The sequence below is a fragment of the Methylobacterium platani genome (assembly GCF_001653715.1).
Lineage (GTDB): Bacteria > Pseudomonadota > Alphaproteobacteria > Rhizobiales > Beijerinckiaceae > Methylobacterium > Methylobacterium platani.
Window position 1 is genome coordinate 113,144 of record NZ_LWHQ01000017.1, and the last position, 113,601, is coordinate 226,744.

Consider the following 113,601-nt stretch of genomic DNA (forward strand, 5'->3'; position numbering starts at 1 on the left):
ACCGCAGGGCGACGGAGCTCGTGGCGTGGACCGTGTCGCGAAGTGCTCTGGAGACCGAAAAACAATTTCAGTCCAGGTCAGGCGGGCTCCGAAACTGCGCGGCTCGGACCCGACGCGCCGAAGGCCGATGCGCGGCCGGATTTCGGCCCGCGTCCCTCACCCGCCGGCATCGGCAGGGGGGGAGCCCCGCCCGCGGCGTCCTCGTCCGGCCGAACGGCAACGGGCCGGACGCCATCGCGCCCGGCCCGCCGGTCCCTCGTCGTATCGGGCGGACCGGGACCGAAGCCCCGGGCCGGCTCAGGCCATCGCCTCGCTGCGCAGCCGCTCGTAGTCGGTCTTCGGCAGCGGCACCGCGCGGGGCTGGCCGAGATCCTTCATCGGGATGCGGTAGGTCTCCCGGGCGCTGAAGGCCGCGACCGCCGACACCGCCGTGACCGCTAGGGTGATGGCGCCGATGGTGAGCGGGATGTTGGTCGAGCCGGGGGGCGCCACGGTGGCGAACAGGGCCGGCAGCATCGCCGTGATGGCGGTGCCGACGTTCTGCGAGATCGCCATCGCGGAGACGCGGGTGCGGGTCGGGAACAGCTCCGGGTAGAAGCTCGGGAAGACCGCATTGTAGCCCTGGTAGACGACGCCCCACATCAGCAGCGACATCACGATCGCCAGCGGCACGTTGGCGACGCTGATCGCGTAGAGGTAGCCGAAGGACAGGAGTCCGGAGCCGAGCGCCCCGACGATGATCGGCGGGCGGCGGCCGATCTTGTCCGACAGGTTGCCGACATACGGGATCACCACGACCGCCAGGATGTTCCCGAGCACCGGGATCCACAGGTAGACGTCCTTGTGGAAGCCGATGCCGTAGGCCGCCTGGACCGCGTAGGCCGCGCCGAAGATGGTGGTGACCACCGGGATCACGTTCATCAGCGCCATGCACACCACCCGCAGCATGTCGGCCCAGGAGGTGGCGAAGGCCTCGACGACCGGCGCGCGGGCGACCGCGCCCTGGCTCTCCTCGGCGGCGAAGGCCGGGGTCTCCTCGACCTCGCGGCGGATGATGTAGCCGGCGATGATGACGAGGAAGCTCAGCAGGAACGGGATGCGCCAGCCCCAGGCGTTGAACGCCTCGGTCGGCATGTAGTGGGCGAGCGGCAGGAACACCGCGGCGGCCAGGATCTGGCCGGCCTGGACGCCCTGCAGGGTGAAGCTGGCGAAGAAGCCGCGGCGGCCGAACGGCGCGTGCTCCATGGTCATCGAGCTCGCCCCCGAGATCTCGCCGGCGACGGCGAAGCCCTGGATCAGCCGCAGGATGACGAGCAGGATCGGGGCGAGGATGCCGACCTGGCTGTAGGTCGGCAGGAGCCCGACCGCGATGGTCGAGAAGCCCATCAGGAACATGCACACGATGAGCACGTGCTTGCGCCCGTGGGTGTCGCCCCAGTGGCCGAGCACGAAGGCGCCGATCGGCCGGCTGACATAGCCGACGCCGTAGGTGGCGAGCGACGCCACGATCGCCACGGTCGGGTTGTTCGACGGGAAGAACAGCTGCGGGAAGACCAGCGAGGCCGCCGTCGCGTAGATGAAGAAGTCGTAGTATTCCAGCGCCGAGCCGATCCAGCCGCTGGCGGCGGCCTTCTTCGATTGCTGGCGGTCGTGGACCTGTCCTGCCGGTGCTGCGCTCATCGGGTGTTCCTCCAGGGTTCGATCGGATCGATGCCGCCTTCGGGAGCCGGGCGGCCTTGGATCGGGTCGGGTGTCAGCTTGGTTTGTCTTCGAGGGTACGCTGGCGAATGGCGTAAAGTAAATTTCAATCGAAAACCGTGGCGCGCAATTCCATATCCGGCGCGGAAACGCAAGGGTACGGCCGAGCTTGCGCCGTGCTCCCGCCGCCGGATGTCAGGCGGCGAGGGGCGCCACGGCGCGGTCGAAGGCCCGCTCCATCGCGGCGGCCGGCGCCTCGCGGCCGGTGAACAGCGCGAAGGCGTCGAGGGCCTGGTGGATGGCGAGCTCGCGCCCGGTCATCGTGCGGGCGCCGATCCGCTTCGCCGCGGTCAGGAGCGGCGTCCAGAGCGGGGAATAGACGGCATCGGCCACCCACATCCCGGGGCGCAGCAGCGACAGGGGGACGGGGGAGCCGCGATCCGGCAGCATGCCGACCGGGGTGCCGTTGACGAGGCCCGTCGCGCCCGCGACCGCCTCCTCGATGTCCCGGCACACCCGCACCGCGGCGTGGCCCCGGAGGGCGGCCGCCACCGCCTCGGCCTTGGCCGGGTCGGCATCGACCATCCGGATCTCGAGCCCGGGGAAGCGGGCGAGCGCCACCGCGACCGCCTTGCCGACGCCGCCGGCGCCGATCAGCGCCACCGGGCCCTCCGGCGTCGGCCCGAAGGCCTGCACGAGGGCGCGGGCAAAGCCCGTCGTGTCGGTGTTGTGGCCGGTGAGCCGTCCGTCCCGGACCACGATCGTGTTGACGGCGCCGATCGCGCGCGCGCCCGGCGACAGGGCGTCGAGGAAGGGCAGGACCCGTTCCTTGTAGGGGAAGGTGACGTTGACGCCCGAGAAGCCGATCGGGGCGAGGGCGGACAAGAGGCCGCGCAGCTGCGTGTCGTCGGCGTTCGCCACGTCGATGAGCTGGTAATGAGCCCGCAGGCCGACCGCTTCGGCGGCGGCCTCGTGCATCGCCGGCGAGGCGGAATGGGCGATCGGCGATCCGATCAGCCCGAGCAGGATCGGTCTAGCCTGTGCGTGAGCCATGGTGCGGCGGCCCCTCGTTCTCGTGCCCGCCCGTGGCGAGCGCTCCCTGAACCGCACATTACCGCCTTCCTGCCCTTATCCTGAGTACCAAGTTGAGCGTCGTTCGTAACATCGTGTTACGGTCTCGGATGGTCGTGGCGCTGCCCGATCGGCTGGCTGGGCGACAGCCCCCGGACCGCCCCTTCGGACGAAGAGCGCGCGACCGCGGCGGGCGCTGACGCCCGCTTTCCGGCTCCCATGTCACAAAAGCCCGCGCGAAGCCGTGCGATGTCACGCCCGGGTCTCGCGCCGGGCGGCACCCATCGAGTTCCGCGGAAGCCCGACCCTCATGCTCCTCACCAGGATCGCCACCTTCCTCATCGGTCGGGCGGAACGGCGCGTCGGTGTCGGTTTCGACTACGTGCGCAGGATCGCGCAGATCGATCTCGGCCTGCTCGGGCGGTACAACAAGATCTTCGGATTCCTCGACCCCAACACCAAGGTGCCGGCTCCGGCGTATCACGTCGCCCGGCTCCGCGGTGCCGTCGCGGCGGATTGCGGCACGTGCGTCGAGGCGGAGATCAACCTTGCCTTGCGTGCAGGGGTCGACGTCGCCTTCGTCGACCGGATCGTGTCCGGGGATTATCGGGATCTTCCCGTCGGGATCGCCGCCGTCGCGACCCTGGCGGACGCGGTCGCCGGGCGTCGCGACGATGCGCCGGAGGCGCGCGAGCGCGTCAGGCAGGCCTACGGTGAGGCCGGCCTGATCGAGATCGCATTCGCCATGAACGGCGCCGCCTTGTTGCCGGGGATCAAGCGCGCGATGGGATTCGTCACCGCCTGCGATCTCGACATCCTGCGCAAGCAGGTGCGGCGCCCGGGCGACCCCACCCCGCGCCCCTCCTGATCCACCGGTCCGGGTGGTCGGGCCCGGCCGCGTGTCATACGAAATCTGACGCATTGCTTCGCAATGCGGATTTCGTATCACGGCTCGGGTCGCACCTGCCCGGGCCGCGCCATCTCCTCGCGCAGGAAGGTCACGAAGCTTCCCGCGAACATGCTGAGCGCGGTGCCGGCCTTCCGGGCGATCCAGGTCTCGAAGACCGGCGCCTCCTCGATCGGCAGCACCCGGATGCCCGGGAAGGCGTCGTACGCGATGGTGAACTGGTCGATCACCGCGATGCCGAGGCCCGCCCGCACCAGCGAGCACACCGTCGAGCCGAACCGTGCCCGGATCGTGATGCCGTAGGACAGGCCGCGCTTGCGGAAGATGTCCGACATGATCCGCCCGTAGGGGTCGTTCGGGTCGATGCCGATCAGGGGATGGCGCACGATCTCGGCGGCCGCGATCGAGGACCGCGCGGCGAGCGGATGGTCGAGCGGCACGATGCAGAACAGGCCGCCGCGGGCCAGCGGCTCGAAGGTCAGGGCCGGGTGGTCGAGGCGGTAGCTCATCGCCACCACCTCGCCCTTGCCGAGCAGCAGGTAGTCGATCGCCTCCTCGAGCTTGAGGATGTTGATGTCGATGACGAGGTGCGGATAGGCCGCCCGCACCCGCTCGATGGCGCGCGGCACCATCACGTGCGAGATCGACGGCACCGAGCCGATCAGCAGGTCCTGGCCCGCCCCGCCCTGCGTCCGTTCCAGCACGAAGCGCAGGTCCTCGACCTTGTCGAAGACCGCGTTGATCTGCGCGAAGACGTGGCGCGCCTGCTCCGACGGCACCAGCCGCCCGCCCCGCCGGTCGAACAGGCGGAAGCCGAGCGAGGTCTCGGTGTACTTCATCAGCCGGCTGATGCCCGGCGCCGAGACGTTGAGGAGCCGCGCCGCGCCGGCGATCGTCCCCGTCACCATCACGGCGCGGGCGACCTCGATCTGGCGCAGGGTCAGCATGGGCGGTCTCCGGAGCGGCGGCGTCGGACGAGATGTGCGGTCAAGTCCGGCCGCGAGGCAAATGCCGCCCGGCCCCCCTCCTCGCCGAGCAAGCCTCGCCGAGCGGCGGGGCGGTGCTACACGAGGGTCCCTCCGGCCCGCCTCTCCGAGGATCCGACCCCGATGCGCGTCCTCTTCGTCCACCAGAACTTCCCGGGCCAGTACCGCCACGTCGCCCCGGCGCTCGCCGCGCGGCCCGGGACCGAGGTGGTGGCGCTCGGCATCAACCCGGCGCCCGCCCTGCCGGGCGTGCGTCACCTGCGCTACGCGGTGCCCGGCCGCTCCACCGCCGGCATCCATCCGCTGGCGGCGAGCTTCGAGACCGCGACCCTGCGGGGCGAGGCGGCGGCGCGGGCCGGCCTGGCGCTCAAGGCCGAGGGCTTCGCGCCGGACGTCATCTGCGGCCATTCGGGCTGGGGCGAGACCCTGTTCCTCAAGGACGTCTGGCCGGGCGCCCGGCTCCTGACCTTCGCGGAGTTCTTCTACGCCGCGACCGGCGCCGATTCCGGCTTCGATCCGGAATTCCCGCCCGCCGAGGGCGATGCCTGGCGCACCCGCGCCCGCAATGCCGGGCAGCTCGTCGCCTTCGAGGCCTCCGACCGGCTGGTCAGCCCCACCGCCTGGCAGGCGAGCCGCATCCCCGCCGCCTTCCGCGACCGCCTCAGCATCATCCACGACGGCATCGACACCGACCTCCTGCGGCCGGATCCGGGGGCGCGCATCACGCTCGGCCGCGACCGCCTGTCCCTCGGGGCCGGGGACGAGGTCGTCACCTTCGTCAACCGCAACCTCGAGCCCTATCGCGGCTACCACAGCTTCATGCGGGCCCTGCCGGAGATCCTGCGCCGGCGGCCGAGGGCCCGGGCGGTGATCGTCGGCGGCAGCGACACCAGCTACGGCGCGCGGCCTCCGGCGGGCCGCGCATCTCATCATCGGACCTGGCGCGACATCTTCCTCGACGAGGTGAAGGCGGACCTCGACCTGTCGCGGGTGCACTTCGTCGGCAAGATTCCCTACCGCGACTACGTCGACCTGCTGCGGATCTCGGCGGTCCACGTCTACCTGACCTACCCGTTCGTCCTGTCCTGGTCGATGCTGGAGGCGATGGCGCTGGGCGCCTGCGTCGTCGGCTCGGCGACGCCGCCGGTCGAGGAGGTGATCCGGGATCGCCGGAACGGAATCCTGGTCGATTTCTTCTCGGCGGCCGCGATCGCCGAGGCGGTGGTCGCGGCGCTGGCCGATCCCGGCACCGTCGCCCCGTTGCGGGCGGCGGCGCGGCAGACCGCCCTCGCCTACGACCTCCGGCGGGTCTGCCTGCCGGCGCATCTGCGCCTGATCGATGAGGTCGCCGCAGGGCGCGGCGCCTGATCCGGCCGCGCCGCCGCCCGGGGATTTCCGAGCGCGCGACAAGCGAGAGGACGAATGTCTCGCCCGCTCAGCAAATGTTAGCTCCCGCCGCGCTACGCTTCCGGGACGAAGAGGGGAGGGGCTCCACGATGCCGCCGAGCATGCACGCCGTCGCGGAGGCGCCGGCCGCGGGAATCCCGCTCTCCGAGCTGCTCGGTGCGCTGAGCCACGCCCTCGACCTCACGGAGGGGCAGCCGCCCGGCCATTGCGTCCGCGCCACCTGGATCGGCATGCATGTCGGCCGCGAGATGGGGCTGGCGCCCGACCGGCTCTGGGAGCTCTACTACACGGTGATGCTGAAGGATCTCGGCTGTTCCAGCAACGCCGCTCGGATCTGCGAGCTGTACCTGTCCGACGACATCGGCTTCAAGCGCGACTTCAAGACGGTGAGCGACAGCCTGCCCCAGGTGCTCGGCTTCGTCTTCTCGCATACCGGGCTCAAGGCGGGCCTCGCCGAGCGCTTCCGGGCGGTCCTCAACATCCTGCAGAACGGCGGCGAGATCGTCGACGACCTGATCCAGACCCGCTGCCAGCGCGGGGCCGCGATCGCCGCGCGGCTGCGCTTTCCCCCGAGCGTCTGCGCGGCGATCCACGCCCTCGACGAGCACTGGAACGGCAAGGGCCGGCCCGACCGCCGCGCCGGGGCCGACATCCCGCTCTACGCCCGCATCGCGCTGCTGGCCCAGGTCGTCGACGTGTTCCACACCAGCGCCGGCCCGGCGGCGGCGCTCGCCGAGGCGCGGGCCCGGGCCGGATCCTGGTTCGACCCCGATGCGGTCGCGGCCCTCGACCGGGCGGCGCAAGGCCCCGGCTTCTGGGAGATCCTGGCCTCCGAGGCGGTGACCGACGCGGTCGCGGGGCTGGAGCCGGCGCGGGCCGGCCTCGTCGTCGACGAGGACTACCTCGACGACATCGCCCGGGCCTTCGCCCAGGTGATCGACGCCAAGAGCCCGTTCACCTCCGGCCATTCCGAGCGGGTCGCGGTCTATGCCGACATGATCGCGGCGGAACTCGGCTACGCGCCCGAGCGCCGGCGCTGGCTGCGCCGGGCGGCGCTCCTGCACGACGTCGGCAAGCTCGGGGTCTCGAACGCGATCCTCGACAAGCCGGCCAAGCTCGACGAGGCCGAGTGGCAGGCGATGCGCAACCACGCCTTCCTGTCGGAGACGATCCTCGCCCGCGTCGCCGCCTTCCACGCCATCGCGCGGATCGGCGGGGCGCATCACGAGCGCCTCGACGGCAAGGGCTACCCCCGCGGCCTGGCGGGCGAGGCCATCGCGCCGGAGACCCGGATCGTCTCGGTCGCCGACGTGTTCGATGCGCTGACCGCCCATCGCCCCTACCGCGCCGCGATGCCGGTCCCGAAGGCGCTCGCCATCATGCGCGAGGAGGTCGGCACCGCCTTCGACCCGGCCTGCTTCGCGGCCCTGGAGCGGGTGGTCGCCGGCCTCGACGGCGACCTGTCCCGGGCGGCCTGACGGCCGCCCTCCGATCATCCGAGCCGGCCTGACGGCCGCCCACTTCTCCCCGAGCGCGGCCTGACGGCCGCCCCGCCCATCACTCGATCGAGGCGGTGGCCTCGACCACTTCGCGCGCCCGGACCGGCGTCACCGTCACCGCGTCGCCGGTGCGGGTAATCGTGACCGCGCGGGGCGCGGCGCCGGCCTCGCGCGGGGTCGAGACCGTGACGCTCTGGCCGGGAGCCAGCACCGCCTCGAACCGCGAGGCGGGGGCGGCGGCCCGGGGGGCCAGGGTCACGACCACCCGGTAGCCGGCGGGCTCGGGCGCGTAGTAGGCCACCCCGGCGAGCGGGCCGAGATCGAGGCTTGCCGCCCCGGCCCGCGGGATCTCGCCGGCCCCGGCGGCGGTGGAAGCGGTCGCCAGCAGGATCGTACTCAGGAACATCGTGCGAAAGGTCGTCATCGTCGTCGTCCCGTCCGTGGCGGGGCCTGCTGGCCCCGCATCCATGGACACACTGTGCGCTGCAGTGCAGCATGGATCAAACAGATCGTATCGATAATGACTATTGATCATATCGATCTATCCCGGATCGACCTCAACCTGCTGGTCGCCCTCGACGCGCTCCTCGCCGAGCGCAGCGTGACCCGGGCGGCCTCCCGCATCGGCATCGGCCAATCGGCGATGAGCTCGGCGCTCGCGCGCCTGCGGCTCCTGTTCGGGGACGAGCTCCTGACCCGCGCCCCCGAGGGGATGCGGCCGACGCCGCGGGCGCTGGCGCTCGCCGAGCCGGTGCGGGCGCTGCTGCGGCAGGTCCAGGTGCTGGTGCGCCGCGACGAGGCCTTCGATCCGCGCACGGTGGTGCGGACCTTCACGATCAGCCTGCCCGACAGCACCGAGGTGCTGCTGGGACCGCGCCTCCTGGCCTATCTGCGCCGCGAGGCGCCGGGGGTCAGCCTGCTCCTGCGCAGCATCGACCGGGCCCACATCCTGCAGGAGATCGACGCCGACCGGGTCGACCTCGCCATCGACCTATCGTTCCACGGCCAGATGCACCACACGCAGCGCCTGCTCTACCGCGACAGCTACGTCTGCCTGTTCAACGCCGAGCTGGTCGGGCTCGCCCCGCCGATCTCGCTCGACGACTACCTCCGCTTCCCCCACGTGCTGACGAGCCTGCGCGAGACCGCCCACGGGGTCGTCGACGACGCGCTGGCCCGGCTCGGCCTCCGCCGCACCCTCGCGGTCACCTCGCCGCGCTTCCTGGCGGTGCCGTTCCTGGTGCGCAGCGCGCCGGTCCTCACCACCATGCATGCCCGCCTGGCGCACCTCTTCGCCGCGACCCTCGGGCTGACGGTGAGCCCCGCCCCCGTCGCCCTCGAGGACGTGGCGGTGGCGATGCTGTGGCACGCCTCCTACGACGACGACCCGGCCCATCGCTGGCTGCGCGACCTGCTGCGGCACCTGGCGGACGAGGCGCCGGCCTTTTCCTGAGCGCCGGGCCTGCCGGCGCCGCGACAAAGCCGCTATGCTCGTCCGCTCCATCACCTCACCGAACCGACCCTGGACCCTCATCCCGTGCGCCTGACCCAGATCACCCACCACGACCTCGACGGCTACGGCGCCGCGACCCTCGTCGCGGCCTATGCCGAGCCGGCGCGCATCGTGCACGTGCCGCGCTACGGCGATGTCGGTCCCGTGGTCGACGACGAGCTGAAGCGCTTGGGGAAAACCAAGGCGGCCGAGATGGTGCTCGTCACCGATCTCGGCATCGAGGAGCCGACGATCGCGTTCCTGCGCCGGTTCGCCGCCATGAACCGCAAGCGCGACCCGGAGGCGCCGCACCGGCTGGTCGTCCTCGACCACCACACCTCCTCGATCGACCAGATGCGCCGCCAGGGGCTGGAGCCGAGGACGGACGCCGACAACCCGCGCCTGTCGCGGTTCGACCTCGGCGACCCGTCGGTCACCGTGCTGGTCGACGAGGGGTCGAGCGCGACCCGGATGGTCGAGACCCACCGCGCCCTGTTCGCCACCCGCGAGCCCGATCCCGCCCGGGTCGAGGATCTGGCGCTGTTCGCGGCCTGCGTCGACGCCCTCGACCTGTGGCGCAAGGAGGATCCCCGCTTCCCCGGCGGCTTCGCCCTCGACGAGATCTTCTGGGACAATGTCGGCACCCTGGTGCCGGTCGGGCATCCGGCGCACGACCCCTTCGTCGCCCGCCTGCTGCTGGACGCGACCGCGCGCCTGCGGTCGGGCGCCACCCCGGCCGAGCTGGAGCGCGCCGTCCCGGCGATCCGCGGCGCCATCGTCGACGACCTGATGCGCGAGGCGCCCGACGACGACCCGGCCCTGACGACGCGCCAGCGCATGGCCCGGGCGCTCGCCCGCTCCGACGCGCTGTTCCACGCGCTGCCGGACGGCACGCTCCTGTCCTTCGCCCTCGACGCCGGCACCTACCAGCGGGTCTCCGACCTGGTGATGGCGAGCGGGCGCGCCAGGCGCCTCGTCAACGTGCAGCGCACCGGCACCCTGTCGTTCCGCTCGATCGACGGCACCGCCCTCGACGGCGCCCGCCTGTTCCGCGGCGGCGGCCACCAGGACGCCGCCGGCGGCAAGCTGCCGAGCGGCACCGCCTTCTCGCTCGCCGACGCCGTCGCCCAGGTCGAGCCGGTGCTGAACCCGCCGAAGGGCGCGGCGGTCGACAGCCCGTTCGCGGCCTTGAAGAACTGGAAGGGGTGAGGGGCGGGGAGGGGCTCCGGTTCGGCTGCCGGACCGGAACCCTCCCGCCCGACCTCCGCTGCGCCGGGGCCGGCTACGACCGCGGCGGGTCCAGCATCACCCAGAGCCGCGCGATCCGCCCGTCGACGATCTCGGCGGCATCCGTCCCGGTCACCGTGACCGGGCCGCCCTCCGGACCGGCCGTCCAGCGCAGGAGGCCGAGGCCGTGATGGCCGACCGCACGGTCCTGCGGGACGAACCGGAAGGTCGGCCCGAACTGATCGAGAAGCCGGCCCGCGACGTCCGCGACGGCCTGCCGCCCCCTGACGATGCCGGTCGGCTCGAACATCACCGGTTCGGCAGCGAAGAGTTCATCGAGGGCAGCCGCCCGCGCACCGGCATCGCGCTCGTTGAAGACGCGGGCGAGATTCGCGCGCAGCAGGCGGTCGTAATCGGGCTCGCCGTCCGCCGGGGCCGTCGTGGTGTCCGGCGTCGTGGCGTCCTGCATGGGGCCGCTCCTTCCGCGCGCGGAGATCACGCCGTCACGAAGGCGAGGATGTCGGCGTTCAGCACGTCGGCGTTCACCGTCAGCATGCCGTGGCTGAAGCCCGGATAGGTCTTGAGCGTGCCGCGGCGCAGGAGCTGCGCCGACATCCGGCCGCTGGCGTCGATCGGGACGATCTGGTCGTCCTCGCCGTGCAGCACCAGGGCCGGCACCGAGATGCTCCGCAGGTCCTCGGTCTGGTCGGTCTCCGAGAAGGCCCTGATGCCGTCGTGATGCGCCTTGGCGCCGCCCATCATGCCTTGGCGCCACCAGTTGCGGATCACGCCCTCGACAGGCTGCACACCCGGCCGGTTGAAGCCGTAGAACGGCCCGCTCGGGACATCGAGGAAGAACTGCGCCCGGTTGGCGGCGAGCGCCGCACGGAAGCCGTCGAAGACCGCGAGCGGCAGGCCGCCGGGATTGGCGTCGGTCTTGAGCATCAGGGGCGGGACGGCGCTGACCAGCACCGCCTTGGCGACCCGCCCCTGCGGCTCGCCGTGGCGCGCGACGTAGCGGGCGACCTCGCCGCCGCCGGTCGAATGCCCGACATGGATCACGTTCGTCAGGCCGAGCCGGTGCACGACGGCCGCGGCATCGGCGGCGTAGTGGTCCATGTCGTGGCCGTCCGAGACCTGCGACGAGCGGCCGTGGCCGCGTCGGTCGTGGGCCACGACCCGGTAGCCGGCCGCCGCGAAGAACAGCATCTGGGCGTCCCAGTCGTCGGACGAGAGCGGCCAGCCGTGATGGAACATGATCGCCGGGGCGTCCCGCGGGCCCCAGTCCTTGTAGAAGATCTGCACGCCGTCGCCGGTGGTGACGAAGCTCATCGGGGGGCTCTCCTGCCGCAGGGCGCCGGCCACGGGGCCGGCGGGCAAGATCTAACACACCGGAGTCGCCGGTGAGGAGCGCGGGGCGTGCCTGGGCTGGGCGCGTCAGTCCTTCTCGTCCGTCGCGTCCTCGTCCGTCGCGTCGTCCGCCGGGCCGTCCGCGCGATCCTCCGGTGATGCGTCCTGCGCACGGCCGTCCTCGCCCTCGGGCGTGCGCCGGAGCGGGGCCTGCGAGAAGGCGGGCTTCGCCGGCCGGTTCTTGCGGGCGTTCGCCGGGGCCGCGGTGTGGGTCGGCATCTCGGCGAGGCGGGCGATGCGCGCCTTGAATTCCTCGGTCGAGGGGCTCCGGGCTGAGCCGGTGATGAACATCTTGGCCATGGCTGGTCCTCCGACGGTGCGGATCACGGATCGGTCCGAGCGCGCGATATCCGCCGCCGGATCGACCTGGCGATGATGCGGGGAGGATGTGTCAGAGCCGGCGCCCGTTACGGTGGGCTACAAGATCCAAAAAAGCCAGCCACAGATCGACCGTTATACGATCGACGATTTTCGTGCCGCTGGCAAGGCGGCTTCTTCTTCGCTTTTGATAGGGTGCGCGGGGGTGTCGTCGACGCCCGGATGCGCGGCCGTGCGCTCCCTCCCGCACCGGGAGACCGGCGCGGCGGGAGCGCGGCGGATCGGCGGCGCGTCAGCGGCGGCGCGGATCGGCGGGGCGGAAGGCGCGCTCCACGGCCTGGGTCGCGCTGGCATAGGCCCGCTCCTCGCTGTCGTGCGGCCGGTCGGACCGCTCCAGCAGCTTGCCGTGCTTGCGGATCGCCCAGCCGAATTTTCCTTTCGGGCTGTTCAGCGGGGCCACCTCGATGGAGAAGGGATAGAATTCGTTGTCGCTCATCCGCGGATTTATGGCACGGAACACCGGGCGAGGACAGACCTCCCGGCCCCGCCAAGCCCGGCCCCGCCATACCCGGGTCGGCGGCTCGACGGGGCGGGCCGGCCCGTGCGATAGCCGGGGCGTAGCCGGCCTCCCGCGGAATGTCAGGGCCGTCGCTCCGGTCCTGCCGCGCCCCGATGACCGCTCCCGGTGCCGGCGGCGCGCCCGGGGACCGTGCCGGAACAAGACCTCGCCGACGGAGTCCGATCCTTGATCCCCTGGGTTCACCTCGATACCAGCGCCATCCCCGGCGAGACCGCCTCCCTGCGCCTGATGCGGCGCGGCGACGAGTTCGCGATCGTGGTCGACTCGATCGAGCTGATGAACAGCCGCCGCAGCGGCTCGGAGCGGGCCCTCGCCTCCCTGGCCTGCGCGCGGCTGCGCGACCGGCCGGCGCCGCGGGTGCTGATCGGCGGGCTCGGCATGGGCTTCACCCTGCGGGCCGCCCTCGCCGAGTTCGGGCCGCGGGCCGAGATCGTCGTCGCCGAGCTGATCCCCGCCGTCGTCGCCTGGGCCCGGGGCCCGCTCGCGCACCTGTTCGCCGGCAGCCTCGACGATCCGCGCGTGGCCCTGCACGAGACCGACGTCCACCACCTCATCGCGAAGGCCCCGGGCGCCTACGACGCCATCCTGCTCGACGTCGACAACGGCCCCGAGGGCCTGGTGCAGCAGACCAACGACCGCCTCTACGACGTCGCGGGCCTCGGCCGCGCCCACCGGGCGCTGCGGCCGGGCGGGCTGCTCGGCGTGTGGTCGGAGAGCCCCGACCGCAAGTTCAAGTCCCGCCTGCAGCGCGGCGGCTTCGCGGTCGAGGAGAACAAGGTGCGCTCGGCCGGCAGCGGCGGGCGGCACGTGGTGTGGATCGGCGAGAAGACGGCCGCGGCGCCCGGGCCCCGCGCCTAGGGCAGCGTCCGATCGCGGCGCAGCCGGACGCGGCTCCCGGACGCGGCTTCTCGGGGGCGGCGGCGCGAGCGCGGATCCAACGACGGATTGATTTGCACCGGCGTGGCCGGCATGCGAGCAATCGTGCAGGTGAGGCGGCGCGCCGCACCAGCTTCGAGCCCGACATGACCGTGCGCGGCCCCAACCTGTCCCTGGAAGGCTCGAGCTTCGGCCCGCGGACGATCCCGGCCTGGCGCGAGGCCGTCGCGCCGTTCTGGGACGTCGAGATCCGCAAGGAGGACACCCCCGATTTCCGCGGCCGCTCGGAGGTCTACCACCTCGGCAACGCGATCATCGGCCTCACCGCGGCCTCCGGCTTGCGCAACGAGCGCTCGCGCGGCCTGATCGCCCGCATGGGCGTCGACCACGTCGCCGCGCAGATCCGGACCGAGGGCCGTGCGACGATCGCGATTACCGGCCGCGAGGCGCCGGTGGCCCCCGGCGACGTCTCGCTGCTCGACCTCGCGCAGCCCCTGTCGATGCGATCGACCGGCTACCGCGCCGTGACGGTCATCATCCCGCGTGCCCTGTTCCCCGACCGGGGCGCCCGCCTCGGCGAGGCCCACGGGACGGTCCTGTGCGCGGCGACCCCGTTCGGCACCCTGGTCGGCGACCACCTGCGGTCGCTCGCCGCGAACGTCCCGCATTTCAGCCCCGCGGAGGCGCGGGCCGCCGCGCAGGCGACCGCGATCCTCCTGGCCGCGGCGGCCCGCATGACGACCGGGAGCGACGCGGTCGAGCGGCCGCTGCAGCGCGCGCCGGTCTTCCTGGCGATCCGCAGCTACATCGACGCGGAGATCGGATCGGCGGATCTCGGCGTCGAGCATCTCTGCCGCCGCTTCGGCGTCTCGCGCAGCGGGCTGTACCGCCTGTTCGCGCCCCTGGGCGGCGTGCTCGAATACGTCCGCCGCCGCCGCCTCGCCCGGGCCTACCGGGACCTGGCGGAGGGCGACGGGCGGGCGGCGCGGGTCTCCGAGATCGCCTTCCGCTACGGCTACGGCAGCCCGGCGAGCTTCACGACGGCGTTTCGCGCCGAGTTCGGCCTGAGCCCGGTCGACGTGAAGGCCGGGGCCCGGGTCGAGGGCGTCGCCGCCTCCCGGCCCGCCCCGGCCGACCCCGCGACCGGCGACTGGGACGGGTTCTACGAGTGGGTCCTGACGCTCGACGCTTGAGACCCTGGCCTGGGAGCGCGGCCCGGGTGCTTGCCCCAGACAACTTGGGACGTGCGCTGAAGCGATTGGGACGCACGAGCCTCGCCGCGCCCCCGCCCATGCACGAGATGTCACCATCCTGTCGGATGGGAGACTCTCACGGTGCGGCGAGCGGGCGGGCGTGACGGCGGAGGGCGGCGCGCCCTCGCCTGGGTCGGGATCGGGAGCGGGCCGCTCGTCCGGCGCTGGATCGGCGTACGGCGGCGCCGTGCCGCCCGGACGCGCCCGGACGAGCGCGCCGGTGCCGAGATCGTCACCCTGACCTGGGCGCAGACCTTCGGGCGGGACGCGGAGCGCGCCCGGGCCGATCGCGCCCGGGGTGCGGGAGCCGACGGGCCGGGGTGGCGGATCGTCGATCCCGGCGAGGGGCGGCCGGGATCGTGAGGACGCCGCGATCGTGAGGACGCCGGGATCGTGAGGACTTGGCGCCGGGAGCCGACCGGACCCCACCCCTACCGCGCCGTCCCGACCTCCAGCGTCCCGAAGGCGGTCCGCCCGTAGCGCTCGGGCCGGTACATGTCCTCGATCGTCGCCGCCGGGTGGACGTAGCGGCCGGGCGTGACCGCCCGCACCGTGTAGGCGACGGTGAAGAAGGCGGATTGGTGCGGGTCGCGGTCGTAGGCCGCCACGAAGCGGTCGTCGCGGAACTCGGTATGGACCGGCTTCACGTCCGACCGGGTCCAGGCGAGGCCGGACGCCGCGTCGGCGTCGAGGAGCTTCGGGTTGTCGATCTCGAGCCCGGCGGGCAGGCGGTCGACGAGGAGCAGGCGCCCGGCGCCGGCCTTGGCCTCGGTCACCGTCAGCACCACCACCAGGCGGTCGTTCTGGCGTAACGCCGCGAGGTCGGCCGGGCTGCCGTCGAGGCGGTGGTAGCTGCGCTCGATCGCGTAGCCCTTCGCCTCGGCCGGCTCCGGCACCGCCGGGTTGCCGGCGATGCCGAGGGCGAGCGGCACCGGCGCGGTGCCGCGATTGGCCACCGTCACCGGCCGCGCCTCCAGGGCGGCGCCGGGGACCGTGCGGGCGAGCGCGCCCGCGACCGGCGCGCCGTCGACCGTGAGCGCCGGCCCTTCCTTGCTCGTTTCCGTGGCGAGCTCCGCCGCCGCCAGCACCAGCCAGGCCTGTTCCTGGGTGCTGGTCGGGCGGGTGCCGCGCTCCTCCGCCACCACCGCGCCCAGGGGGCCGAGCGCGTCGCGGGCGATCCCGGTCTCGGCGGCAAGCGCGATCAGCCCGGCGCCGTCGCGCAGGCGCGAGCCGTAATCGGCCCGGTAGCCGCCGCCGTCGCGCTCGGCGCGCAACGCGGCGAGCGCGGCCTCGAAGGCGGTGCGGGCCCGGCCCCGGTCGCCGAGCAGCGCCAGCGCCGCGGCGATCTGGCCGCGGGCGAGCGGCGTGGCGAAGGCGGCGAGCCGCGTGTCGGCGAGGTAGCGCAGGTCCCCCATCACCGGCCGGCCGTTGCGGGCGAGCACGTAGGCCGCGTAGGCGAGGTCGAGCCCGCCCTCGGTGACCTCGGCGGCGTTGGCGACCGTGTTGCGCAGCCGGTCGAGGGCCAGCGCCAGGGCCGTCGGCGGCACGGCAAAGCCGCGCTCGCGCGCCCGGGTCAGGAAGTCGGTGGCGTAGGCCGTGAGCCACAGGTCCTCGGCGTTGCCCGCCGACCACAGCCCGAAGGCGCCGCTCGAATCCTGGCGCGACAGCACCCGGTCGATGGCGCCGCGCACCCGCTCGTCGGCACTGCCGTCGAGGCCGAGCTGCGACAGGGCGGCGAGGCGGTTGACCGAGAGCAGCGGCAGCGCCCGGCTCACCACCTGCTCGGTGCAGCCGTAGGGGTAGCGGTCGAGCGCCCGGAGCAGGGCCGGCACGTCGATGCCGGCGAACGGCGAGGCCGCCAGGGTGACGGCGCCGGTGCCGGGGATCACCTCGGCGAGGAGGTCGCCCGACAGGGTGAGGCTGGCGCCGGGGGCGAGGGTGCGCACCTCGCGGCGCAGGAGCGTCCCGGTGCCGGGCTGGATGCGCAGGGAGAAGCTCTGGCCGGCGGGCTCGGCCAAGCCAGGTCCGGCCAAGCCAGGTCCGGCCAAGCCAGGTCCGGCCAAGCCAGGTCCGGTCAGCCGCAGGTCGATCCGGGCGAGGCCGGGCCCGGCGGCGGTGAGCGGGATCTCGAGGCTGGCGCGCCCGCCGGGTGCGAGGTGCAGCGTGCGGGCGAGCGCCCCCGCCGGCACCACCACCGGTCCCGAGAGGTCGACATCGACCGCGTAGTCGCCGGCCGGCCCCTCGACGTTGTCGAGGGCGACGTGCAGGCGCGAGCGGTCGCCGACGGCGAGGAAGCGCGGCAGGGTGCCGCTCGCCACCACGGGGTCGCGGATCGTGACGTCGGCGGAGGCGGCGCCGACCCGCGCCGCGCTCCAGGCCGTCACCATCACCCGGGCGGTGCCGTTGAAGGCCGGCAGGGGGAAGCTCACCTCGGCCCGGCCGTCCGGCCCGACCGTGACCACGCCCGAGTATCGTGCCAGCGGCTCCTGCGCCGGGGGCGAGCCCTCCAGCTCCGCCCCGCCGGCATCGCCCCCGGAGCGGATCGCGCCGACCGTGCCCTGCATCCCGTCGATCAGGTAGCCGTAGAGGTCGCGGATCTCGGTCGAGAGCGCCTTCTGGCCGAAGAAGAACCCGAACGGATCGGGCGCGGCGTAGCGGGTGAGGCTGAGGATGCCGGCATCGACCGCCGCCACCGTCACCCTGGCCGCCTCGCCGGGTTTCAGCCCGGTCAGGCGGATCGGCAGGCGCAGCTCGCCCCGGGGCCGGACCTTGGCCGGCGCCTCGAGCGTCACGCCCAGCGCGCGGGCCTCCCGGTCGATCCCGAACCAGGCGAGGCCCATCGCCCGGCCGGGCAGCCGCCGGGCCGCCTGGTCGAGGGGCCGGTAGGCGGTGGCGACGAGGTAGGCGCCCGCGCCCCAGTCCGGCTTCACCGGGATCTCGACGGTGGCGCCGTTCGCCGGCAGGTCGAGGGTGCGGATCTCGTGCACCCGGTCGCTCACCACCGCGACGGTGGCGGTGCCGGCGAAACGCGGGCGCAGGCGGGCCCGCATGGTCTCGCCGCCCGCATAGGCGTCGCGGTCGAGGGTGAGATCGAGGAGGTCGGGCGCGTCGGCGCTCTCTCCCCCGCTCCAGCCGACGTCGAAGGACAGGCTCGCCGCCGCGAAGCCGGGGCCGCGCACCTCCAGGCGGTAACGGCCGAGGTCGACCGGCACCGCCAGCCGGGCCGGCGCACCGGGCTCGAGGACGAGGCGGCCGTCCGCGACCTTGACGGTGGTCTTGACCGGCTCGAAGGCCCAGCGCCCGTCGGCCCGGTACCACTGGGTGCGCCGCTCGACTCGCAGCAGGGTCCAGGTCGCCTCGCCGGGAAGCCGCGTGCCGTCGGGCCGCGCCGCCGCCACCTCGAAACTCGCGCTCGCGCCCTCGCGCAGGTCGCCGGAGGTCTTGCGGATCCCCAGGACCGGGCCGGCGGGCAGGATCGGCAGGGTCAGGCTGCGCTGCACCGCCCGGCCACCGGGCTCGCCGACCTGCAGCGAGATCCTGGCCTCGAACGGGCGCGGCCCGCTCGCCTCCGGCACCGGCGCCCGCACGGTGGCGCGCCCCTGCGCGTCGGTGGCGGCGGGCGCCTCGATCTCCGCCGTCGCCGGGGCGACCGCCTCGTCGTCGAGGCCGGTCGAGAAGTCCGAGAAGCCGCGGATGCCGGAGCGGGCGGCCGGCTGCACCGTCACCGCGCCGCCGACGCCGAGCCCCGCGCCCGGGGCGCCGTAGAGGTAGCGCGCCGCGACCGTCACCGTCGCGGGCTCGCCCGGGCGCAGGGCGGGCTCGGCCGGATCCAGGCTGACCTCGATCCGCTCGGGCACGTAATCCTCGACCAGGAAGCGCGCCTCGCCGACCGGGGGCGCCTTCGGGTCGGTATAGGCGGCGACCCGCCAGGTACCGGCTTGCGCGCCGGGGAGCAGCGGCAGCGAGAGGGCCCGCCCGCCCAGGCCCGCATCGGGCACCTGCACCCGGCGGTCCTCGACCCCGTCCGGGCGCCGCGCCACCAGGGTGAGGGGGAGGTTCTGGATCGCCGCGCCCTTCGCGTCGCGCAGGAGCGCGGTCAGCTGGACCGTCTCGCCGGAGCGGTAGACCCCGCGCTCGGGAAACAGGTAGGCCTCCGCCGCGCCCGGGGCCGGCCGGCCCTTCACGCCGCGATCGGCGAGGTCGAAAGCGCCGAGCGTGAGGTCGAGGAAGCCGTAATCGTCGCCGAGGCGCGCCACCACCAGGCTCGGCGCCGCGCCGCCCTCGCCGCGGGCGAGGCCGGGATCGAAGGCGGCGTGCCCCTGCGCGTCGGTGGCGCGGGTCGCCAGCACCTCGTTGCTGCGGGCGATCAGGCGGATCTCCGCGTCCCGGACGACCGCCGCCGAGGCGAGGGAGCGGGCGAGCACGTGGATCCCGTCCGGTCCCTTGAAGGCGGTGAGCCCGAGATCCGAGACCACGAACCACTGCGTCGCCTCGCTCTGGTCGCCGCCCTCCTCGGCCTCGGCGAGGGACGCGCTGCCGCTCGGCCGCGCCGTCATCACGTAGAGCCCCGGCTCGACCTTGCCGACGGCCTGGAGCACCGGGAAGGCCGTCACCGCCTCGCGGTTGACCTCCGCGGGCGCGGTGTCGAGGGCGCCCTTCCAGACCTGGACGCCGCGCTCGCGGGCGATGGCGCGCAGGCCGGCCCCCGAGAGCTGGGACAGGAACGCCTCGCCACGCAGGGCCGGCAGCAGGCCGCGATCGCCGATGCGCACCACCTCGACGTCGAGCGTCGGGGCGTTGACCGAGACCAGCGGCACGCCGGCCTGGCCGGTGCGGGGCAGCACGTAGTTGCGGCCGGTGAAGCGCACCTGCGGGCCGCGGTCGCGGACGTAGATGTCGTAATCGGCCGCCTTGCGGAGGGTTTCGCCGATGCCGGAGGGCAGGCCCCGGCGCAGGACCACGCCGTAGCGCTCGCCGTGGCGCAGGCCGTCGACGCAGACCTGCTGGCCCTGCGCCGTCACGGCGGCGTCGCTCGCGCCCGACACCGCGACGAAAGGAGCGACATCGGTCTTCGGGTCGATCGCCTCGGAGAAGGTGAAGCAGGCCCGCGGGGCGGCGGCATCGGAATCGACCTTGTAGTCGAGGATCCGGAAGCCGTGCGCCTCGCGCAGGGCCTCGTAGGTCTTCGCCGTCTCCCTGGTCGTCTCCTGATTGGTCGTCTCCTGGTCGCCCGCCAGGGCGAGGCTCGCCGCGTAGGCGTCGAGCGCCGGGCGCCAGCTTTCCTGCCTGGCCAGCACCGCGCCGAGGAGCGCCAGCGCCCGCGCCTCGTCGGCGGGGAGCAGCGCCCGCCGGTAGGCCAGGTAGGCGCCGGCCCGGGCCTCGGCCTTCAGCGTCTGCCTGGTCTCGTAGTCGTCGCTCTCGGCATCGTCGGCGGCCTGCGCCAGGACGGACCAGTTGCGCCCCTCCGCCGGCTCGGCCGCGGCGGCGCGGCGCGCGGCGGCGAGCGCCCCGTCGCGGTCGCCCCTGGCGCGCAGGGCCTCGGCCTCCCGCCGCCACTGGGCGGCGGGCTTCGACGGATCCGGCCTGGCGCCGGCCTCGTCCTTCAGCCGGGCTTCCAGCCGCACCGCCTCGCTGGCGAGCGCCGGGCGGACGAAGGTCTTGGGGCGCGATGCCGGCGCGGCGGTGCGGCGGGGAACCGGGTCGGCGGATTGCTGGGCCGCGGCCGGCAGGCCGGCGAGGAGGGTCAGGATGCCGGCGAGACCCACGGCGGCGCGCCCGACCCGTGTGATGAGCGACATGTCCGGCCTCGCGGCGAGTTCCTGCCCGCCCGGAGCCTAGAGCATCTTCCGAGGAAGTGGGAGCCGGCTCGTCGTCGACGATTCGGCAAACCAAAGGCTTGGAGAGCATTGCGACCGCAGCGCGATCGTGACGTGCTCCGAGGGCGCGATCCGAGCGGGCCGCAATCCGACGGCGCAAGCGGCCCGGTCGATTTCGATCGCGCCGGGAGGCCCGCGAGGCCCCGGCAGGGAGCCCTGGAACTCCGGCCTCGCCTCTGACAAGGTCCGGGGGCTCCGGCGGCCGCCGGCCCGGCCGGCTCCCCCGGTCGTCGGGACCGGAGCCTTCCCGGAGAGCCCGATGCCGCGTCCCGCCCCGCTGCCCGTCGCCGGCCTTCCGGCGCTCCTCGCAGGCGTCTCGGTGCTCCTCGCCGGTCTCGCGCCGGCGGCCTTCGCCCAGGGAACCGCTCCGGCCGCCCCCGGCGCGACGGTCCCCCGGTCCGCAGGGCCGGCCGCGCCCGATCCGGCCTTCGAGGCGGCGCGGGCCGCCTTCGAGGCCCGGCCCGAGGCGGAGCGCCGGGCGGTGCAGGACGCCCTGGTCTGGGTCGGCGGCTACACCAGCGTCGTCACCGGCGCCTTCGGCCGGCGCACCTACGAGGCGATCGGCGCCTGGCAGGCCAAGGGAGCAAGCAAGGGGGGAGGCGGGGCGGCGACCGGCATCCTCGACGAGCCCGCCCGCGCCGCCCTGCTGGCCGCCGGGGAGGCGGCGCGGCGCGCGGCCCGGTTCACGGTCGCGGCCGATCCCGCCACCGGCCTCGTCATCGGGATCCCCGAGCGGCTGCTGGCGAAACGCACCCGCCTGCCCGACGGCAGCCGCTGGCAGAGCCCGGACGGGCGCGTCACCCTCGACACCCGGGCCTTCGCCCCCGGCGGCCCCGACCTCGACGCCCTGTTCGCGCAGAGCGCCGCGGCGGGCCCGGAGCGCCGGGTGACCTACAGCCTGCGGCGCCCCGACTTCACGGTCGTCACCGGCGAGACCCCGGGCGGCAAGTTCTACATCCGCGATGCCGCCGGTCCCGCGGGCCTGCGCGGCTTCAGCCTGTCCTACGACAAGGCCATGGCCCGGGAGGTGGACCGGCTGGCGATCGCCATCGCCAACAGCTTCGTGCCCTTCCCGGGCGATCGCCCGGCCCCGGCCCCGGCGCCGCGCCCGGCCGCGGCATCGCCGGAATCGGGTCCGGCCGCCGCGACCGGGCTCGCCGTCGGCCCCCGCCGGATCGTCGCGGTGCTGCCCGGCGCCTGCCCGGGCCCGCAGGCCGGCGGCGCGCCGGCCCGGATCCTGCGGCGCGACGCGGCCAGCGGCCTCGCGCTCCTCGAGGCCGCAGCAATCGGCCCGCCGCCCGTCCTCGCACCGGCGCCCGCGCCGCCGGGCACGGCGGTCGTGGTGCTCGCGGCGGGTGCGGACGGGCCGAGCGTCGCGACCGGCGACCTCGCCGCGGGCGGCGTGCTCGCCCCGCTCCAGCCCGGCGCCGCCGGGGCCCCGGTCCTCGACCGCACCGGGCGCCTCCTCGGCCTCGTCGCCCGCCTGCCGGCGACGCCCCGCCTCGTCGCAGGCGTGCTGCCGCCGCTCACCCACCCGCTCGTCGGGCTCGACGCGCTCAGGAGCCTCCTCGGCGCGGACGCTCCGCCGGCCCCTGCCGGCGACGGCCCGCCGCTCAGTGCCGGGGCGATCGCCGGGCGCTACGCCGGGGCGGTGGTGGGGGTGCGGTGCGGGGAGTGACCCGCCCCGACGATGCCAGGGCTGTCCGGGGAGCGGCCGGCATCCGGCGCCCGTCACCCGCGGCGCCTGTCCCGCACCGCCTCCTTGGTGCGGGCGAGGGCCGCTTCGGCCGATTTCATGTCGCGCTGCGCGACCAGGACGAAGATCGCGTCGAGGATGTTGAGCTGGGCGATCCGCGCCGCGGCGTTCTCGCCGAGCAGGGGAGAGCCGCGGGCGGTCGAGCACAGGACGACGTCGGCCGTCCCGGCCAGCGGGGAATGCGGGTAGTTGGTGATCGCGATGGTGCGGGCGCCGCGGCGCCGGGCGATCTGCAGCGCCTCGAGGGTCACCAGGGTGGCGCCCGAATGCGAGAAGCCGATCGCCACGTCCCGCGTGCCGAGCAGCGAGGCCGACATCGCCATCATGTGGGCGTCGTCGTAGACCGAGGCGTGGATGCCGATGCGCAGGAACTTGTGGGCGACGTCGCGGGCGATCTGCGCCGAGCCGCCGACGCCGTAGAAGTCCCGCTGCCGGGCCTGCGCGATGAAATCGGCCGCGCGCTCGAAGGCGGAGACGTCGGCGATCGCCAACGTCTCCTCGAGCGCCTGGATCGAGGCCCGGAACACCTTGCTGACGATCTCGGCGCCCGAATCGTCGGGGGAGAGGTCGTCGTGCATCTCCGAGACCGAGACGCGGACGTAGTCGGCGACGTTCTGCCGGAAATCGCGGTAGCCCGAGAAGCCGAGCTTCTTGGCGATCTTGACGACCATGGCCTCCGAAACGCCCGCCGTCTCGGCGACCTCCTTCAGGGCCGTCTCGGTGCTGAAATCGCGCCGCCCGAAGACGCTGTCGACGACCTTGGCCTCGAGCGGCGTCAGGTTCGGCCGCATCATGCGGATCCGCGGTCCGACCGACTTCGGATCCATCACGTCGCTCATCGGGTCCGCCTCCTGCAGAACACGCCACTCTAGTCCGTCGGAGCGCGCGCCGGCCAGCGGTGGCCGGATGGCGCCGGCACTCCCGTCAGACCACGCCCTTGCGCAGGATGAAGCAGCCGTACGGGCCGGGATCGGCGGTGCGGACCACCGCGAAGGCCTGCCGGGCGGCCTCGTAGAAGGCGAACCGCTCCAGCGCCGCGAACGGGACCGGCCGGCCCTCGGCCCGGTCGACGACCGCCTGCATCCGCGCGTGGACCGGCATCAGCCGGTCGGGATCGCCCACGACCGTCATGCGCGTCACGGGGGACGGCACGAAGGTGTCGAGCGGCATCACCGAGAGGATCGCCTCCGCGGCCCGGCCGAGGTCGCAGCCCGCCATGTCGATGACGCGCCCGTGGACGGTGTGGCGGGCGATGCTGGCGGCCGGGTGGTTGACGTCGCAGATCAGCAGGTCGTCGCCGTGTCCCATCGCCATCAGCATGCCGAGCATCTCGGCCGACAAGGCGCGGTCCAGTCCCTTCAGCATGGCACTCCTCTCAGGGTCGGGCTTCGGGCGGGGTCAGGCGCGCGGCGGCGCGGGGCGAAGGACCGGCGCGCGCAGGCCCGCGAGGAGCGGGCGCAGCTGGTCGCGCACCGCCGCGATCATGCCGACCGAGAGCAGGATCCCGCCCCAGACCGCGAGCGTCAGGAACTGGCTGAAGTCGAGGAGGACGCAGGCCGTCGAGATCAGCTGCAGCACGACCAGGGCCAGGACCAGGCCGCCGACCCGGCCGAAGCCGCCGGACGGGCTGATGCCGCCCAGCACGCAGGCGAGGATCGTGACGAGGAGATAGCTCTCGCCGTAGGCCGCGTTGGCGGAGTTGAAGCGCGCCATCATGACGAACCCGGCCGTGGCGGCGACGAGCGAGGCGAGGACGTAGACGCGCAGGAGCGCCGCCCGGGTGTCGATGCCGGAGAAGCGCACCGCCTGCTGGTTCGAGCCCATCAGGGTCAGGACGACGCCGAAGGGCGTGCGGGTGAGGAGCACGCCGAGGGCCGTCGCCACGAGCCCGAGCAGCAGGAGCGGCATCGGGACGCCGAGGACCGCGCCGCTGCCGAGGAACAGGATGGCGGGCGGGAACTCGGATATGACGCTGCCGTGGGTGAGCCCGATCGCCAGGCCCTTGACCAGCGTCATGGTCCCGAGCGTCGCCAGGATCGGCGAGACGCGCAGGTAGCCGATCAGGGTGCCGTTGAGGAGGCCGACGAGCGCCGCCGTCGCGAGGCCGGCGAGCAGCGCGCCGGCCTCGACCGCCAGGAGGACGAGGCCGTCCGCCCCGGCGGGGGCCGATTTCAGCACCGCCGCCGCGGCGAGCGCCGCGAGGTTCGCGGTCGCGATGATCGACAGGTCGAGGCCGCCGGAGAGGAGCGCCACCATCATGGCGAGGGAGAGCAGCCCGAGCTCCGGCAGCTGGTAGGCCATCGAGCGCAGGCCCGCCGGGGCGAACAGCCGGTCGCCGATCAGCGGCGCGGCGGCGAGGCAGAGGAGGGCCAGGAGGGCGAGGAGCCGCAGGTTGGTGCGGCCGACATGCCGCAGCAGGAAGGCCGGCATCAGGCGAGCCCCGGGGAATCGTGCCAGCGGCGGCGGGCGCGGGCCGCCATGCCGGCGACGGCGGCGACGATGACGAGGCCGGTGAAGAAGTCCGACCAGTAGGACGACACCCCGAGCAGCGCGAGGCCGTTCTTCATGATGACGACGAGGGCGAGGCCCAGGATCGCGCCGAGGACGGAGCCGTGGCCGCCCTCGAGGCTCGCCCCGCCGAGCACGGCGGCGGCCACGACCTCGAGCTCGCGCCCGACCAGCGCGGTGGGCGACACCGACTGGGTGTACTGGGCCTGCACCAGGGAGGCGAGGCCGGCGACGAGGCCCATGTAGCCGTAGACGAGCAGGTTGAGGCGGGCCGTGCCGAAGCCGACGCGCCGGGCCGCCTCCGGGTTGCCGCCGAGCGCGAAGACCTGCCGGCCGAAACGGGTCCGGTTGAGCAGGAACCAGGCGGCCAGGAAGGCGAGCACCAGCGCCCAGATCTGCAGGCTCACCGCGTAGACGTTGCCCTTGGCGTCGCTCGTGACGAAGAGGTCGACCGGGTCGCCGAACCAGGCCGGCAGGGTGAAGATGTCCTGCCCCCGGGTGACGGTGAGCAGGATGCCGTAGATCACGCTCTGCGTGGCGATGGTGACGATGATGCTGGCGATGCCGAGCGTGCTCACCAGGACGCCGTTGACGAGGCCGAGCCCGAGCCCGATGCCCCCTGCGATGGCGACGATCTCGCCCCAGCCCGCCCCGGTGGCGTTCGCCACGGTGAGCGCCGCGTACTGCGCCACGGACGCGACCGCCGCGAACGAGATGTCGATGCCGCCGGCGATCAGGACGACCAGCAGCCCCGAGACCAGGATGCCGTTGAACGCGGTCGCGTTCATCATCTCGAGGATGTTCTGGACGCCGAGGAAGTTCGGCCTGAGGGCGGTCAGCACCACCACCATGCCGAGGATGACGAGCCCGAGCCAGAGCTCCTGCGGCGCGCGCCCGCCGCGCGATCCCTTAACCATGCACCATCCTCCTCAGGTCGGGCTCGGCGACGTGATGCGCCATGACCTCGCCGGTCAGCCGGCCGTCCCGCATCACCAGGATCCGGTCGCAATGGTAGAGGACCTCCGGGATCTCGTCGGAGATCATGATGACGGCGAGCCCCTGCGCCGCGAGGTCCTTCACGAGCGCGTAGATGCCGTCCTTGCCGTGCAGGTCGACGCCGACCGTCGGGCTGTCGAGGATCAGGACGCGGGGCCTGGTGGCGAGCCACTTGGCGATCACCACCCGCTGCTGGTTGCCGCCCGACAGGGTCCTGACCGGATCGTCCGGGGTGCCGATCTTGATCGCGAGACGACGGATCCAGTCGCGGATCAGGCCGGCCTCGCGGCGGCGGCGCAGCAGGCCGAGGCGGTCCTTGAGCGTGTCGAGCACCGTGACCGTGACGTTGGCGCCGATCGGCTGGTCGAGGACGAGCGACAGCGACAGCCGGTCCTCCGGCACGTAGGCGATGCCGCGCGCGATGGCGTCGCGGTTGGAGCGGAACGTCACCGCTTCGCCGTCGATCCGGATGGTGCCGGAATCGGGCGCGTTCATCCCGAACAGCGACAGCGCCAGCTCGGTGCGGCCGGAGCCGAGCAGGCCGGTGAGGCCGAGGATCTCGCCGGGATAGAGCGTGAGATCGACGTCGCTGTACTCGCCGGCCTTGCACAGGCCCTCGACGCCGAGCACGGGCCGGTCGCGGGGCAGCGCCCGGTCCTTCGTCTCGTAGGTGAAGGACCGGCCGGACATCAGGACGGCGAGGCGCTGCTCGGTCATGTCCTTCGCGTCGTAGGTGCCGAGCTTCACGCCGTCGCGGATGACCGTGACCCGCTCGGCGATCTCCAGCACCTCGTCGAAGCGGTGGCTGACGAAGAGCACGCTGATGTCGCGGCGCTTCAGCTCGAGGGTCAGCGCCAGCAGCGCGTCGACCTCGTGGCGCGTCAGCGACGCGGTCGGCTCGTCCATGATGACGAGCCTGGCGTCCGCCGCGATCGCCCGGCAGATCGCCACGAGCTGGCGGTTGGCGATCGACAGGTGGGACACCCGCTCGTCGAGGTCGAGCGCGACGCCGATGCGCCGCATCGCCGCCTCGGCGGCGGCGCGCATCGCCTTGCGCTTCACCAGCCCGGCCAGGCCGCGATGCTGCGCGATGGCGATGTTCTCGGCGACCGTGAGGTTCGGGAACAGCGACAGGTCCTGGTAGATCACCTGGATGCCGAGCGCGCTGCTCTCCACCGGGGTGAGCCGCGCGTGCTCGCGCCCCTCGACCACGAGGCGGCCGCCGGGATCGGGGGGCTGCACGCCCGCGATGATCTTGATCATCGTCGACTTGCCCGAGCCGTTGCCGCCGACGAGGCAGTGGATCTCGCCGCGCGCGAGGTCGAAGTCGAGGTCGGACAGGGCCTGGACCCCGCCGAAGCGCTTCGACACGCCCCGCATCTCCAGGAACATTATGGTCGCGTCCCTACTCGCAGGGCTGGTCGGAGGTGAAGAAGAGGCACTGGCAATCTCCTCTCCCCGCGGGCGGGGAGAGGAAAAAATCCGCGTCTTACTTTCCCACACAGATCCCACTGCAATCATGCGCAGTTCATGCTGGGAAGCAGCTCAGAGCCCCATCTTCACCAGGTCGCCGACGGTCGTCTTGTTGATCGTCAGCACGCGGTCGACCTGGATCACGCGCTGCGCCTCGTCGACCGTCGCGGTGCCGAGGGTCGGGATCTCCATGCCGGTCCTGATCGGCGTGCCGTCGAGGACCATGCGGGCGATGGCGACCATGCCGTAGCCGGCATCCTTGGGGTTCCACAGGAAGCCCTCGCGGATCGCGCCGCTCATGATCAGGGCCTGGGCCTGGGCCGGGATCATCGTGCCGACGACGGCGATCTTCTTCTCCAGGCGGCGCTGCCGGACGACGTTGCCGGCGCCGATCGGCCCGTTGGAGCCCATCGACATGATGCCGCGCACGTCCGGGTAGGTCTGCAGCACCTGCTGGGTCACGCGGGTGGAATCGTCGATCAGGTCGGCGCCGGGGAAGCGGTCGGCCGCCATCTTCATCTTGGGATAATGCGCCTTCTGGTAGGCGATGGCGGCGTCGGCCCATGCGTTGTGGCCCGGGGTCGTCAGGGTGCCGACGTAGACGACGTAGTCGCCCTCCTCGCCCATCTCGCGGGCGAGCGCCTTCATCTGCATCTCGCCGTAGTTCTTGGCGCTGATGAGCTCGAGGTCCCAGGTCTTGCCGTCCTGGTTCTCGCCCTCCTGGGTGATGACGACGATGCCGGCGTCCCGCGCGCGCTTCACGGCCTGGGCCGTCACCTTCACGTCGAGGGGGACGAGACCGATGACGTCGACCTTCTTGGCGATCAGGTCGTCGATGAGCTTGACCTGCTGGGCCGGGTCGACCTGGGCCGGCCCGACCATCGTGGTGGCGATGTCGAACTGCTTGCCGGCGGCCTCGAGGCCCTGGTTGAGGATGTTGAACCAGGGAACGCCCGCCGCCTTCACGACCGTGGCCATGGTCTTGGGTGCAGCCGCGAAGGCCCTGGTGGCGCGAAGCGGCCCTGCGACGGCCAGGCCGCCGAGCATCGTGAGAGCGGTGCGTCGATCCATGGTGCGTTCCCCAACCCGTCGCGATCGGCCGTAACGGGCTCATATTATTTACTGCAACACAGGTATGCGTGAAGCGTAGGGCGTGTCAAGACCTCGTCCCGCCGCCTCGCCGGGCACGCCCTCGCTGCGCCGCAGCATGGCGGCGGACCGGCGACAGGTCGGCGGGGGGGCGGAACGCCGCTTCGGCGTGCCGGAAGGTTACTTTACAAATTCACGAACATGCGTGATGTTTTGGCGAGACACAGGAGACCCGCCGGTGACATCCGCCCCCGTGCGCTTCGCGACGCGCCTGAATTCGTTCGCCTCGCAGCCCGACGCCTTCTGGCCCCAGGGGCACGGCAAGCCGACCCCGCTGGAGATGGCGGCCCGCGCCGCGACCGCGCGCGGCCTCACCGATGTCGACCTGAACTTCCCCGATCACCTCGGGCCCGATGCCCGGGCGACCGGCAACGCGATCCGCGACCTCGGCCTGACCGTGAACGGCCTGGCGATGCGGTACTACTCGAACCCGGCCTTCAAGATCGGCGCCTTCACCAACCCCGATCCGGCGGTGCGGCGCGAGGCGATCGACCTCACGAAGCGCGGCATCGACGCGGCCCGCGAGGCGGGCTGCGCCCTGATGACCCTGTGGCTCGGCCAGGACGGCTTCGACTACGCCTTCCAGGCCGATTACGCGAGGCTCTGGGCCGACGAGATCGACGGCATCCGCGAGGTCGCGCTGCACGATCCCGACTGCCTGATCAGCATCGAGTACAAGCCGAACGAGCCGCGTTCCCACAGCCTGCTGCCCGACTGCGCCACGACCCTGCTGGCCCTGCGCGAGATCGACCTGCCGAACCTCGGCGTCACGCTCGACTTCGCGCACGTGCTCTACGCCGACGAGCAGCCGGCCTTCGCGGCGGCCCTGATCGGCCGGTACAGCCGCATCCTCGGCCTGCACCTCAACGACGGCTACGCCAAGCGCGACGACGGGCTGATGGTCGGCGCGGTCCACCCGGTCCAGACGATCGAGCTCCTGCGCCAGGTCCGCCGGGACGGCTTCCACGGGCCGATCTACTTCGACACCTTCCCCGACCTGACCGGGCTCGACCCGGTGGCGGAGTGCGAGGCCAACATCGCCACCGTGACGGCGATGCTCGGCATCGTCGACACGCTCGAGTGCGACAACGGCCTGAGCGCGGCGATCGACCGCCAGGACGCCGTCGCGAGCCAGACCGTGGTCCGCCGGGCGATGCTCGGACGCTGATTTGTTTCCAAGGACCGGACCGTCTTTCAAGAACAGACTGGCCGCCCCCGGCGGCCGCCAAGGGGGAAACGCCATGCGATCGATCATGCTGTCCGGGTTCATGCTGCTCGCCGCGAGCGTCGCGCAGGCGCAGGACCTGAAGCCGCTCAACCCGGACACCGAGACGGACCGGATCGACTGGAGCCAGCTCGCCGCCAAGCTCGGCCCGATGCCCAAGCCGGCCGCCGGCACCCGCGTCGGGGCGGTGTCGAAGACCCTCACCAACGAGTACTGGCGCCTCCTCGGCGAGGGCTACCAGTCGCTGGGCAAGAAGCTCGGCGTGAAGGTCGCCTACCAGGCGGCCCAGAACGAGGGCGACCAGGTCGGCCAGCTGTCGATCGCCGAGACGATGATCGCGCAAGGGGTCGACGTGCTCCTGGTCTCGCCGCAGACCAACGCCAACCTCGAGCCGATCCTCGGCGAGGCGGGCAAGGCCGGCATCCCGGTCGTCAACGTCAACGACGCGGTGATCCCGCAGGCCGCCCACTACGTCGGCAACGTGCAGCGCGACAACGGCGTGCGCGTCGCCCGCTGGTTCATCGCCAACCGCCCGGACGGCGGCAAGCTCGCGGTCATCGAGGGCCAGGCCGGGGTCTTCGCGGCGACCCAGCGCACCGCCGGCTTCAAGTCCACCATCGCGGCGGAGGGCGGCCGGTTCAAGGTCGTGGCGAGCGTGCCGGGCAACTGGGACCGCCAGCTCTCCTACGACGCCGCCACCACTCTCCTGCAGCAGCACCCGGACCTCGTCGGCGTCTACTGCAACAACGACACGATGGCGCTCGGCGTCGTCGAGGCGGTGAAGAACGCGGGCCTTCTCGGCAAGGTCGCGGTGTTCGGCACCGACGGCATCACCGACGCCCACGCCTCGATCCGCGCCGGCGAGCTGACCGGCACCGTCGACAGCTTCCCGGTGCTGACCGGCGAGGTCGCCCTGGAGGCGGCCCTGCGCGTGCTCGCCAAGGAGCCGGTCCCGCGGGTCGTCGCCACGCCGCAGGCCCTGATCACCCGGGACACCATCGAGCGCTACAAGGGCAAGGGCGCCGACCTGCGGGCGGTGCTCGAGGAGGATGCCCGGTCGGGCAAGTGATCGTCGGGCAAGTGATCGATGTCCCGGGGGCGTCGTGCCGCCCCTCGGGGCGCGATGGTTGCGCAAGCGCAGGCCCGAAGGCCGGCTCCCCGCGTGACCTGCCCCCTGTCCCGGACGACCGAAGCGAGAGCGGCGGGAGATCCGGGACCCGGCACGAAAAATCGCGAAGCGTCCGTCTGCCGGCAACGGTGCAAGAGACGGAGCCGCTTCGCGGCACGTCTTCTGCCGGATCCCGGATCTCCTTACCGCGTCGTTGCCGTCGTCCGGGAAAGGGGCGTGGCTGGCGAGGAAGGGCATGCCTGCCGGCCCGCAACCTGACGACGGCCGCGCATGCCCGGCGCGGCACGCCGCAGACTTTGCTGGAGAGTCCGGGACGATCCGGCCCCGTTCGGCCCCTCCCCCCAACCCGCGGTCCCGCCATGTCGCTCGCCATGCTCCCCGCCGAGGCCCCCGCCGCGCCGCCGCGCCTGCTCGTCCAGGGTCTCACCAGGCGCTTCCCGGGCGTGACCGCGCTCGGCGAGATGTCGCTGCGGGTCCGGCCGGGCGAGGTCCACGCGCTGCTCGGCGAGAACGGGGCCGGCAAGTCGACGCTGATGCGGATCCTGTCGGGCGTGCTCAAGCCCGACGAGGGCACGATCGCGGTCGACGGGGAGGTGCTGTCCTTCCGCTCGCCGCTGGCCGCCCGCCGCGCCGGCATCGCGATGATCCACCAGGAGCTGCAGCAGGTCCCCGAGCTGACGGTCGCGCAGAACATGTTCCTGGGCCGCTCCTTGCGCCGGGGCGGGCTCCTCGTCGACCGCGCCCGGCAGGAGGCGCTCGCGGCGGAGGCCCTGGCGCCGCTCGATCCCGCGATCCGGCCGGACGCGCCGGTCCGCAGCCTGCGGGTGGCGCAGCGCCAGATCGTCGAGATCGCCCGCGCGCTCCTCGACGACGCGCGGATCATCGCCATGGACGAGCCGACCTCGAGCCTGACGCCGAGCGAGTTCGAGCGCCTGGCCGCGGTCATCGCCGGGCTGGCCGCCAGGGGCGTCGCGATCGTCTACGTCTCGCACAAGATGGACGAGGTGTTCCGGATCTGCGGCCGCGCGACGATCATGCGCGACGGGCGGTTCGTCGCGGAGGTCGACCTCGCCGGCACCACCGAGAGCGCCGTGGTCGCCATGATGGTCGGCCGCGCCCTCGCAGTCGCGCCCCACCGCTCGTCGGTCCGGTCCGAGACGGTCCTGTCGGTGCGCGGCCTGACCGCCGGGACGCGGGTGGTCGATGCGAGCTTCGACTTGCGGCGCGGCGAGGTCCTGGGCATCGCCGGGCTGATCGGAGCCGGCCGCACCGAGCTCCTGCGGCTCGTCGCCGGCGCCGATCCGCGGACGGCCGGCACGATCACGGTCAACGGCCGGCCGCTCGCCCGGCCCGGCCCCCGCGCGGCGATCGCGGCCGGCATCGGGCTCGTGCCCGAGGAGCGCAAGCGCGACGGCATCGTGCCCCAGCGCTCGATGGTCGCCAACGTGGCCCTGCCCTCGATGCCCCGGTTCGCGCCCCGCTTCCTCGTCCGCCGGCGCCGCCTGCGCGCCGAGGCCGCGCGCCTGCTCGCCGAGGTGAACTTGCGGCCGATGCAGATCGACCGGCCGATCCGCCTGTTCAGCGGCGGCAACCAGCAGAAGGGCATCATCGCCCGCTGGATCGCCGCCGGCACCCAGATCCTGCTCTTCGACGAGCCGACCCGCGGCATCGACATCGGCGCCAAGGCGGAGATCTACGGGCTGATCGAGCGGCTGGCGGCGGAGGGGCGGTCGGTGATCGTCGTCTCCTCGGAACTGCCCGAGCTGCTGCGCCTCTCCGACCGGGTGCTCGTCATGCGCCAGGGCCGGATCGCGGCCGAGCTTCAGCGGAGCGAGCTGAGCGAGCAGGCCATCGTCGCCCACGCGGTTCCCCGGTCGCCCCGCACCGCCTGATCCTTTCCGCCCCTCAGACCTTCCTCGCGCCTTCGAGGCTCCGCCATGCTCACCCTGACCGCCCCCGCGCCCGGCCCGAGGCCGCGCCTGCACGTCCCGTGGCGCGATTTCGGCACGCTTCTCGGCCTCGCGCTCCTGATGCTGGTGTTCTGGCTCGCGGCGCCGGGCTTCCTGACCGAGCGCAACCTCCTCAACATCCTGCAGCAATCGAGCATCAACGCTTGCGTGGCGCTCGGCATGACGCTGGTGATCGTCTCGGGCGGCATCGACCTCTCGGTCGGCCCGGTCGCGGCGCTCTCGGCCGTCCTGTCGGCCTCGCTGATGGTCGGCGGCGTGCCGCCGGCCCTCGCGGTCCTGGCCGGGCTGGCGCTCGGCGCGGCCTGCGGCCTCGTCAACGGCGCGCTGATCTGCTTCGGCGGCCTCCAGCCCTTCATCGTCACGCTCGGGACGCTCAGCACCTATCGGGCGCTGGCGCTGATCGCGACCGACGGCAACCCGGTCTTCGGCGTGCCGCCCGCCTTCCGGGCGGTCGTGAACGGCACCGTCGCCGGCCTCCCGACGGCGGTGATCGTGGTGCTCGTCGTGGCGCTCCTCGCCGGGCTGATCCTGCGCCGGACGCCGTTCGGCGAGTACCTGCTGGCGGTCGGCGGCAACGAGGAGGCCGCCCACATCGCCGGCGTGCCGATCGCCCGCACCAAGATCGGCGCCTACATGCTGTCGGGCCTGCTCGCGGCGCTCGCCGCGACGATCCTCGTCGGCCGCCTCGGCGCCGCCGAGCCGATCCTCGGCAACCTGTGGGAGCTCGACGCCATCGCGGCCGCGGCCATCGGCGGGGCCTCGCTGATGGGCGGCAAGGGCAGCATCCTCGGCACCCTGCTCGGCGCGGTGATCCTCGGCACGATGCGCAACGGCCTGACGCTGATGAACGTGCAGGCCTTCTACCAGCTCCTCGCCACCGGCCTGATCATCCTGCTCGCCATGCTGGTCGACCGCTTCGCCCGGGGGCGCGCATGACCGCGCGCGACGCCGCCCCGGAGGGGGCGGATCCCGGACCGCAGCCCGCGATCGTCGTGGTGGGAAGCCTGCACTACGACATCACGGTCGATGCGCCGGACCGGCCCCGCAAGGGCGAGACGGTGACCGGGCGGCGCTGGGCCCCGCGCTTCGGCGGCAAGGGCGGCAACCAGGCCGCGGCGGCGCAGGCGCAGGGCGTCGCGACCGCCATGGTCGGCGCGGTCGGCGACGACGATTTCGGCCGGGGGCTGCTGGCGGGGCTCGACCGGGCGGGCGTGGACCGCTGCGCCGTCGCGGTCCTGCCCGGGACGGGCTCCGGCATGAGCGTCGCGATCTTCGACGACGACGGCGATTACGGCGCGGTGATCGTGTCGGGCGCGAACCTCGCGATCGCCGCGGAGCAGATCCCGGATGCGCGGCTCGCGGGCGCCCGCGTGCTGATCCTGCAGAACGAGATCCCGGAGGCTGTCAACGCCGCGGTGGCGCGCCGCGCCCGGCGCCTCGGCCTCACCACGATCCTCAATGCCGCGCCGGCCCGGCCCTTCGCCACCGACCTCGCGGACCACGTCGACGTGCTCGTCGTCAACGCGATCGAGGCCGAGATGCTCGGCGCGCGCCCGGTGGCGTCGCTTCCAGACGCCGCGGCGGCCGCCCGCCACCTCGCGGCCCGCGGCGGCCTCGTCGTGGTGACGGCCGGCGGCGCCGGCGTCGCCCTGGCGGGCGGGCGCGTCGCGCCGGTCGCGCTGCCCGGCCTCGCCGTCGAGGTCGTCAGCACGCACGGCGCGGGCGACATGTTCGTCGGCACCTTCGCGGCCCGCCTGGCCCGGGGCGCGCCCTTGGAGGAGGCGCTGCGCGCCGCCAACGAGGCCGCCGCGCGCCTGGTCTCGATGCCGGACCGGGACCGCACGGCGCTGTGACGCGCAGGACCGCCGGCCCGGGCGCTCGCGAGGCCCGGGCCGGAGCCTCAGCCCCCCGGCGTCCAGTCGATCGCGGGCTTCTGCGACAGGATGCGCTCGAAATAGTCCGCCACCGCCTGCGCCCCGCTCGCATGCATCATCGCGACCGGATGAGCGAGGTAGGCCCGGGCCAGGTCGAGCGGGATCTCACCGGCCTGGAGCGCGCCGAGCACCGCGTCGATGAAGGCGTCGTTCGCCTCGTTGAAGTCGGAGGAGAGCTTCTTGCGGTCGTTGAGGGCCTTGATCGGCATCGTGCGGGGTCGTCCTCTCGAAGGTCTGCCCGATTGCGGGGCCGGCCCGACCGGCGGTGCGGCAGCTGGCGTCCGGCCGCGCCACCCGCGACGGAGGGCGCACCACGTACAAGGCATCGCCTCGCCGATCCGGCGAGCGATGATCCGATCATGATGTCGTCAAGGAGAATGGCGCACCCGACACGATTCGAACGTGTGACCTTTGCCTTCGGAGGGCAACGCTCTATCCAGCTGAGCTACGGGTGCTGACCGCGAAGCCTCTGTAGCCCGGCCCGGCCCGGAGCGCAACAGGGAACGGCGCGCCGAATCCGCTTGCTGTGGTCCTGGCGCGGCCGCAGGCGTCGGGCGTCACGCCGCCCGGAAGCAGCGCGCCGCGAGGCCGCGCAAGGCCACCCGGAGGTTGGCGGTGCGGGCGATCGGATCGGCCGCCTGCGTGAACAGCCGCAGGATCAGGGCCTGGCGCTGGGGCGGGGAGGGGGCGAGCGCCAGCGCCTGCGTGCCCTCGGCGACGGCGGTGAGGCGGGCCGGGACCCAGCCCACCCCCTCGATCCGCACCTCGACCGGATCCCCGACCGCGCCGGGCTGCGGCGCGTCGAGCCGCAGGAAGGCGGTCTCCAGGCCGAGACGCGCCAGCATCGCGTCCCGGGCGGTGCCCTCGGCGCGGACACGGACCGGCTCCGCGACATGGAACGCCTCGGTGCCGCGCGGGCGCTCGAAGCAGACCAGGAAGGCCACGAAGGCGAGCAGCATCGCGATCCCGGCCCAGACGAGGTTGAAGGAATCGAGCGGCGAGATCTCGCTCGCGGCCACCGGCGAGACGAACGACCAGAGGATCGCGGCGCCCGACAGGAGGGCGATGCCGCCGAAGCCGGCCGCCATCCGCCAGCGCACGGTCGAGATCGAGCGGTCGCCTCCCTTGTCGGTGACCTTGAAGGGGCGGCCGAAGGGCCGGATGGCGGCCGAGGCCAGCGTGAGGGTGATCGGCAGCGCCGTCATGATGTGCGTCACCTCCATGAACAGCGGCAGGGTCCGCTGGCCCGAGACCCAGCCGCTGTAGATCCACAGCGCCAGCAGCGCCGGCACGCCGTAGCGCAGGAACGACAGGTAGTCGGCGTGAAAGGCCGGCATGCCGAAGAACCAGTAGATCGACGGGGCGACCAGCATCAGCACGATGAAGGGCTTGCACAGCCAGTTCATCACCCCGTGCAGGTAGTGCAGGCGCTGCATCAGGGTGTAGTGCGGCGAGCGGAACGGCCCGTCCTTCAGCAGCGCCACCTGCATCGTGCCGAGGCACCAGCGGGTGCGCTGGGTGATGTATTCCGGCAGGCCCTCCGCCGAGAGGCCGGCGCTGAGGCGCTCGTTGAGCCAGTGGGTGCGGTAGCCGTGGCGCATCAGCGCGTAGGTCAGGTTGATGTCCTCGCAGATGGCGTCGTGCGGGAAGCCGCCCATCGCGGTGACCCGGTCGCGCCGGACGAGGAACGACGTGCCGACGCAGAACGCGCAGCCCCAGGCATCCTTGGCCGGCTGGAACACGTCGAAGAAGATGCGCTGGTCGTCGACCCAGGATTCCGCCGCCATCAGGTTGTGCTGGATCGGGTCGGCGTTGAAGAAGAATTGCGGCGTCTGCACCACCGCCGCGCGCTCGTCGTGGAACAGCCCGACGGTGCGGCGCAGGATATGGGGCGCGATCGCGAAATCCGCGTCGAGGACGAGGATGATCGGCGCGTTCGTCTGCCCGGCCGTCAGCGCCAGGGCGTTGTTGAGGTTGCCGGCCTTGGCGCCCTTGTTGTCGGGCCGCGTGACGTAGCGGGCGCCGACCTCCTCGCAATAGGCCCGCAGCCAGTCGCGGCGGGTGTCGTCGCAGACCCAGACGGTGGCGTCGGGATAATCGACGGCCAGGGCCGGGACGATCGACTTCTCGACCACCTCCCGGGGCTCGTTGTAGGTGCAGATGAAGATGTCGACCGCCGGCCAGTCGCCGCTCGCCTCGTGGCGGGCCTGCTCCCGGTCGGCCTCCCGCGACCGGTCCTCGAACCGGAGCAGGATGAGCGTCGACATCAGCGTGTAGGCGATGGCGATCGTCTCGAAGACGAAGAACAGGTAGGGCCAGATCCGCTCGGGGCTGGCCTCGAGGGCCGGCAGCGTGTCGTGCCAGCGCCAGGCCGCGTAGCACAGGATGAAGACCGCGAAGGTGCCCCCGAACAGGGCGCGCGCCGCCGCGCTCGCCCGGTCGAGCAGCCCCGCCATGACGAGGAGGCCGAGGAGGATGCCGAGATCGGTGGTGAGGACCGCCGAGACGTCCTGGGGTGCTTCGAACATCGTCGCGATTACTCCAGCGTGCGCCCGGTGAAGGGATTCCGGCCGGTGGCGGCGAGGATTCCCCAGGCCGTGGCGCCGAGATGCGGCCGGCGGAAATAGAAGAAGTCGTCCTGCGTGCTCGCCGGGCCGATCCGGATGCCGGTGGTGAGGCGCGGCACGTCGGTGGCGAACAGGAAGCCCGACGGCGAGACCTGGCGGGCGATCGTGCCGAGGAGGCGATCGGCGTCCTGCGTCCGGCCGAGGGCCCGGTCGGTCAGCGCGGCCTGGGCCGTGCCCTCGACCCAGAGGCCGTCGCGGTCCTCGTTGAAGTCGAACCCGCCCGACGCGGCGAGATGGGCCTCGGCATAGGCGATCGAGCGCTGCCAGGACGCGGGCGGCTGCGCGACGCCGATCAGCGGCCAGAGCTGCGTGTCGAGGGCGACGCGATCGAGCGGCTGGAGCCGGCCCTCCGGCGTCGTGCCGAGGCGGAACGCGCCGGCACCGGATTCGAAGACGGCGTCGAGGAAGCCGCGCGCGGTCGCGGCGGTGCGGGCGTCCTCCGGCCGGCCGTCGAGCCGATGGAGCCAGGCGGCCACCGCATGCACATCGAGGTTGTGCTCGGTGGATTTCCACGCGAGGGCCGTCTGCGCCGGATCGAAGCCGTCGCGCCCGCCCGAGAAGCCCTGCGGCGCCCGCCCGTCCGCCGCGTGGGCGGTGATCCAGCCCAGGAGGCGCCGGGCTCCCGCGCGGTAGCCCGCGCCCGGGGCATCCGTATCGAGGTTGAGGAGCGCCAGGGCGGCCCAGGCGACGTTGCCGGTCGCGGTGCCGTCCTGGTAGCCGTCCTCCGCCCACAGGTTCTGCCGGGCATCCCACCAGCCGGGCAGGAGGGCCGGCCCCTCCGCGACCGGCCCGGCCCGGTAGGCGTTGCGGATCCGTCCGTCGCCGAAGGTCCGGTCGTGGCCGAGGGCGTGCAGCAGGGCGTCGCCGATGCGCCGGGCGCGCGGGAGGTCGCCGCAGGCCTGCAGGGCGATCGCCGCGAGGGCGTTGTCGTAGGTGAAGGCCGAGCGGCGCAGCGGATCGGGCAGCTCCGCCTCGTCCGGACCCGGCCGGTAGCTCGCGACGAGGACCGGGCCCGGCCCGGCCGCGTCCACGGCGCTCGCGAGCGACCCGCAGAGGGAGTGCGCCAGGGCGCCGCGCGCCTCCGGGCCCGCCGGCCGGCCCTCCCCCGCCAGCGCGCCCGCGCTCAGCGCGAGGGACAGGGCGAGGGTCAGGCGCGACAGCGCGCCGATCAACGGGTGTTCTCGGTGCTGTGCTGGCGGGCGGGCGCGGCCTGCGCCGAGCCCGGGCCGCCGGACGGCGGATCGGAGATCCGGGCGACCAGCCGCCTGACGCCGTCCGAGACGGCGTCGACCGCCTGCGCGACGCCCCCCGACACGGTGCCCCAGACCTGCCGGGCCTGCGGCGAGGTCGCGCCGCGCACCGCGAGATCGGAGGCCGAGCGCGCCGCATGGGTGGCGCTGGCGGCGAGCACGCCCCAGGCCGCCCTGGCGTCGGGCCCGGTGAAACCCGCCGCCACCGCCTTCCAGGCCACCGAGGCCGAGGGGATCCAGCCGTTCTCCCGGGTGATCGTCACCCATTGCCCGACCGAGCAGGGCGTGGTGCGGCGCGCGGCCTGGGGCAGGTCGGCGGCGGCCTGCTGCGTGCGGGGCGTGTCCCGGGTGCCTGCGGCCGCGGCGGGCGCGGAGGACGGGTCCAGGCTGACGAGGACGTACATCTCGCGCCGCTCGGTCTGCGGGAACGGCACCGCGTATTGCTGGTCGGTCCTGTCGCTGGTCTTCGGCAGGATCTCGCTGACCCAGCCCCGCTGCGGGATCGTCGTGCCGGCCGCCGAGATCCGGACCGCCGTCCCGACCGCCAGTTCCTGCGCCTGCCGGTAGGAGAAGATGCCGACCGCGAAGGCCTGCTCGCAATCGACGAGCGTCGCCACGGAATCGCCCGGGCCGACATGGCGTCCCTGGGCCGCCCCGAGGCTGAGCACCACGCCGCCATTCGCCGCAACCATCCGCGCGTCGGTGAGGCTGTCGAGGCGCCTGCGCTCGGCCTCCTGCAGGCCCTGCAGCGACGTCAGGCTCGCGGCGAGCTGCGTCTCCTCGATGGTGAGGCGCTGCGCGTCGAAGGCGAGGTCGCGCCGCTTCTGGGTGAGCACCGCGAGGCTGTTCGACTGGTTGCCGACGAAGACGCTCTTCTTCACCGCGCCGAGCTCGGCCAGCTTCTGGGCCAGCTTGGCGGCCTCCGCGTCCTTGTCGAACTGGGCCGCCTCCAGCTTGTGCTGGGTCGGGCGCAGCAGGTCGATGCTCGCGGTGTTGCGGTCCACCATGGCCTGCTGGCGCTGCACTACCGCCCGCGTCGACTGGCCCTCGGCATCGGCCGCGGCGACCCGGGCGCGGGCTTCCGCGACCTCGCCGTCGAGCTTGGCCGTCATCTGCTCGACCTGCCGCCGGATCTCGAGGTCGAGGGCGGCGACGTAGGCGTTGTCCGAGTCCTTCTTCTGCCGCGCCGCGAGCAGCGACCCGCGCAGCTCCTCGACCTTGCTGTCGAGGGAGATCAGGGTGGTCCGGTCGACCCGGGCATTGTGGATGCGGGCCACGGCCTCGCCGGGGCGGAGCGCCTGGCCGATCGACGCGGAGACCTGCGTCATCTCGCCGGCGATCGGGGCCGTCAGCAGGCTGATCGGTGCGTTGATCACGGCGCGGTCCGACTGGTCGGCGAGGAGCGGCGGCAGCGTCGCGGTCGTCATCAGCAGGGCGAGCACGGTGGCGACCGAGTAGGCCGAGACGCGGACCATCCGGGTATGGCCGGGCTTCTGGCCTTGCTGCACTGCGGGAGTGGGAGCCAGGGGCGGCAAAGCTGATGTCATGGTGCTCGTCTCGCGTCTGAAAGTCGACGGGGATGGGCTGGCCGGCCGGTCGCGGCGAGATCAGGTGCCGGGCGGATCGGACAATTCGCATCGATTGCGCGCATCGACGCGATGCGCGCAGCTATTCATTGCAGCTTGTTGCTGATTATGCCGGGCAAGATGCTTGGCTAGAGCGCCGACTGGCTTGATGGGATTGCTAGAGATCGACGACGAAGATCGCAACTTGCGACATTGCCGCGCAGTCCGGCGCGGGTAACTTAAGTTAGTCGCCCGCGCTCGCTCATCGTGCCCGGACCGGCCTCGTGCGCCGGTCCGGTCCTGTCACCGCCGCCGCTCGGGCCGGCGAAGCGCTTACAACGGCGGTGCAGCAAAAACCGTTCCGAAAAAATTTACGCACTTTTTACGGGTCCGGCGTCCCGGCACCGTCGCGGCGGCGCGGGCGCCGGGCCGGACGCCGGGGTCTCGACCGCGCGGCCGGGCCGCCATGTCGGCCGTCCCGGCGAGGAGCCGGGAGGCCTGCCGTCCGCGGGGCGGCCGTGCGCGGCTCACCGGAGATAACGCTGTGCCGTCCGCCGCTTCAGAGCCTCACACGATTGCAGCGCGATAGGATGATGCTCTAGACAGCTTCCGGAGCCGCGGCTCCGCAAGAGATAACCCAAGGGCAGGAAACGGTCGTGGAAGAGATCGAAACCAGAACGATCCGCAAGGTCATGTGGCGGCTGATGCCGTTCCTCGTCGTATGCTACTTCGTGGCCTACCTCGACCGGGTCAATGTCGGCTTCGCCAAGCTGCAGATGAACGCGGCCTTGGGGCTGTCGGAGGCCGCCTACGGCTTCGGCGCCGGGCTGTTCTTCATCGCCTACTTCCTGCTCGAGGTGCCGTCGAACCTCGCACTCGACAAGTTCGGCGCGCGGCTGTGGATCGCCCGCATCATGTTCAGCTGGGGCCTGATCTCGGCCCTGTTCGCCTTCATCCAGCCGATCTCGGCGGCGACCGGGATCTCGAACGAGTACGTGTTCTTCGCCTTGCGCTTCCTGCTCGGCATCGCCGAGGCGGGCTTCTTCCCGGGCATCATCTTCTATCTCACGCTGTGGTTCCCGTCGGTCTACCGGGCCCGCGTCGTCGCGATGTTCATGCTGGCGATCCCGTTCTCGTCGATCGTCGGCGCGCCGGTCTCGGGCGCTCTCCTGAACATCACCGGGGCCGGCCTCGACGGCTGGCAGTGGCTGTTCATCCTCGAGGCGCTGCCGTCGATCGTGATGGCCTTCGTGGTGATCTTCTACCTCACCGACCGGCCGGGCCAGGCGAAGTGGCTCGGTGCCGACGAGAAGGCGTGGCTGGAGACGCGCCTCGAGGCCGAGCGCAAGCAGAAGGTCGCCGTCGAGCACCTGAGCATCGGCAAGGCTTTGTCCGACCCGCGGGTGCTGGCCTGCTCGTTCGTGTATTTCTGCCTCAACGCGGCGAGCTACGGCGTGGCGTTCTTCCTGCCGACCATCGTCAAGGGCTTCGGCGTCAGCAACTTCCAGACCGGCCTGCTCTCGGCGCTGCCCTTCGTGTTCGGGGCGATCGGGATGGTGCTGCTCGGCCGCAGCTCCGACCGCACCTTGAAGCGCCGCGAGCACGTCTGCTTCGCGATGATCGTCGCGGCGGTCGGCGTCGCCGGCGCGGGCCTGGTGTCGAGCCCGGTCCTGATCCTCGGGCTGCTCTGCCTGAGCCAGATCGGCGTCTCGGCGACCCCGCCGCTGCTGTGGCCGATCCCGAGCGCCTTCCTGACCGGCACCTCGGCCGCCGCCGGCATCGCGGCGATCAACTCGATCGGCAACCTGTCGGGCTTCGCCGGCCCCTACGTGATGGGCTACCTCAAGGACCTGACCGGCACCTTCACCGCCGGTCTGCTCGTGCTCGGCGCCGTCACCCTCGCGGGCGGCATCGTGGCGATGACCCTGAAGGTCAGCCGCGACCTGGAGACCACGGCCACCAAGGCGGCCGCAGCGGAGTGAGGAGACCCCGCACCGCCGGACGGGTCCGTTCGACGGTGCGGGACCGATGACGGGCGCTCGGGGATCTCAGCCCCCGAGCGCTTTCAGGGCCGGGTAGAGACCGCGATAGCGCGCGAGCCGCCCGGCATACGCCTCGGCGAGGCCGGGATCGGGCCGCACGGTCTCCCCGCGGGAGGGCGCGGTACAGATCGTCCCGGGTGCCTCGCCGGTGACGGCGAGCCGGGCGAGGCGGGCCGCCCCGAAGGCGCCGCCATGCTCGCCCTCGGCGAGCGGATGCAGCGGCAGGTCGAGCACGCTCGCCAGGAGGCGGATCCAGGCCTCGGACCGCGAGCCGCCGCCGATCACGTCCGCCGCCTCGACCACCGTGCCGGAGGCCCGCACCGCGTCGAGGCAGTCGCGCAGCGAGAACGCCACGCCCTCCATCACCGCCTGCGTCAGGGCCGGCCGCTCCGTGCCGGAGGACAGGCCCGCGAAGGCGCCGCGCACCGCGCCGTCGTTGTGCGGCGTGCGCTCGCCGGCGAGGTAGGGCAGGAACAGGGCCTCGCTCGGGCGCTCGACGGAGCCGACCTCGCGGACCAGGGTCGCCTCGTCGGTACCCGTGATGCCGGCCCACCAGGCCAGCGACGCGGCGGCCGAGAGGGTCACGCCCATCTGGTGCCACAGGCCCGGCAGGGCGTGGCAGAAGGCGTGGACCGCGCCTTCCGGATAGGGCCGCGCCCCGTCGGTCGTGGCGAACAGGACCCCGGAGGTCCCGAGCGACACGAAGGCGTCGCCCGGCCGGATCGCCCCGAGCCCGACGGCGCCGGCGGCGTTGTCGCCGGCCCCGCCGGCGAGGATCGGCGGGGTCGTCATGCCCCAGCGCCGCGCGAGATCGGGCCGCAAGCGTCCCGCCGGGGCCGAGCCCTCGACGAGGCGGGGCATCGCGCGACTGTCGAGCCCGGTGGCGGCGAGCGCCTCGGGAGACCAGGCCCGGGCGGCAACGTCGAGCCAGAGGGTACCGGAGGCGTCCGACATCTCGTCGATCGCCTCACCGGTGAGCGCGAGGCGCAGCCAGGCCTTCGGCAGCAGGATCCGGGCGACCTTCGAAAAGATCTCCGGCTCGTGCGTCCGCACCCAGAGCAGCTTCGGCGCGGTGAAGCCCGGCATGGCGATGTTGCCGGCGACCCGGCGCAGGTCCGGGAACGCCGCTTCGAGGGCGGCGCATTCGGCGCTCGCCCGGGTGTCGTTCCACAGGATGCAGGGGCGCAGCACCCGGTCGTCGGCGTCGAGCAGGACCGCGCCGTGCTGCTGGCCCGACAGGCCGATGCCCCGCACCGCCGCGAGCTCCGCCGGGTGGCGGGTTTTCAGGATGTCGAGGGCCTGCTCCAGGGCCGCCCACCATTGCGCCGGATCCTGCTCGCTCCAGCCCGGATGCGGCCGGCTGACGGCGAGGGGAGCGGTGGCGCTGCCGACGACGGCTTGCGCCTCGTCGACCAGGACGGCCTTGAGGCCGGAGGTGCCGAGATCGAGACCGAGGAACATCGGGACACCGGGATCAGGAGAGCGCCGACAGGAGGTCGTCGCGGGTCGGCAGGTCGGCGCCGAGGCGGGTGCAGGTGAGGCCCGCCGCCGCCACCGCCTCGGACAGGACGTCCCGCAGGGTGTCGGCGTCGAGGGCAAGGAGCGCGTCGCGCGCGAGCCGGCCGTCGCGGTCGAGGCGGGCGAGCAGGGCGGCGTGGAAGGTGTCGCCGGCGCCGACCGTGTCGATCACCGCGACCCGGCTGCCCGGGACGGCGACGGTCTCGTTGCCGTGGTAGGCCCGCGCTCCGTCCGGGCCCGCCGTGACGACGACGAGGGCGATCCCGGCGGCGAGCCATCCTTTCGCGATCGCCGCCTCGTCGGCGCCCGCGCCGTAGGCGGCGCGCAGGTCCTCGTCGGAGAGCTTGACGATGTCGGCATGGGCCACGAGTTCGCCGAACCGGGCGTGCCAGCGGGCGAGATCGGGGATCAGGCCGAGGCGCAGGTTCGGGTCGAGGGAGATCACCCGGCGCCGCGCCTCCCGGGCGGCGAGCGTCGCGTAGGCGGTGCCGACGGGCTCGGCCACCAGCGAGAACGACCCCATGGCGATCGCCCGGACCGCGTCGGGCAGGACGGCCGGCAGGTCGCCGACGCCGAGATCGGCGTGGGCGCAAGATCCGGCGTGGAAGCTGTAGGCGGGATGGCCGTCCGCCCCGGTCGACACGACGGCGAGCGGGGTCGGCCGGGCGCTCTCCTTCACGAAGGCGAGGTCGACGCCCTCCGCCGCCAGCCGGTCGGCCAGCATCCGCCCGAAGGCATCCGTCGAGAGCCCGGCCAGGAAGCCGCTCTCCGCTCCGAGCCGGCGGATGCCGATCGCGAGGTTGAACGGCGAGCCGCCCGCCACGGCGAGAGCCGGCAGGCCGCCGCGCTCGGGAGCCGGGCGCCCGGTCTCGACGAACAGGTCGATCAGGGCTTCGCCGCAGACCAGGATCATGGGGGGACTCCTCGGGCGGCCCACATGTTCGAGCCGTCGGTCAGTGCGCTTTCCCAGCCCCGTGGGCGAATGGCTATCCGGGACAAAGAAAAGGCGCGGGTTTCTCCTCTCCCCGCGGGCGGGGAGAGGACTTCATCGACCTTGTCGTCGATGAAGTGAGCGCGGGCGAAGCCGGAGCGAGGGTGAGGGGGTATTCCCGGATGAGTCTCTTCCGGCAGCACCCCCTCACCCTCGCCCTGCGGGCTCCCTTCGCCCCCGACAAGGGGGGCGAAGGCCTCTCCCCGCCCGCGGGGAGAGGAGGACCCGTGCTTACTGGATGCAGTGACAGCTCACGCCGCCAGCGGGTGGCGCGAGCGGTGCGGCAGGGCCCGGCCGTCGCCGTCGAACAGGTGCGTCGCCGACGGGTCGACCGTCAGGCGGATCGCCTCGCCGACCCGCACGGGAGCGCTGCCCTCGATCTGCGCGATCACCGTCGCGCCGCCCGCCACCGTCACGTGGGCCAGCGTCAGGCCGCCGAGGCGCTCGACGTGGCCGACCTCGCCGGCGAGCGCGCCGTCGGCCCCGGGCTTCAGCGCCTCCGGGCGGATGCCGAGCGTCACCGTGGCACCTGGCGCGGCGCGGGTGCCGTCCACCGGCACCACCACCTCGCCGCCGCCCGGCAGGGCCACCCGCACGCCGGCCGGATCGGTGCCGACCGCGCGCACCGGCAGGAGGTTCATCCGCGGGCTGCCGATGAAGCCGGCGACGAACAGGTTCGCCGGGTGATGGTAGAGCTCGAGCGGCGAGCCGACCTGCTCGATGCGGCCGGCATTGAGCACCACGATCTTGTCGGCCATCGTCATCGCCTCGACCTGGTCGTGGGTGACGTAGATCATCGTGGCGGCGAGGTCGCGGTGGAGCCGCGCGAGCTCGATCCGCATCTGGCCGCGCAAAGCCGCGTCGAGGTTCGAGAGCGGCTCGTCGAACAGGAAGATCTTGGGGTGGCGCACGATGGCGCGGCCGATCGCGACGCGCTGGCGCTGGCCGCCGGAGAGGTCCTTCGGCTTGCGGTCGAGATAGGCGTCGAGCTGGAGGATGCGCGAGGCCTCCGCCACCTTGGCGGCGCGCTCGGCCTTCGAGGCGCCGGCGAGCTTGAGGGCGAACGCCATGTTGTCGCGCACGCTCATGTGCGGATAGAGCGCGTAGGACTGGAACACCATCGCGAGCCCGCGATCGGCCGGGCCGACCTCGTTGACCCGGGCGCCGTCGATGAAGAGATCCCCGTCGGTGATCTCCTCGAGGCCGGCGATCATCCGCAGAAGCGTCGACTTCCCGCAGCCCGACGGGCCGACGAAGACCGCGAATTCGCGGTCGGCGATGTCGAGATCGACGCCCTTGATGATCTCGGTGGTGCCGTAGCTCTTGCGCAGGCCGCGCAGACGGAGGGTGGCCATCGCGGGATCTCCTACTTGACGGCGCCGAAGGTGAGGCCGCGCACCAGCTGGCGCTGCGACAGCCAGCCGAAGACCAGGATCGGCGCCACCGCCACCGTCGAGGCGGCGGACAGCTTGGCGAAGAACAGCCCTTGCGGGCTCGAGAACGAGGCGATGAAGGCGGTGAGGGGAGCCGCCGCCGACGAGGTCAGGTTGAGGCTCCAGAACGCCTCGTTCCAGCACAGGATCAGCGAGAGCAGGCCCGTCGAGGCGACACCCGGCAGGGTGAGCGGGAGCAGCAGGTACCAGACCTCGGCGCCGGTGCGGGCGCCGTCCATCCGCCCGGCCTCGAGGATGTCGTGCGGCACCTCCTTGAAGAAGGTGAACAGCATCCAGACCACGATCGGCAGGTTCATCAGCGTGTAGACGACGATGAGGCCGGTCCAGGTGTCGAGGAGCCCGAGGGTGCGGAACACCAGGTAGATCGGCACCAGCACGCCCACGGACGGGAGCATCTTGGTCGAAAGCATCCACAACAGCGTCGAGCGGGTGCGCTTCGTCGGGTGGAAGGCCATGACGTAGGCGGCCGGAATCGCGAGAGCGAGCGCCAGGATCGTGCCGCCGACCGAGATCACCACCGAGTTCAGCGCGAAGGACAGGTAATCGGCCCGGGCCAGCACCTCGCCGTAGCTCTGCAGCGTCGGCGTGAAGGTGAGCGACGGGTTCACCGCCTCCGGCTCGCTCTTGAGGCTCGTGAGCAGCATCCACAGGAGGGGAAAGAACAGCACGAAAGCCGCCCCCCAGCCGAGCACCGCGATGCCGATGCGTTTGGGCAGACTTTGCTTCACCATCCTACACCTCCAGCCGGCGCGCGATGGTGCGCACGAGGAAGAACGCCACGATGTTGGCGAGCACGATCGCCACCACGCCGCCGGCCGAGGCGCCGCCGACATCGTATTGCAGCAGGGCGCGGGCGTAGATCAGGAAGGCGAGGTTGGTGGTGGCGTTGCCGGGCCCGCCTGCCGTCGTCACGTAGATCTCGGCGAAGACGGTGAGGAGAAAGATCGTCTCGATCATCACCACCACGCTGATCGCCCGGGAGAGGTGCGGCAGCACGATGTAGAAGAACTGCGCCAGCGCCCCGGCCCCGTCCATGCGGGCGGCCTCGAGCTGCTCGCGGTCGAGGGACTGGACGGCGGTGAGCAGGATCAGGAGCGCGAAGGGCAGCCACTCCCACGACACGATCAGGATGACCGAGAGCAGCGGATACTCGGCGAACCAGTCGATTGCGGGGAGGCCGAGAGCGCGAGCCACGGCGCCGAAGACGCCGTAGATCGGGTGCATCATCAGGTTCTTCCAGATCAGCGCGGCCACCGTCGGCATGACGAAGAACGGCGCGATCGCGAAGAGACGGGCGACGTTGCGGCCCGGGAACGGCTGGTCGAACAGGACCGCCAGCAGCGTGCCGCCGACCACGGTGATCACCAGCACCGAGCCGACGAGGAGAAGCGTGTTGGTGAGCGAGGCCCAGAAATCCGGGTCGGTGACCAGGAACTCGTAATTGTCGATGCCGGCGAAGCCCGTCACCGTCGGGTCGAGCAGGTTGTAGCGCTGGAGCGAGAACCACACGGTCATCACCAGCGGCACGATCATCCAGATCAGCAGCACGGTGACCGAGGGGCCGAGGAACGGCAGGCCGTTGAAGCGGCGGCCCTTCGCGGGGGCGGGCGCCGGGGTGGTGAGGGTGGACATGGCCGTCGTCGCCTCGCGCGGATTTTTGAGGTCGGGGCAATCCCGGAAAGAAAAGGCACGGGATCCCCTCTCCCGTGTGGGAGAGGGGTAGGGGTGAGGGTGACGCGCTTCAGTATGAAGCTCAGACCGTCGTGCTGGCAGCTCTCCGCTGCGAGCTAGACCCAGAACCGTAGCACCCTCACCCCTGACCCCTCTCCCACACGGGAGAGGGGGACGCGCCATTCCGGTCCAGGTCCAGTGTTACGGACCGCGGACCGGTCCTACTTCGGATAGCCCGCCTGGCGCATCGTCCGCTCGGTCGCCGATTGCGCGGCCTTCAGCGCCGCGTCGATCGTCTGCTGGCCGGTCAGCGTCGCCGCGACCGTCTGGCCGACCTGGGTGCCGATGCCCTGGAACTCGGGGATCGCCACGAACTGCGCGCCGGTATAGGGCCGCGGGTTCTTCGTCTGGCCGTTCGGGTTGGCGCTGTCGATCGCCTTCAGGACGAAGCCGGCGAAGGGCGCGGCCTTCTGGTAATCGGGCGACGTGTAGGTGGACTGCCGGGTGCCCGGCGGCACCGCGACCCAGCCGTTTTCCTTCGCCACCATCTCGACATAGGCCTTGCTCGTCGCCCAGGCGACGAAGGTCTTGGCGGCGTCCTTCTGCTTGGAGGAGGCCGGGATGCCGAGGTCCCAGCTCCACAGCCAGGTCGGCCCGCCCTTGAAGCTGCCGACCGGCATCGGCGCGAAGGCGACCTTGTCGGCGACCTGCGACTGCTTCGGATCGTAGAGCAGGCCGGCCGCGACGGTCGAGTCGATCCACATCGCGCAGCGGCCGCTGGCGAACAGGGCCAGGTTCTCGTTGAAGCCGTTCGAGGTCGCGCCGGGCGGGCCGTAATTCTTCAGCACGTCGGTGTAGTAGGTGAGCGCGTTCTTCCACTCCGGCGTGTCGATCGTGGTCTTCCAGCCCTCGCCGAACCACTGGCCGCCGAAGGTGTCGACCAGCGTCGTGACGTAGGCCATGTTCTCGCCCCAGCCCGGCTTGCCGCGCAGGCAGAGGCCGTAGGTCTGGTTCGCCTTGTCGGTGAGCTTGGCGGCGAAGCCCTTGATCTCGTCGTAGGTCGGCGCCTCCGGCATCGTCAGGCCGGCCTTGTCGAACAGGTCCTTGCGGTAATAGGTCATCGCGCTCTCGCCGTAGAACGGCAGCGCGTAGAGCTTGCCGTCGCGGCTCACGCCCTCGCGGACGGTCTTGAGGAGGTCGTTGGCGTCGTAGTCGGCCGGCAGGCCGTCCATCGGCTCGAGCCAGTTTTGCTTGGCCCAGATCGGCACCTCGTAATTGCCGATGGTCAGGACGTCGAACTGGCCGGCCCTGGTGGCGATGTCGGTGGTGACGCGCTGGCGCAGGACGTTCTCCTCCAGCACCACCCAGCGCAGCTTGATGTCGGGATGCGCCTTCTCGAAGGCCGAGGACAGCTTCTGCATCACCACCATGTCGCCGTTGTTGACGGTGGCGATGGTCAGCGTCGACTCGGCGAGCGCCGGCGTGCCGGCGAGGAGGGAAGCGGCCAGCAGCAGGGTTTGCGTCCGTGTCACGTCGTGTCCTCCCGTCGCGCCGTTCTCCCCCGGGGGGACGGCCTTGTGCGCAATTGGTGAGGGTCCGGCGGGGTGGCGTCAAGCGGGGAGGGCGGAGATGCCTGCCGCAGCGGCATCGTCGTCCACGGGGTTTTCCGCGGACTGGCTGTAGCTTTCAGGCTACAGATCCCCATGCCGACGATCCGACAGACTCTCGTCTTCCGTGCATGGATCGCCAGCCTTCGAGACGAGCGCGCGCGGCTGCGCATCGATACTCGTATCCGACGACTCTCGCTTGCGAATCCGGGCGACGCGAAGACTGTCGGAGGTGGGGGCAGCGAACTACGGATCGATGACGGTCCAGGCTATAGGATCTACTTCACACAGCGCGGATCTGAGATCGTGATTCTGCTTTGTGGAGGCGACAAGCGCACACAGGACAAGGGCATCCTCGCTGCGAAGCATCTCTCGAATCAGGAGTGACGACATGCCTCTCGAGACCGTCCCGTGGGACATCACCGACAGCCTCGATACGCCCGAGCGCGTGGCGCTCTACCTGGAAGCCGTCCTCGAGGACGGCGTTCCCGCACTTCTCGCCGCTGCACTCGGCGACATCGCCCGCGCGCAGGGCGTGGCTCAGATCGCCCAGCGGACCGGACTGTCGCGGGAAACCCTGTATCGCACCCTGTCCGACAAGGGGAACCCGCAGCTCACGACGCTGATGGCCGTGCTCAAGGCGCTCGGCCTGAAGCTGACCGTCGCCCCGGTGGCCGGGGCGGCCTGAGGGACCGCCCCGTCTCGCGTCACGCCGCCCGCCGCGCCGCCTCGTCGAGCGTCGCCTGGATGCCCTGGCGATAGAGCATCCCGAGCCATTCCGAGACCGGCTCCACGAGACGCGGGTCGTCGCCGAGCTCGCCGAAGAGCGCGCGGATGCCGAGCAAGGGGCGCGGATCCGGACCGCCCGCGATCGCCTTCTCGCGCAGGAGCGCCGCCATCGGGTGGCGGATCTCGATGGCGGCACCACGCTCGTCCTCGCCCCGCACCCGGCGCAGCCAGGCGGCGAGCGCCAGCGCCAGGAACTCGACGCTGCCGCCCTGCTCCAGCCGGCCGCGGATCGGGTCGACCAGGACGTTGAGCGGCGCGTCGGTATTGACCCGATCGACCGTGTCGCGGATCGCCGGGTTGGCGAAGCGCGCGACGAGGGTGCGCTTGTAGGCCGCTAGGTCGATCCCCGGCACCGGCGGCACGGTCGGGCCGGTCTCGCGGTCCATCAGCGCGGTCATCACCGCGGCGATGCGGGAATCGGCCATCGCTTCGTCGATGGTGACGGTGCCGGCGAGCCGGCCCAGCCCCGAGACCGCGAGGTGGCTGCCGTTGAGGAGCCTGAGCTTCATGAACTCGTAAGGAGCGACGTCCTCGACGAATTGCGCGCCGACCCGCTCCCAGGCCGGGCGCCCGGCGGGGAAGCGGTCCTCGATCACCCACTGGGTGAAGGTCTCGCTGAAGACCGGCCAGCCGTCGGCGAGGCCGTGGTTCCGCGCCAGCGCCGCCACGTCGGCCGGGGCGGTCACCGGGGTGATGCGGTCGACCATGGTCGAGGGGAAGACGACCTCGGCGGCGATCCACGCGGCGAGATCCGGATCGCGCAGCCGGGCGAGCGCCACCACGGCGTCGCGCAGCACGTCGCCGTTGTGCTGGATGTTGTCGCAGGTGAGCGGCGTGAACGGGGCCCGGCCGGCATCTCGGCGGCGCCGCAGCGCCTCGACGAGGACGCCGACGGCGCTCCGCGGGCGCCCGGGCTCCGCGAGGTCGGCGCGGATCAGCGTGTGGTCGGGGTCGAGCCGCTTCGTCGCCGGGTCGAGGCAGTAGCCGTTCTCGGTCACCGTGAGGCTGACGATGCGGATAGCCGGATCGTCGATCGCGTCGAGCACGGCGGCCGTGGTCTCGCCCGCGAAGGCGACGCCGGCCAGCGATCCGATCACCGTCACGGCCTCGTCGGCGCCCTCGCGCTCGACGAGGGTGTAGAGCGCGTCCTGCGGCGCCAGCGCGTCGATCATCCGCCGGTCGCCCGGCATCAGCCCGACCCCCAGGATGCCGAAGGCCAGTGCCTCCGGATCGCGCTCCATCAGGTCGTGGGTGTAGCGGGCCATGTGCGCCCGGTGGAACCCGCCGAGCCCGAGATGGACGATGCCGGCCCGCACCTGCGCCACGTCGTAGCCGGGCACCCGCACGCTCGGCGCGAGGGAGGCCAGGGTGGCGCGGCTGAGGGGCACGGGGGCGCGGTCGGTGCTCATGGTCGGGGCTCGGGCTGGCGGCGGGCGCGCGGCGCCCGGGATGCCCCTGATTAATGCGCCGTTGCGGCAGCGTCGATGGCGATGCCCGGCCCGGACGCTCCGATCTCGCCCGCAGCTCTACGGGCGGCCCGATCCTTCCTCGATCGCGGTTGCCGAAGCCAGGAGGTGGGACGGGGTCCGATGCATGGTCGCTTGACGACGACAGCTGTTGGCATATTTTGCCAACATGCGAGCGGAACTCCTCATTCGCCGCCGCGTCGCCTTTGGCGAACGGGATTTCGCGGAACTGGTGGTGTGGCGGGTTCCGACGCCGGTTCCGCCCACCGATCATGGATTCAAGTATCGTCTCGTCTACGTCGTGGACGGCATTCGGGTGATCGGCTTCGACAACGAACGCGGGAAGGGCGATCATCGGCATGACGAAGGCCGGGAGACGCCGTACCGCTTCCGCGATGTCGATCGATTGCTCGACGATTTCGTCGAGGCCGTCGAGACCTGGAGGAAGAGCCATGGCAAGGACTGAGATCGACATCGGCCGGACCTTGCGCGAGGCGGCGGCGGACGTGGCGGCGGCCTGGAAGGCGGCGGAGACCGGACAGACCGTCGCGGCCGGGGACCGCCTCGTGTTCCGGGACTGGGACGCCTTGTGCGCGGTGCTGACGCCGAAGCGCCTCGACCTCCTGCGCCATCTCAGGCGCTCGCCGGAGAGCGGCATCCGCCCCCTCGCGCGGGCGCTGGGCCGGGACGTGCGGCGCGTGCACGCCGACGTGGTCGCCCTGGCCGAGCTGGGGCTCGTCGTCCGGGCGGCGGATGGCGGCCTGTCGAGCGAGGTGGACGAGATCGCCTCGACGATCCGGATCGCCGCGTAGGCGCGATGCCGCGCCGTCAGCCCGAACCCGTCTCCTCGCCCGCCTCCTCCCGCATCGCCGCCAGCCCCAGGCGGACGTGGTCGCGAAACAGCCGCACCCGGGCCGGCAATTCGCGGCCGGCGAGGCTGACGGCGCGCAGCACCCCGCCGCGGCTCGCCCAGTCCGGCAGCACCGGCACCAGCGCGCCCTCCTTGAGCGCCCGGGCCGCCACCAGGCTCGGGATGTGGCCGATGCCGGCGCCGGCCCGGGTCAGCCGCAGCACCGTGGCGTAGTCGGTGGCGCGAACCGCCGGCCGGGCGGTGACCTGGCCCTCGCGGCCCTGGCCGTCGGAGAGCCGCACCGGCGCGGCGCCGAGGCGCTCGCGCGACAGGATCAGGTCATGGTCGGAGAGGTCGTCGAGGGTCGCGGGGGCGCCGCGGCCGACGAGGTAGGCGGGCGCGGCGTAGAGGCCGATCATCAGGCTCGCCAGAACCGGCGCGCGGTAGCCCCCGTCCTGCCCCTCGCCGCTGCCGAGGCGCAGCGCCAGGTCGATGCGGTTGGCCGCGAGGTCGAGCCGGGTGTCGGTGATGAGGAGGTCGATCGTGACCTGCGGGTAGCGCGCCCGGAACGTCGCCACGAGGTCCGGCATCACCTCGATGCCGAAATCGATCGAGGTGGTGACCCGCAGGTGGCCCCGCGGCAGGGTGCGGGCGTCCCGCGCCGTCTCCAGCGCGCCGTCGAGGAGGGCGAGGCTCTCCTGCGCCTTGGCGTGGAAGGCCAGGCCCTCCACCGTCGGCGAGACCGCCCGCGGCGTGCGGGCGAGCAGGGTGACGCCGAGTTCCCGCTCCAGCCGCGACACGCGGCGGCTGATGCTGCCCTTGGTTTCCCCCAGAACTTCCGCCGCCTGGGTCACGGTTCCGTGATCGACCACGGCGCAGAAAGCCCGCACATCGGAGAGAACGCCCCCGAAGGTTTCCGATCCAGCAACCATGTGTCCCGGTTTAGCTGTCTTACGCCCGCGACGGAACCGGCTTAATCCGATCGCCGCAAAGACGGGTGCGGCGCGGGAGACCTGATCGCAGGCCCGCCCGGCCCGACGATACGGAGTGTTCTCGTGAAGCTGTCCGTCCTCGCCCTCGGCCTCGCCGCCGGTCTCGCCTTCGCCGCCCCGGCCGTGGCCCAGGGCGCCGCGACCCGCGACCCCGCCCAGATCCCGGCGGGCACCTACGCGGTCGATCCCGGCCACACCCAGGCGCTGTTCACGGTCAACCATTTCGGCTTCTCGCCGTATACCGGCATCTTCTCGGACGTCTCCGGCACCCTGGAGCTGCAGCCGACGAAGCCCGCCGAGAGCCGCCTGAAGGTCACCATCCCGGTCAAGTCGCTCTACACGCCGAGCCAGCACATGCTCGACTCGCTGAAGAGCGACAAGTTCCTCGACGTCGCCCAGTTCCCCGAGATGACCTTCACCTCCACCAAGGTGACGCCCGAGGGCAAGGACAAGGCCAAGGTCACCGGCGACCTGACCCTGCACGGCGTGACCAAGCCCGTGACCCTCGAGGTGACGCTGGTCGGCGGCGGCGCCAACCCGATGAACAAGAAGCAGACCGTCGGCTTCGAGGCCAAGGGCACGCTCAAGCGCTCGGATTTCGGCGTGAAGGCCTTCGTGCCGGCCGTCAGCGACGAGGTCCAGCTGACCCTGCACGGCGCCTTCGAGCGCAAGGACCAGTAATACCGCAGCGCCTTCGAACGGACTCGTTCGAAGGCGCTGCGCAAGCCCGAACGGGCGTCGGCGCCGATGCGCCGGACGCCTTGGCATCAACGTGTCGATGCCAAGGCACAAGGATGTAAGCCCAACCACCCTGAGGTCATCGAGCCATGCGCACGGTCGCGACGCCGCGTCGCTACACCCTCGTGGCGATCGTGCTGCACTGGCTGATCGCCCTCGGCATCCTGGCCCTCCTGGGCCTCGGCCTCGCGATGACGCGGGGCTCCCTGCCGCCGATGGACCGCTTCGCGTTCTACCAGTGGCACAAGTCGGTCGGCATCACCGTGCTGGGGCTGATGGTCCTGCGCGTCGCCTGGCGCCTGTTCAACAGGCCCCCGCCGCTGCCCGCGGCGATGCCGAAGGCCGAGAAGCGGGCCGCCGGGGCGGCGCATCTCGCGCTCTACGGCCTGCTCGTCGCCATGCCGCTCGTCGGCTGGGCGATGGTCTCGGCCTCGCCCTACAACATCCCGACGGTGCTCTACGGGACGATCCCGTGGCCGCACCTGCCGGTCCTGCCCGAATTGCCCAACAAGGCGGCGGTCGAGGGCGCGCTGAAGCTCGTGCACAGCACCGGCGCCTGGCTGCTGATGGCCTTGCTCGTCCTGCATGTCGGCGCGGCCCTGCGCCACCACCTCGCCCTGCGCGACGACACCCTGTGGCGGATGCTGCCCCTGGTGCGCCGCCCCGGCCCGAAACCCGAGGTCTCCCCGCGATGAACCCCCTCCGCCTCGCCCTCGCCCTCGGCCTGTCCGCCGTGCCCCTGGTGGCCGCTCCCCTGGCCGCGCAGGCGGCCGACTGGACCGTCGATCAATCCAAGAGCCGCATCGGCTTCTCGGGCACCCAGGTCGGTGCGCCCTTCAAGGGCCGCTTCACCCGCTACGACGCGCAGATCAGCTTCGATCCGGCGAAGCCCGAGGCCGGCAAGGCCGTGGTGCTGATCGACATGACCAGCGCCGAGACCGGCGACAAGCAGCGCGACGAGGCCCTGCCGCAGGCCGACTGGTTCAACGCCGGCAAGGACAAGCAGGCCCGCTTCGAGGCGACCCGCTTCGTGCCGAAGGGCGGCGACGCCTACGACGCCGTCGGTACCCTGACGATCCGCGGGATGCGCAAGGACGTGACCCTGCCGTTCACGCTCACCGTCTCGGGCGGCACCGCCCACGCCGTCGGCCATCTCGACCTCGTCCGCACCGATTACGGCGTCGGCCAGGGCTCCTGGGCCAACGACTCGATGGTCGCCCTGCAGGTCGGGGTGGATATCGATCTGACGGCGAGCGCCAAGACCGGCGGATGACGAGACCGGCGGCTGACAAGACCGGCGGGTGACGAGACCGGCGGCTGGCGAGACCGGAATCCGATGGACGCTTGACCGCCGGGCCGCGGGGGCGGATGACCGCGCCCCCGGTCCCGGCCAGCGTGCTCCCCCGATGATCGTCCGTCCCCGTCCCGGCGCCCTCGCGATCCTGTTCGCGCTGCGCGGGTCGATCCTGCCGCAGATCGCCCCGCGGGTGGTCGCCATCACGGCGGTCGCCTGCCTGGTGGTGGCGACGGAGCAGGGCTGGGCCCGTACCCTCCCGCTCCATGCCGGCATCGGGCCGTTCACGCTGATCGGCCTCGCCCTGTCGATCTTCCTCAGCTTCCGCAACAACGCCTGCTACGACCGCTGGTGGGAGGCCCGGAAGGTCTGGGGCGCCCTGATCGTCGAGGCGCGCGGCCTCGCCCGCCTGCTCGGGGCACTGCTGCCGGAGGACGGGGACCGGCGCCGGCGCTGCCTGAACCGGCTGGCCGGCTTCAGCCACGCGCTCCATGCCCGCCTGCGCGGCCAGGACGCCGCGGCGGCGGCCGCGCCGTTCCTGCCGGAGGCCGAGCGCGGGCGCCTCGCGGCCTGCGCCAGTCCCGCCGACGCGGCGCTGGCCGGCCTCGCGGCCGATCTCGGGGACGCGCTGCGGGCCGGCCGCCTGAGCGACGTGTCCTTCGGGCTGGTCGAGCAGAAGCTCGCCGGGCTGTCCGGGGTGCAGGCGGCCTGCGAGCGCATCCAGGGCACGCCCTTGCCCTTCGCCTACACGCTGCTCCTCTACCGCACCGCCTGGCTCTACTGCCTGCTGCTGCCCTTCGGCCTCGCCGAATCCCTCGGCTGGGGCACGCCGGTGGCGACCGCGCTCGTCGCCTACACGTTCTTCGGGCTCGACGCGCTCGGCGACGAGCTGGAGGAGCCGTTCGGCTCGGCCGCCAACGACCTGCCCCTCGACGCGCTCCTGCGCGTCGTCGACGGGGTGGTGCAGGACGCGCTCGGCGAGCCGGTGCCGCCGCCCCTCGATCCCGAGCGCTACTGGCTGCGCTGAGCGCAGCCGCCTGCGCTGAGGGCCGTCCCTACTGGCTCGGCATGGTGAGGACGAGCGGCCCGTTGCGGGTCGCCACCACCGTGTGCTCGTACTGCACCGTCAACGCCTGCGGCCGGCTGTAGAGCGTCCAGGGGTCGTCGTCGCGGTTCTCGGCGAAGTCGGCGCCGAGCGACAGGAACGGCTCGACGGTGAAGACGAGGCCCTCGACCATGATCCGGCGCTCGGAGGCGTCGGGCCAGGTCGCGATCTCGGTCGGCTCCTCGTGCAGCGAGGCGCCGACGCCGTGGCTCGCGAGGTTGCGCACCAGGGTGTAGCCGTTCTTGTGCGCGAAGGCGCCGACCGCCCGGCCGATGCCGGCGAGCGGCTTGCCGGCCCCGACCTGGCGCAGGCCCGTCCACATCGCCCGGCGCCCGTCCCGGCACAGCCGCTCGACCGCCCGGGTCACCGGCGGCACCGCGAAGGAGGCGCCGGTATCGGAGAACCAGCCGTCCTTCTCGGCCGAGACGTCGATGTTGACGAGGTCGCCCGCCGCGATCCGGCGGTCTCCCGGGATGCCGTGGGCGACCTCCTCGTTGACGCTGATGCAGGTCGCGCCGGGAAAGCCGTAGACCGTCTCGGGTGCGGAGCGGGCGCCTTCCCGCTCCAGGACGTCGCGCCCGATCCGGTCGAGCTCGGCCGTCGTCATGCCGGGCTCGATCGCCCGGCCCATGATCTCCAGCGCGTCGGCGACGATGCGGCCGATCCGCCGCAGGCTTTCCAGGTCGTCGTCGCTCGACACCGTCATGTGGTCGTTCCCCGCGCGGCCGGGCCGCAAGCTCGCTCGCGCGCTTGTGCCATCGCGGCGGGGGCGGGCAAAGCCCCGGGGGCTTCCGCGTGATCGGTCCCGGCAGGGTCGAGGCGCGTCACCCCTCTCCGACTTCTTGCAGCGATACCGGGCAAGGATCCTCTGGCAAGCCCGGCATCGCCCGGAGAGGGGATGCCGCGCCCTGACTTCATCGCGAGGGACAGGCGCGCGCGGATCAGCGTCCCGCCAGCGCCCGCGTCAGCGCGCTGCCCGGATCGCCCAGGCCCTCGACGACGCTGAAATGATGCGTCCCGGCGATCTCGTACGCCTCCGTCTCCGCCCCGAGCCCGTGCCAGATCGTCGGGAGCAGGAGGTTCTGGCGGCGGAATTCCGGCAGCTCGTCCCCGCCGGCCACCGCGACCAGCCGGGCGCCCGGGCGCGGGGCGTGGAGGATCGGGCTCTCGGCCCGGGCCTCGTCGGCGTCGAGGTGCAGGACTTGGTTCATCTGCGTCGCGAGGAGCGGGCGCAGGTCGTGGACGCCGCTGATCGAGACGACGCGGGCGATCCGCCCGGCGCAGGCGAGGGCGACGTCCGTGCACAGCATCCGGGTGACGAGATGGCCGCCGGCGGAATGGCCCGACAGGTGGATCGGCCCCGCCACCTCGGCACTCGCGCGGTCGAGGAAGGCGGCGATCTCGGCGGTGATGGCGGCGATGCGCGCCTCAGGGCAGAGCGTGTAGCTCGGCACCGCGACGGCAAAGCCGTGGGCGAGCGCCCCTGCGGCGAGGTGGGACCAGACCGAGCGGTCGAACGCCTTCCAGTAGCCGCCATGGACGAACACCGCGAGGCCGGCAGGTGCGCCCTCGGGCAGGAACAGGTCGTAGGCGTGGCGCGGGCCCGCCCCGTAGGGCAGACCCAGGCGGGCGCGCCCTCGAGCCGCCAGGCGCTCCCGGAACGCCGAGGCGGCCTCGCTCCAGCGCGCCGGATAGGCCTTGGCGCCGGGGATCGCGCCGACATTGTCGTAGGCGCGGTCGATGTCGCCGAGCGGGCCGCCGGTGGTCCAGGTGGGCGCCTGCATCGTCGCGGCCTGCATCAGGCGGCGTCCGGCACGATCGCGGTCGCCTCGATCTCGACCAGGGCGCCCGGCTCGACGAGGTCGGCGACGCCGACCAGCGCCATGGCGGGGAAGTGGCGGCCCATCACCCGGCGGTAGACCGGCCCGAGCTCGGGCAGCGAGGCCCGGTAGGTGTCGACGCTGCGCACGTACCAGGTCAGCCGGGCGACGTGCTCCGGGCCGGCGCCGGCCTCGGCCAGCACGGCGAGGATGTTGCGCAGGATCTGCTCGACCTGGGGCAGGAAGCCCTCGGCCAGCACCTCGTCCGCGTCCCAGCCGATCAGGCCGCCGGTCATCACCACGGTGCCGCGGCCGGCCATGCCGTTGGCGTAGCCCTTCGGCTTCCTCCAGCCCGGCGGCTGGAGGGTGGAGAGGGCGGGGCTCTCGGTCTCGGGGCGGAGCGGGATCGGGCTGGCGGTCATGCGGTCTCTCCCTGAGCGGTGGCGGCGTCCGCCTCGGCCTGCCGGCGCAGGGCGAAGCGCTGCAGCTTGCCGGATTCGGTCTTGGGCAGGGCCGGCACGTAATGCACCGCCCGCGGATACTTGTAGGGCGCGAGGTCGGTCTTGACGTGCTCCTGCAGCGCCTTGGTCAGGGCCTCGCTCCCGGTGAAGCCGGGGTTGAGCACCACGTAGGCCGCGACGATGCGGCCGCGCTCGGGGCAGGGCGCCGCGACGACGCCGACCTCCGCCACGGCCGGATGGGCGAGCAGGCTCGCCTCGACCTCGGGTCCGGCGATGTTGTAGCCGGCCGAGACGATCATGTCGTCGTTGCGGGCCTGGAACCAGAAATAGCCGTCCGCGTCCTGGAGGTAGGTGTCGCCGGTGACGTTCCAGCCGTCCTGCACGTAGACGCTCTGGCGCTCGTCGGCGAGGTAGCGGCAGCCGATCGGCCCGCGCACCGCGAGCCGCCCGGGAACCCCGGGCGGGCACGGCTTGCCCGCGGCATCGATCACCCGCGCCTCGTAGCCCGGCACCGGCCGGCCGGTCGCGCCGGGGCGGATCTCGTCCTCGGGCGAGGCGATGAAGATGTGCAGCATCTCGGTCGCGCCGATGCCGTCCATCAGCTTGAGGCCGGTCGCCTTCGCCCAGGCGTGCCAGGTCGGCGCCGGCAGGGTCTCGCCGGCCGAGACGCACTTTCGGAGCGACGACAGGTCGTGCCGGCCGATCAACCCCAGCATCGCCCGGTAGGCGGTGGGGGCGGTGAACAGCACGGTTGCGCGGTGGCGCTCGATGGCGGCGGCGAGGTCGGTCGGCCCCGCCTTCTCGAGCAGCACCGCCCGGGCGCCGACCCGGAACGGGAACAGCACCAGCCCGCCGAGGCCGAAGGTGAAGGCGAGCGGCGGCGAGCCGATGAACACGTCGTCCTCGGTCGCCCGCAGGACCTCGCGGCCGTAACAGTCGCAGATCGCCAGGAGGTCGCGGTGGTAGTGGATCGTCGCCTTCGGCAGGCCGGTGGTGCCGGAGGTGAAGCCGAGAAGGCACGGATCGTCGGCGCGGGTCGCGGGCGGATCGAACCGGTCGGAGGCGTGGCTGAGGAGTTCCCCGAGCTCGCCCCCGGCGGTGCCGCGCCAGGTGACGACCCGCACCGGATCGGCGCGGCCGTCGGCGGCCTTCGCCATCTCGTCGATCAGGCCGGCATCGCAGAGGGCCAGCGGGATGCGGGCCTTGTCGAGGATCTGGGTCAGTTCACGCGCCCGCAGCAGCGGCATCGTCGCCACCACGATCCCACCCGCCTTGATGATCGCGAGGTAGAGCGCGACCTTGGTCGGGTTGTTGGCCGAGCGCAGCAGCACCCGCCCGCCCGGCACGAGGCCGAGGTCGCCGACCAGGACGTTCGCCATCCGGTCGATCTGGCGCTTCAGCTCGGCGTAGGTCCAGGTCACGTCGGGACCGACCAGCGCCACCCGGTCGCCGCGACCTTGCCCGACGTGCCGGTCGACCAGTTCGACGGTGGCGTTCAGGTGCTCGGGGTAGCCGAGCCGGTCGAGATTGACGAAGTCCGGCATCCGGTCCGGCGGCGGCAGGTTGTCCCGCACGAAGGTGTCGGGGCGGCGGGCCCATGGGCTGCCCCCGCCCTCGGCGGGACGTGCGACGGCCGGGATCTCCGGCATGCGAGTTCCCGGTTCATGGCCGTTCTGCACGGCAGCCTCCATCGGACACTCCTCTCAGGCGAGAATCTGGCGGGCGATGACGAGCTTCTGGACCTCGGTGGCGCCCTCGTAGATCCGCAGCGCCCGGATCTCGCGGTAGAGCGTCTCCGGCACCGAGCCGGAGCGGACGCCCTCGCCGCCATGGAGCTGCACCGCCCGGTCGATCACACCTTGCGCGGCCTCCGTGGCCACCATCTTGGCCATCGCGGCCTCGCGGGTGATGCGGGGCGCGCCGGAATCCCGGGTCCAGGCGGCGCGGTAGACGTGGAGCGCCGCCGTATCGATCGCCGTCGCCATCTCGGCGAGGCTGGTCTGGGTCAGCTGCATCGCGGCGAGGGGCGCCCCGAACAGCTTGCGGGACTGTGCCCGATGGAGCGACGCATCGAGGGCGCGGCGGGCGAAGCCCAAAGCCGCGGCGCCGACGGTCGAGCGGAACACGTCGAGCGTTGCCATCGCGACCTTGAACCCGGCCCCGGCCTCGCCGATGCGGTTCTCCGCCGGCACCCGGCATCCCTCGAAGCGCAGCCGGGCGAGCGGATGGGGCGCGATGGTGTCGAGGCGCTCCGCGACCGTCAGGCCGGGCGTCTCCGCCGGCACGAGGTAGGCCGAGAGGCCGCGCGCCCCCGGCGCCTCGCCGCTGCGGGCGAAGACCACGTAAGTGTCGGCGATGCCGCCGTTCGAGATCCAGGTCTTCTCGCCGTCGAGCCGGACCGTGCCGTCGGGCATCGGCTCGGCCTTGAGCGCGATCTGGGCGACGTCGGAGCCGGCCTCCGGCTCGGTCAGCGCGAAGGCGGCGATGCGGCGGCCCGCACGCACTCCCGGCAGCACCGCGTCCCGCTGCGCCGCCGTGCCGGACAGCGTCAGCGCCCCGGTGCCGAGCCCCTGCATGGCGAAGGCGAAATCGGCCAGCCCGTCATGGCGGGCGAAGGTCTCGCGCAGGAGGCATAAGCCCCGCACGTCGAAGCGCCCGTCCTCGGGGGCGGCGAAGCGCAGGAAGCCGGCCTCGCCGAGGGCCGCGACGAGGCGCCGGCACGAGCCGTCGACGTCGTGATGGTCGACGAGGGCCGGCACCGTGCGGGCGGCCCAGTCTTCGGCCGCGGCAGCGAGGTCGCGGTGGTGCAGCTCGAAGAACGGCCAGTCGAGGAAGCTGCGGTCGGGCATCAGGTCAGTTCCCCTCGAAGACCGGCTTGGTCTTGCCCGCGAACGCCTCGAAGGCGCGGCGGAAGTCCTGGGTCTTCATGCAGAGCGCCTGGGCCATCGCCTCGGCGTCGATGGCGGCGTCCACCCCCATCGCCCATTCCATGTGCAGCATCCGCTTGGTCAGGCCGTTGGCGTAGGCCGGGCCCTGGACCAGGGCGCGGGCGGTCTCGCCGGCCGCGGTCAGGGCGTCGCCCGCCGGGACCAGGCGGTTGAAGAAGCCCCAGCGCTCGCCCTCCTCGGCGCTCATGAAGCGGCCGGTATAGAGAAGCTCGGAGGCCCGGCCCTGGCCGACGATCCGGGGCAGGATCGCGCAGGCGCCCATGTCGCAGCCGGCGAGCCCCACCCGGTTGAACAGGAACGCCACCTTGGCGCCGGCCCCCGCCACCCGCAGGTCGGAGGCCATGGCGATGATCGCGCCCGCTCCCGCGCAGACGCCCTCGACCGCCGCCACGACCGGCTGCGGGCAGGCCCGCATCTCCTTGACGAGATCGCCGGTCATCGTCGTGAAGGCGTGCAGGTCGGCCGCCCCCATCGTGGTCAGCGGCTCGATGATCTCGAACACGTCGCCGCCGCTCGAGAAGTTGCCGCCGGCCCCCGTGACCACCACCGCGGTCACGCTCTCCTCGAAGCGCAGGGCCCGGAAGGTGTCGCGCAGCTCCGCGTAGCTCTCGAAGGTCAGCGGATTCTTCTTCTCCGGCCGGTTCAGCGTCACGGTCGCGATGCCGTCCTGGATCGCGAAGCCGAAATGCTGCGGCGTGAAGCCCGCGAGCGGGGCCGCGATGGCGTTCTGGCGCCTCATGGTGCCTCCCTGGCGTTTTGGTTTCGGCTTAGGCGTGCCGCCCGGCCGCACCGAGGCCTTCAGGGCGGAGAGCTGGGTGGACAGGGCTTCCTGCGCGGCGGGATCGAGGGCGCCGACGAGTTCGGCGATCCAGTCGGCGTGCGCCCGGGCCATCTCGGCGAAGACCGCGCGGCCCTGGCGGGTCAGGCGCACCTGCACCGCCCGGCGGTCGGCCTCCGAGACCTGGCGGTCGATCAGCTCTTCCTGCGCCAGCCGCTCGACGAGGCCGGTGACGTTGCCGTTCGAGACCATCATCCGGCGCGACAATTCCCCGAGCTGGATGCCGTCGGGGGCGCGCTCGAGCTGCGCCATCAGGTCGAAGCGGGGCAGCGTGGTGTTGAACCGGTCGCGCAGGCGGCGGCGGATCTCCGCCTCGATGGTGTTGGCGGTGGTGAGCAGGCGCAGCCACAGCCGCACCTCGGTGCGGTGCGTCGGAAGCTCCGAGGGAATCTCGACCGGTGCGTTCACAGCTCGCCTCCTGCCACCGCGATCGCCTGGCCGGTCACGGCGCCCGCGCCCGGCCCCGCGAGCCACATCACCGCGTCCGCCACCTCCTCGGGGCGGATCAGGCGGCCCATCGGGTTGTGGCGGGTGAACTCGGTCAGGAGGTCGTCGCGCTGGCGGCCGGTCTTCGCCTCCAGCCCGTCGATGGCGCTGCCGACGAGGTCGGTATCGGTGAAGCCGGGGCAGACCGCGTTGACGGTGATGCCGGTGGCGGCCAGTTCCAGGGCCAGCGCCCGGGTGAGGCCCACCACCGCGTGCTTGGCGGCGCAGTAGGCGCTCACGTAGCCGTAGCCCTTCAGCCCGGCGGTGGAGGCGACCGAGACGATCCGTCCCCCGCCGCTCGCCTTCATGCCCGGCACCACCGCGCGGGCCGCGACCAGCACCGGCTCGAGGTTGAGCGCCATCATCCGCCGCAGGGTGTCGACGTCGCTGCGGGCGAGCGGCGCGGTCTCGGCCCCGCCGGCATTGTTGACCAGCACCGCGACCGGGCCGGCCTCATCGGCGGCTTGCGTCAGGGCACGCTCAAGGGCGGTCGCGTCGGTGACGTCGGCCGCCACGGCGTGGGCCGCGCCGAGTTGGTCACGCGCCCGCGCGGCGCTCGAAGGCGTGCGGCCGAGCACCGTCACCCGCTCCCCCGCCGCCACGAACCCGGCCGCGATCGCCCGCCCGATGCCGCGGGCGGCGCCGGTGACCAGGATGTGGCGGGGAGAGAGGTGGATCATGGATATTTCAACCTTAAAGGAATTGGGCGCGGGTCGTTTTCGTAGAGCACTTTCCCCTCCCCCTTGTGGGGAGGGGCTAGGGGTGGGGGTGGTGCCGGATAAGGCTCAGCGGTGCCTCCTGCACCACCCCCACCCCTGACCCTTCCCCACAGGGGGGAGGGGAAGGAGCTACACCGCCACCCTGAGCGGGCTCACGTTCCCGGCCACGGCAAATCCGGCCTTGCCGGCGTAACCCCCGACGATCGCCTGGCGCTCGGCGTGGCTCAGCACGTCCTCGATCCGGGAGAACCCCGCGGGTGCCCGCTTCTCGACCTCGTCGATCACCCGCTCCGGCCCGCCCTTGCGGTTGAGCATCACGATCTCGGCGGTCTTCGGCCGGCGCTCGGCCTCGTAGGCGTGGAGCGCCTGCATCGGGTGCTCGGACCGGGCGAGCGCGTCGCCGAGCGCCCTTGCATCGAGGATCGCCTGCGAGGCGCCGTTCGAGCCGACCGGGTACATCGGGTGGGCGGCGTCGCCGAGCAGCGTCACCCGGCCGTGGGTCCAGCGCGGCAGCGGATCGCGGTCGCACATCGGGTACTCGAAGATCTGCGGCGTCGCCTCGACCAGCGCCGCGAGGTCGAAATCCGGCAGGGCGAAGCGACGGGCGTAGGGCAGGACCTGCGAGCGGTGGGCGGGGCGCGACCAGCTCTCCTTCGGCGGCGGCGAGATCGTGCCGTCCGCCATCTTCACGAACACCACCCAGTTCATCAGCTGGCGGCCGCCCTCGGCCTCGGCGATCGGGTAGAGCACGCATTTGGCGCCCATGCCGCCGCCGATCGCCATGGTGCGGCCGTCGCCCCAAGGTGCCCACTCGGTGGCGCCGCGCCACATCAGCACCCCGTCCCAGCGCGGCGGGCCCTCGTCGGGGAAGAATTTCTTGCGCACCACCGAGTGGATGCCGTCGCAGGCCACCAGCACGTCGCCCCGCAGCGTGCGGCCGGCATCGCCCCGGAGCGCGTCGGTGAAGTGGGCGGTGACCCCGCCCTCGTCCTGGAGGAAGCCGGAGAGCGCGAGGCCGGTCTTGACCGCGTCCGGTCCCAGCCGCTCGCGCACCGCCTCGTACAGAACCGCCTGCAACCGCCCGCGATGGATCGAGAATTGCGGCACCGGGTGGCCGGCATCGATCCCGCGCGGCTCGCGCCAGACCTCCTGGCCCTGGCGGTTGTAGTAGGCGAGTTCCTTGGTGCGGATCGCCACCCGGTCGAGGGCCGGCAGCAGGTCGAGCTCGGCGAGCTCGCGGATCGCGTGCGGCAGGGTGTTGATGCCGACGCCGACCTCGCGGACCTCCGAGGCCTGCTCGACGATCGTGGCGCGGATGCCGCGCCGGTGGAGCATCAGGGCGGTGGCGAGCCCGCCGATCCCGGCGCCGACGATGATGACGCGCATACGTCTACTCCGCATCCGGGGGCGGCAGGAAGTCGACCTCGTGCTTGGCCGAGATCGCCACCACGTCGGCGGGATTGGCCTGCGGCCCGAGATTGTGCAGGGCCCAGAACAGGTCGTAGAGGCGGCGCGCCGGCGAGACCCAGAAGACGCATTTCACGTCGGCATCCGAGCGGTTGAACAGCCCGTGCGGCTGGCCCCGCGGCAGCCGCACCGTGTCGCCCGGCTCGGCCACGCTCTCCTGCCCGTCGAGAACCGCGGTGAGGCGCCCTTGCAGGATGTACAGGAACTCGTCCTGCGTCGGGTGGATGTGCGGCGGCACGAAGGTGCCCGGCGGGAAGGTGGCATGCCAGGACAGCGAGCTCTCGGAATGCTGCTTGGGCACGTAGATCTGCCCGAGGATGTTCCAGCGGACGCCCTCGATGCCGTCACCGGCCCGGGTGATGCCTGCGGTCATGGGGGTCATGCGGTCACTCCTTCGACAGATGTTTCACACATGAAGGAACCGGTCCTTCACCTCCGGCGCCTCGCGGAGAGCCGCGGAGGTGCCGGTCCAGACCACGCGGCCCTTCTCGATCACCACGTGGCGGTCGGCGAAGCGGGCGAGCGCATCGACGTTCTTGTCGATCACCAGGATCGCCTCGCCCTCGTCCTTGATCGCCCGCAGGCAGGCCCAGATCTCCTCGCGGATCAGCGGCGCCAGCCCCTCGGTCGCCTCGTCGAGGACGACGAGGCGCGGGTTGGTCATCAAGGCGCGTCCGATCGCCAGCATCTGCTGCTCGCCGCCCGAGAGCTGGTCGCCGCCGTTGCGCCGCCGCTCCTTCAGGCGCGGGAACAGGCGGTAGACGGCCTCCAGATTCCACTTGGCGCCGCGCCCGCCGCGATGCGTCGCGACGAGGTTCTCCTCGACCGAGAGGGTCGGGAAGACCTGGCGCCCCTCCGGCACCAGCCCGAGGCCGCGTCTCGCGACGAGGTGGGACGGGCGCCCGGCCATGTCCTCGCCGTCGATCAGGATCCGGCCGGCCCGGGGCTTCAGGAGGCCGAAGATCGACTTGACGGTGGTGGTCTTGCCCATGCCGTTGCGGCCGAGCAGCGTCACCACCTCGCCCCTGGCGACGGCGAGGTCGATCCCGAACAGGATGCGGGAATCGCCGTAGGCGCTCTCCAGGCCCTCGACGCTGAGCATCAGGCCGCCTCCTCCTCGCCGAGATAGGCGGCGCGCACCGCCGGATCGGAGCGGACCGCGGACGGCGCGCCGCTGGCGATGACGCGCCCGTAGACCAGCACGCTCATCCGGTCGGCGAGCGCGAACACCGCCTCCATGTCGTGCTCGATCAGCACGATCGTGTGGGTGGATTTCAATTCGCGCATCAGCCCGACCAGGATCGCCGATTCCTCCGGGCCGGTGCCGGCGAGCGGCTCGTCGAGGAGGAGCAGGCGGGCCTTCGTCGCGAGCGCCACCGCCAGTTCGAGCTGGCGCTTCTCGCCGTGCGACAGGCTGCCGGCCCGCCGCGAGGCCCGGTCGGCGAGGCCGACGCGGGACAGCGCGATCATCGCCTCGTCGTTGAGCGCCCGCTCGCTCGCGGCAGGGCGGAAGAACCGGAAGCTCGAGCCGGAGCGGGCCTGGACCGCGAGCGCCACGTTCTCCAGCACTGAGAACCCGTCGAGGATCGAGGTGATCTGGAACGAGCGGGCGAGGCCCCGGCGCACCCGCGCCACCATCGGCAGGGCGGTGATGTCCTCGCCCGCGAGGTGCACCGTGCCGGAATCGCTCGGCAGGCTGCCCGAGAGCTGGTGGATCAGCGTCGTCTTGCCGGCGCCGTTCGGGCCGATGATCGCGTGCAGCTCGCCCGCCGCCACGTCGAGGCTGACGTCGTCGGTGACCTTCAGGGCGCCGTAGGACTTGCGTAAGGACCGGACGGAGAGGAGGGGCGTCACGCGCGCCTCCCGATCTTCGCCGCCAGCCCCGCGAGGCCGCCGCGGGAGAGGAGCACGACGGCCACCAGCATCAGCCCGAGGCCGAGGCGCCAATGGTCGGAATAGTGCGCCAGCACCTCTTCGAGCGCGATCAGCGCCGCGGCGCCGGCCACCGGCCCGACCAGCGTGCCCATGCCGCCGAGCACCACCATGACGATCAATTCGCCTGAGCGCTGCCAGCTCATGTAGGCCGGCGAGACGAACTCGGCCTGGTTGGCGAGCAGCACCCCGGCGAGGCCGGCGATCGCCCCGGCGACGACGTAGGCGGTGAGCCGGTAGGGCAGGGGGGAGAAGCCGATCGCCTGCATCCGCACCGCGTTGTCCCGGCTGCCGCGCAGCACCCGGCCGAAGCGCGAGGCGACGACGCGGCGGAGCACCAGCAGCGCCACCGCCAGCACGGCCAGCACCAGGTAGAACAGGGCGGGATCGCCCTCGATCAGCCGCATCCCGAACAGGGTCGAGCGGCCGGACAGCGGCAAGCCGTCGTCGCCGCCGTAAGCCGCGAGCGAGACCATGAAGAAATACGCCATCTGCCCGAAGGCCAGCGTGATCATGATGAAGTAGACGCCGCGGGTGCGGAGGCTGATCGCCCCGGTGACGAGGGCGAAGAGCGCGCAAGTCACGGCCGCCACCGGCGCCTGCACCGCGAGGTCGCGGATCCCATGGGCGTCGAGGATGCCGACCGCGTAGGCCCCGAGCCCGATGAAGGCGGCGTGGCCGAACGACACCATCGCGCCGTAGCCGAGCACGAGGTCAAGGGAGAGGGCGGCGAGCCCGAAGATCATCATCCGGGTCGCGGTGACGACCAGGAAGGGCAGGCCGGCGGCCTCCGCCGCGACCGGCAGGGCGGCGAGCGCGGCGAGCGCCAGCCCGGCCAGCATCGTGCCGGGTATGGCGGCCCGGCGCCGGGGCGGTTCGGCGGCTACGCGGGCGACCAGGGTGTTCATCGGGACCCCCGCGCCGGGAACAGGCCGGAGGGCCGGAAGAACAGGATCGCCGCCATCAGGATGTAGATCAGCATCGGGGCGAGCGTCCGCCCGGTCTGCGAGGCGGAAGAAGCATCCATCACGCTGCGCAGCAGGATCGGCCCGAAGGTGCGCCCGAGCTGGTCGGCGAGGCCGACGAGGAGCCCGGCCACGAAGGCGCCCCGCACCGAGCCGACGCCGCCGATGACGATGACCACGAAGGTCAGGATCAGCACCGAATCGCCCATGCCGGGATCGACCGACAGGATCGGCGCCACCATCGCGCCGGCGAATCCCGCCAGCATCGCGCCGAGGCCGAACACCACCAGGAACAGCCGGCGGATGTCGACCCCGAGCGCCGCCACCATCGGGCCGTTGCTGGCGCCGGCCCGCAGCCGCATCCCGAGCCGGGTGTGGTTGACGAGGAGGTGCAGGCCCAAGGCCGTGGCGAGGCCGGCGACGATGATCGCGACCCGGTAGAGCGGGTAGTGCAGGGTGCCGACGAGGCGGACCGAGCCCGACAGGGCGTCCGGCACCGGCACGCTCATCGGGGCAGCACCCCAGACGATGCGCACGCCCTCGTTGAGGATCAGGATCAGCCCGAAAGTGGCGAGCACCTGGTCGAGATGGTCGCGCCCGTAGAGGTGGCGCACCACCAGGAATTCCAGGGCGAGCCCGAAGGCGAGCGTCGCCGGCAGCGCCAGCAGCAGCCCGAGGCCGAAGCTGCCGGTGGCGGCGGTGAAGGTGGCTGCGAGGTAGGCGCCGATCATGTAGAGCGCGCCGTGGGCGAGGTTGATGAGGTCCATCACCCCGAAGATCAGCGTCAGCCCGGCTGCCACCAGGAACAGCAGGATGCCGAGCTGGACGCCGTTCAGCGCCTGGATCAGGAACAGGTTGAGCATCGGCCCGGCATCCTTCGTCGGACGATCACTTCATCTTGCACTCGGCGGCGTAGTTGTCCTGATAATTCGAAAAGATCTTCTCGGCGACCTGGGTCTCGTACTTGCCGTCCGGGCGCTTGGCCGCCTTGACGAGGTAGAAATCCTGGATCGGGTAGTGGTTGTTGCCGATCTTGAAGGGGCCGCGCAGGGACTGGAACTCGGCGGCCTTGAGGCCGGCGCGGATCGCGTCCTTGTCCTTCAGGTCGCCCTTGGCGCGCTTGACCGCGGCGTCGATCATCAGGGCGGCGTCGTAGGCCTGCATGGCGTAGGTGCCCGGCACGCTGCCGTACTTCTTCTCGTACGCCGCCACGAAGGCCTTGGATTGCGGATTGTCGAGGTCCGGAGCCCAGTTGGCGCCGCCGTAATACCCCACCGCCGCGTCCTTCTGGGCCGGCAGGGTGCTCTCGTCGACCGTGAAGGCGGAGAGGAACGGGATCGTGCTCAGCCCCGCCTGCCGGTACTGGCGCACCAGGTTGACGCCCATGCCGCCGGGCATGAAGGCGAACACCGCGTCGGGCTGGGCCGCCGAGATCTGGGCGAGCTCGGCCGAGAAGTCGAGCTGGCCGAGCGGCGTGAACATCTCGTTCACCACCTCGCCCTTGTAGGAATGCTTGAACCCGGCGAGCGAGTCCTTGCCGGCCTGGTAGTTCGGTGCCAGCAGGACGAGGCGCTTGTAGCCCTTGTTCTGGGCGTACTTGCCCAGCACCTCGTGCACCTGATCGTTCTGGTAGGAGGAGACGAACAGGTTCGGGTTGCACTCCGCCCCGGCATAGTTCGACGTGCCGGCATTGGGCGAGATCAGGAAGGCGCCGCCATCGGTCACCGGGCGCACCACCGCGCGCAGCACGTTGGAGAAGGTCGGCCCGACCACGAACTCGACCCGGTCGCGCTTCACCAGCTCCCGCGCCTTGTTGGTGGCCACATCCGGCTTGAGCTCGTCGTCGACCGTGACGACCTCGGCGTCGAGCCCGCCGAGCTTCTTGCCGAGCGTGTCGAGGGCCAGCAGGAAGCCGTCCCGGCCCTGCTCGCCGAGCACGGCCGAGGGGCCCGACAGGGTGAACATCAGCCCGACCCGGACCTTCCCCGATCCTTCCCCTTGGCCTTGCGCGGCGGCGGGACCGGCCAGCAGCGTGGCGCCCAACAGCGCGGTCGCGAGGAAGCTGGCGTTCCGGATCGACTTCATCCCGTGTGTCCCCTTCGTGTCGAGAGCATCGTCGGCACTTGTCCGGTGCGCCGCGGCCGAAGTCGAGTCGGCGCGGGAGGCGAGAGCGGCGCTTCTTTCGTCGGATCCCGTCCCCGGCCCACCCGGAATACTTTACGCATGAAATATCGTCTGGCAACCGCTCCTGATGATTTTTCCGCCCTGCCGCATCCTTGTGCAATGCAGCGAGCAGATTGCTGATAAACAAGCCGTTTTCGTCGCTGCATCGCAGCAATCGGACCGGTCCCTCGCGCGGGCCGGTACGGACGGTCGGCATCCGGCGACGATCCGCCCCATGCCCCCTTGGCCCCCTTGCGCCAGAATATTTCAAGTATAAACTTTCTGCGTCGGCGAACCCGCCCTCAGGAGGATCCCCCATGCGCGTCACGGTGATCGGCGGCGGACCCGGCGGCCTCTACTGCGCGCTCCTGACCAAGAAGCGCCGGCCCGACTGGCAGGTCGAGGTCTACGAGCAGAACCGGGCCGACGACACGTTCGGCTTCGGCGTGGTGTTCTCCGACGAGACCCTGCACGAGTTCCTGTCGCGCGATCCGCGTTCCTTCGCGCGCATCCAGGACGCCTTCTCGTACTGGGACGACGTCGCGATCCACAAGGAGGGCCGGGTGATGGCTTGCGGCGGCAACGGCTTTGCCGGGGTCAGCCGGATGCGCCTGCTCCGGATCCTGCAGGAGCGCTGCCGCGAGGAGGGCGTGGACCTCCATTTCGGCGAGAGCGTCCCGCCCGACCGGCTCAAGGAGCGCTTCCCCGATTCCGACGTGATCGTCGCCTGCGACGGCATCAACTCGCGCATCCGCGAGCACTTCCGCGAGGCGTTCCTCCCCGAGGTCGAGATCAAGTCCAACCGGTTCTGCTGGATGGGCTCGACCCGGCCGATGGACGAGTTCAACTACTTCTTCCGCGAGACGCCGCACGGCATCGTCTGCGCCCATACCTACCAGTACGAGCCCGGCCGCTCGACCTGGGTGTTCGAGATGGACGAGGCCTGCTGGCAGGGCCACGGCTTCACCGAGGCCGACGAGGAGGGCTCGCGCCGGATCCTGGAAGACATCTACGCCGAGGAATTGCAGGGCCACGGCCTGCTCCTCAACCGCTCGACCTGGCGCCGCTTCCCGCGGATCTTCTGCCGCGCCTGGTCGCACGACAACATCGTGCTGCTCGGCGACGCCAAGGCCTCGGCGCATTTCTCGATCGGCTCGGGCACCAAGCTCGCGATGGAATGCGCCATCGCGCTCTCGGACGCGCTGGTGGCGCATGCGGAGGAGGACGTCCAGGCGGCGTTCGCGGCCTACGACCGGGCGCGGCGCACCCCCTGCCAGGTCGTGCAGCACAATGCCGACGTGTCGCTCGCCTGGTTCGAGCACATGAACCGCTCCTGGGACATGGATGCGGAGCAGTTCTCCATGGTGGTGATGTGCCGGGCGAAGTCCGTCACCTACGACAACCTGGTGGTGCGCGATCCCGCCTACGTGGCGGCGGTCGACGATGCGTTCTACGCCCGGCTCCACGCCGGGACCGGCGAGGATTACCGGGAGAGCCGGCCGACGCCGATGTTCACGGGCCTCACTTTACGCGGGATGCGGATCCCGAACCGGGTCGCGATGGCACCGATGGCGCAGTACTCGGCCGACGAGGGCGGCAACCTCACCGACTGGCACTTCGTCCACTACACCTCGCACGCGCTCGGCGGCCCCGGCCTGCTCTTCACCGAGATGACCTGCCCGTCGCGTGAGGCCCGCATCACCCCCGGCTGCCCGGGGCTCTGGACCGACGCGCACGAGGCCCAATGGGCCCGCATCGTCGATTTCGTCCACGCCCACACCGAGACCAGAATCGTGATGCAGCTGGGCCATGCCGGCCGGAAAGGCTCGACGCAGGTCGGCTGGGAGCGGATGGACCGGCCGCTGCCCGCCGGCAACTGGCCGATCGTCTCGGCCTCGGCCCTCCCTTACCTCGACGGGGTGAGCCAGGTGCCGCAAGAACTCGACCGGGCCGGGATGGACCGGGTGCGCGACGACTTCGTGCAGGCGACCGGGCGGGCGGCGCGGGCAGGCTTCGACATGCTCGAGCTGCACTGCGCCCACGGCTACCTGATGGCCTCGTTCCTCTCGCCGCTGACCAACACCCGCACCGACGCCTATGGCGGGTCGATCGAGAACCGCCTGCGCTTTCCCCTCGAGGTCTTCGCGGCGATGCGGGCGGCCTGGCCGGCCGAGCGCCCGATGTCGGTGCGGATCTCCGCCACCGACTGGGCCGAGGGCGGCATGAGCGAGGCCGACACGGTGGCGGTGGCGCAGGCCCTGCACGAGGCGGGATGCGACCTCGTCGACGTGTCGGCCGGCCAGACCGTCGCCGACCAGCAGCCGGTCTACGGCCGGATGTTCCAGGTCCAGTTCGCCGACGCGATCCGCAATCGCGCCCGCAACCAGGCGCCGATGGCCGTGATGGCGGTGGGCGCGATCACCGAGGCGGGCCAGGTCAACACCATCCTGCATACCCGCCGGGCCGACATCGTGGCGCTCGGCCGGCCGCACCTGTGGAACCCGAATTTCTGCCGCCAGGCCTCGGCCTGGTACGACGCCCGCACGCAGGCGTGGCCGAAGCCCTACCTGCCCGGCCGCGACCAGGCCCATCGCGAGCTGCCGAAGGCGCGCGAGCAGGAGATCGCGCTCCGGCGCAAGGCCCGGCCGCGGCCGCACCAGCCGGGGCAGGGGATGGGGCAGGAGTCGGGAAAGCAGGCGGCCGAGTAGGTTGGCGCGCCCTCGGTCCGGAGGGGCGCGGGTCCTTCCCTCTCCCCGACAGATCCCGGGCTTGCCCGGGATCTGCAAGTGAGGGATGAAGTCGGGCAAGCCCGACTTCTCGCGCGGAGAGAGGGATGCCCGCGCCTCGTCCTGCCCTCCGATCGTCACCCGGACAGCCCTGCCGCCCACCCGACCGGCGGCTGTGCTGATTTTTGCGCCGGCATGAACCTTCTCGCGCCAGCAACGCCGCTCTTCATCAAGAGATAACAAGGCATCGCCTATGCAGGGACGCGCCTCGGATCACGGGGCTGTCGCGTCGATGCCGGGCGGTTGCACGATGAAATTGTCGATCAAGCATGTCCTGATCGGGACGATCATGACGCTGATGTTGTTCAGCGTGGCGCAGGGGGGTAACGGGATCTTGCGGCTGATGACGCTGCGGGACGACATCGTCGAGATCGCCAAGACCCGGATCCCGGCCTCGAACCTGATCAGCCAGATCTACGCGGAAACGCAGAGCTACCGCATCCATCTCTACCGCTTCGTCGTCACCTCGACCGACGATGCCGCCTACGACCGCAACGAGCAGGCCCTGACCGACAGCCGCAAGGCGCTGGTCGACCTCCAGGCCCAGTACGAGCCGCTGATCTCCGGCCCCGAGGAGCGGGCGGCGTTCGGGCGCTTCGTCGCGCGGTGGAGCCGCTACCTCGAGGGCCAGAAGATGGTGACGGGCGCGATGGCGGCCGGCGATCAGGCCACGGCGTTGGCCACCCTGACGGGCCCCGAGATGACCGCCACCAACGCCGAGGCGACCGGCGCCCTGAAGGCGATCGTCGCGATGAATGCCGGCGCCGCCCTGGCGAGCGCCGAGCACAGCAGCACCAGCGCCGGGACCGGCATCCTGGCGGCGGCGGTGATGACGGGCCTGGCGCTCGCGGCGGCGATCGGCGCCGCGATCTTCAGCCTCCTCGGCGTCGCCCGGCCGATCGCCCGCATGACCGCCGCGATGGGCCGGCTGGCGAACCACGACCTCGCGACGCCGATCCCCGGCACGGGCCGGCGCGACGAGATCGGCGCCATGGCGGCGGCCGTGCAGGTGTTCAAGGACGGGCTGATCCGCGCCCGCGCGCTGGAGGAGGAGACGGTGCTCGCCCGCGCCTCGGCCGAGGAGCAGCGCCGCGCCGGCATGCGCCAGATGGCGGATGCCTTCGAGCGGGCGGTCGGCGGCATCGTCGGGCAGGTCTCGGCCGCGGCCATCGAGCTGCAGGCCACCGCCCAGACCATGACGGCGACCGCGACCCAGACCGCCGCGCAATCGACCGCCGTCGCCGCCGCCGCCGAGGAGGCTTCCTCCAATGTCGGCACCGTCGCGGCCGCCGCCGAGGAGCTCGGGGCGTCCGTGCAGGAGATCGGCCGCCAGGTCGACGGCTCGGCGCAGCTGGCCCGCGCCGCCGTGGCCGAGGCCGGGCAGACCGCCGGTCAGGTCCGGGCGCTGACCGAGGCGACCGCCCGGATCGGCGACGTGGTCGGGCTGATCTCGTCGATCGCGGCGCAGACGAATCTCCTGGCGCTCAACGCCACCATCGAGGCGGCCCGCGCCGGGGCGGCCGGCCGCGGCTTCGCCGTGGTGGCGGCCGAGGTGAAGGAACTCGCCGGCCAGACGGCCCGCGCGACCGAGGAGATCACCGGCCAGATCGCGGCGATCCAGGCCTCGACCGGCCACGCGGCCGGCGCCATCGGCAAGATCACGGCGCGGATCGAGGAGATCTCGGGCGTGGCGACCTCGATCGCCGCGGCGGTCGAGGAGCAGGGCGCGGCGACCCAGGAGATCGTCCGCAACGTCAGCCAAGCCGCGGCCGGGACCGGCGAGGTCACCGGCAACATCGCCGGCGTGGCGGGGGCGGCCGAGGAGACCGGTGCGGCGGCCGCCCAGGTGCTGGCCTCGGCCTCCGAGCTGTCGCGCCAGTCCGAGCACCTCTCGGCCGAGGTGGCGCACTTCCTCGACACCGTGCGGGCCGCCTGAGGCCGATGTCGCCAAGGCGGTGCCTGCCCGCGACCTGATCCCTGAGACCGTGTCCGGAAGAGTCCTTCCGGACACGGTCTCATCCCCTCGCGCCGTGGCATCGACCCCGATGCCACGGCGTCCGGCGCATCGGCGCCGACGCGAGGAGAGAGATCTTGCGGGCTTCGCCGGCGCCGTCGAACGGATCCGGTCGAAGGCGCGGCGGTATTATTTCGCCGCCAGCCCGCCCAGGCCGAAGGCCGGATCGGTGAACCGGTACGAGATCTGCGCGAAGGCGCCGTAGCGCTCGCTGGAGAACTTCGCCGGCTCGGTCAGGGTCGGGAACTGCGTCGTGCCGTCCCGCCGGTCGACCGTCATGCGCCAGGCGCGCGCGCCGACGCCGACGCTGATCGTCGGGGTGAGGTCGTAGGCGATCACGCCCTGCACGAAGTAGCCGCTGCCGGTGCCGCGCTCGGCGAGCGGGTTGATGTCCGGGCGCAGCCAGTGCCGGTCGTAGCCGTCGAGGCCGACCACCGGCAGATAGGCGCCCTCCAGGGACAGCGTGAACCGGTCGTAGCGGGCTTCACCCGCGAGGCCGACGCGCAGCGCGTTCCAGTGGTTGTCCTGGGTCAGCACCGAGACGCCGTTCGGCACGCCCCGGCTGCCGATCACCGGGTTGGCGGCAGTCTGGACCAGGCCGACGGCGTTGGCGCGCTCGGTCGTCGACTGGTAGCCCAGGAAGGCGCCGAGCCGGTAGGTGTCGCCGCGCAGGAAATGGTAGCCGGCATCGATCGCCGAGAGGGCGACGTCGCCGTCGCGGATCTTGGACAGGGTGTTCGAGTAGACGTTGCCGCGGATGCCCGGCGGGAAGTCCTCGTCGTTGAGCCGGCCGCCGGAGGCGACGAAGCCCGAGCCGAGAAAGCCCTTGGCGAACAGGCCGGTCGGGTTGTGGTCGAGGCGGGCGAAGGTCTCGCCCGAATGGGCGTCGAAGTCGCGGTAGGTCAGGCGCGAGATCATCGTCCCGTCGGCCGGCCGGTAGAACGACTTGCCGAAGCGGCCCGAGTCGTAGACGTAGCGGGTGCCGACCTCGAAATCCCAGACCTGGGCGACCGGCGCGACGTAGGGCACCGGGTCGATGAGCGCCTTGGCGACGTCGACGAACGGGCCGACGACCGGCAGGCCGTCGTCGAAGCGGTAGTTGAGGCCGACCCGGCCGAGCACGCCGCTCATCCCGGCGCGGGCGCCGACGGCGAGGTTCGGCCGGAACCCGCTCGCATCCCCGGCGAGCACCGTGCGGCTGCCGAGATCGTAGTACAGGGCCTCGCCCTTGACCGAGAGCTGCGGGCTGATCGCATATTCCACACCGGCACCGGCGACCCAGCCGACGCGCAGCGCGCCCTTCCGGGCGTCGAACTCGGGCAGGTTCACCCGCGGATCGAAGAAGCCGGCATTCGCCGTGGTGGTGGTGTCGATCCGCACGCCGCCGAATGCCGCGCCGCCGGTGCCGTAGACGAAGACCCGGTCGAAGGCGTAGCCGATCTTGCCCCGGGCGGTGGCGAGCCAGTCCAGGCGCTGGCCGACATGGTAGACCCCGCCCGGATAGACCGCGCCCGGCTGCCCCGCCTGCGGGAGGGCCCCGGTCTCGAGGCCGTAGGAGCGGATCGGCGTGAACTGGTAGTCGGCGGCGGCGCCGACGACGAGGCCCGGCCCCGGCGCGAGCTGGTAGGTGTAGCCGACCTCGGTCCCGGCGATGAAGTCGTCGGCCCGGGGCGAGAGCGCCGAGCGCACCGGGCAGCGCAGGCCGCCCGCGAGGCCGTCGGCACCGCGGCAGGCCGGGCTCGTCCGGTTGTCGAACTGGCCGTAGCCGGCGAACAGGCCGCTGTAGAGCCCGGTCCAGGTGAAGGCGGGCAGGGCGGCGACGGGCGGCGGCGGCGCGCGGGCGGGCAGGTCCGCCGCCAGGGCGTCGGCCGCGAAGCCGGCGAGCGGGATCAGGGCAAGCAGGGATCGCATCACGGGCCTTGTCGGAATCGGGCGCCTCGGTCGCGCCTGTATGCGCGCGCGCGAGCCCGGCGCCTGTCTCGCGCGCGCCACCATTCCCGTGCCGGATGACGCTGCGCGAGGCGCAGCCGCCGATCCTTCGACGAAAGACCTGCCGTACCAGTACCTTAGGCCATCGATCACAAATGCGTGATCGTCGGGATGGGTTCACGCGGCCGGATCGCCGACATTCCTCGGGAGCCACGCCGACAGGGCTTGCAGCACCAGCGCCACGGCGGCCGGATGATCCATCAGGCGCGTGTGGTCGCCCGGAACCGCGTGCCACGCCTCGCCGGCGCCGGGCCGGGCGCGCGCCACGCCGACGAGACCGTCATGCGGCGGCGGGATCCGGCCGCGGAAGAACGGGATGAGCGCCCGCGTTCCGGCCACGGCCACCAGCGGGCAGGCCGGCGCGGGCAAGGCCGCGCAGGCATCGGTGCGCAGGTCGTGCAGGGCCGGGCCGAACACGCGCCGCCCGAGGCGGGACGCCGACACCCAATCGGCCGCCTCGCTGCCGCGATGCGGCGTGCCCAGGGTCACGAGGCCGGCCGCAAGATCGGGATCGGCGGCGGCCAGATGCCGGGCGACGAGGCCGCCCATGGAATGGCCGACGAGGACGATCGGATGCCCGGCCTCTCGCCGGATCGCCGTCACGATCGGCCGCAGATGCGCGGCGCAGGCCGCGAGGCCGAGGCGGCGGGACGGGTAATCGGGGGTCTCGGCGCGGTAGCCGGCCGCCCCGACGCGCGCGGCGAGCCGCGCCATGCTGGCGCTCGTCCGGCCGAGGCCGTGCAGCAGCACCACGGTCATGCTTGCCTCGGGAACTGTTCGAACAGGAGCGTCGGCGTGAACCCGAGACAACTGGAACCGGGCCATCCCACCCTCGACCTCAGGATGAGGTCCAAGGTGGCAGATCGTATCGGCAGCGGATCCGCGCAACCGGGCTTATGGGCCTACGCGCGCACGGCGACCGTGACGCCGTCCCAGGTCATCGTCGTAGGGGGGAGGGGAATGGTGGGCGCACTAGGGCTCGAACCTAGGACCCGCTGATTAAGAGTCAGCTGCTCTACCAACTGAGCTATGCGCCCGTCGTCCGTGAGGACGAGAGGGGAACGGCCACCAACCGTTCCAAAGGTGTCGGCTGCCTGAGAAGCATCCGGTTCAAGCTACTACGAAAGTAACCTGGATCTTGTGGTGGGCGCACTAGGGCTCGAACCTAGGACCCGCTGATTAAGAGTCAGCTGCTCTACCAACTGAGCTATGCGCCCGCTCTCACAAGAGCGCCCCCGGGGAAGCCACCAAACCGCCCCGGCGGTGAGGGTCGTTTAAGGGGCCGGCGGCGGCCTGTCCAGTCCCGATCCCGCCGAGCCCTCGATTTTTTGCCGGCTGGGATCCCGGATCGGGGCGCTCATGCATCGACACGTCGATGCATGAGCGATCGGCGCCGGCACCCATTCGGGCTTGCCGGCCCCTGCGAACGAGGCCGTTCGCGGGGGCCGGGGTCTTACTCCGCGGCGGCGTGCTGGGCGTGCAGGCGGCTCGCGCCGGCCTGCAGCTTGTTCAGGGCGGCGAGGTAGGCCTTGGCCGAGGCGACCAGGGTGTCCGGATCGGCGCCGCGAGCGGTGACGATGCGGTCGTCCTGGCGCAGGCGCACCGAGACCTCGGCCTGGGCGTCGCTGCCCCCGGTCACCGCGTGGACGTCGTAGAGTTCGAGCGCCGCCTCGTGCGGCACCAGCGCCTGGATGGCGTTGAACACCGCATCGACCGGGCCGTTGCCGTCGACCTCCTCGGTGACCGTGCGGCCCTCGATGTCGAGCTTCATCGTCGCCCGCTGCGGCCCGCGGGTGCCGGCCACCACCGTCAGGGAGACGAGCTTGATGCGGTCGTGGGCGGTGGCCAGGTTCTCGTCGACCAGGGCCTCGATGTCCTCGTCGTAGACGTGCTTCTTGCGGTCGGCCAGCGCCTTGAACCGCTCGAAGGCGTCCTGGAACTGGTTGTCGGACAGCCGGTAGCCCATGTCGTCGAGCTTCGAGCGGAAGGCGGCCCGGCCCGAATGCTTGCCCATCACCAGCGAGGTCTTGTGCACGCCGACCGATTCCGGCGTCATGATCTCGTAGGTGGTCTGGTTCTTCAGCATCCCGTCCTGGTGGATGCCGCTCTCGTGGGCGAAGGCGTTCCGGCCGACGATCGCCTTGTTGTACTGGACCGGGAAGTGGGTGGCGCCGGCCACCAGCTTCGAGGCGCGCACGAGCTGGGTGGTGTCGATGCCGGTCTCGTAGGGCAGGACGTCGCCGCGGGTCTTGATCGCCATCACGATCTCCTCCAGCGCCGCGTTGCCGGCCCGTTCGCCGATGCCGTTGATGGTGCACTCGATCTGGCGCGCGCCGCCCTCGATGCCGGCCAGCGAGTTCGCCACCGCGAGGCCCAGGTCGTTGTGGCAATGGACCGAGAACACCGCCTTGTCGGAATTCGGCACCCGCTCGCGGACGGCGCGGAACATCGCCCGGTACTCCTCGGGCGTGGCGTAGCCGACCGTGTCGGGCAGGTTGATGGTGGTGGCGCCGGCCCGGATCGCCGCCTCGACGGTGCGGCACAGGTAGTCGATCGGCGTGCGGGTCGCGTCCATCGCCGACCACTCGACGTCCTCGACGAGGTCGCGGGCCTGGGCCACGGTCTTCAGGACGATCTCCAGGACCTCGTCCTCGGTCTTGCGCATCTGGTGGGCCAGATGGATCGGCGAGGTGGAGACGAAGGTGTGGATGCGCCCGCGGCGGGCGAACCGCACCGCCTCGCCGGCCCGGGCGATGTCGGCGGGGATCGCGCGGGCGAGGCCGGCGATCACCGCCCGCTTCGCGCGGCGGGCGATCTCCGCCACCGCCTCGAAGTCGCCGTTGGAGGCGATCGGGAAGCCGGCCTCGATGATGTCGACGCCCATCGCGTCGAGCATCTCGGCCACCGCCAGCTTCTCCTCCAGCGTCATCGTGGCGCCGGGGCACTGCTCGCCGTCGCGCAGCGTGGTGTCGAAGATCAGCACGCGCTCAGGAGACGACGGCGTGCGGGCGGTCTGGTCGGTCATGGTGGAAATCCTGGTTCGCCCGGGACGAGGGCGCGCGGGCGCGGCTGGCTTCGGGATCGTGTGTCTCGACTTTCCATCCCCCAAGGGCCCAGGCACGCGCCCGGACGGCCCTCAGGGGCTGATAAGGAGAAGGAGGCCGCCGAGGAGGAGCGCGCGCGCCCGCGCCGCCGGGAGGGCGGTCGTCGGAAGCGTCAGCGGGGAGCCGGCATGAGCCACGGCTCGCGTCTCCTGAAGGGGTGATGACCCGAAAGCGAGGGCCGCCTGTTTACCGGGAGGCGCGCGCGATGACAAGTCGCGCCCGACGCTGCGTCGGCCCGCGATTGACCGCTTCCGCCGTGCTTGCCACAAGCTTGGCCTTACACGCTCAACAAGGTGGAGTCGTCCCCGTGTCGTTCTGCAAGCCCGGGCTCGCCCTCGCGGCCCTCCTCGCCCTCGCCGCCTGCCAGTCGAAGCCGGCCGCCCCGCCCGCCGCCGCGCTCGGCCCGGTCGCCGCGCTCCCCGCCGGGGCCCTGCCCGCCGGCACCGGCTGCGGCCCGGCCATCGCCCGCACGCAGGCCATCGTCGACAGCGACGTCGCCACCGGCAACCTCAACGCGCCGGTCGGCAAGCGCTTCTCGGCCGATCTCGCCAATGCGTCGAACGCCTGCGCCGCCGGCCGCGACGGCGAGGCGCTGCACCTGCTGGCCGCCGCGAAGGCCCGCTTCGGCTACCCGTAGGCCTCAGAACGCCGCCCGCGCGGCCTGGTCGAGATCGGCGATCAGGTCGCCGGCCTCCTCCAGGCCGGCGTTGAAGCGGACCATCGCGCCCTTCGGCAGGACCGCCGGGTCGCGGCGCGGATGGACCGGCAGCACCAGCGAGACGTGGCCGCCCCAGCTCTCGGCGACGCGAAACAGCAGCAGCGCGTCGACGAAGGCGTGGACCCGCTCGACCGGCAGGCCGTCGTCGAAGACCACCGTGAACAGGCTGTTGCCGGCGCCGAAGTATTGCTGGAAGCGCCCGTGATGCGGGCTGTCCGCGCGGGCGGGGCTCAGGATCCCGGCGGCGAAGCCCTTGGTCTCGAACCAACCCATCAGCGTCGCGGCCGTGGCGGCGTGCCGGTCGAGGCGGCGTTCCGCGCCGTCGACGCGGTGGAACAGCCGGGTGCAGGTCTGGGGCGAGACCGCGCCCTGGCCGCTGATCCGGAGCTGCCGGCGCAGGCGGGCGATGTCGGCCTCGCTCCGCGCCACCACGATCCCGCTCGGGGTGTCGCCATAGCCGCCCTCGTACTTCGTCGTCGCCTGGATCGCGAGGTCGATGCCGTGCGCGAGCGGGCGGAAGCGCACGTGGCTTGCCCAGGTGTTGTCCATCGCCGTGCGCACGCCCGCCGCCCCGGCCCGGGCGACGATGCCGGCGATGTCCGGGATCTCGAAGGTGCCGCTCACCGGCGCCTCGAGATAGACCAGCGTGTCCCGGGCCGCGACGCGCCCGCCCGCCCGCGCCAACAGCGCGCCGACCTCCTCGCCCGAGGCGCCGGCCGGGTAGGTCTGGAGCTCGGCCCGGCCGGTCGGCGCCACGTTCGCCTCCGCCATGTAGCGCCAGGCCGGGAAGTAGACCCCCTCCGGGATCAGCACGAGCGTCGGCGCGAAGGCGTCGAGCACCGTCGCGATCGCCGCGAGGCCCGAGCCGCAGACGATCGCCCCGGCGCCGCCATGCAGCCCCGCGAACTTCGCGCAGACCGCGTCGGCCTCCGGCGACTGGACGACGCCGTACTCGGCGCCGCCGTAGGGCGCGCGGCCCGCCGCGTCCGCCGCCGCGTAATCGCCGAGCGTCTCGAAGCCGACGCTGCTCTGCCCGAGCGAGCCGAGATCGGACGAGGCGCGGGCCGCCCCGAGGCCGCGCGGGTTGAGGTGGCCGCGCGAGGCCGCGAGGTCGACGATCGGCGCGTGGATGCGCCGCGTCGCCGGGGCGCATCCGTCGAGGAAGGCCGCGCGCCGCCCGGGCTTGGGGCCGGCCTCGGTCGGTGACGGAGCGGACGGGACATGCGGCACGGCGGCGGTTCCTTGGGGAGCGGATGAGGTGCCGTATAGGCCCGTCGCGCCCGGCCCGCCACGCGGCCGGCGACGAGGCCCGGCGGGAACGTCCGGCCTCGCCGGCGGTTCGGGTTCTCGGCATCGGCGCCCGCGATCGGGCCCGATGACCCGACAGGAGCCCGACGACCCCGATGCAATCGCCGCCCGACAACCTCGACGCCCACGCCCTCGGCCGCGCCGCCCCGGAGAAGGGCCTCGCCCGCGAGGCCTGCCCCTACGCCGAGGGCACCGCGGCGCGCGAGCGCTGGCTTGCCGGCTACGACGAGGCCGTGGCGGCCGGCGCCGAGCCGGTGACCGGCGGCCTCAAGCGCGAACCCGGGCGCTGACCCGACCGCATGGACGCACGCAATCCCGCCCACCCCACCCTCGACCGCAAGGCGGTCGGGGCGGTGGTCCTCGGCAACGCCCTCGAATTCTATGATTTCACCGTCTACGCCTTCTTCGCCAAGGCGATCGGCGAGGCGTTCTTCCCGGCCTCGGACGCCAGCCACAGCCTGCTCGCGTCGCTCGCCCTGTTCGGCGTCGGCTACGTGATGCGGCCGGTCGGCGGCGCGCTGATCGGGGCGCTCGCCGACCGGGCCGGGCGCAAGCCCGCGATGCTCGTCACCATCGCCCTGATGGCGCTCGGCATGCTGATGCTCGCCGCCTGCCCGGGCTACGCCCAGATCGGCGGATGGGCGCAAGTCGTCGTCATCGCCGGCCGGCTGATCCAGGGCCTGGCGCTCGGCGGCGAGGTCGGCCCCTCGACCGCCTACCTGCTGGAAGCGGCGCCGGCGAGGCACCGCGGCTTCGTCACGAGCTGGCAGATCGCCAGCCAGGGCTGCGCGGCGCTGTTCGCCGGCCTCCTGGCGACGGCCCTCGCCCTCGCCTTCGGCGACGCCGCCATGGCCGGGTGGGGCTGGCGGGTGATGTTCCTGGCCGGCCTCGCCGTCGTGCCGGTCGGCCTCGTGATCCGCAGCCACCTGCCGGAGACCGGCGGCGTCGCGGCGGATCCGGATGCCGCGTCCTCGACCCGGGCGGTGCTCGGCCGGCTCCTGCGCGAGCACGGCCGCCTGCTCGGCCTGACCTTCGTGGTCGTCGCCGCCTCGACGGTCTCGAACGCGGTCGGCACCAACATGCCGGTCTATGCCGGCGCGACGCTCGGCCTGTCCGAGACCGCCGCGACCGCGGTGCCGATCGCCCTCGGCCTCGCCTCGGTCGCGTTCCCGCTGCTCGGCGGCTACCTCGCCGACCGCTACGGCCGACGCCCGGTGATGATCTGGCCGCGCGTCCTGATCCTGCTGCTGGCCGTCCCGGCCTTCGCCTGGCTGCTGCGCGATCCCAGCGCGCTCGCCGTCTACGCCGTGACCTTCCTGCTCTCGGCCCTGTCCTCGATCAACGCCGCGGCGGTCATCGTCGGCATCCCGGAATCGCTGCCGCGCGCGGTGCGCAGCTCCGGCCTCGCCGTCGTCTACGCGCTCGCGGTCTCGGTGTTCGGCGGCAGCACCAACTACGTCATCAACTGGCTCATCGCCGCGACCGGCGACCGGATGGCCCCGGCCTACTACCTCGCCGCCTTCAGCCTCCTCGGCACGGCGGCGGCGTGGCTCTTGCCGGAGACCCGCGGGCGGGACCTGGACGAGGGGACAGGCGCGGCGACGGCAGGCGGGCGATCCGGCGAATCGCACCCGCCCTGTCCCGGACGATTGCAGCGCTAGAGCATTTTCCGACGAAGAGGATGCCGGTTCGTCTCAGAAAATGCGGCAAAATCAAATACCTAGAGCGCTTCACGATTGCAACGCGATCGTGAAGCGCTCTAGCGGAAGCAGATCCGGGATCCAGCACAAGATGTCGCGAAGCCTCCGCCTCGCCGCAACGGTGCGGCGAGCGGAGCCGCTTCGCGGCAACCATCCCCTCGATCCCGGATCTCCTTCCACCTCGTTTCCGTCGTCCGGGAAAGGGATGGCTTACGACGGGGCATCAGCCTTGCGGCACCACACCCGCCCCGTACGGCTGCCGCGCGGGCCTCCGGGACGGGGCGGGAACGGCGGGGCCGGGGCCTACGCCGCCTGCCGGGCGGCCTCGCCGTAGAAGGTGCCGCCGTTTTCCGCCATCGCCACCAGCGTCGCCGGCGGGCTGAAGCGGGCGCCGTGCTTGGCTTCCAGCGTCCGGCACAGCGCGACGAACCGGGCCGGCCCCATGACGTCGATGTAGGACAGGGCGCCCCCGGTGAACGGCGCGAAGCCGAAGCCGAGGATCGAGCCGACATCGGCCTCGCGCGGATCGGTGACGACGCCTTCGCCGACGGTCCGGGCCGCCTCCAGCGCCTGGGTGACGAGGAGGCGCTGCTTCAGCTCCGGGAAGTCGACGTCGTCCGGGTCGAGCTTCGTCTCCTGCAGGCCGGCCAAGCCCGGCCACAGCTTCTTCGCGCCCTGCTCGGGATAGTCGTAGAAGCCCTTGCGGTTCTTGCGGCCGAGCCGGCCTTCGCCCTCGACGAGGGCGGTGAGCACCTTCTCCTGGACAGGGTTGACCGCCGCCTCGCCGACCTGCGCCTTCGTCGCCTTGACGATCTTGAGGGCGAGGTCGACGCCGACCTCGTCGTTGAGCGAGAGCGGGCCCACCGGCATGCCGGCCTGGCGCCCGGCATTCTCGATCATCGCGGCCGGCACGCCCTCGGCCAGCATCAGGTGGCCTTCGAGGATGTAGGCACCGACGCAGCGGTTGGCGAAGAAGCCGCGGGCGTCGTTGACGACGATCGGGGTCTTCTTGATCGCCCGGACGTAGTCGAGGGCCGCCGCCAGCGCCCGCTCACCGGTCGTCTTGCCCATGATGATCTCGACCAGCATCATCTTCTCGACCGGCGAGAAGAAGTGGATGCCGATGAACTGCTCGGGGCGCGACGAGGCCTTGGCGAGCCCGCTGATCGGCAGGGTCGAGGTATTGGAGGCGAAGATCGCGTCCGGCCCGATCACCGCCTCGACCTTCGCGATCACCTCGGCCTTGACCTTGGGGTCCTCGAACACCGCCTCGACCACGAGGTCGCATCCGGCGAGCGCGCCGTAGTCGCCGGTGGCGGTGATGCGCGAAAGCAGCGCGTCGCGGTCGGCGGTCTTGGCGCGGCCCTTCATGATCTGGTCGGAGACGAGCTTGTGGGCGTAAGCCTTGCCCTTCTCGGCCGCCTCCGCCGACTGGTCGACCAGCACCACCTCGAGTCCCGCATTGGCCGAGACGTAGGCGATGCCCGCCCCCATGAAGCCGGCGCCGACGACCCCGACCTTCTTGAGCTGCACCGCGCCGACGCCCTTCGGCCGGCGGGCGCCCTTGTTGAGCTCGCCCATCGACAGGAACAGGGTGCGGATCATCGCCGCCGCTTCCGGCGAGCGCAGGATCTTGGCGAAGTACCGGCTCTCGACCCGGAGCGCCAGGTCCATCGGCAGCTGCAGGCCCTCGTAGACGGCGTGCAGGATCGCCTTGGCGGCCGGATAATTGTCGTGGGTCTCGCGGCGGTAGATGGCGTTGGCCGGCGGCCAGGTCATCATGCCGGCCGGCGAGTAGACCTTGCCCGACGGCGCCTTGAACTTCGGCTGGTCCCAGGGCGCGACGGCCGAGCCGCCGGCCTTGATCCACTCGCGCGCCTTCTCGACGATCTCGGATCGCGGCGCGACCGCGTGGGCGAGGCCCATGTTGCGGGCCATCAGCGGGCGGATCTGCTCGCCCTTGAACAGCATCTGCAGGGCGTCGCCGGTCTGCATCAGGCGGGCGACGCGCTGGGTGCCGCCGGCGCCCGGAAACAGCCCGACCTTGATCTCCGGCAGGCCGACCCGGGTCTTGTCGTCGTCCGACAGCACCCGGTGGTGGCAGGCCAAGGCCAGCTCGAAGGCGCCGCCGAGGCAGGTGCCGTGCACGGCGGCCGCGAACGGCTTCCCGCAGGTCTCGAGCTTGCGGTAGAGCAGGGTGAGCCGGCGCGATTCCTCGAAGAAGAAGGTCATCGCCTCCTCCTCGCCGCGCTCGCGGGCAAGGCGCGCGTGCTCGGCGCCGAGCCCCTGCAGCATGGTCAGGTCGGCGCCGCCCGAGAAGGTGTCCTTGCCCGACGTGATCACGCAGCCCTTGATGGCGGCGTCGGCCACGACGGCGTCGACGATCCGGTTCAGCTCGTCCATCACCTCCGGGGTGACGACGTTCATCGAGCGGCCCGGCATGTCCCAGGTGGCGAGCGCCACGCCGTCGGCATCGGTCTCGAAGCGGAAATTCGTGAGGTTCATGGCGAAGGCCTCGTGAGATCGATTACGGCTTGGCCGGGGCGGGCACCGGGGCCGGCGAGGGGGCCGGCATGCCCTGCGGGGCCGGTGTCTGGCCGTTGCCCTGCTGCGACAGCGCCGCCAGCGAGAGCAGGTTCATCATCTTGGTCACCGCGTCCTTGGTGATCGTGGTGACCATCGAGGTCGGGTCGGCGTTGAGCGCCTGGAACTTCTGGTAGACCGGGTCGTCGTAGATCCCGACGAGCCGCTTCAGCTCGGCCGCATCGAACTTCTGGGCGTATTCCTTCGACAGGCCGTCGACGAGGGTGTCGCGCTCCTGGGCGAAGGTCTTCTCCAGCTCCGGACGCATCTTGGCCGATTGCTCGGCGGAAAGGCCGGAGAGGGTCTTCTCCTCGGCCTGCTTGAACGCCTGGGTCAGGTTGCGGGCGACGGTCTTGGTGACGATGTCGCGGGCCAGGGCGAGCCGCTCGTCGTCGGCCCGGGCCGGGCTCGTCAGGGCCAGGGCGAGGACCAGGAAGGGGAGGAACTTGCGCATCGGTCTCACACCCGCTCGATGATGGTGGCGGTGCCCATGCCGGCGCCGATGCACAGGGTCACGAGCGCGGTCTGCTTGCCCGTCCGCTCGAGCTCGTCGAGCACGGTACCGAGGATCATCGCCCCCGTCGCGCCGAGCGGATGGCCGAGCGCGATCGCGCCGCCATTGACGTTGACCTTGGTGGAATCGACGTCGAAGGCCTGGAGGAAGCGCAGCACCACCGCCGCGAAGGCCTCGTTGACCTCGAACAGGTCGATGTCGCCGACGCTCATCCCGGCGCGCGCGAGCACCTTGCGGGTCACGTCGACCGGGCCGGTCAGCATCAGCGCCGGGTCCGAGCCGATATTGGCGAAGGCGCGGATGCGGGCGCGGGCTTTGAGGCCCGCCGCCGCGCCGGCCTCCTTGGACCCGATCAGCACCGCGGCGGCGCCGTCGACGATGCCCGACGAGTTGCCGGCATGGTGGACGTGCTCGACCGCCTCGACATCCGGATGCGCGTCGACCGCGACGGCATCGAAGCCGCCCATCTGGCCCATCTGGACGAAGGAGGCCTTCAGGCTCGCCAGCGACTGCATGTCGGTGCTCGGGCGCATGTGCTCGTCGTGGGCGAGCAGCGTCAGGCCGTTGACGTCGCGCACCGGCACGACGGAGTTCTTGAACCGGCCGTCCTCCCAGGCGCGGGCGGCGCGCTTCTGCGATTCGACCGCGTAGGCGTCGCATTCGTCGCGGGAGAAGCCGTACTTGGTGGCGATCAGGTCGGCCGAGACGCCTTGCGGCATGAAGTACGACTTGACGGCGATCGCCGGGTCGACCGGCCAGGCGCCGCCCGACGCCCCGATGCCGATGCGGCTCATCGATTCGACGCCGCCGCCGACCGCCATGTCGTGCTGGCCGCTCATCACCTGGGCGGCGGCGAAGTTCACCGCGTCGAGGCCCGAGGCGCAGAACCGGTTGATCTGCACGCCCGGCACGTGGATGCCGTAATCGGCCACGAGCGCGGCCGCGCGGGCGATGTCGCCGCCGGCCTCGCCGACCGGATCGACGCAGCCGAGCACGACGTCGTCGACGAGCTTGGTGTCGAGGGAATTGCGGTCCTTGAGGGCGCGGAGCGCCGTCTCGGCGAGGCGCAGGGCCGTCACCTCGTGCAGCGAGCCGTCGGGCTTGCCGCGGCCGCGGGGGGTGCGGACGTGGTCGTAGATGTAGGCGTCGGGCATGGGGCGTCTTCCCGGAATTGTCGTGCGGCGGCCCGAGGGGAGGGCGCCGGGAGGCAAGCGATAATCCTTAGATACGGCTTCCGTGGGACTCGCCCGAGGAAGCCTGAGCGCGCCTCCCCTCTCCCGAGTGGGAGAGGGGCCGGGGGTGAGGGTGCTACGGTCCCGCGGAAAGCTCACACCGTTCCGCTACCAGCACCACGCTCAGCGATTCGGACTGAAGCGTGTCACCCTCACCCCCACCCCTCTCCCACTCGGGAGAGGGGATCCCGCGCCTTGATCGGATCCATGTCATTCTGGCGGAGGCAGCCTCCGCGGGTACGGGCCGGAGCCTAGAACAGCTCCGCCGGCACCGCCATGACGGCGTCGGACCCGGCCGAGATGCGGGCGAGCCGGGTGCCGGTCTCCGGCAGCACGCGCTCGACGTAGAACCGGCCGGTGGCCAGCCGCGCGTCCAGGCGCTCGGCGATGCCCTCGCCGGATTGCCTCTTCTCGGCCGTCGCCTTGGCGATCCGGCCCCACATGTAGCCCAGGGCGACGAGGCCCATCAGGTGCATGTAGTCGGTCGCCGCGGCACCCGCATTGTCGGGCTTGGCCATGGCGTTCTGCATCAGCCACATCGTGGCCTGCTGCAGGTGGCCGAGGCTCTTCGTCAGAGGCGCGCAGAACGCCTTGAGGGTCTCGTCCTCGGCATTCTCCTTGCAGAAGCCCTCGACCTCCGCGAGGAAGCGCATCATCGCCCGGCCGCCGTCGCGCGGCAGCTTGCGGCCGACGAGGTCCATCGCCTGGATGCCGTTGGCGCCCTCGTAGATCTGGGCGATGCGGGCGTCGCGCACGAATTGCGACATCCCCCATTCCTCGATGTAGCCGTGGCCGCCGAACATCTGCTGAGCGTCGACCGCGTTGGCGAATCCCCGGTCGGTCAGCACGCCCTTCACCACCGGGGTGAGCAGGCCCATGTGGTCTTCCGCCGCCTGGCGGGCCGCCGGGTCCTCGGAGCGGTGGGCGATGTCGGCCTGGAGCGCGGTCCAGATCACCAGGGCGCGGGCCGCATCGTTGAAGGCCCGGATGGTCATCAGGGTCCGGCGCACGTCCGGATGGACGATGATCGGGTCGGCGGGCTTGTCGGGCGCCGCGGCACCGGTGAGCGCCCGGCCCTGGAGCCGGTCGCGGGCATAGGATACGGCGTTCTGGTAGGCGACCTCGGACTGGCCGAGCCCCTGGATGCCGACGGCCAGCCGCGCCTCGTTCATCATCACGAACATCGCGTTGAGGCCGCGATTGGCCTCGCCGACGAGCCAGCCGGTGGCACCGTCGTAGTTCATCACGCAGGTCGCGTTGCCGTGGATGCCCATCTTGTGCTCGATGGCGCCGCACGACACCCCGTTGCGGGCGCCGATCGTGCCGTCCGGACCGATCAGGAACTTCGGCACCACGAAGAGCGAGATGCCCTTGGTGCCCGCCGGCGCGCCCTCGATCCGGGCGATCACCAGGTGGACGATGTTCTCAGACAGGTCGTGCTCGCCGGCCGAGATGAAGATCTTGGTGCCGGTGAGCGAATAGGAGCCGTCGCCGTTCGGCACCGCCTTGGTCTTCAGGAGGCCGAGATCCGTGCCGCAATGCGGCTCGGTCAGGTTCATCGTGCCGGTCCAGGTGCCCTCGACCATCTTCGGCAGGTAGGTCCGCTTCTGCTCCTCGGAGCCGTGGACCAGGAGGGCGGCCATCGCTCCTTGCGTCAGCCCCGGATACATGCCGAGGGCCAGGTTGGCGCTCGACACGAATTCCTGCATCACGCTGTTGAGGGTGTGGGGCAGGTCCTGGCCGCCGTACTCGGCCGGCATCGACAGGCCCATCCAGCCGCCGCCCGCATAGGCGTCGTAGGCCGCCTTGAAGCCCTTCGGCGTCGTCACGCTGCCGTCGGGGCGGCGGGTGCAGCCCTCGGTGTCGCCGACGCGGTTGAGGGGGGCCAGCACCTCCTCGCACAGCTTCGCGCCCTCGGCGACCACCGCCTCGACCACGTCGGGCGTCGCCTCGGCGAACCCGGGCAGGTTGCTGTAGCGCGCGATCCCGAACACGTCGTTGAGGAGGAACAGCACGTCCTCCACCGGCGCCTTGTAGCTCGGCATGTTTCCCCCGCTCCCACGATCCGTGCAGGTCCGTCCGCGGCGTCTCCCGCGGCGAGATAGTTCATATGTAAACTATCTGGTCGAGGAACGGAAGGGGGGCCGCTCGCCCGGGCGGGCGTCGCGGGTGCGACCATCGTCGCAGGAGGCTCGATCCCGGGGTTCCCGGTCGAGGGGATCCCGATCGGGAGGTTCCCGGTTGGCGAGGTCCTGGCGGCACCCGCCCCCGCAGGGCGCCGCCGGGGATGTCAGGCGCCGTCTCAGGCGCTCGCGACGGTCTTGCCGTAGCCCCGCAGCGCCTCGAGCGCCCGCTCGATCTCCGCCTTCTGGTTCTCCAGATGGGTGATCTGCTCGGCGACCTGGGCCGGGGACAGCGAGAGGCTCGCGCCGGCACCGGCCTCGGCGATCTCGTCGCCGTCGACCATCGCGGCGATCTCCCGCAGGGTGAAGCCGAGCTCCTTGCCGCGTAGGATGGTGGCGAGGCGCGAGCGATCGTCCTCGGTGTAGAGGCGGGTCGTGCCGCGCCGCTGCGGATGCAGCAGGCCCTTCGCCTCGTAGAAGCGCAGCGCCCGCAGCGTCACGCCGAACTCCTCGGCGAGGTCGCCGATCGTCAACGTCGCCGGCGCCGTCGAGCGGCCGGCCGGCCGGCCGGTGCGCGAAGCGGTTCCGCCGGGCCGGGCGGACGCCCCCCTGCTGCTCTCGGTCTGCCGATCATAAGCCATGCCGTTCCCCCGTGAGACACGCACCACTGCTCGTTCCAGTGCGCCCCCGGGACGCCCTGTGACACAAAGAAGGTCAAATGACCTACCTAAGGGAAAGGTAACGTCAACTTGAGCGTGTGTTACTTACGGTAAAAAATGTGCCATTTCAAGGGATTGTAGCGGAAATCACATAACCGTTACGCGCCCGATCGGCGGTGGAAAGCACGAAAAATGCCCGTTTGGCGTGCGTCGAATCACCCAAAGGTTGTGAACAAAAATCGCCCATTATCGAGTTGCGCCCGCAACGATCGAGCGCCCGAGGCAGCCCTGTCCACCCCGTCCGCTCCGGCTTAACCGGTTGTTTACCGTGCCGATCGAAAGTGCCGGAAGGAACCTTCCAGGCTGACGTCGCTGACCAGATCTTCAGGATCGGGCAGGGCGCGGGTTTCCGTCGGTCCAGTGCCGGCGCCTGTCCGCGAGTTCCTTCGGCCCCTTGCGCAGAGCCCGCCATGAGACGGACCGCCCCTACACTCGACGCCTTCGATCCGGAGCTGCGCGACGCTGCCCGCGAGGCCGCCCGCCGCGCCGGATTGTCGGTCGACGAGTGGCTGGCCGAGGCGATCAGCGAGGGATCCGCCCGCGCCGGCGTGCGGCAGCAGACGCGCCGCGCCGCGGCGGGCGGCCGCCGCACCCGCCAGGACGCCTACCCGGCTTCGGCCTTCGCGACGCCCGAGCCCGCCGAGGACCGCCGGCCCGACCGGGGCTGGCAGCCCGAGCCGGCCCGCGGGCACCGCCCCCGTCCCGGCCGTCCCGCGGCCGCGCCCGCTCCGCTCCCGACCCCGCCGCGGGCCGAGCCCGCCGCCGACGCGCGGCTGGCCGAGGCGGTCGCGGCGATCGGCCGGCGCCTCGACGCGATCGACCGCCGCATCGGCGAGAGCCGCGAGGCGACCGACGAGGTCGTCGCCAAGGCGGTGAAGGACATCGAGACCCGCCTGGCCGAGGGCGCCCCCCGCGAGCCCACCCGGGCCGCGCGGCGTGCCCACCCGGCGCCCGACAGCCTCGCCGCCGCCGTGGCGGAGATCCGGCAGCGCCAGCAGCAGCTCGACGACGGCGGTCCCGAGGAGGAGAGCGACCTCCTGGTCGACGGCCTGCGGCGGGACCTCGCCCGGGTGATGGAGACGACCGAGGCCGCCGCCGTCGTGCTCTCGCCGGCGATCGCCGGGCTGCAGGCCGAGACCTCGCGCCTGCGCGACTCGATCGGCAGCCTCGCCACCAGCGGCGACCTCGTGACCCTCGAGCAGGCGGTGCGCACCCTCGCCGACGAGGTGCAGCGGGCCCGCGACCCGGCCGACCTCGTCGCGGTGGCCGGGCCGATCGACCTGATGCGGGTTCAAGTCGGGCGCCTCGCCGAGGACGTCGCCGCCAACGTGCATGCCCGGGTCGCCCAGGACGTCGAGCGCCTGGCCCTCCAGGTCGGCGAAGCCGGTGCCGACCGGTCCGGCCTCGCCGACCGCGACGCGGTCGCGAAGCTGTTTTCCGAGCTCGAGGAGATCCGCGCGCGGGTCGCGGCCCTCGCCGAGCCGGCCCGGGTGCAGAACCTCGCCCGCTCGGTCGACGACCTCACCGAGACCGTGACCCGGCTCGGCAACGGCATGCTCGACAGCCCGGCCCTGATGAACGAGCTGCGGCCGCTGCTCGAGGAGATCCGCCAGGGCGTGCGCGCCCCGGCGGCCGACGCCCCGGCCCTGGTGCAGGGCATCGCCGACCTCGACCGCAAGCTCGACGACCTGCGGGCCGAGCGGCGCGAGCAGCCGAGCGCGGCCGGCGACATCCTCGGCCGCATCGACGCCCTCTCGGCCAAGGTCGACCAGGTCGCGGCGGTGAACACCGTCGGCGACGTGATGGAGCGGCTCGAGCAGATCGGCGAGGCCCTGCGCCAGCCGGCGCTGCCGAGCAGCGACCTCGCCTCGATCCACGGCATGCTGCGCAGCCTCGCCGACAAGCTCGACCGGGTCGGGCAGGGGGCGGGCGGCGAGACCCTCGACGGGCTCGAGCGGCAGGTCCTGGCGCTGGCGAGCCGCATCGACACCCGCGGCAGCGATCCGGCCCTGGCGGGCCTGGAGCGCACCATGGGCGATCTCCTGGCCCAGGTCGCGCTCCTGCGCGACGACGCGCCGATCCAGGCCGCCGCGGAGCGCGCCGCCCGCACGGTCGCCGATTCGATCGGGGCCGAGCGCAAGGGCGCGGTCGCGGCCGAGGGCCTCGGCGGGCTGCAGGCGACCCTGGCCGAGATGCGGACCCAGCAGGCCGCCGCCGACAAGCGGCTCCAGGCGACGATGGAGGGCGTGCACTCCGCCCTCGAGCAGCTGGTCTCCCGGCTGACCCAGCTCGACGGCGACCGCCGGGGCGAGACGGCGCTCGCCGCCGCGCCGCCGCGCACCCCCCGCAGCCTGCGCGACAGCCTGCGCGAGACCACCGCGGCGACGCCGGAGCGCCCGGTCCGCCGCCCCGAGGCACCGCGCCCGGAGAATGCCCGCTTCGGCGCGGCGAGCCCGGCCGACGAGATGATCGAGCCCGGCGCGCTGCGCCCGCGCCACGCCGCGGGCGAGGCCGCCCCGGCCCCGGAGATGCCCGCCGGCGACATCAAGGCGAGCTTCATCGCGGCCGCCCGCCGCGCCGCCCAGGCGGCGGCGGCCGAGGCCGCCGGCACCGCCGCGCTTCCGTCCGCCGCGGCCGACCGGGCCGACGAGCCGCGCGGCAGCCTGGTCGAGCGCCTGCGGGCGACGATCGAGCGCCGGCGACGCCCGCTGCTCCTCGGCCTCGCGGCGATCGTGCTGGCGCTCGGCACGCTCCAGGCCCTGCAGGGCTCCGGCGCGCGGATGGGCGTCCCGGCGGTCACCCATGCGGCGACGGCGCCCGCCGACCCCGCCACGACCCAGGCCGTCGCCGCGCTCCCCGTCCAGAAGAGCGTGCCGCCGGCGAGCGCCCCCGCCGAGGAGGGCGGCCGGTCCGAGGCTGCCAAGCCCGAGGCTACGAAGGAGGCCACGAAGCCCGAAGCCTCCTTGCCGAAGGCGCCCGAGGCCGCCGGCGCACGCGCGCCGGATGCGGGCAAGGCGACCCTGGCATCCAAGCCCGCGGTGCCCCGGGTGACCGACATCGCCTCCCTCGGCGGCGAGCTGTCCGGCCTTCCGGCCGGCGCCGGCTCCCTGCGCCAGGCCGCCCTCGAGGGCGACGGCGCCGCGATCTACGAGCTCGCCAGCCGCGCCGTCGACGGGCGGGGCCTGCCGCGGGACGCGGCCCTCGCCGCCAAGCTGTTCGACCGCCTGGCCGGCGCCGGCTACGCCCCGGCGCAGTACCGCCTCGGCAGCCAGTACGAGAAGGGCCTCGGCCTCGTCCGCGACCAGGACAAGGCCCGGCTCTGGTACGGCCGCGCGGCGATCCAGGGCCATGTCCGGGCGATGCACAACCTCGCGGTGATGCTGGCCGAATCCGGCGCCGCCGGCGGCAAGCCCGACTACGCCTCCGCGGCGAACTGGTTCCGCAAAGCCGCCGATTACGGCGTGCGCGACAGCCAGTACAACCTCGCGGTGCTGCTCGCCCGCGGGCTCGGCATCACCCAGGACCTGCCCCAGGCCTATGGCTGGTTCGCGGCGGCCGCGGCGCAGGGCGACGACGATGCCGGCCGCAAGCGCGACGAGGTCGCGGGCAAGCTGGCGCCGAAGGATCTCGCGGCGGCCCGGACCGCCGCCGAGGCCTGGAAGCCCCGGACGCCCGACCCGGCGGTGAACGATCCGCCGCCGGCCCGCACCGAGACCGCCGCCAATCCGGGCGCGATGTCGCTGATCGGCGCGCCCCCGCCCCTCGCCGTCGGCAAGGGCACCGGCAAGGTGTAGCATCCTCCCTCCGAACAGGGCGGGCGCGGGCCGGAGACGGGGCCGCGCCCGCTTCGCGCCGCGGTTTCCCCTGCGGCGAAAACGTGGTCTAGATCGGGGGCCCGCGCCGCCCGGACCGCCCCGTCGTTGCAGATCTACCTTCCGATCGCCGAGATGCCCGTCAGCGTCCTCGTCCTCATCGGGCTCGGGGCGGCGGTAGGCTTCATCTCGGGGCTGTTCGGCATCGGCGGCGGTTTCCTGATGACGCCGATCCTGATCGTGATGGGCATCCCGCCGGCGATCGCGGTGGCGACCCAGACCGCGCCGATCGTCGCCTCCTCGGCCACCAGCGTGCTCGCCGCCCACCGGCGCAACGCCCTCGACCTGCGGCTCGGCCTCGTCCTGGTGCTGGGCGGCTTCGTCGGCACCAGCCTCGGCGTCTGGTTCTTCGCCGCGATGCGGCGGGCCGGCCAGCTCGATCTCGTCATCACGGTCGCCTACGTCACCCTGTTCACCGTCGTCGGCGGGCTGATGCTGGCCGAGTCGGTGCGCGGCTTCTGGGCCCGGCGCCGCGGCCGGGCGCGGCCGGCGCGGCTCGGCGGCGACCACGCCGCCTACATGGCCTGGCCGCTGCGGATGCGGTTTCCCCGCTCGCGCCTCTACGCCAGCGTGATCCCGATCCTCGGCCTCGCGCTGTTCGTCGGTTTCGCCGGGGCGGTGCTCGGCATCGGCGGCGGCTTCATCCTGGTCCCGGCGCTCCTCTACCTGATGCGGGTGCCCACCGGCGTGGTGGTCGGCACGTCGCAGTTCCAGATCCTCTGCACCAGCTTCGTCGCCCTGGTGCTGCACGCGGTGCAGAACCAGGCGGTCGACATCGTGCTGGCGGTGATCCTGATCGCCGGCGGGGTGTTCGGGGCGCAGTTCGGGGCGCGGGCCGGGCGCAACCTGCGCTCGGACTACTTCCGGTTCCTCCTCGCGATCCTGGTCCTGGCGGTGGGCCTGCGCTTCGCGGCCGAGCTGGTCCTGCGCCCCGAGGAGCCGTTCTCGATCGTGGTCCAGGAGGCGCGCTGATGCGCGCCGTTCCCACTCTATCGAGAGGCGCGCTGATGCGCGCCGTTCCTGCCCCATCGAGAGGCGCGCTGATGCGCGCCGTTCCCGCTCCATCGAGAGGCGCGCTGATGCGCGCCATGCTCGCCCTCCTGCTTGCCGTGCTCGCCTTCGGCCCGGCGCAGGCGGAATCCCTGGTGGTGAGCCTGTCGTTCAACCGGCTCGCCGTCACCTCGACCTATGCCGGCACCTCGGTGGCGGTGTTCGGCGCCATCGAGCGCGATGCCCAGGCGGCGGCGCGCTCCGGCGCCTACGACGTGGTGGTGACGATCCGCGGCCCGCGCCAGTCGCTCACGGTGCGCGAGAAGGAAGCGCTCGGACCGGTCTGGGTCAATCGCGACCAGCAGAAATTCGCCGAGGTGCCGAGCTTCCTCGCCGTCCTGTCGTCGCGCCCCCTGCCCGAGATCGCCGACGCGGCGACGCGCCGCCGCCTGCGCCTCGGCCTCGCGGCGATCGTCGCCGCGCCCGATCTCACCCTGGCGGCGCCGACACCGGACGATCCGTTCCGCGAGGCCCTGCTGCGCCTGCGCCGGCGCGAGCGCCTGTTCACGGAAAGCGAGGCGGGAGTGCGGTTCCTGGCGCCCGCGGTCTTCCGCGCCACCGCGCCGCTGCCGGCGACCGCGCCGGTCGGCGCCTACGACGTCGAGGTGGTGCTGCTCGCCGGCGGGGTTCCGCTCGCGCGGCACGACGCGCGCTTCGACCTCGTCAAGTCCGGCATCGAGCAGGGGATCGCGACGATCGCCCGCGACTGGTCGCTGGCCTACGGGCTTGCCGCCGGCGCGCTCGCACTCATCTCCGGCTGGCTCGCCAGCGTGATCTTCCGGAGAGACTGATGCCCCGTCCCGCGCCCTCCGCCGCCCTGATCCTCGGCGGTGCCGGCCTGATCCCGTTCCTGGGCCTGAGCGCCCTGGCGATCCTCGGCCAGACCCTGTTCGGATGGGCGCCGCGCCCGCTGCTCGCCGCCTACGGCGCGGTGATCGCGTCGTTCCTCGGCGGCCTGCGCTGGGGCGCGGCCGCGGCCTCGCCGGAGGGGCGGGGCGCCGACTACGCCGTCGCGGTCGTCCCCTCGCTCCTCGCCTGGGCGGCGTTGTCCGCGCCCCCGCCGTGGGACCTGCGGGCGCTCGGCGCCCTGATCCTCGCCTGGGGCCTCGTCGACCAGGACCTGCCCCGGCGCGGCCTGGTCCCGGCCTGGCTCGGGCGCCTGCGGCTCGCGCTGTCGGGGGTGGCCGGCCTGGCGCTGCTGGCCGCCGGGTTCCTGGGAGCGGCGTGACGTTAAGTCGTCAGGCGAGATCGTCCGGCAGCGCGATGCTCATCTCCTGCGCCAGCCAGCGGGCGAAGACCCGCAAGGGCGCACGCCGCCGGGTGGTCGCCGGGTAGACGAGGTGGTGGCCGACGTAGGTGACGTCCTGCGCCAGCCCGCGGAGGGGTGCGACGAGGCGGCCGCTGGCGATCTCGCGCTCGGCGAGCAGCGTCGATTCGAGCGCGACCCCGAGCCCGTCGGCGGCGGCCGCGATGGCGAGGAAGCTGCGGTCGAAGCGCACGCCGAGCGGCCGCGGCGCCGGCAGGCCGTTGCGGGCGAACCACAGCGGCCAGCGCACCTGCTTGTTGTCGCTCTGGATCAGCACCTCGTCGAGGAGGTCCTCGGGTGAGCGGATGCGGGCGGCGCGCGCGGGATCGCACAGCGGCATCACCGTCTCGGTGCAGAGCGGCACCGCCACCAGCCCCTCGCCCCGGGGCGGGCCGTAGACGAGGTCGGCGTCGAACTCGTCGCTGACGAAGCGGGCATAGTCCATGCCGGCGGCGAGCCGCACCTCGAAGCCCGGATGGGCGGTGAGGAACCGGGCGAGGCGCGGAGTCAGCCACTGCGCCGCGAGGCTCGGCGCGCAGTGCAGGCGCAGCAATTGCGGGCCCCGCGCCGCCACGAGGTCGAGGCCGCGATGCAACTCGTCGAAGGCGCGGCTCACATGCTCCAGCAGCGCCTCGCCGGCGGCGGTCGGCACCACGCCCTGGCCCTGGCGCTCGAACAGGGTGACGCCGAGCATCGCCTCCATCTTGCGGATCGCGTGGCTGACGGCGCTCGCCGTCAGGTTCAGCTCGGCGGCCGCGTCCTTGAAGGAGCGGCGCCGCGCCGCCGCCTCGAAGGAGCGCACGGCGGAGAGGGGGACGCGCAGGGACATGGCGCCACGATGCGGTCTCGGGTGCCGGGTTGGCAACCGCCGCGCTCACGCACGGGCAGCACGGCCTGCACGCGACGGGCCGGCGACGGATGCTCAGCGGTCGGCGAGCACGATCCGGAACCGCGCGCCGATGCCGGTCTCGTCGAGGCTCAGCGACCCGCCGTTGAGCCGCACCAGCTCGGCCGCGATGGCGAGGCCCAGGCCCGTGCCGCCGGAGCGGCCGGCGCCCTGGAACGCCTCGAACAGGTGGGCGCGGGCCCGTTCCGGCAGGCCGGGGCCGTTGTCGGAGACGAGGATCGTGACGGTGTCGCCCTGGCGCTCGGCCTCGATCGCGACCAGCGGCGTGCCCTCGCCGGCCCCGGCGAGGCCGATCGCCTGGACGGCGTTGCGCACCAGGTTGACCAGGACCCGCGACAGCTGGTCGGGATCGGCATCGACGGCGAGGCCCTCGGGCGTGCGGTCCTCGATGGTCACGGCCGAGCCCGGCGCCAGCCCGGCGAGGTCGAGGGCGTCGCGCAGGATCGGCCGCAGCGGCATCACCCGGCGCTCGGGCGCGCGCTCGGCGGCGCGGCCGTAGGCGAGCGTGCCCTCGCAGTAGCGGATCGCCCGGCCGAGCGTCGCGACGAGGCGCGGGGCGACGCGCTGCACCCCCGGATCGGCGACGTGCTCGAGCCGGTCGACGAGGAGCTGCGCGGTGGTCAGCAGGTTCCTCAGCTCGTGGTTGATCTTGCTCACCGAGAGGCCGAGATCGGCCAGGCGCCGCTTCTGGCGCAGCTCGTCCGACAGGATCGTCTCCATGCGGGCGAGCGCCGTCTCGGCGGCGCCGATCTCGTCGCTGCGCCAGGACGGGCTGATCCGCCGCGACAGGTCCTCGGGATCCTCCGCGAAGGTCGCGATGTTGCGCGCCAGCCGCCGCACCGGCCGCACGATCGAGAGCTGCAGCACCAGGAAGACGAGGCCGGCGGTGATGCCCGAGATCGCCAGGGAGGCGAGGAGGATGCGGCGCGAGAAGGCGATCATCGCCCGGCGCAGGGGGGCGGGATCGAGGATGAGCTCGACGAAGTCGACCCCGTCCATGCCGTGGCCGACGACCCGCAGGGGCAGGGGGTTCGTCTCCGTCAGGGTGCGCCAGGCGCCGCCGATGCTGTCGATCCAGCCGGCCTCGCGCAGGTCGACGGTCTCGGCCACCTCCGGCGGCATCGGCGTGAGGTTGAGGAGGCGGCGCGCGCCCCCGGCCTTGAGGGCGATGGCCTGGGCGCCGACCCCCATCAGCAGGCGCCGGGCGAGGTCGTCGGAGACCCGTTGCCGGGGCGCGGCGTCGAGCACCAGGGCGGCGACCTGGGCGGCGGCGACCCGGTCCGAGAGCCAGGAGCGCCGGTAGCTCGCGACGCTGGGAACGTAGATCAGCACCTCGGCGATGAGCACGAACACCACCGTGAGCAGCAGCAGGCGGCCGGACAGGCCGATGCGTCCGGCGAGGCGCCGGATCCCGCCCCGGCTCGCGGCGTCCTCGCCCCACTGCACGGTCTCGACGCCCTCGCTTGCCCGTCACCCCGGCCCGTCGCGGGGCCGCCTTCGGACCTTACCACGCCCGCTCGCCCGTGCCGCCCCGGCGGGCCGGCGACGCACGGGACGTTAGTCCCAGAGTGCCGCAAATCCGCTCGCAGGCCAAGGAATTGCGCGCGAGGACCCGCCGCGCGGAGCCGGATCAGCCCGGCCGGCCGCGCCGGAGGGTGATCAGCGCGGCCGCCCGCGCCAGCGCCGCCAGGCGACCGGCAGCAGCGCCAGGACCCCGAGGCCGAGCAGCGTCGCGACGAGCTGCGGCGTGACGACGGCGCGCAGCGACAGGGCGGCGTCGCAGGCGATGCCGCCGGCGACGAGGCAGGCCTCCTTCGCCGCCTGATGGGCCGCGACCACGGTCTCGACCCCCGCACCCGCCGAGGCGTAGATGAACGCCCCCGGGCTGATGCCGATCAGCGTCGCGAGCGCGAAGGTGCGCAGGCGCACGCCGAAGATCGCCGGCGCGAGGTTGGTCATCCAGAACGGGAAGACCGGCAGGAGCCGCAGCACCATCACGTACGAGAAGGCGTCGCGGCGAAAGCCTTCGGCGAGGCGGCCGAGCCGCGAGCCGGCGCGGCGCAGCAGCACCTCGCCCGCCGCGGTGCGGCCGATCGAGAACACGACGACGGCGCCGGTCGTCGCGGCGCAGATCGACACCAGGGCGCCGAGGACCGGCCCGAACAGGAAGCCGCACAGGGTCGTCATCACCACCGAGACCGGCAGCGACACGATCACCGTGCCGACATAGGCGAGGTAGGCGCAGGCATAGGCGCGCCAGAACCCGTCCGCGACCCAGGCCTTGGCGTAGGCCCGCGACGCCAGCAGCTGGTCGACGGAGAACCAGCGGGTGATGCCGCCGAACAGCAGGCCGAGGGAGACCGCCACCAGGGCGACGAGGGGCAGCAGCCGCAGCCAGCCGCGCCAGGCGGGGACCGCCACGGACTCGGGGCCGGCCTCCGGCGGGGCCGCGTCGTCGTCCCGGAGCGGAGGGTCGAGCCGGGTCAGCGCGCTCACCCGGCCTTCTGCATGCGCAGGATCTTGAAGAACCCGCCCGGGAAGGTCGGCCGCACGCCGAGGAAGCTCACGCCGCGGCTCTTCGCCCAGGTCTCGATGCGGGCGGCCTTGAAGGCCGAGCTCCAGCCGATCTTCTCGCAGAGCGGCGCCACGATCTCCTCGACCTTGGCGACGGTGCCGCGGTCCTGGCCGAAATGGTTGGCGAGCACGATCATGCCGCCGGGCCGCACCACCCGCAGGAACTCGTCCAGCGCCCCCTCCGGGTCCGGCACCAGGGTGATGAGGAACTGCGCCACCACCGCGTCGAAGGTCGCGTCGGCATAGCCGAGGCGGCAGACATCCATCACCTGCAGGCCCTTGACGTGGGAGAGCCCGCGCCGGGCCACCTTGCGGTTGGCGCGGCGGAGCATGTCCTCCGACAGGTCGACGCCGTAGAGCTCGGCGTCCTTCGGGTAGTAGCCCAGGGACAGGCCGGTGCCGACGCCGGCCTCCAGGATGCGGCGCCCGCCGACGAGCGCCGCCTCGACCGCGTCCCGCGCCGCCGGCTCGGTGAGCTTGTCGTAGACCACGTCGTAGACCGGCGCCCAGCGCGCATAGGCCTTGCGCATCAAGGCGGTGGTGGGCCCCGCCTCTCGCGGCTCGCTCAGCATGTCGGTATCGTCTCCGAGGTCGATCGTCTCGCGGGCGGTCACGCGCGCGGGTGTGCACCGCTTTCCGGCGGAAAGCTTGTTGGAAAATCGCGTCAGGCCGCGGCCCGGTGCTCGGCCTCGACCCGCCGGATCGTGCCGCCGCCCAGCACCCGCGCGCGCGGCCCGTCATCCGCATAGATGACGCAGGCCTGGCCCGGCGAAACCCCGTCCTCGGGCGTCGCGAGCGTGATTTCGGCGGCGGTCGTGTCCGGGTTCCAGGTGAGGCGGGCCGGGCGCGGCTCGCGGGTCGAGCGCACCCGCACCGCGACCGCGAGGTCGCGGGCCGCCGCGAGGGGCGCGTCGCCGAGCCAGTTCGGGTCGGCGAGGCGGATCACCGAGGTGGCGAGCGCCTCGCGCGGGCCGACCACCACCCGGGCCTCGCCGGGCTCGAGGCGCACGACGTAGAGCGGCTCGCCGGCCGCGACGTTGAGCCCGCGTCGCTGGCCGACCGTGAAGCCGATGATGCCGTCGTGGCGGCCGAGCCGCCGCCCGTCGAGATGGACGATCTCGCCCGGGCGCACCGCGTCGGGCCGCAGGCGGGCGATCACGTCCTGGTAGCGGCCTTGCGGCACGAAGCAGATGTCCTGGCTGTCGGGCTTGTCGGCGACCGACAGGCCGAAGGTCTTGGCGAGCGCCCGGGTCTCGTCCTTCGGCCGCTCGCCGAGGGGGAAGCGCAGGAGGTCGAGCTGCTCGCTCGTCGTCGCGTACAGGAAGTAGCTCTGGTCCCGGGCCGGGTCGAGGGCGCGGTGGAGCGCCCGGCCGCCGCCCGCCAGCGCCCGGCTGGCGACGTAGTGGCCGGTCGCCAGCACGTCGGCGCCGAGGTCCCGGGCGGTGCCGAGCAGGTCGCGGAACTTGATCGAGCGGTTGCACTCGACGCAGGGGATCGGCGTCTCGCCCTGCAGGTAGCTGTCGGCGAAGCGGTCGATCACCGCCTCGCGGAACCGGTCCTCGTAGTCGAGGACGTAGTGCGGGATGCCGATGGTCTCGGCGGCGCGGCGGGCATCGTGGATGTCCTGGCCGGCGCAGCAGGCGCCGCGGCGGTGCGTGGCGGCGCCGTGGTCGTAGAGCTGCAGCGTGATCCCGACCACGTCGTAGCCCTCGCGCTTCAGGAGCGCGGCGACGACGGAGGAATCGACGCCCCCGGACATCGCCACGACGACGCGGGTGTCTTCCGGGGCCTTGTGCAGATCGAGCGAGTTCATGACCGTGCGAGGGGTGTGCCGGGTGGCGCCCGGAAGACCGGCCGGGGAGCGGCTTCGGGCGCGCGGGTGAGTCTATAGCGATCCGACCCGGATTCTGCCAGGGCGGGAGGCGAGGGGCTGTGCGGCCTGTGACCGGGCCCGCACCGGGAAGTTCTTGCCGGGCCCCCGGCAGATTCCGACCGGACGGCGCCCGGCCGCCGAACGCCCCGCCGAAATCATCCATCGCGACCAACGACTTGCCGGGACGGCCGGACTGGCAGGCGGCTTGCTCTGCCGGGAGCAGGAGGTCCCGATGCAGATCAGCGGAGCGGGTGAGGGGGGACGGATGGCGGGGCGCGAGCCGGCCCGGCCGGCGAGGGCCGTCGCGCACGAGCCGTTCCGCCCGGCCTCCGAGGACGCCACACGCCCGGTCGACCGGCCGCGGGCCTTACCGCCGGCGCGATCCCGCGCCGGGACCGCCGAGACGGAGCCGGACCGGACGAGGTCCGAGGCCGCGTCGCATCGGGATCGGGCCCGCGCGGCCGACGATGCCAGGGCCTCCGCCGAGATCTCGCGCGCCAAGGCCTCCACGGCTCGGGACGACGCAACTGAGGGTCGTCTGGCCGAGGATCGTCTGGCCAACGACAGGGCCGAGGCGCGGACGTCCGCCAAGGACGAGACCGCCAAGGACGAGACCGCCAGGCGGACGATGGCGCGGGACGCCGCCGCGCGGGCGGACGAGACGCAGGCGCGCGCCCGGACCCCCGCCGCCGGCGCCAAGGCGCCCGCCGGCCCCTCCGCCGCGGCGCAGGCCGAGGCGGCCCGCACGGCGGCGGCCGCTTCCGGCGAGGACCCGGAGGTTTCCGCCGGCGACGAGACGGGGACCGAGGAGACGGAGGCCGCCGACGCCGCCCCGGCCTCGATCCTGTCGCTTCTGACCGCCCCGGTTGCGAGCGCCCCGACACGGATATCCAGCGCGCCGGCGCCGGGGACGACGTCCGGCACGGCGGCCGATGCGGTTGCCGGGCAGGCGGCGGCGCCGGCGGCGACCGGCGCCGATCCGCGGACCGCCGCGGCCCAGATCCCGACCGGGCACTTGACCGACCCCTTGGTCGACCCCTCGGCCGACCCCTCGGCCCGCGCGGCCGGCCGCCGGGACGAGACCCGGGCGGGCGCCGCGCCTGCACCCGACGGCCTCGCGGCCCCGGGCCCGTCGACCCCCGGCGCCTCGGTCCCCGGCGCTTCGGCCCCGGCCGATGCCGCGTCGGCCGCACCGGCACCGGCGGAGGGCCGTCCGGCCGTCTCGGTGCCGGCGAGCCTGAGCGCGGTACCGATCGCCATCGGGATGCGGGCGCTCGCCGGCTCGAACCGCTTCGAGATCCGCCTCGATCCCTACGAGCTCGGACGCATCGACGTCAGCCTCGACATCGACCGCCAGCACGGAGCCGTGAAGGCCCACCTCGTGGTCGACCGGCCGGAGACCCTGGCACTCCTCCAGCGCGATGCCGGCAGCCTGCAGCAGGCCCTCGCCCAGGCCGGGCTCCATCCCGGCGAGGCCGGCCTGACCTTCTCGCTGCGCGACGGCGACGGCGGCCGCGGGGCGCAGCGCGACCAGGCCGGCCGGCCGCAGGGCGCCGCCGGCCCGGCCGAGCCGGAGGCCGAGATCACGGCCTCCGCGCCCCTGCGCAACCTCGGCCAGCGCCTCGGCCTCGACCTCAGAATCTAGGAAACGCCCCGATGACGACCCGAACCCCGAGGTCCCGATGACCGCCGGCATCAGCAGCCTGACCAGCCTCTCCGGCGCGAGCGCCGGCAAGACGTCGAGCGACGCCAGCACGATCGCCGGGAACTTCAACCAGTTCCTGACGCTGCTGACCACGCAGCTGCAGAACCAGAACCCGCTCGATCCCCTCGACACCAACCAGTTCACCCAGCAGCTGGTGCAGTTCGCCTCGGTCGAGCAGCAGCTCAAGACCAACGACCAGCTCGGCAGCCTGATCACCGCCAGCAAGGCGTCGGCCGCGGCGACCGCCTCGGGGCTGATCGGCAAGACCGTCACGGCCGACGGCGCCACGACGTCGCTGGCCGACGGCAGCGCCAGCTGGACCCTGAACCCGGCCCGCGCCGCCACCAAGGCGGTCCTGAGCATCACGGATGCCAAGGGCAACGTGGTGGCCACCCAGACCAAGGCGCTGCCCGCCGGCAGCCAGAGCTTCGACTGGGACGGGCGCGCCTCGACCGGGCAGCTCGCCGCGGACGGCAAGTACACCCTGAAGGTGCAGGCCTACGACGCCACCGGGGCGAGCGTCGCCGTCGACACCAAGATCAGCGGGACGATCACCAGCGTGGACGTCACCGGCGCCGAACCGGTTCTGACCATCGGCGACCGCACCGCGGCCCTCAGCAGCGTCGAGGCGATCGGTGGCACCGGCGGCAACTGATTCGGTGGATTGCTGTGGATTACGAATCACATGCGAGGGAAATGATTCAACCAATCTTAAGCGCGGGTGCCTAGCGTCGGTCTCGACAGGTCAGTCGAGTGTAGAGCGTATCATGACCGAACCACATCGCCCGAGGGCGAAGTACGTCATCGGGCCGGATGGAAGCCCGCTGACCATCGCGGACCTTCCACCGACCGACACCCGTCGATGGGTGATCCGCCGCAAGGCGGAGGTCGTGGCCGCGGTGCGCGGCGGGCTCCTGAGCCTTGAGGAAGCGTGCCAGCGCTATACGCTGACCACCGAGGAATTCCTGAGCTGGCAGTATTCGATCGAGCAGCACGGCCTCGCCGGCCTGCGCACGACCCGGATCCAGCACTACCGGCAGTAGGCCGCATCTTGCGAAGAGTTCCCGTCGCGCCGCCTCGTCTTTCGCAGCGGACGGGACTTCGGCAGGAACCATGACGGGACGGGCGGGCGGCGCGGGGCGCCGCTCTCCGGTCGCGATTCCCGGGCCCGGGACGTCGGCGCCGCGCAGTCCGGCGCCGCGGATGTCCCGGGTCTGCGCGCGCCGATTTCCGCGCCGTTAACCAAGTCATAACCACGACCCGGCAAATTTTGCCCCGGGGCCGCTCCGGCCCCGGATGGCGGGTGCGTGACGTCGTGAAGCCGGTCCTCGATCTGGTGGCCAAACTCGGGCCCGCGCGGCTCGCCGCGATGGGGGCGGTGACCCTCGCTCTCGTCGGCTTCTTCGCCTTCGTCATCCTGCGGGTGTCGCGCCCCGAGATGGGGGTGCTCTATTCCGACCTGTCGGTGCAGGATGCCGGCGCAGTGGTGCGCGACCTCGAGACCCGGGGCATCCGCTACGAGACCAAGGGCGATACCGGCCAGACCGTGCTGGCGCCCCGCGCCGACCTCGCGCGGCTGCGGATGGACCTCGCCGCCAAGGGCCTGCCGAGCGCCGGCGGCGTCGGCTACGAGATCTTCGACAAGGGCGACGCCTTCTCGTCGACGAGCTTCGTCCAGAACGTCAATCACCTGCGGGCGCTGGAGGGCGAGCTCGCCCGCTCGATCCGGGCGATCGGCCGGGTGCAGGCGGCGCGCGTCCACCTCGTCCTGCCCGAGAAGCGGCTGTTCTCCCGCGACCGCGAGGCGCCGAGCGCCGCGATCGTCGTGCGGCTCGCCGGCGACCTCGATCCGGGCCAGGTCCGGGCGGTGCGCCACCTCGTCGCCTCGGCGGTCGAGGGCCTGAAGCCCGAGCGCATCTCGATCGTCGACGAGCGCGGCCGGCTCCTCGCCGACGGCGCCCGCGGGGCCGAGGACCAGGCGGGAATCGGCCTCGAGGAGCGCCAGACCGGCATGGAACGGCGCCTGCGCAACCAGGTCGAGGAGATCGTCGCCGGCATCGTCGGGCAGGGCCGGGCCCGGGTCCAGGTGACGGCCGAGCTCGACGCCAACCGGGTCGAGAGCCGCTCGGAGACCTTCGATCCCGAGAGCCGGGTGGTGCGCTCGACCCAGACCCGGACCGAGAGCTCCCAGTCGCAGAGCAACGAGAGCGGCGTGACCGTGGGCAACGAGCTGCCCGGCGCCAACCAGGGCCAGCAGGCGCAAGGCCCGCGCGAGGCCTCGAACAAGAACGAGGAGACGACGAACTACGAGATCTCCCGGGTCACGCGGACCGAGGTGAACGAGGGCGGCCGGATCAAGCGCCTGTCGGTCGCGGTCCTGATCGACGGCACCTACGCGGCGGGCCCGGACGGCAAGGCGGCCTACGCGCCGCGGCCGGCGGCCGAGCTCGAGCGCATCACCGCGCTGGTGCGCACGGCGGTGGGCTACGACAAGGCCCGCGGCGACCAGGTCGAGGTGGTGAACCTGCGCTTCGCCGAGACCCCGGCCGTGCCGGAGCTGCAGGAGCCCGGCCTCCTCGCCTCGTTCCTGCAGCCGACCAAGGAGGACGTGCTGCGCATCGCCGAGATGACGGTGCTCTTCCTCCTCGGGATCGTGGTGCTGATGACCGTGGTGCGCCCGCTCGTCGCCCGGGTCGTCGCCGCCGACCCGCAGACGCTGGCGCTCGGGTCGGTCACGGTCCTCAAGGACGGCAGCGGCCTCGTGATGGCGGTCGAGGGCGCCTCCGGCGGCGCGGCCGGATCGCCGGCCCTGACCGAGATGGTGATCCCCGAGAGCCAGGCCGGGCGTCTCGTCGAGTTCGCCAAGATCAACGGCAAGGTCCAGGCCCAGACGATCGAGCGCGTCGTCGACATCGTGAAGACCAACCCGACCGAGACCGTCGAGGTGCTGCGCACCTGGATCAACGACCGCTGACCGCCCGGGGCCCGGCCGGCCGCCGGCCCCGAGGTGCCCCCCACTTGATCCGCCCCTTTCGACCTCGCCGAGGATGAGCCGACCCCATGGCCGCGACCACGATGCCGCTTGCTCGCCCGACCGCCGGGGCCGCCGGCTACGCCGAGATGCCCGGCACGCAGCGCGCCGCCGCCCTGCTGCTGCTGCTCGGCGAGGAGGACGGCGCGCCGGTCTGGCGGATGCTGGAGGAGGAGGAGATCAAGAAGGTCTCCCACGCCATGGTGCAGCTCGGCTCGCTCGAGGCCGACGTCGTCGAGCACCTGATCATCGACTTCGTGTCGCGGCTCTCGGCGAGCGGCGGCATCACCTCGAGCTTCGAGCGCACCGAGTCGCTGCTCCTCAAGATCTTCCCGCCCGAGCAGGTCGCGGTGATCATGGCGGAGGTGAAGGGCGCCTCGGGCCGCCGGGTCTGGGCCAGCCTGACCCAGATCGACCCCGAGATCCTGGCCTCGTTCCTGCGCAACGAGTACCCGCAGACCGTCGCGGTGATCCTGTCGCGGGTGCGCTCGGACTACGCCGCCCGGGTGCTGACGATCCTGCCGGAGGACTTCGCCATCGACGTCCTCAACCGCATGCTGCGGATGGAGACGGTGCAGAAGGAGGCCCTGCGCCACATCGAGGAGATCCTGCGGGTCGAGTTCGTCTCGACCATCGCCCAGACCACCCGGCGCGACGCCCACGAGCTCCTCGCCGACGTGTTCAACGCCTTCGACCGCCAGACCGAGATCCGGTTCCTGACCGCCCTCGACCAGGCCAATCGCGGCTCGGCGAAGAAGATCCGCCAGCTGATGTTCACCTTCGACGACCTGATGAAGCTCGACGCCGGCAGCGTCCAGACCCTGATGCGCAGCGTCGACCGCGACGTGCTGGCCCGGGCGCTCAAGGGCGCGTCCGATCCGGTCCGGGCGTTCTTCTTCGCCAACATGTCGAGCCGGGCGGCCAAGAACATGCAGGACGAGATGGGTTCGCTCGGGCCGATCCGGCTCAAGGAGGTCGACGAGGCCCAGTCGAAGATGACCGACCTCGCCAAGGACCTGGCCGAGAAGGGCGAGATCATGATCGCCAAGAACAGCGCCGAAGAGGAGCTGGTCTATTGATGCCCGCCCACCCGACGATCGGCACCGGCGCGGGACGACGCGCCGCCGGAGGACCCGCCTGATGGCCCAGATCCGGCGCTTCCTGTTCGACACCGATTTCCGCCACCCCGACGGCAAGCCCGCCCGCGAGGAGCCGGCTGGCACCCCCGAGGCGGCGGCTCAGGCCGAGGCCGAGGCGGCGGCCCGGGCCGCCGCCCTGGCGCAGGCCGAGGCCGAGGCCTATGCCCGCGGCCTGCAGGAGGGCCGCGCCCAGGCCGAGGCCCAGGTGCAGGCGCGCCTCGCCGACGCCCTCAACCGGGTCGCGGCCGCCGCCGCCGGCATGATCGGCGCGGCGGATACCCGCGACGCCGAATGCGAGGCCCAGGCCCTCGACTTCGCCGTGGCGCTCGGGCGCAAGATCGCCGGGGCCGCCCTCGACAGCCAGCCGGTCGCGGCGATCGCGGAGGCCGCGGGGCGGGCGCTGCAGCACCTGCGCGGCGTGCCGCACCTGGCGATCCGGGTCCACGACGCCCTCGTCGACGAGACCGAGGCCCGCGTGGCGCGGCTCGCCCGCGAACGGGGCTACGAGGGCCGGCTGATCGTGCTGGGCGATCCCGGCCTGGCCCCCGGCGACGCCCGCATCGAGTGGGCCGACGGCGGCGTGGTGCGCGAGCGCGCCGCGATCGAGGCCGCGGCGCTCTCCGCCCTCGCGCCCGCCTGACCCGCTCCTCCCTTCCTCACCGTACGACCGCCCCCCACGAGGTGCCCCGATGACCTCCGACAACGATCTCGGCCTGCCGCAGCTCAGCGAGGCGGACCTCGCCTTCGACACCGCCTCGGTCGGCACGATGCGCGACACCCCCGTCGCCGCCAAGTCGGCGGCCGATCTCGAGCAGGTCTTCGACGTGCCGGTGATGGTCTCGGCGGTGCTCGGCTCGTCGCGGATGCCGATCGGCGACCTCCTGCGCCTCGGCCCCGGCACGGTGCTCGAGCTCGACCGCAAGGTCGGCGAGGCGATCGACATCTTCGTCAACAACCGCCTCGTCGCCCGCGGCGAGGTGGTGCTGGTGGAGGAGCGCCTCGGCGTGACGATGACCGAGATCGTCAAGGCCGACGGCTGAACAGCGCTCCGCGCCGCCCCTCCCATTCCCGACGCCCCGGAGTGCCCGCCATGCGGCTCTTGATCATCGGACGCCTGAACGGCGAACTCGTCACCGCCTCCCGGATCGCGATGAGCCGCGGCGCCGCCGTGACCCAGGCCGACGGGATTGAGCAGGGCCTCAACGTGCTGCGGATCAAGGGCGCCGACCTCATCATGGTCGACGTCTCGCTGCCGATCCGCACGCTGGTGGCGGCGCTCGCCGACGAGCGCATCCGCACCCCGGTGGTGGCCTGCGGCACCGGCACCGACGCCAAGGCGGCGGTGGCGGCGATCCAGGCCGGCGCCAAGGAATACATCCCGCTGCCGCCCGATCCCGAGCTGATCGCCGCGGTGCTCGAGGCGGTGGTGGCGGATGCCCGGGCCTTCGTATGGCGCGACCCCGCGATGGAGCGGGTGGTCAAGCTCGCCGAGCAGGTGGCACGCTCCGATGCCTCGGTGCTGATCACCGGCGAGAGCGGCACCGGCAAGGAGGTGCTGGCGCGCCACGTCCATCTCCGCTCCAACCGGGCGCAGAAGCCCTTCGTCAGCGTGAACTGCGCGGCGATCCCCGACGCGCTGCTCGAATCCGAGCTGTTCGGCCACGAGAAGGGCGCCTTCACCGGCGCGGTGGCCCGGCGCATCGGCCGGTTCGAGGAGGCCAACGGCGGCACGCTCCTCCTCGACGAGATCTCCGAGATGGACGTCCGGCTCCAGGCCAAGCTGCTGCGGGCGCTGCAGGAGCGGGTCATCGACCGGGTCGGCGGGACCCAGCCGGTCAAGGTCGACATCCGGGTGCTCGCCACCTCGAACCGCAACCTCGCCGAGGAGGCGCGGAAAGGGACGTTCCGGGAGGACCTGCTCTACCGCCTCAACGTCGTGAACCTGCGCCTGCCTCCCTTGCGCGACCGCCCGGCGGACATCCTGGAGCTCGCCGGCCACTTCGCCCGCAAGTACGCCGAGGCGAACGGTCTCGCCGCTCGGCCGCTCTCGGCCGAGGCGCGGCGCCTCGTCACCCAGAGCCCGTGGCCGGGCAACGTGCGCGAGCTGGAGAACACCCTGCACCGCGCGGTGCTGCTGGCGAGCGGGCCGGAGATCGACGCCGACGCGATCCGCTCGCCGGAGGGCGACGCGCTCGGCGCCGGCACCGCCGGCGCCGCCGCCCGGGCGGTCCAGGCCGCCGAGGCGGCGACGCGGGGCTTCGTCGGCCGCTCCCTGGCGGAGGTCGAGCGCGACCTGATCCTCGACACGCTCGACCACTGCCTCGGCAACCGCACCCACGCCGCCAAGATCCTGGGGATCTCGATCCGCACCCTGCGCAACAAGCTCAACGAGTATACCGGCGCCGGCATCCCGGTGGCCGAGCCCGGCCACACGCGGGCCCTTGCGGCCTACGGCTGACGGCGCGGCCCCTGGAAAGCAGGATCTCGACGGCCTCGTGCATAGTCGCGCCCTGCACGCCGGTAGGATTGTCGTCCTTTGTCCCGTTCATGCGCGAGGACAAAAAAGCGTTCTTTTTTAAGAGTGCCTTAGCGGAAACCGCCCATCATCTCCGCGAGAATGAGCCTTCAGCGGGGCGGCGGAACCGATGCGGACGTGGATCAAGGGCGGGCGCCTGGCGCGTCTGTCGATCAAGGCGAGGATCTTGGCCGGTTTCGGCGTCGTGCTGGCGACGACCGTCGGCGTGGCGGTCTCGGGCTACCTGCTGGTGACGCAGGTCAAGTCGGACTTTGCCGATTACCAGCAGAACCGCGCCAAGATCGAGCATCTCCGCTCCGTCGACATGGCGATGATGCAGACGCGCTTCGAGCTGAGCCGGTGGCTGCAGCGCTTCGATCCGGCGGCGCTCAAGGTCGCGCGCGAGTATCTCGACAAGTCCCTCGCCCTGATCGCCCGCGGCGAGGCCGTCGGGCTCTCGGACGACGAGCGCGCGGCGAGCACCCGGATCGGCGAGGCCCTGCGCCGCTACGGCGACGAGTACGCCATCCTGGCCCGGATCAAGGACGAGGAGACCGCGCTTCTCGGCCGCGAGTTCGACCAGGCCGGCGAGCAGATCGCCGCGGGCCTGTCGCAGCGGCGCATCGGCGCCTTCGAGACCGGCGACCTCGACCAGGCCCGGATGCTGAACGCCGCCGCCGACGCGGTCCAGTCCGCCCGCGAGCAGGCGGTGCAGTTCAAGGCGACGGCGGACGCCAAGTACGCGGCGGCGGCCGGCCACGCGGCGGCGGCGGCGCAGGCCAAGCTGCAGGCCAATGCCGACCTCGCGACGAAGATGGCCGCCTGGCGCGGCGCGCTCGAGCGCGCCTCGGCCCTCGCGGCCGAGTGGGGCAAGCACCTGAAGCTCTCCCGCACCGCCCGGGACGAATCGATGAAGGCCTCCGAGGCCCTGCTCGCCGGGGTCACCCGCGACGGGCTGGAAGCCGAGGAGGACTTCGCCCGCAGCGTCGCCCACGGCACGATGACCTTCCTCGCCAAGGCCTGCGGCATCGTGCTCCTCGGGATCCTGATCTCCCTGCGGCTCGCCGGGTCGATCGTCGGGCCGCTGCAGCGCCTGTCCGGCGCCCTGGCGGCGCTCGGCAGCGGCGCCCGGTCGATCGCGGTCCCGGATACCGAGCGGGCCGACGAGATCGGCGCGATGGCCCGCACCGTGGCCCTGTTCCGCGACGGGCTGATCGAATCCGAGCAGCGCGACGCGATCCAGCGCCGCGACACCGACGCGAAGGTGGACCGGGCGCGCCAGCTCGAGGCGCTGACCCGGGGCTTCGAGGGCAAGGTGTCGACCCTGATCGCGCGGCTCACTGCGGCGGCCGGGCAGATGGAGGGGGCGGCCCACACCATGTCCCGGTCGGCCGCAGAGGCCTCGAGCCTGTCGGCGGGCGTGGCCGAGGCGGCGAGCCAGACCTCGGCCAATGTCGGCGGCGTCGCGAGCGCGACGGAGGAGCTCTCGGCCAGCATCGGCGAGATCGTGCAGCAGGTCGCCCATTCCTCGGTCATCGCCGGCCGCGCCGACGCCGAGGCCCTGCGCACCGAGGCGACGATCCGGGCGCTGGCGGCGGGCGCGCAGCAGATCGGCGACGTCGTCCAGCTCATCACCGGCATCGCCGGCCGGACCAACCTGCTGGCGCTCAACGCCACGATCGAGGCGGCGCGGGCCGGCGAGGCGGGGCGCGGCTTCGCCGTGGTGGCCGCCGAGGTCAAGGATCTCGCCACCCGCACCGCGCAGGCGACCGACCAGATCGCCGGCCAGGTCGGCGGCATCCAGGCGCAGACCGCCCAGGCGGTGCAGGCGATCGAGGCGATCGTCGGCACGATCCGCGACATGAACGCCATCGCCACCGGCGTCGCGACCGCGATGGAGCGCCAGGGCGTCGCCACCGGAGAAATCGCCCGCAACGTCCAGCACGCCGCCCGCAGCACCCAGGTGGTCTCGGGCCACATCGACGCGGTGCAGCAGGGCGCCGACCGCACCGGCGACACCGCTGGCCAGGTGCTGCACGCCGCCCAGGACCTCGCCCACCAGGCCGCGACCCTGCAGCGCGAGATCGGCGGCTTCGTCGCCCAGATCAAGGCGGCCTAGGGCGCCGCGGCCGGCCGTCCGGCGGGGAGCATGACGGGGAGGACTCCCGGGGCGCCCAGTGCGTCTTCCGACGAAGCGGGTGCCGGTTCGTCAGAACAAGGTGGAAAAAATCAAGGCTCTGCAACCGGTCCCGATGGCGGGGCCACGGTCCACGACACGATCTCCGTCGCCCAGCGGTCGGCCTCGCGGCCCATCGTTGGCCGACCCCCTTTCCCGGACGAC

At 72.5% G+C, this 113,601-nt stretch carries 96 protein-coding genes, 3 tRNA genes and 2 pseudogenes; 42 read left to right on the forward strand and 59 right to left on the reverse strand.

Annotated elements, in window-relative coordinates; genetic code table 11:
* Positions 1–297: 297 nt before the first annotated feature.
* Together A5481_RS10295 and A5481_RS10300 are read right to left on the reverse strand one after the other, a co-directional pair.
* Complete coding sequence (locus A5481_RS10295; protein ID WP_048432699.1) at positions 298–1,680, reverse strand: MFS transporter; 1,383 nt, start codon at positions 1,678–1,680, stop codon at positions 298–300.
* Between the two features lie 213 nt (positions 1,681–1,893).
* Positions 1,894–2,751 (reverse strand): shikimate dehydrogenase, encoded by an 858-nt coding sequence (locus A5481_RS10300; RefSeq protein WP_048432698.1) that lies wholly within the window; start codon positions 2,749–2,751, stop codon positions 1,894–1,896.
* A 328-nt stretch (positions 2,752–3,079) separates the two neighbouring features.
* Here A5481_RS10300 and A5481_RS10305 point away from each other — a divergent pair, with 328 nt between their 5' ends.
* The gene (locus A5481_RS10305; RefSeq protein WP_048432697.1) at positions 3,080–3,637 is read left to right on the forward strand and encodes a carboxymuconolactone decarboxylase family protein; all 558 of its coding nucleotides are present in this window, start codon (positions 3,080–3,082) and stop codon (positions 3,635–3,637) included.
* 77 nt (positions 3,638–3,714) lie between these two features.
* Here A5481_RS10305 and A5481_RS10310 read toward each other — a convergent pair whose 3' ends face one another.
* Entirely contained in the window at positions 3,715–4,623 is a 909-nt protein-coding gene (locus A5481_RS10310) for a LysR family transcriptional regulator (RefSeq protein ID WP_048432696.1), read from the reverse strand.
* A 162-nt stretch (positions 4,624–4,785) separates the two neighbouring features.
* Here A5481_RS10310 and A5481_RS10315 point away from each other — a divergent pair, with 162 nt between their 5' ends.
* Together A5481_RS10315 and A5481_RS10320 are read left to right on the forward strand one after the other, a co-directional pair.
* The gene (locus tag A5481_RS10315) at positions 4,786–6,030 is read left to right on the forward strand and encodes a glycosyltransferase family 4 protein (protein WP_048432695.1); all 1,245 of its coding nucleotides are present in this window, start codon (positions 4,786–4,788) and stop codon (positions 6,028–6,030) included.
* Positions 6,031–6,158: 128 nt separating this feature from the next.
* Entirely contained in the window at positions 6,159–7,547 is a 1,389-nt protein-coding gene (locus A5481_RS10320; protein WP_197514167.1) for an HD-GYP domain-containing protein, read from the forward strand.
* Positions 7,548–7,626: 79 nt separating this feature from the next.
* On the opposite strand, the gene A5481_RS10325 is transcribed toward A5481_RS10320, so the two are convergent.
* On the reverse strand, positions 7,627–7,992 hold the full coding sequence (locus A5481_RS10325) for a hypothetical protein (protein ID WP_048432694.1): 366 nt from the start codon (positions 7,990–7,992) through the stop codon (positions 7,627–7,629).
* A gap of 96 nt (positions 7,993–8,088) precedes the next feature.
* Here A5481_RS10325 and A5481_RS10330 point away from each other — a divergent pair, with 96 nt between their 5' ends.
* The gene (locus tag A5481_RS10330) at positions 8,089–9,021 is read left to right on the forward strand and encodes a LysR family transcriptional regulator (protein WP_048432693.1); all 933 of its coding nucleotides are present in this window, start codon (positions 8,089–8,091) and stop codon (positions 9,019–9,021) included.
* Positions 9,022–9,105: 84 nt separating this feature from the next.
* Positions 9,106–10,269, forward strand: coding sequence for a hypothetical protein (locus A5481_RS10335; protein WP_048432692.1), 1,164 nt, complete (start codon positions 9,106–9,108; stop codon positions 10,267–10,269).
* Positions 10,270–10,342: 73 nt separating this feature from the next.
* Here the strand turns inward: A5481_RS10335 and A5481_RS10340 are convergent, their stop codons facing one another.
* From A5481_RS10340 to A5481_RS10355, 4 genes are all read right to left on the reverse strand, one after another.
* Positions 10,343–10,756, reverse strand: coding sequence for a nuclear transport factor 2 family protein (locus A5481_RS10340; RefSeq protein WP_048432691.1), 414 nt, complete (start codon positions 10,754–10,756; stop codon positions 10,343–10,345).
* A gap of 26 nt (positions 10,757–10,782) precedes the next feature.
* On the reverse strand, positions 10,783–11,619 hold the full coding sequence (locus A5481_RS10345; RefSeq protein ID WP_048432690.1) for an alpha/beta fold hydrolase: 837 nt from the start codon (positions 11,617–11,619) through the stop codon (positions 10,783–10,785).
* 105 nt (positions 11,620–11,724) lie between these two features.
* Entirely contained in the window at positions 11,725–11,997 is a 273-nt protein-coding gene (locus A5481_RS10350) for a hypothetical protein (RefSeq protein ID WP_048432689.1), read from the reverse strand.
* Between the two features lie 310 nt (positions 11,998–12,307).
* Complete coding sequence (locus tag A5481_RS10355) at positions 12,308–12,511, reverse strand: hypothetical protein (RefSeq protein WP_048432688.1); 204 nt, start codon at positions 12,509–12,511, stop codon at positions 12,308–12,310.
* 249 nt (positions 12,512–12,760) lie between these two features.
* Here A5481_RS10355 and A5481_RS10360 point away from each other — a divergent pair, with 249 nt between their 5' ends.
* The 3 genes from A5481_RS10360 (at position 12,761) to A5481_RS10370 (ending at position 15,087) form a co-directional block, all read left to right on the forward strand.
* Positions 12,761–13,453, forward strand: coding sequence for a spermidine synthase (locus tag A5481_RS10360; protein ID WP_048432687.1), 693 nt, complete (start codon positions 12,761–12,763; stop codon positions 13,451–13,453).
* A gap of 164 nt (positions 13,454–13,617) precedes the next feature.
* Positions 13,618–14,664 carry an AraC-like ligand-binding domain-containing protein gene (locus A5481_RS10365; protein WP_156311752.1) on the forward strand — a complete coding sequence of 349 codons (1,047 nt, stop codon included), beginning with the start codon at positions 13,618–13,620 and terminating at the stop codon, positions 14,662–14,664.
* 141 nt (positions 14,665–14,805) lie between these two features.
* On the forward strand, positions 14,806–15,087 hold the full coding sequence (locus A5481_RS10370) for a hypothetical protein (RefSeq protein ID WP_048432686.1): 282 nt from the start codon (positions 14,806–14,808) through the stop codon (positions 15,085–15,087).
* A gap of 68 nt (positions 15,088–15,155) precedes the next feature.
* Here A5481_RS10370 and A5481_RS10375 read toward each other — a convergent pair whose 3' ends face one another.
* Positions 15,156–20,522, reverse strand: coding sequence for an alpha-2-macroglobulin family protein (locus A5481_RS10375; RefSeq protein WP_048432685.1), 5,367 nt, complete (start codon positions 20,520–20,522; stop codon positions 15,156–15,158).
* A gap of 337 nt (positions 20,523–20,859) precedes the next feature.
* Between A5481_RS10375 and A5481_RS10380 the strand changes: the two genes are divergently transcribed.
* Positions 20,860–22,278, forward strand: coding sequence for a S1 family serine peptidase (locus A5481_RS10380; protein ID WP_064503932.1), 1,419 nt, complete (start codon positions 20,860–20,862; stop codon positions 22,276–22,278).
* Positions 22,279–22,331: 53 nt separating this feature from the next.
* On the opposite strand, the gene A5481_RS10385 is transcribed toward A5481_RS10380, so the two are convergent.
* From A5481_RS10385 to A5481_RS10410, 6 genes are all read right to left on the reverse strand, one after another.
* Complete coding sequence (locus tag A5481_RS10385) at positions 22,332–23,195, reverse strand: MurR/RpiR family transcriptional regulator (protein WP_048432683.1); 864 nt, start codon at positions 23,193–23,195, stop codon at positions 22,332–22,334.
* 85 nt (positions 23,196–23,280) lie between these two features.
* Complete coding sequence (locus A5481_RS10390; protein ID WP_048432682.1) at positions 23,281–23,721, reverse strand: RbsD/FucU family protein; 441 nt, start codon at positions 23,719–23,721, stop codon at positions 23,281–23,283.
* Positions 23,722–23,754: 33 nt separating this feature from the next.
* Entirely contained in the window at positions 23,755–24,786 is a 1,032-nt protein-coding gene (locus A5481_RS10395; RefSeq protein WP_048432681.1) for an ABC transporter permease, read from the reverse strand.
* Complete coding sequence (locus A5481_RS10400) at positions 24,786–25,781, reverse strand: ABC transporter permease (RefSeq protein WP_048432680.1); 996 nt, start codon at positions 25,779–25,781, stop codon at positions 24,786–24,788. Before A5481_RS10400 ends, A5481_RS10395 begins: the two co-directional genes overlap by 1 nt.
* Positions 25,774–27,252 (reverse strand): sugar ABC transporter ATP-binding protein, encoded by a 1,479-nt coding sequence (locus A5481_RS10405; protein WP_048432679.1) that lies wholly within the window; start codon positions 27,250–27,252, stop codon positions 25,774–25,776. Before A5481_RS10405 ends, A5481_RS10400 begins: the two co-directional genes overlap by 8 nt.
* Positions 27,253–27,405: 153 nt before the next feature.
* The gene (locus tag A5481_RS10410; protein WP_048432678.1) at positions 27,406–28,404 is read right to left on the reverse strand and encodes a substrate-binding domain-containing protein; all 999 of its coding nucleotides are present in this window, start codon (positions 28,402–28,404) and stop codon (positions 27,406–27,408) included.
* Positions 28,405–28,675: 271 nt separating this feature from the next.
* Between A5481_RS10410 and A5481_RS10415 the strand changes: the two genes are divergently transcribed.
* The 6 genes and pseudogenes from A5481_RS10415 (at position 28,676) to A5481_RS10435 (ending at position 34,659) form a co-directional block, all read left to right on the forward strand.
* Positions 28,676–29,650 carry a sugar phosphate isomerase/epimerase family protein gene (locus A5481_RS10415; protein WP_048432677.1) on the forward strand — a complete coding sequence of 325 codons (975 nt, stop codon included), beginning with the start codon at positions 28,676–28,678 and terminating at the stop codon, positions 29,648–29,650.
* A gap of 73 nt (positions 29,651–29,723) precedes the next feature.
* Entirely contained in the window at positions 29,724–30,776 is a 1,053-nt protein-coding gene (locus tag A5481_RS10420) for a sugar ABC transporter substrate-binding protein (protein ID WP_048432676.1), read from the forward strand.
* 524 nt (positions 30,777–31,300) lie between these two features.
* Positions 31,301–31,681 (forward strand): annotated as a pseudogene (locus tag A5481_RS35915) (ATP-binding cassette domain-containing protein); the annotation flags it as partial.
* Positions 31,682–31,723: 42 nt separating this feature from the next.
* Positions 31,724–32,728 (forward strand): sugar ABC transporter ATP-binding protein, encoded by a 1,005-nt coding sequence (locus A5481_RS10425; RefSeq protein ID WP_425350165.1) that lies wholly within the window; start codon positions 31,724–31,726, stop codon positions 32,726–32,728.
* Between the two features lie 45 nt (positions 32,729–32,773).
* Entirely contained in the window at positions 32,774–33,742 is a 969-nt protein-coding gene (locus tag A5481_RS10430) for an ABC transporter permease (protein WP_048431700.1), read from the forward strand.
* A complete protein-coding gene (locus A5481_RS10435; protein WP_048431701.1) occupies positions 33,739–34,659 on the forward strand; it encodes a PfkB family carbohydrate kinase in 921 nt (306 codons plus the stop codon). Before A5481_RS10430 ends, A5481_RS10435 begins: the two co-directional genes overlap by 4 nt.
* A 47-nt stretch (positions 34,660–34,706) precedes the next feature.
* Here A5481_RS10435 and A5481_RS10440 read toward each other — a convergent pair whose 3' ends face one another.
* The 5 genes from A5481_RS10440 to A5481_RS10460 form a co-directional block, all read right to left on the reverse strand.
* Positions 34,707–34,949 carry a hypothetical protein gene (locus tag A5481_RS10440; protein ID WP_048431702.1) on the reverse strand — a complete coding sequence of 81 codons (243 nt, stop codon included), beginning with the start codon at positions 34,947–34,949 and terminating at the stop codon, positions 34,707–34,709.
* A 169-nt stretch (positions 34,950–35,118) separates the two neighbouring features.
* Positions 35,119–35,195: transfer RNA gene (locus A5481_RS10445), tRNA-Arg, on the reverse strand.
* Positions 35,196–35,297: 102 nt separating this feature from the next.
* On the reverse strand, positions 35,298–37,268 hold the full coding sequence (locus A5481_RS10450) for a glycosyltransferase family 2 protein (RefSeq protein ID WP_048431703.1): 1,971 nt from the start codon (positions 37,266–37,268) through the stop codon (positions 35,298–35,300).
* Positions 37,269–37,276: 8 nt separating this feature from the next.
* Positions 37,277–38,479: a hypothetical protein gene (locus A5481_RS10455; protein WP_197514171.1), complete on the reverse strand. Its 1,203-nt coding sequence runs from the start codon at positions 38,477–38,479 to the stop codon at positions 37,277–37,279.
* 56 nt (positions 38,480–38,535) lie between these two features.
* The gene (locus A5481_RS10460) at positions 38,536–40,164 is read right to left on the reverse strand and encodes an HlyD family secretion protein (RefSeq protein WP_082172895.1); all 1,629 of its coding nucleotides are present in this window, start codon (positions 40,162–40,164) and stop codon (positions 38,536–38,538) included.
* Between the two features lie 674 nt (positions 40,165–40,838).
* Here A5481_RS10460 and A5481_RS10465 point away from each other — a divergent pair.
* On the forward strand, positions 40,839–42,164 hold the full coding sequence (locus A5481_RS10465) for an MFS transporter (protein WP_048431704.1): 1,326 nt from the start codon (positions 40,839–40,841) through the stop codon (positions 42,162–42,164).
* A 66-nt stretch (positions 42,165–42,230) separates the two neighbouring features.
* Here A5481_RS10465 and xylB read toward each other — a convergent pair whose 3' ends face one another.
* The 6 genes from xylB to A5481_RS10495 all read right to left on the reverse strand — a co-directional run bounded on the left by xylB (position 42,231) and on the right by A5481_RS10495 (position 49,390).
* Positions 42,231–43,685, reverse strand: a complete 1,455-nt coding sequence (gene xylB, locus A5481_RS10470; RefSeq protein WP_048431705.1) for a xylulokinase — start codon at positions 43,683–43,685, stop codon at positions 42,231–42,233.
* A 13-nt stretch (positions 43,686–43,698) separates the two neighbouring features.
* A complete protein-coding gene (locus tag A5481_RS10475) occupies positions 43,699–44,655 on the reverse strand; it encodes a carbohydrate kinase family protein (RefSeq protein ID WP_048431706.1) in 957 nt (318 codons plus the stop codon).
* A gap of 329 nt (positions 44,656–44,984) precedes the next feature.
* A complete protein-coding gene (locus tag A5481_RS10480; protein ID WP_048431707.1) occupies positions 44,985–46,088 on the reverse strand; it encodes an ABC transporter ATP-binding protein in 1,104 nt (367 codons plus the stop codon).
* A gap of 11 nt (positions 46,089–46,099) precedes the next feature.
* Positions 46,100–46,918 carry a carbohydrate ABC transporter permease gene (locus tag A5481_RS10485; RefSeq protein ID WP_048431708.1) on the reverse strand — a complete coding sequence of 273 codons (819 nt, stop codon included), beginning with the start codon at positions 46,916–46,918 and terminating at the stop codon, positions 46,100–46,102.
* A gap of 1 nt (position 46,919) precedes the next feature.
* Positions 46,920–47,819, reverse strand: a complete 900-nt coding sequence (locus tag A5481_RS10490; protein ID WP_048431709.1) for a carbohydrate ABC transporter permease — start codon at positions 47,817–47,819, stop codon at positions 46,920–46,922.
* A gap of 260 nt (positions 47,820–48,079) precedes the next feature.
* The gene (locus A5481_RS10495; protein WP_048431710.1) at positions 48,080–49,390 is read right to left on the reverse strand and encodes an ABC transporter substrate-binding protein; all 1,311 of its coding nucleotides are present in this window, start codon (positions 49,388–49,390) and stop codon (positions 48,080–48,082) included.
* Between the two features lie 171 nt (positions 49,391–49,561).
* On the opposite strand from A5481_RS10495, the gene A5481_RS32295 reads away from it, so the two are divergent.
* A complete protein-coding gene (locus A5481_RS32295; RefSeq protein ID WP_082172902.1) occupies positions 49,562–49,852 on the forward strand; it encodes a type II toxin-antitoxin system RelE/ParE family toxin in 291 nt (96 codons plus the stop codon).
* A gap of 4 nt (positions 49,853–49,856) precedes the next feature.
* Complete coding sequence (locus A5481_RS10500) at positions 49,857–50,153, forward strand: addiction module antidote protein (RefSeq protein ID WP_048431711.1); 297 nt, start codon at positions 49,857–49,859, stop codon at positions 50,151–50,153.
* A gap of 19 nt (positions 50,154–50,172) precedes the next feature.
* Here the strand turns inward: A5481_RS10500 and A5481_RS10505 are convergent, their stop codons facing one another.
* A complete protein-coding gene (locus A5481_RS10505) occupies positions 50,173–51,663 on the reverse strand; it encodes a mannitol dehydrogenase family protein (protein WP_048431712.1) in 1,491 nt (496 codons plus the stop codon).
* Between the two features lie 208 nt (positions 51,664–51,871).
* On the opposite strand from A5481_RS10505, the gene A5481_RS10510 reads away from it, so the two are divergent.
* Positions 51,872–52,186 carry a toxin-antitoxin system TumE family protein gene (locus A5481_RS10510; protein WP_425339714.1) on the forward strand — a complete coding sequence of 105 codons (315 nt, stop codon included), beginning with the start codon at positions 51,872–51,874 and terminating at the stop codon, positions 52,184–52,186.
* Positions 52,173–52,532 (forward strand): HVO_A0114 family putative DNA-binding protein, encoded by a 360-nt coding sequence (locus A5481_RS10515; RefSeq protein ID WP_082172897.1) that lies wholly within the window; start codon positions 52,173–52,175, stop codon positions 52,530–52,532. Before A5481_RS10510 ends, A5481_RS10515 begins: the two co-directional genes overlap by 14 nt.
* Before the next feature lie 16 nt (positions 52,533–52,548).
* On the opposite strand, the gene A5481_RS35705 is transcribed toward A5481_RS10515, so the two are convergent.
* A complete protein-coding gene (locus A5481_RS35705) occupies positions 52,549–53,502 on the reverse strand; it encodes a LysR family transcriptional regulator (RefSeq protein ID WP_048431714.1) in 954 nt (317 codons plus the stop codon).
* 123 nt (positions 53,503–53,625) lie between these two features.
* Between A5481_RS35705 and A5481_RS10525 the strand changes: the two genes are divergently transcribed.
* The 4 genes from A5481_RS10525 (at position 53,626) to A5481_RS10540 (ending at position 56,621) form a co-directional block, all read left to right on the forward strand.
* Complete coding sequence (locus A5481_RS10525) at positions 53,626–54,243, forward strand: YceI family protein (protein WP_156311681.1); 618 nt, start codon at positions 53,626–53,628, stop codon at positions 54,241–54,243.
* A 146-nt stretch (positions 54,244–54,389) separates the two neighbouring features.
* Complete coding sequence (locus A5481_RS10530; RefSeq protein ID WP_048431715.1) at positions 54,390–54,995, forward strand: cytochrome b; 606 nt, start codon at positions 54,390–54,392, stop codon at positions 54,993–54,995.
* Complete coding sequence (locus tag A5481_RS10535) at positions 54,992–55,573, forward strand: YceI family protein (protein WP_048431716.1); 582 nt, start codon at positions 54,992–54,994, stop codon at positions 55,571–55,573. Before A5481_RS10530 ends, A5481_RS10535 begins: the two co-directional genes overlap by 4 nt.
* Positions 55,574–55,706: 133 nt before the next feature.
* Positions 55,707–56,621 (forward strand): bestrophin family protein, encoded by a 915-nt coding sequence (locus A5481_RS10540; protein WP_048431717.1) that lies wholly within the window; start codon positions 55,707–55,709, stop codon positions 56,619–56,621.
* 28 nt (positions 56,622–56,649) lie between these two features.
* Here the strand turns inward: A5481_RS10540 and map are convergent, their stop codons facing one another.
* The 15 genes and pseudogenes from map to A5481_RS10610 form a co-directional block, all read right to left on the reverse strand.
* The gene (map, locus tag A5481_RS10545) at positions 56,650–57,405 is read right to left on the reverse strand and encodes a type I methionyl aminopeptidase (RefSeq protein WP_048431718.1); all 756 of its coding nucleotides are present in this window, start codon (positions 57,403–57,405) and stop codon (positions 56,650–56,652) included.
* A gap of 235 nt (positions 57,406–57,640) precedes the next feature.
* Positions 57,641–58,498 (reverse strand): alpha/beta hydrolase, encoded by an 858-nt coding sequence (locus A5481_RS10550; protein ID WP_245238541.1) that lies wholly within the window; start codon positions 58,496–58,498, stop codon positions 57,641–57,643.
* On the reverse strand, positions 58,498–58,941 hold the full coding sequence (locus tag A5481_RS10555; RefSeq protein ID WP_048431719.1) for a RidA family protein: 444 nt from the start codon (positions 58,939–58,941) through the stop codon (positions 58,498–58,500). The genes A5481_RS10550 and A5481_RS10555 overlap by 1 nt, the downstream gene beginning before the upstream one ends.
* A complete protein-coding gene (locus A5481_RS10560; protein ID WP_082172899.1) occupies positions 58,938–60,629 on the reverse strand; it encodes an AMP-binding protein in 1,692 nt (563 codons plus the stop codon). Before A5481_RS10560 ends, A5481_RS10555 begins: the two co-directional genes overlap by 4 nt.
* Positions 60,630–60,683: 54 nt before the next feature.
* Positions 60,684–61,829 (reverse strand): acyl-CoA dehydrogenase family protein, encoded by a 1,146-nt coding sequence (locus A5481_RS10565; protein ID WP_048431720.1) that lies wholly within the window; start codon positions 61,827–61,829, stop codon positions 60,684–60,686.
* A 4-nt stretch (positions 61,830–61,833) separates the two neighbouring features.
* Positions 61,834–62,667 carry an enoyl-CoA hydratase family protein gene (locus A5481_RS34615; protein ID WP_048431727.1) on the reverse strand — a complete coding sequence of 278 codons (834 nt, stop codon included), beginning with the start codon at positions 62,665–62,667 and terminating at the stop codon, positions 61,834–61,836.
* A 207-nt stretch (positions 62,668–62,874) separates the two neighbouring features.
* A pseudogene (locus tag A5481_RS34620) lies at positions 62,875–63,240 on the reverse strand (MarR family winged helix-turn-helix transcriptional regulator); the annotation flags it as partial.
* The gene (locus tag A5481_RS10575; RefSeq protein ID WP_048431721.1) at positions 63,171–63,932 is read right to left on the reverse strand and encodes an SDR family NAD(P)-dependent oxidoreductase; all 762 of its coding nucleotides are present in this window, start codon (positions 63,930–63,932) and stop codon (positions 63,171–63,173) included. The gene A5481_RS10575 and the pseudogene A5481_RS34620, both read right to left, overlap by 70 nt.
* Positions 63,933–64,100: 168 nt before the next feature.
* Positions 64,101–65,357 (reverse strand): flavin-dependent oxidoreductase, encoded by a 1,257-nt coding sequence (locus tag A5481_RS10580; RefSeq protein WP_048432856.1) that lies wholly within the window; start codon positions 65,355–65,357, stop codon positions 64,101–64,103.
* A gap of 4 nt (positions 65,358–65,361) precedes the next feature.
* Entirely contained in the window at positions 65,362–65,820 is a 459-nt protein-coding gene (locus A5481_RS10585; RefSeq protein WP_048432857.1) for a cupin domain-containing protein, read from the reverse strand.
* 24 nt (positions 65,821–65,844) lie between these two features.
* On the reverse strand, positions 65,845–66,540 hold the full coding sequence (locus A5481_RS10590) for an ABC transporter ATP-binding protein (RefSeq protein WP_048432858.1): 696 nt from the start codon (positions 66,538–66,540) through the stop codon (positions 65,845–65,847).
* Positions 66,540–67,292 (reverse strand): ABC transporter ATP-binding protein, encoded by a 753-nt coding sequence (locus A5481_RS10595; protein ID WP_048432859.1) that lies wholly within the window; start codon positions 67,290–67,292, stop codon positions 66,540–66,542. The genes A5481_RS10590 and A5481_RS10595 overlap by 1 nt, the downstream gene beginning before the upstream one ends.
* Complete coding sequence (locus A5481_RS10600) at positions 67,289–68,278, reverse strand: branched-chain amino acid ABC transporter permease (RefSeq protein WP_048432860.1); 990 nt, start codon at positions 68,276–68,278, stop codon at positions 67,289–67,291. The genes A5481_RS10595 and A5481_RS10600 overlap by 4 nt, the downstream gene beginning before the upstream one ends.
* A complete protein-coding gene (locus A5481_RS10605; protein ID WP_048432861.1) occupies positions 68,275–69,198 on the reverse strand; it encodes a branched-chain amino acid ABC transporter permease in 924 nt (307 codons plus the stop codon). Before A5481_RS10605 ends, A5481_RS10600 begins: the two co-directional genes overlap by 4 nt.
* A gap of 25 nt (positions 69,199–69,223) precedes the next feature.
* On the reverse strand, positions 69,224–70,420 hold the full coding sequence (locus tag A5481_RS10610) for an ABC transporter substrate-binding protein (protein WP_048432862.1): 1,197 nt from the start codon (positions 70,418–70,420) through the stop codon (positions 69,224–69,226).
* 395 nt (positions 70,421–70,815) lie between these two features.
* Here A5481_RS10610 and A5481_RS10615 point away from each other — a divergent pair, with 395 nt between their 5' ends.
* Complete coding sequence (locus A5481_RS10615) at positions 70,816–73,206, forward strand: oxidoreductase (protein WP_048432863.1); 2,391 nt, start codon at positions 70,816–70,818, stop codon at positions 73,204–73,206.
* Positions 73,207–73,534: 328 nt separating this feature from the next.
* Positions 73,535–75,220, forward strand: a complete 1,686-nt coding sequence (locus A5481_RS10620) for a methyl-accepting chemotaxis protein (RefSeq protein ID WP_064503933.1) — start codon at positions 73,535–73,537, stop codon at positions 75,218–75,220.
* A 207-nt stretch (positions 75,221–75,427) separates the two neighbouring features.
* Here the strand turns inward: A5481_RS10620 and A5481_RS10625 are convergent, their stop codons facing one another.
* The 5 genes from A5481_RS10625 to A5481_RS10645 form a co-directional block, all read right to left on the reverse strand.
* Positions 75,428–77,209, reverse strand: a complete 1,782-nt coding sequence (locus A5481_RS10625; protein ID WP_048432467.1) for an outer membrane beta-barrel protein — start codon at positions 77,207–77,209, stop codon at positions 75,428–75,430.
* 195 nt (positions 77,210–77,404) lie between these two features.
* A complete protein-coding gene (locus A5481_RS10630; RefSeq protein ID WP_048432466.1) occupies positions 77,405–78,046 on the reverse strand; it encodes an alpha/beta hydrolase in 642 nt (213 codons plus the stop codon).
* Between the two features lie 202 nt (positions 78,047–78,248).
* Positions 78,249–78,324: transfer RNA gene (locus tag A5481_RS10635), tRNA-Lys, on the reverse strand.
* Between the two features lie 104 nt (positions 78,325–78,428).
* A tRNA-Lys gene (locus A5481_RS10640) sits at positions 78,429–78,504 on the reverse strand.
* A gap of 236 nt (positions 78,505–78,740) precedes the next feature.
* Positions 78,741–80,312 (reverse strand): 2-isopropylmalate synthase, encoded by a 1,572-nt coding sequence (locus A5481_RS10645; protein WP_064503934.1) that lies wholly within the window; start codon positions 80,310–80,312, stop codon positions 78,741–78,743.
* A 386-nt stretch (positions 80,313–80,698) separates the two neighbouring features.
* On the opposite strand from A5481_RS10645, the gene A5481_RS10650 reads away from it, so the two are divergent.
* On the forward strand, positions 80,699–81,028 hold the full coding sequence (locus tag A5481_RS10650) for a hypothetical protein (protein ID WP_048437371.1): 330 nt from the start codon (positions 80,699–80,701) through the stop codon (positions 81,026–81,028).
* 3 nt (positions 81,029–81,031) lie between these two features.
* Here A5481_RS10650 and A5481_RS10655 read toward each other — a convergent pair whose 3' ends face one another.
* Complete coding sequence (locus A5481_RS10655) at positions 81,032–82,339, reverse strand: PLP-dependent transferase (RefSeq protein ID WP_048437372.1); 1,308 nt, start codon at positions 82,337–82,339, stop codon at positions 81,032–81,034.
* A 173-nt stretch (positions 82,340–82,512) separates the two neighbouring features.
* Between A5481_RS10655 and A5481_RS10660 the strand changes: the two genes are divergently transcribed.
* Both A5481_RS10660 and A5481_RS10665 read left to right on the forward strand, forming a co-directional pair.
* Complete coding sequence (locus tag A5481_RS10660; protein ID WP_048437373.1) at positions 82,513–82,707, forward strand: ribosome modulation factor; 195 nt, start codon at positions 82,513–82,515, stop codon at positions 82,705–82,707.
* A 9-nt stretch (positions 82,708–82,716) separates the two neighbouring features.
* A complete protein-coding gene (locus A5481_RS10665) occupies positions 82,717–84,078 on the forward strand; it encodes an MFS transporter (RefSeq protein WP_048437374.1) in 1,362 nt (453 codons plus the stop codon).
* Positions 84,079–84,420: 342 nt separating this feature from the next.
* On the opposite strand, the gene A5481_RS10670 is transcribed toward A5481_RS10665, so the two are convergent.
* The 5 genes from A5481_RS10670 to A5481_RS10690 form a co-directional block, all read right to left on the reverse strand.
* Positions 84,421–86,622 (reverse strand): 3-hydroxyacyl-CoA dehydrogenase NAD-binding domain-containing protein, encoded by a 2,202-nt coding sequence (locus A5481_RS10670; protein WP_048437375.1) that lies wholly within the window; start codon positions 86,620–86,622, stop codon positions 84,421–84,423.
* Positions 86,623–86,644: 22 nt separating this feature from the next.
* A complete protein-coding gene (locus A5481_RS10675) occupies positions 86,645–87,154 on the reverse strand; it encodes a DUF2059 domain-containing protein (protein ID WP_048437376.1) in 510 nt (169 codons plus the stop codon).
* Positions 87,155–87,159: 5 nt separating this feature from the next.
* Positions 87,160–88,368, reverse strand: coding sequence for an acetyl-CoA C-acetyltransferase (locus A5481_RS10680; RefSeq protein WP_048437377.1), 1,209 nt, complete (start codon positions 88,366–88,368; stop codon positions 87,160–87,162).
* A 329-nt stretch (positions 88,369–88,697) separates the two neighbouring features.
* Positions 88,698–90,491 (reverse strand): acyl-CoA dehydrogenase C-terminal domain-containing protein, encoded by a 1,794-nt coding sequence (locus tag A5481_RS10685; RefSeq protein WP_064503935.1) that lies wholly within the window; start codon positions 90,489–90,491, stop codon positions 88,698–88,700.
* 257 nt (positions 90,492–90,748) lie between these two features.
* Complete coding sequence (locus A5481_RS10690) at positions 90,749–91,210, reverse strand: MerR family transcriptional regulator (protein ID WP_064503936.1); 462 nt, start codon at positions 91,208–91,210, stop codon at positions 90,749–90,751.
* Positions 91,211–91,698: 488 nt separating this feature from the next.
* Between A5481_RS10690 and A5481_RS10695 the strand changes: the two genes are divergently transcribed.
* The 4 genes from A5481_RS10695 (at position 91,699) to A5481_RS10710 (ending at position 97,438) form a co-directional block, all read left to right on the forward strand.
* The gene (locus A5481_RS10695; protein ID WP_064503937.1) at positions 91,699–95,082 is read left to right on the forward strand and encodes an SEL1-like repeat protein; all 3,384 of its coding nucleotides are present in this window, start codon (positions 91,699–91,701) and stop codon (positions 95,080–95,082) included.
* Between the two features lie 126 nt (positions 95,083–95,208).
* Positions 95,209–96,132 (forward strand): sulfite exporter TauE/SafE family protein, encoded by a 924-nt coding sequence (locus A5481_RS10700; RefSeq protein WP_048436046.1) that lies wholly within the window; start codon positions 95,209–95,211, stop codon positions 96,130–96,132.
* A 107-nt stretch (positions 96,133–96,239) separates the two neighbouring features.
* Positions 96,240–97,001, forward strand: coding sequence for a TIGR02186 family protein (locus A5481_RS10705; protein ID WP_082173371.1), 762 nt, complete (start codon positions 96,240–96,242; stop codon positions 96,999–97,001).
* Entirely contained in the window at positions 97,001–97,438 is a 438-nt protein-coding gene (locus A5481_RS10710) for a DUF3429 domain-containing protein (protein WP_048436044.1), read from the forward strand. Before A5481_RS10705 ends, A5481_RS10710 begins: the two co-directional genes overlap by 1 nt.
* 10 nt (positions 97,439–97,448) lie before the next feature.
* Here A5481_RS10710 and A5481_RS10715 read toward each other — a convergent pair whose 3' ends face one another.
* The 5 genes from A5481_RS10715 to mnmA all read right to left on the reverse strand — a co-directional run bounded on the left by A5481_RS10715 (position 97,449) and on the right by mnmA (position 102,810).
* A complete protein-coding gene (locus A5481_RS10715) occupies positions 97,449–98,345 on the reverse strand; it encodes a LysR substrate-binding domain-containing protein (protein WP_048436043.1) in 897 nt (298 codons plus the stop codon).
* 93 nt (positions 98,346–98,438) lie between these two features.
* Entirely contained in the window at positions 98,439–99,869 is a 1,431-nt protein-coding gene (locus A5481_RS10720; RefSeq protein WP_048436042.1) for a sensor histidine kinase, read from the reverse strand.
* Between the two features lie 213 nt (positions 99,870–100,082).
* Positions 100,083–100,919, reverse strand: coding sequence for a TVP38/TMEM64 family protein (locus A5481_RS10725; RefSeq protein WP_082173369.1), 837 nt, complete (start codon positions 100,917–100,919; stop codon positions 100,083–100,085).
* The gene (locus A5481_RS10730) at positions 100,916–101,569 is read right to left on the reverse strand and encodes a class I SAM-dependent methyltransferase (protein ID WP_048436051.1); all 654 of its coding nucleotides are present in this window, start codon (positions 101,567–101,569) and stop codon (positions 100,916–100,918) included. Before A5481_RS10730 ends, A5481_RS10725 begins: the two co-directional genes overlap by 4 nt.
* Before the next feature lie 92 nt (positions 101,570–101,661).
* Positions 101,662–102,810, reverse strand: coding sequence for a tRNA 2-thiouridine(34) synthase MnmA (mnmA, locus tag A5481_RS10735; RefSeq protein ID WP_048436041.1), 1,149 nt, complete (start codon positions 102,808–102,810; stop codon positions 101,662–101,664).
* 292 nt (positions 102,811–103,102) lie between these two features.
* Here mnmA and A5481_RS10740 point away from each other — a divergent pair, with 292 nt between their 5' ends.
* From A5481_RS10740 to A5481_RS10780, 9 genes are all read left to right on the forward strand, one after another.
* Positions 103,103–104,515: a flagellar hook-length control protein FliK gene (locus A5481_RS10740; RefSeq protein WP_156312009.1), complete on the forward strand. Its 1,413-nt coding sequence runs from the start codon at positions 103,103–103,105 to the stop codon at positions 104,513–104,515.
* A gap of 37 nt (positions 104,516–104,552) precedes the next feature.
* A complete protein-coding gene (locus A5481_RS10745) occupies positions 104,553–105,230 on the forward strand; it encodes a flagellar hook assembly protein FlgD (RefSeq protein WP_048436040.1) in 678 nt (225 codons plus the stop codon).
* Between the two features lie 112 nt (positions 105,231–105,342).
* Positions 105,343–105,618, forward strand: a complete 276-nt coding sequence (sciP, locus tag A5481_RS10750) for a CtrA inhibitor SciP (RefSeq protein ID WP_048436039.1) — start codon at positions 105,343–105,345, stop codon at positions 105,616–105,618.
* Positions 105,619–105,890: 272 nt separating this feature from the next.
* A complete protein-coding gene (gene fliF / locus A5481_RS10755; protein ID WP_048436049.1) occupies positions 105,891–107,549 on the forward strand; it encodes a flagellar basal-body MS-ring/collar protein FliF in 1,659 nt (552 codons plus the stop codon).
* Between the two features lie 86 nt (positions 107,550–107,635).
* Positions 107,636–108,685 (forward strand): flagellar motor switch protein FliG, encoded by a 1,050-nt coding sequence (fliG, locus tag A5481_RS10760; RefSeq protein WP_048436038.1) that lies wholly within the window; start codon positions 107,636–107,638, stop codon positions 108,683–108,685.
* 61 nt (positions 108,686–108,746) lie between these two features.
* Positions 108,747–109,385 carry a FliH/SctL family protein gene (locus tag A5481_RS10765; protein ID WP_048436037.1) on the forward strand — a complete coding sequence of 213 codons (639 nt, stop codon included), beginning with the start codon at positions 108,747–108,749 and terminating at the stop codon, positions 109,383–109,385.
* Positions 109,386–109,434: 49 nt separating this feature from the next.
* A complete protein-coding gene (fliN, locus tag A5481_RS10770; RefSeq protein WP_048436036.1) occupies positions 109,435–109,785 on the forward strand; it encodes a flagellar motor switch protein FliN in 351 nt (116 codons plus the stop codon).
* Positions 109,786–109,835: 50 nt separating this feature from the next.
* Positions 109,836–111,203, forward strand: coding sequence for a sigma-54-dependent transcriptional regulator FlbD (gene flbD, locus A5481_RS10775; protein ID WP_048436035.1), 1,368 nt, complete (start codon positions 109,836–109,838; stop codon positions 111,201–111,203).
* 187 nt (positions 111,204–111,390) lie between these two features.
* Entirely contained in the window at positions 111,391–113,379 is a 1,989-nt protein-coding gene (locus A5481_RS10780; RefSeq protein WP_064503938.1) for a methyl-accepting chemotaxis protein, read from the forward strand.
* The last annotated feature ends 222 nt before the right edge of the window (positions 113,380–113,601 follow it).

Excerpts from the sequence above, each read along its gene's own strand:
- mnmA (WP_048436041.1), bottom strand. The coding sequence starts at position 102,810 with ATGAACTCGCTCGATCTGCACAAGGCCCCGGAAGACACCCGCGTCGTC.
- A5481_RS10400 (WP_048432680.1), bottom strand. The coding sequence starts at position 25,781 with ATGGTTAAGGGATCGCGCGGCGGGCGCGCGCCGCAGGAGCTCTGGCTC.
- A5481_RS10780 (WP_064503938.1), top strand. The coding sequence starts at position 111,391 with ATGCGGACGTGGATCAAGGGCGGGCGCCTGGCGCGTCTGTCGATCAAG.
- A5481_RS10615 (WP_048432863.1), top strand. The coding sequence starts at position 70,816 with ATGCGCGTCACGGTGATCGGCGGCGGACCCGGCGGCCTCTACTGCGCG.
- A5481_RS10485 (WP_048431708.1), bottom strand. The coding sequence starts at position 46,918 with ATGGTGAAGCAAAGTCTGCCCAAACGCATCGGCATCGCGGTGCTCGGC.
- A5481_RS10305 (WP_048432697.1), top strand. The coding sequence starts at position 3,080 with ATGCTCCTCACCAGGATCGCCACCTTCCTCATCGGTCGGGCGGAACGG.
- A5481_RS10680 (WP_048437377.1), bottom strand. The coding sequence starts at position 88,368 with ATGCCCGACGCCTACATCTACGACCACGTCCGCACCCCCCGCGGCCGC.
- A5481_RS10605 (WP_048432861.1), bottom strand. The coding sequence starts at position 69,198 with ATGCTCAACCTGTTCCTGATCCAGGCGCTGAACGGCGTCCAGCTCGGC.
- A5481_RS10555 (WP_048431719.1), bottom strand. The coding sequence starts at position 58,941 with ATGACCGCCAGCCCGATCCCGCTCCGCCCCGAGACCGAGAGCCCCGCC.
- A5481_RS10390 (WP_048432682.1), bottom strand. The coding sequence starts at position 23,721 with ATGCTGAAGGGACTGGACCGCGCCTTGTCGGCCGAGATGCTCGGCATG.
- A5481_RS10600 (WP_048432860.1), bottom strand. The coding sequence starts at position 68,278 with ATGAACACCCTGGTCGCCCGCGTAGCCGCCGAACCGCCCCGGCGCCGG.
- A5481_RS10340 (WP_048432691.1), bottom strand. The coding sequence starts at position 10,756 with ATGCAGGACGCCACGACGCCGGACACCACGACGGCCCCGGCGGACGGC.
- A5481_RS35705 (WP_048431714.1), bottom strand. The coding sequence starts at position 53,502 with ATGGTTGCTGGATCGGAAACCTTCGGGGGCGTTCTCTCCGATGTGCGG.
- A5481_RS10320 (WP_197514167.1), top strand. The coding sequence starts at position 6,159 with ATGCCGCCGAGCATGCACGCCGTCGCGGAGGCGCCGGCCGCGGGAATC.
- A5481_RS10450 (WP_048431703.1), bottom strand. The coding sequence starts at position 37,268 with ATGTTCGAAGCACCCCAGGACGTCTCGGCGGTCCTCACCACCGATCTC.
- A5481_RS10515 (WP_082172897.1), top strand. The coding sequence starts at position 52,173 with ATGGCAAGGACTGAGATCGACATCGGCCGGACCTTGCGCGAGGCGGCG.
- A5481_RS10535 (WP_048431716.1), top strand. The coding sequence starts at position 54,992 with ATGAACCCCCTCCGCCTCGCCCTCGCCCTCGGCCTGTCCGCCGTGCCC.
- A5481_RS10350 (WP_048432689.1), bottom strand. The coding sequence starts at position 11,997 with ATGGCCAAGATGTTCATCACCGGCTCAGCCCGGAGCCCCTCGACCGAG.
- A5481_RS10585 (WP_048432857.1), bottom strand. The coding sequence starts at position 65,820 with ATGACCCCCATGACCGCAGGCATCACCCGGGCCGGTGACGGCATCGAG.
- A5481_RS10730 (WP_048436051.1), bottom strand. The coding sequence starts at position 101,569 with ATGCTGAGCGAGCCGCGAGAGGCGGGGCCCACCACCGCCTTGATGCGC.
- A5481_RS10540 (WP_048431717.1), top strand. The coding sequence starts at position 55,707 with ATGATCGTCCGTCCCCGTCCCGGCGCCCTCGCGATCCTGTTCGCGCTG.
- A5481_RS10660 (WP_048437373.1), top strand. The coding sequence starts at position 82,513 with ATGCAATCGCCGCCCGACAACCTCGACGCCCACGCCCTCGGCCGCGCC.
- A5481_RS10330 (WP_048432693.1), top strand. The coding sequence starts at position 8,089 with ATGACTATTGATCATATCGATCTATCCCGGATCGACCTCAACCTGCTG.
- A5481_RS10405 (WP_048432679.1), bottom strand. The coding sequence starts at position 27,252 with ATGTTCCTGGAGATGCGGGGCGTGTCGAAGCGCTTCGGCGGGGTCCAG.
- A5481_RS10490 (WP_048431709.1), bottom strand. The coding sequence starts at position 47,819 with ATGTCCACCCTCACCACCCCGGCGCCCGCCCCCGCGAAGGGCCGCCGC.
- sciP (WP_048436039.1), top strand. The coding sequence starts at position 105,343 with ATGACCGAACCACATCGCCCGAGGGCGAAGTACGTCATCGGGCCGGAT.
- A5481_RS10345 (WP_048432690.1), bottom strand. The coding sequence starts at position 11,619 with ATGAGCTTCGTCACCACCGGCGACGGCGTGCAGATCTTCTACAAGGAC.
- A5481_RS10645 (WP_064503934.1), bottom strand. The coding sequence starts at position 80,312 with ATGACCGACCAGACCGCCCGCACGCCGTCGTCTCCTGAGCGCGTGCTG.
- A5481_RS10440 (WP_048431702.1), bottom strand. The coding sequence starts at position 34,949 with ATGCCGATCAAGGCCCTCAACGACCGCAAGAAGCTCTCCTCCGACTTC.
- A5481_RS10705 (WP_082173371.1), top strand. The coding sequence starts at position 96,240 with ATGCGCGCCATGCTCGCCCTCCTGCTTGCCGTGCTCGCCTTCGGCCCG.
- A5481_RS10630 (WP_048432466.1), bottom strand. The coding sequence starts at position 78,046 with ATGACCGTGGTGCTGCTGCACGGCCTCGGCCGGACGAGCGCCAGCATG.
- A5481_RS10575 (WP_048431721.1), bottom strand. The coding sequence starts at position 63,932 with ATGATCCACCTCTCTCCCCGCCACATCCTGGTCACCGGCGCCGCCCGC.
- A5481_RS10620 (WP_064503933.1), top strand. The coding sequence starts at position 73,535 with ATGAAATTGTCGATCAAGCATGTCCTGATCGGGACGATCATGACGCTG.
- A5481_RS10430 (WP_048431700.1), top strand. The coding sequence starts at position 32,774 with ATGCTCACCCTGACCGCCCCCGCGCCCGGCCCGAGGCCGCGCCTGCAC.
- fliG (WP_048436038.1), top strand. The coding sequence starts at position 107,636 with ATGGCCGCGACCACGATGCCGCTTGCTCGCCCGACCGCCGGGGCCGCC.
- A5481_RS10665 (WP_048437374.1), top strand. The coding sequence starts at position 82,717 with ATGGACGCACGCAATCCCGCCCACCCCACCCTCGACCGCAAGGCGGTC.
- A5481_RS10560 (WP_082172899.1), bottom strand. The coding sequence starts at position 60,629 with ATGCCGGAGATCCCGGCCGTCGCACGTCCCGCCGAGGGCGGGGGCAGC.
- A5481_RS10675 (WP_048437376.1), bottom strand. The coding sequence starts at position 87,154 with ATGCGCAAGTTCCTCCCCTTCCTGGTCCTCGCCCTGGCCCTGACGAGC.
- A5481_RS10690 (WP_064503936.1), bottom strand. The coding sequence starts at position 91,210 with ATGGCTTATGATCGGCAGACCGAGAGCAGCAGGGGGGCGTCCGCCCGG.
- A5481_RS10295 (WP_048432699.1), bottom strand. The coding sequence starts at position 1,680 with ATGAGCGCAGCACCGGCAGGACAGGTCCACGACCGCCAGCAATCGAAG.
- A5481_RS10380 (WP_064503932.1), top strand. The coding sequence starts at position 20,860 with ATGCCGCGTCCCGCCCCGCTGCCCGTCGCCGGCCTTCCGGCGCTCCTC.
- flbD (WP_048436035.1), top strand. The coding sequence starts at position 109,836 with ATGCGGCTCTTGATCATCGGACGCCTGAACGGCGAACTCGTCACCGCC.
- A5481_RS10500 (WP_048431711.1), top strand. The coding sequence starts at position 49,857 with ATGCCTCTCGAGACCGTCCCGTGGGACATCACCGACAGCCTCGATACG.
- A5481_RS10315 (WP_048432695.1), top strand. The coding sequence starts at position 4,786 with ATGCGCGTCCTCTTCGTCCACCAGAACTTCCCGGGCCAGTACCGCCAC.
- A5481_RS10625 (WP_048432467.1), bottom strand. The coding sequence starts at position 77,209 with ATGCGATCCCTGCTTGCCCTGATCCCGCTCGCCGGCTTCGCGGCCGAC.
- A5481_RS10355 (WP_048432688.1), bottom strand. The coding sequence starts at position 12,511 with ATGAGCGACAACGAATTCTATCCCTTCTCCATCGAGGTGGCCCCGCTG.
- A5481_RS10565 (WP_048431720.1), bottom strand. The coding sequence starts at position 61,829 with ATGCCCGACCGCAGCTTCCTCGACTGGCCGTTCTTCGAGCTGCACCAC.
- A5481_RS10385 (WP_048432683.1), bottom strand. The coding sequence starts at position 23,195 with ATGAGCGACGTGATGGATCCGAAGTCGGTCGGACCGCGGATCCGCATG.
- A5481_RS10480 (WP_048431707.1), bottom strand. The coding sequence starts at position 46,088 with ATGGCCACCCTCCGTCTGCGCGGCCTGCGCAAGAGCTACGGCACCACC.
- A5481_RS10395 (WP_048432681.1), bottom strand. The coding sequence starts at position 24,786 with ATGCCGGCCTTCCTGCTGCGGCATGTCGGCCGCACCAACCTGCGGCTC.
- A5481_RS32295 (WP_082172902.1), top strand. The coding sequence starts at position 49,562 with ATGCCGACGATCCGACAGACTCTCGTCTTCCGTGCATGGATCGCCAGC.
- A5481_RS10530 (WP_048431715.1), top strand. The coding sequence starts at position 54,390 with ATGCGCACGGTCGCGACGCCGCGTCGCTACACCCTCGTGGCGATCGTG.
- A5481_RS10745 (WP_048436040.1), top strand. The coding sequence starts at position 104,553 with ATGACCGCCGGCATCAGCAGCCTGACCAGCCTCTCCGGCGCGAGCGCC.
- A5481_RS10740 (WP_156312009.1), top strand. The coding sequence starts at position 103,103 with ATGCAGATCAGCGGAGCGGGTGAGGGGGGACGGATGGCGGGGCGCGAG.
- A5481_RS10300 (WP_048432698.1), bottom strand. The coding sequence starts at position 2,751 with ATGGCTCACGCACAGGCTAGACCGATCCTGCTCGGGCTGATCGGATCG.
- A5481_RS10580 (WP_048432856.1), bottom strand. The coding sequence starts at position 65,357 with ATGCGCGTCATCATCGTCGGCGCCGGGATCGGCGGGCTCGCCACCGCC.
- A5481_RS34615 (WP_048431727.1), bottom strand. The coding sequence starts at position 62,667 with ATGAGGCGCCAGAACGCCATCGCGGCCCCGCTCGCGGGCTTCACGCCG.
- A5481_RS10590 (WP_048432858.1), bottom strand. The coding sequence starts at position 66,540 with ATGCTCAGCGTCGAGGGCCTGGAGAGCGCCTACGGCGATTCCCGCATC.
- A5481_RS10610 (WP_048432862.1), bottom strand. The coding sequence starts at position 70,420 with ATGAAGTCGATCCGGAACGCCAGCTTCCTCGCGACCGCGCTGTTGGGC.
- A5481_RS10325 (WP_048432694.1), bottom strand. The coding sequence starts at position 7,992 with ATGACGACCTTTCGCACGATGTTCCTGAGTACGATCCTGCTGGCGACC.
- A5481_RS10365 (WP_156311752.1), top strand. The coding sequence starts at position 13,618 with ATGACCGTGCGCGGCCCCAACCTGTCCCTGGAAGGCTCGAGCTTCGGC.
- A5481_RS10375 (WP_048432685.1), bottom strand. The coding sequence starts at position 20,522 with ATGTCGCTCATCACACGGGTCGGGCGCGCCGCCGTGGGTCTCGCCGGC.
- A5481_RS10715 (WP_048436043.1), bottom strand. The coding sequence starts at position 98,345 with ATGTCCCTGCGCGTCCCCCTCTCCGCCGTGCGCTCCTTCGAGGCGGCG.
- A5481_RS10765 (WP_048436037.1), top strand. The coding sequence starts at position 108,747 with ATGGCCCAGATCCGGCGCTTCCTGTTCGACACCGATTTCCGCCACCCC.
- fliN (WP_048436036.1), top strand. The coding sequence starts at position 109,435 with ATGACCTCCGACAACGATCTCGGCCTGCCGCAGCTCAGCGAGGCGGAC.
- A5481_RS10410 (WP_048432678.1), bottom strand. The coding sequence starts at position 28,404 with ATGGATCGACGCACCGCTCTCACGATGCTCGGCGGCCTGGCCGTCGCA.
- A5481_RS10685 (WP_064503935.1), bottom strand. The coding sequence starts at position 90,491 with ATGCCGAGCTACAAGGCGCCGGTGGAGGACGTGCTGTTCCTCCTCAAC.
- A5481_RS10670 (WP_048437375.1), bottom strand. The coding sequence starts at position 86,622 with ATGAACCTCACGAATTTCCGCTTCGAGACCGATGCCGACGGCGTGGCG.
- A5481_RS10310 (WP_048432696.1), bottom strand. The coding sequence starts at position 4,623 with ATGCTGACCCTGCGCCAGATCGAGGTCGCCCGCGCCGTGATGGTGACG.
- A5481_RS10695 (WP_064503937.1), top strand. The coding sequence starts at position 91,699 with ATGAGACGGACCGCCCCTACACTCGACGCCTTCGATCCGGAGCTGCGC.
- A5481_RS10505 (WP_048431712.1), bottom strand. The coding sequence starts at position 51,663 with ATGAGCACCGACCGCGCCCCCGTGCCCCTCAGCCGCGCCACCCTGGCC.
- A5481_RS10425 (WP_425350165.1), top strand. The coding sequence starts at position 31,724 with ATGGACGAGCCGACCTCGAGCCTGACGCCGAGCGAGTTCGAGCGCCTG.
- xylB (WP_048431705.1), bottom strand. The coding sequence starts at position 43,685 with ATGTTCCTCGGTCTCGATCTCGGCACCTCCGGCCTCAAGGCCGTCCTG.
- A5481_RS10710 (WP_048436044.1), top strand. The coding sequence starts at position 97,001 with ATGCCCCGTCCCGCGCCCTCCGCCGCCCTGATCCTCGGCGGTGCCGGC.
- A5481_RS10435 (WP_048431701.1), top strand. The coding sequence starts at position 33,739 with ATGACCGCGCGCGACGCCGCCCCGGAGGGGGCGGATCCCGGACCGCAG.
- A5481_RS10475 (WP_048431706.1), bottom strand. The coding sequence starts at position 44,655 with ATGATCCTGGTCTGCGGCGAAGCCCTGATCGACCTGTTCGTCGAGACC.
- A5481_RS10550 (WP_245238541.1), bottom strand. The coding sequence starts at position 58,498 with ATGCAGGCCGCGACGATGCAGGCGCCCACCTGGACCACCGGCGGCCCG.
- A5481_RS10420 (WP_048432676.1), top strand. The coding sequence starts at position 29,724 with ATGCGATCGATCATGCTGTCCGGGTTCATGCTGCTCGCCGCGAGCGTC.
- A5481_RS10460 (WP_082172895.1), bottom strand. The coding sequence starts at position 40,164 with ATGACATCAGCTTTGCCGCCCCTGGCTCCCACTCCCGCAGTGCAGCAA.
- map (WP_048431718.1), bottom strand. The coding sequence starts at position 57,405 with ATGACGGTGTCGAGCGACGACGACCTGGAAAGCCTGCGGCGGATCGGC.